Origin of the sequence: Bifidobacterium aemilianum, assembly GCF_003315635.1 — a bacterium.
Lineage (GTDB): Bacteria > Actinomycetota > Actinomycetes > Actinomycetales > Bifidobacteriaceae > Bifidobacterium > Bifidobacterium aemilianum.
Genome location: NZ_PDCG01000003.1, coordinates 1 through 115,343, shown reverse-complemented (window position 1 = coordinate 115,343; position 115,343 = coordinate 1). Strand labels below are relative to the sequence as shown.

Genomic DNA, 115,343 nt, shown 5'->3' with positions numbered 1-115,343 from the left:
GCAGCCATCCAGACCGCGGACGGCCTCCTGGCCGATGGCAAGACCCAGCTCCAGGCCCTGCGCGACGGGGCCGGACCCTTGCAGGCGGCGATGGACCAGGTCAACGCCAGCATCCAAGCCAAGACCGACACCGACAACCAGGCAGCCGCAGCAGCAGCCCAGGCCCAGGCGCAGCAACAGGCCGTAGCACCCTCGTATCAGGGCGGCGGCGGTTACGCAGGCGGAGGTTATCGCGCTCCTAGAGTTTCTGCCCCAAATGCTCCGGCCCCCGCACCAGCGGCGCCAGCACCATCTGGCGGCAACAATGATTGGCAGGCATGGTTACAAAGCCATCAAAGGCCCAGTCAGTGCGTTAAGGGTGGTGCCTGCCCGATTGGGTGATTGATTTACACACTTGCCGGCGAGATGTCTCGAATTGCAGCTCGTTTATCTCGCCGGCCTTTTATGTGGACGGACATAAGGCCCGTCCCCTTCATAGTAAGGGATAGCAATGAGCAAGTGGAGCGATAGGCTCCAGCGTGGCGTCGCGGCTTTGGCCGCCGCCGCCACGCTGGTGGTGCCCGTGGGAGCGGCCTGGGCCGGTGGAGGCGGCGGGTCCGCCGGCGGCGGAGCCGCGGCCGGCAGCGCCTTCCAGTTGAAGTGGGCGTATCGGGATTCGGACAACGGGGCCTTCGGCGGCGCCTCGATCTCCAGCGTGCAGGCGGCGATGGGCGAGATGGGCTTTACAATGACCGCCCAGGGTCAGGCCACCGCCCAACAGGCCTTGGACGAGGCCAACCACAACTGCCTGGCACGTTTCGACCAGGCACACCCCGACCAGGCCGGCCAGGGCAACTGCCGCGTGGTGTCCGTGGGAGCCGTTGCCGGCGGCACCGGCAACTTTGGAGGCACCGGCAACGCCTCCCACAGCATCTGGATGCAAAACTGGATAGCCACTGTGGGTGGTCAGACCTTCAGCAACAACGGGGCGCAATACACAACCGGAGACCAGTTCCTTGATCAGCCTGGCACTTCGGTGGATTCGATCGCTGATCAGTATGCGGGTGATGTGGGTCGTGTGTCGGTGGTGGTGATCATGCTGAATCAGTATGAGCCGCGTCCAGCTGATTACCATCTGTCGGCCTCGACCTCGGCCCAGGATACTTTCCCGGTCTCGGGTGGGACGCAGACGGTGCATGATGCCGTTGACACCGATGCGGGTGGTTCCTCCATCAGGGAGAATCTGACGGCGACCACCACGTTGAACTGGTATGGGTACCCGACCGGCCCCAATGTGGTGCGTTCGGCGTCCAAGCCGGCGCTGGCCCCCAACAACGACCATGGTGAGCTGCCGGGCTTCACGCCCGCCGATTTTGGTTTCGACACCTGGCCGGCCGGACGTTGGGCCTATGGTCTGGAGATACCCAAGCAGGGCCGTATGGACGCGGCCCTGTCGCTGCCGGACAGCGCCCCGAACGAGGCGTGGGAGTCGACCACGCCACCGCCGACCAAGACCCTGTGGGACGCGGCCGACACCGCCCAGGCCACCGCATCATCCACGGTGGCCGCCGGGGTGCCCTACACGGCCCGGGTGACGGGCAACCCCGCGGGTTCGGAGCGCTTCTGGCTCTACGACATCATCAAGGACCCGACCATCTTCATCGGCACCAGGGACCATGACGATGCCTCCCGGGTCACCGTCACCGACGGCAATGGCGGCCCCCAGACGGCCACCGTGTCCATCGACCGGTCGCGGGCGGGCGAGGTGGTCGTCAAGGCCTTCGTGCCCTCCGGCACCCCTCGTGAGCTGACCCTGCATGTGCCGACCTATCCCACGGCCAGCGGCCGTGACACGACCATCACCGATGACTCCAGGGCCTGTTGGGACGGGGACGGGGCCCTGTGCCAGGCCGGTGGCACCAAGGAGATTCCCAAGAGGACGCCCCGGCCCGACAAGGTCTGGACCGTGGATGAGGCCGGCGCCCTGGTAGCCCAGGACAAGGGCCACACCAACGCCAAGGGCAAGGACAACCGCTACTGGGTGCCCGGCGACCCGATCAGCGCCGTGGTCAACGGGCGCATCCCTGCCGGCCTGACCGGGAACCTGGACTCCTACACCATCACCGATGACTGGACCGGCGCGGCCCGGTACATCGACTTCTCCAACCCGTCCAAGGCCAAAGTCTACGTGGAGGGCCAGGAGCGCACCGGCGACTTCAGCATCACCGTGTCCGGCACCACTACGGTCGCCAGGGCCAAGGCCGGCTTCCTGTCCCAAACCAAGGGCCTGGCGGCCGACAAGGCCGTCAAGCTGATCGTCTCGGGCACAGTCAGGGACGTGGCGGTGCCCGAGGGGGCCCAGGTGACCAACGGCGGGGCCGAGCAGTGGAACGACGAGCCAAAGGAGACCAACACCCCGGCCGCCTTCGTGCGCTCCCCCAAACCGGACAAGGTCTGGGTCTTGGACGCCGCCGGGGCCCTGGCCACCCAGGACCCCAACTGGACGAACCAGCAGGGGGCCGACACCCAAACCTTCCTGCCCGGCGACCAGGTGGGTGCCGTGGTCAACGGGCGCATGCCCAAGGGCCTGGCCACCGACCTGTCCGATTATCGGATCAGTGACGACTGGACGGGCGCGGCCCAGTACGTGGACTTCTCGGACGCCTCCAGGGCCAGGGTCTACGTGGACGGCGTTGACAGGACCGGAGACTTCGTCATCAGCGTCAACGGGTCGGTGACCACCGCCAGGGCCAAGGCCGCCGCCCTGCGGGGCACCGAGGGCATGGCGGCCGACAAGGCCGTCAAGCTCTACCTTGGCGGTTCCTTCAAGGAGGGCACCCGCACCCAGGGCAAGACCAAGCGGCTGACCAACACCGGATCCGAGCAATGGAACCGGAAGAAGGTGTCCACCAACACGCCCCCCGTGTTCGTGTGGACCCCCAACCCGGACAAGTCCTGGGTGGCCCTGAAGTCCGGCAACCCCCTGAACCCCTCGGACGGCTACCAGCTGGTCATCGACCCGGCCAGGACCAACCGGACGGGCGCGGACAACAAGTCCTTCCGTCTGGGAGACCGGGTGGCCTCGGCGGTCAACGCGACCATGCCCTCCGGCCTGGCCCGGGTCCCGAACCTGGTCCTGGCCGACGACTGGGGCAAGGCCTCCAGGATCGTGAGGATGGAGGACCTGTCGCACATCCGCGTCTATGACCAGGATGCCGGCTCGGCCGAACAATCCTCCATCGGTGCGATAGACGCCACGGGCCGGGACGTGACCGGCCAGTTCGACATCACCGTCTCGGGCACCCAGGTCGCGGCCACACCCAAGACCTCCTACGCCCAGGGGTTGAGGGGCATGAATTCGGCCCGGCAGATCACCCTACTGGCCCCCTTCGCCGTCAGCTTCGACCCGGCGGCCATACGCGGCGAGTATGGCAAGGGGGCCGGAGACCAGGTGGACTCCTGCACCAACCCGGACGGGTCGGACCTGTCCAACAAGGGGCGCCAGAAGGCAGGCCAGGCCAGCATGGACACCAACGAGCCGCGCATCTGCGTGACCGTACCCTCCATCCACAAGGACGTGGTGGCCGAGTCCTCCCAGGGCGGCGACCAGGCCAGCGTGGACGGCAAGAGGGTCATGCCCGGCCAGAAGCTGGAGTACACGGTCCGGGCCGACCCCAAGGTCCCAGCCGATGACGCCTACGAGGTCACCAGGGTGGCCATCAGGGACACCTACGACGCCCAGACCATCCCCGACAAGCAGACCCTGGAGATCACGGACCTGAACACCGGCGCGGTGATCCCCCGCTCCCAATGGACCTCCACCTGGGATGACACCGACCACAGCTTCACCGCCAGCTTCGGGCCGGCCTGGGTGACGGCCAACTGGGCCAAGGGCTCCCACCCCCGCATCCTGCTGCGCTTCGAAGCCAGGGTCAGGGACGACGCCCCCACCGACCACCGGATCGACAACCAGGCCTGGCTTACCATCAACAACGGAGTGGTCCCCTCGAACACCGTGGAGAACAAGCCCACAAGACCCAGGCCCGTCAAGCAGGACACCCAGGCGGACCCCTCCATCAGCATCGAGGGCAAGACAGCCCTGCTGGGAGACCGGATCTTCTACCGGGTCAACATCGACACGAGCGAGCTGACCGACCAGGCCTACAAGGTCCAGCGGCTGGGCATGATCGACGACTGGGACGAGGGGTACCTCAAGCTCGACCGGCAGGCCATCCAGGTGGTGGACGAGACCGGTAGGGACATGACCGACAGGCTCAACATCCAGGTCAGGGACGGTGTCGTCTACGCCTTCCTCAAGACCGTGGACACCGTCATCCCCGCCACCGGCGAGACCCTCAAAGGAGACCCGCAGCCCAAGGACCTCAAGGCCTACAGCGGCAGGAAGCTGGACCCCCTCATGGACCCCTACATCGACCAGACCCTACTGGGCCACACCCTCCAGGTGGTGCTGCCCATGACGGTCATCAAGGTCACCGACGGCTACGTGGTCAAGAACACCGCCACCCAGGTCACCAACAGCCGCAGGGACGTGACCAACACGGTCAACAACCCCCTCAAACCCATCAACCCCTCCAAGGACGTGGTAGTCACCGTGGGCGGCGGGAGCACGGACGGCAGGAGCATCTGGAAGGAACAGCAGTTCCTCTACCAGGTGGACTCCTCCATCCTGCCGGCCGACCGGGCCCACCCCAAGGTCACCGGCTGGTCGATCCATGACCCCTACCCGGCCGAGTACGACCAGCCCACCGGCCAGTGGGCCGTCTACGCCACCCGCGACCTGACCGGCCCCACGGACAGGGTCCTGGCCAGGAAAGGGGAGAGGATCGCCGGCAGCGGCTTCGACTCCTCCAGGCTGGGCGGCGAGCTCTTCACCGCCAGCTTCGATGACGGCTCCTTCACCATCGGCGCGACCCAGACCTACCTCGACCTGGTGTCCAAGGCCCGGACCGAGCAGGGCTGGCGCGGATACGTGCAGATGACCCGCATCAAGGCCGGCGAGCACATCGTCAACCGGTTCACCGAGACCCTGAACGGGACCGAACGGCCTTCCAACGAGGTGGAGACCAACACCCCCGACCAGAGTCCGGCCGTGTCCATCGTGAAGTACGACCTGGCATCCGGCCTCAAGGACGGCGACCGCAACAGGCCCGAAGAGGCCCTGCAGGACGCCAAGGACGGCACCGAAATCGGCTTCAGGATCAGCAACACCGGCCAGATCAAGTGGGAGGGCAAACTGGCTGATCTGATCGACCAGACCATCGCAGGCTCAGGCGAGGTGAGCGACATCCACCTCACCAGCAGCGAGACGGACGGCAGTCCCACCGGCAAGGACACCATCATCCTGGAACCAGGTCAGAAGGCCTGGGCCCGGGGAGTGCTGAACGGGGTCAAGACCGGCGACCACCACACCGACCGCGCCCACATCACCGTCAGGCCCATCGTGCCCTGCCCAGTGGTGGACGAGGACCCATTCGACGACAAGCCAGGAGTCCAACAGTCCGGCACCTGCTATGGGGACCCCTTGGTCTCGGACCCCGATGACTGGAATGGGACAAGGCCCCAATTGCTGGCCGAAACCGGAACAGCGGTACTTACCGTGATCTTGGCCGGTGCCGCCTGCGCAGGTGCCGGCATGGGCTTGCGCTTCCTGGCCCGCCGTCGGAAGGGCTCGAACGTGCACATGGTGAGCCGCCACCATGCCGCATGCTGACACACCGACGGGTGCCTCCCCGCAGCAGTCCCCGCGGAGTCTCCCAAGCTGGGATGCCGGACAGTCGCTACCGACATCACCCCGCTGCCGCTTCAACTGCTTGCGCAGGCAGCTGGCGGATTCTGTCCAGACCTCAGACCGGCCCAGTGCGGTTGCAAGGAGGATGAAAACGGGCGTTCCTTAGCGAAGGGCCTTACCGGCGGAGCCAAGCTGCTGGCAGGCCTGGACCACTCGCCGCGCCATGCCATCCTCAGCCTCAGCCCCCCAGGAGCGGGGATCGTAGTAGCGTTTCTCGCCAACGCCACCGTCCACCTTCAGCACCTCGTCATAGTGGGTGAACATATGGCCGGCTGCGGCACGGGTGAAGGCGTATTGGGTGTCGGTGTCGATGTTCATCTTTACCACACCGTGGCTGACCGCCTGGGCAAGCTCCTGCGGGGCGGACCCTGAGCCACCGTGGAAGACCAGGGCAAAGGGCTTGTTCGCGCCCACATTCCGGTCGACCCAATCGAGCGTTGACTGGCCGAATTGCCGGGCAGCGGGCGGCAGGGACAACCCACCGCCCCTGACGGCCTGGGCGACAGTCCGCTGGATCTCGCCAAGCAGTTCAGGACGCAGTTGGACAACTCCGGGCTTATAAGCGCCGTGCACATTGCCAAAGGTGAAGGCAGCCATATAGGGGCCGCGCTCGCCTAGGCCAAGCCGGCCGGCGACCTTCAAGCCATCAGCGGGAGTCGAGTAGAGCTTCTCGTCGATCTGCGCGCTGTGGCCATCCTCCTCGCCCCCTACAGCACCGACCTCGATCTCCAGGACCGTATGGGCAGCGACCGACAAGTCCAGAAGCTCCTCGGCTATATCCAGATTCTGGTCAAGCGGAAGGGTTGAACCGTCCCACATGTGGGACTGAAAGCTGGGCTCCTGACCGTGTTGGACCTGGTCGCGCTCATGGGCGAGGAGGGGACGGACCCATTCATCAAGGTATTGCTGGGCGCAGTGGTCGGTATGGAGGGCGATGCTGATGCCCGGATAATGGGCAGCCACCTCATGGGCAAAGGCCGCAAAGGCCAGGGAACCAGCCACCCGGTTCTTGACGGACTGCCCGGACCAATAGGCCGCCCCACCGACGGAGACCTGAATGATGCCATCGGACTCAGCCTCGGCAAAGCCCTGCAAGGCCGCGTTCAGGGTCTGGCTGCTGGTGACATTGATCGCCGGATAGGCGTAACCCCCCTGCCTGGCCGCATCCAGCATTTGGGCATACCGTTCCGGTGTTGCAATCGTCATATGGTCATATCTCCTTCGCCAGTCCTCAGCATACCTCTAGCCCCAGGGCGGCCGGAAGAGGTCCATAACCCGCCTCAACCCGTCATGCCCTCCAGCGAAGGCAGATAGCGAGCGCCCACCGTCAGTGGTCAAGTCCAAGCGCCAGCGGCTGGAGGAAAGCGATTAATCCAGGTCTCCCGTTTCCCTCAGGAATTCTGCAAAGGCCCGCGCCGCCGGCATCAGCGTTTTGCCCCGTTTCCATACCAGGGAGCATTCTGTGGTCACCGCCGGCTTCAGGGGAATGAAGGACAGTCCCTTCAAGCTGGCGGGGAAGTCGAAGGTAAAGAGAATTCCGATGCCGGAACGAACCATGCTGGCCGCGTTCATGGTCAGATTGAAGCTGCCGGCCACCTGCACATCGTCCATATATGAACCCACCCAGTTGAGAATCTCGCTGTGCACCTCATCCCTGGAGGGCATGATCACGGAACGGCCGGCTATATCTCGCGGACTCACATAGGGCTTGCTGGCCAGGGGGTCAGTGGGCGTGACCATAACCCCCCAATAATCCTTGACATGCATGCGTTCATATTCGTACCCATTGAGGGAGACCGGCTCAGTCAGCAGGCCGAAGTCCAGCAGCCCCTGCTCCAGCTCCTGCTTGGTCAGGTCGGCGGTCAGGGTACGGATATCGAAACGGATCCCCGGATGGATCTCAAGAAAACGGCGAATCCGGTCAGCCAAGGCATCCATGCTTCTGCTCTCCGCGCAGCCGATGGCCACCGATCCTGACAAGCCGCCGTGCAGATCGCGTAATTCCTGCCGGGTCTGGTCGGACAATGCCACCAGGGTCTTGGCCCTCTCCCACAGCAGCCTCCCCTCAGCGGTCAGTTCGAGGCCGAGTCCGTTGCGATTGAAAAGACTGACGCCCAGGTCCGATTCAAGACTATGCAACTGCCGGGAAAGTGTGGGTTGCGATATCCGCATAAGCTCCGCGGCCCGGGTGATGTTCCCCTCCTCGGCAACGGCCAGGAAATAGCGCAGGATCCGTAAGCCCATCGCCGACCTATGCCCTCTGCCGGGATCCGCGTTCGCATCCATGGCCGCCCTCTCTCTATTCATGTCACCATGCCAGCCATCAGACTGGTCACAACCTCACTCCTGTGGATAATACAATGGTCTCACGGCCCCATCGCATCACGCTTCCGGCCAGAAGCCCAAGACACCAGGGGAATGCATGTTCCAGCAGATGATCACCTTCATAGCGGTGGTGGAGGAGCATACTTTTCTGCGAGCCGCCGAGCAACGCAATATCTCACAATCCGCTGTGTCCCAACAAATTCAGGCCCTGGAACGCAAGTTGGGCGTCCAACTGCTGCGAAGGACCGGACGAAGCTTTGAGTTGACGGAGGCCGGGGAGCACTTCTACCAGCGCAGCAAAGCCATCATCCAGGAGGTCAATCAATTGACCACCGAAACGGTCCAGATTGCCAGGCAGAGCCATTCCACACTCAGGGTCGGCTACCTGCAGACCTTCGGTTCCACAGAGTTCCTGCAAGCCGTCTCCGCCTTCTCCCAAGCCTTTCCCCAAATCGGCCTGGATATTGCCCATGGAGACCACGAGCACCTCTACCGGTTGCTGACAGACGACCAGGTGGACCTGGTGTTCAGCGACCAGCGGCGGGCCTTGTCCGGCAACTTCCACAACCTCTACCTCACCGAATCGCGTCTTCTGGCCGTACTGTCCACGCGGGCACTGCCCCAAGGCGAGCGCCACATCGACATTGCGTCCCTGTCAAAGCTGCCCTGCATCCTGGTCGCCAGCAAGGACCATAGGGAAGACGAAGAGGACTACCACCGCAACACGCTTGGTGTGCGGAGTCGTTTTATCTGCGCCAACACGTTGGAGGAAGCGGAGATGCTGGTGGTGGCCAACAAGGGCTTCCTGCTGACGGACGCCCGGGGCAGCCAGCAGTTCAGCCGGGATCTCAGCCAAGCACTGCCGGTGACCCATCGGGGCCAGCCAATGACCCGCAAATACTACGCCTTTTGGAATCGGGACAACTCTGGCTACTACGTGGAGACCTTCGCCCAACTCCTCAAGCAGCAATTCGGGTCAGTCTGAACGTAAGGCCCCTGTCCCCAACTCTTGCTGACAGAAGACCTATAAGAAAAACTTATCAATCTGCCCCATAATTCAGATTGTTCCCTCCGCGCCCAGCCCCTAATCTTGCACATGTACAGGCCGGCAATTCCCATACCGGCACCACACAGCACAAGGAGGGGCCATGCCTATCAGTGACTTCGCCCAGGATTTCCATGAGCGTATGTTCCCAGGCTACCAATCCGATTTTCTGAGGACCGACCCGGAATTCATCGAACGTTTCGACAATTTTGCCTTTGATCAGGTGATCCACCAGGTTGACCTGGATGACCGCACCCGCTTTATGGTCATTCTGGCGGGATTGCTGGGCTGCCAGGGCATTGATGAGTTTACGGCCGTGCTTCCGGCAGCCTTGAACTTCGGGCTCACCCCGGTTCATATCAAGGAGATCGTCTACCAGGCCGTGCCCTATCTGGGCATAGGCAGGGTCTTCCCCTTCTTGAAAGCCACCAATCGGGTGCTGGAAGAGCGGGGCGTCCGGCTGCCACTGGAACCACAGGCAACCACGACCTGCGAGCCGGACAAGCGGCTGAATGCCGGCGAGAAGGCGCAGACGGCGATATTCGGTGAGAGCATGGCCGGCTTCTGGTCATCGGGGCCGGAAGACAGCAGGCATATCAACCGCTGGCTTACGGACAACTGCTTTGGCGACTACTATACCCGGGCCGGTCTGAGTCTCCAGGAACGAGAGATGATAACCTTCTGCTTCCTGGCAGCCCAGGGCGGCGCGGAACCGCAACTGGTCTCGCACGCCGGAGCCAACCTTCGACTGGGGACCAGCAAGGACTTCCTCATAGCTGTTATCTCACAGACCGTTCCCTTCATCGGCTACCCCCGAAGCCTCAACGCCCTACGCTGCCTGCGCGAGGCACTGGAGGCCAGGCAGTCGTCAGCCGAGCAAGCGCAATCCCAACATCCAACCCACACCAACAACTAAGGAGACAAGAATGAGCACGACCACAAACGAAAACGCGCAAACCTGGTTCATCACGGGCATCAGCTCAGGCTTTGGCAAGGAAATGGCCAAGCAGCTGCTGGCCGCCGGCAACACCGTAATCGGCACCGTCAGGAAGATGGATGCCATAGAGGACCTGCAGGCCCTCTACCCTGACAGCCTGGATGCCCAGATTCTGGACGTGACCGACGTGGAGGCGATCCACAGGGTGGTCAATGAAGCCTTCGATCGCCATGGCGACATCGACGCCATCGTCAACAACGCCGGTTACGGGCTTTTTGGCGCCGCCGAAGAGCTGAGCGATGACGAAGTCGACCACATCCTGGACACCAACCTGCTTGGGTCAATCCAGGTCATCAGGACCGCGCTACCCCATCTGCGCAAGCAGGGATCGGGCATCATCATCCAGATCTCCTCCTACGGCGGACAGGTGGCCTACCCCGGCAACTCCATGTACCACGCCAGCAAGTTCGGCATTGAGGGATTCGTGGAGGCCGTGGCCCAAGAGGTCAAGCCCTTCGGCATCCGTTCCCTGATCGTGGAACCGGGTGGGGCCCGCACCGAGTTCCGCTACGGCAGCGCCCACGTGGCCAAGCTCATGCCGGAATACGACGGCCCAACCCACTCCTTCCTGACCATGCTGGACCCTGCCAACGGCCTGGCCCCCGGCGACCCGGCCAAGATGGCAGCCCGCATCATCGAGAGCTCGAACAAACCGGAGACCCCACTGCACTTGGTGCTCGGGTCGCAGGCATTGGACAACACCATCAAGCGGCTCGAGGAGCGTCTGGGCGAATACCGTTCCGAGACGGAAATCGCCAAGTCCACGGACATCGACGAGTAACGCGGACTCAAGAACGCACTCACGAGCACACAAACGGGCCGGGTTCGGGCGCAGCAGCCGATACCCGGCCCCGCCCATACGGACTCCCTAGCGGTGAACTGCCCTGGCATCTTTATGCCAACAAGCCAGCGGCAACACGGCGGTGACTTCGAGGCCAGGAAACGCTAGAACACCGGAAACATCACTGCTGTGGCAAAGAAAAGTAAATGATATGGAGCGGATGACGGGAGTCGAACCCGCCTCTGAAGCTTGGGAAGCTTCCATTCTACCGATGAACTACATCCGCAGGCATGCGTCAGATGACGCATACGAGTACACAGATTAGCACAGGCTACCTAGCCTCGCCACATGACCATGCCGACCGCATCGACAAGGAAGCGGACGGCAAGATGTTGGCATGACGCGACGCTACTTGCTACCACTGCTTACTTGCTGCCGCCCTCAGCGGATCCCTGCTGCTGGGCGAGCGTACGGCCTTGGCGGCGGCGCTCCTTGTTCACGGTCGCAGCGGCAATCCGGTCGGAAGTCTTCTCCTCACGCCCCTCTTTGAGCTCGCTCTCCCGAATGTGCTCGTACTGCTTCTGATCCTTCTCGTCCCAATGATTATTGTTGGCCATCATCGGCACCTCCTATCACACACGGTTTGTGGCCGCCAGCACAGCAGTCCCGTTGCCCTCCATTCTATCGCTTTCCCAAGGTGCATGATTGAGTATCGGGGCGGCAGCGGGCCCACCCGCCAACGTGCATCGTGGTCAGTAGCCCACCTGTGCACCCATAGGGCCAGAGGATGCGCCGACCTGGTCCACGCGCATCTCCTGGGCCATCTGCACCAGTCTGGCTATGCGGTCGGCAGTAGGCGGGTGGGTGGAGAAGAGGCGGCTGAGCCCTTGGGTCGAGAAGGGATTCTCGATCATCATGGCGGCGGCCGATTGGGTGCCGGCGGTCTGGGGCATGGGGTTGGCCTGGGCACCGGTGGAGATCTTGTTCAGGGCCGAAGCCAGAGCCTCGGGGTCTCCGGTCAGCCGGCTGCCGTCCTCGTCAGCGTCATATTCGCGGGTGCGGGAGATGGCCATCTGAATGAGGGAGGCGCCGATGGGGGCCAGGATGGAGCTGAAAACCACACCGATCAGGCCCAGTATGCCGGAGCTGTTCTCCCTGTCACGGTTGCCGCCACCGCCGAAATACATGAGCGAATAACCCAGGTAGGTGATGACGGTCGCCATGGCCGAGGCCACGGCGGAAGTGAGGATGTCGTGGTTGTAGACGTGCATGAGCTCGTGGCCAAGTACACCACGAATCTCACGGGCATTGAGGATTTGCAGGATACCCTGGGTGCAGCAGACGGCGGCATGACGCTCGTTGCGGCCAGTGGCGAAGGCGTTGGGACTCATGGTCGGGGCGATGTATATACGGGGCATGGGCTTGCCGGCCTTCGCCGAAAGCTCCCTGACTATGCCGTACAGCTCCGGGGCCTCCTGCTCGGAGACCTCCCTGGCCCCCATGGAGGCGATGGCTATCCGGTCGGAGAACCAGTAGGAGCCGAAGGTCATGACCAGCCCGATGACGATATAGATGCCCAGCGTGCCGCTCGATCCGCCGGTCAGCCACCAAATCAGCATGATTACAGCCCACATGAGGGCGAAGAGCAGGGTGGTCTTCAGCCCATTGAAGTGGCCATGTACTTTCAAACTACGGTTCATAGGACAAAGTCTAACCGTTTCCATCCCCGTTGCGCTGGAGGCTAGCTAAAGACTATCTTGATGGATTCTGGACGCCCACTGGATAGCTGGCCTACCATCAGCCCAAGCCCCCGCACCATACATGCAGACGGCCAATCCGAGCCAGCCAAACCAGCCCCACCCTTGTCCAATTCCTGCATTTTGCACAAAACCCACTTTTGAAATTGTATATTTTGCACATCGAGCCCCATATGAGCGCAAAGCCACCCCTTCGCCCCTGCGCTGTGGACGCTGGCTGAGGCCTTTGGGCTCTGCCGAAAGGAGGCTGCCGAGGGAAGCGGCACCCGGGCGGCTGAGGGGAGCGCGACTGAACCCTTCACGCTTGCCGTGCACCCGGTCTGAGACAGAGGGGCCGGCCACATTGGTAATGCCTGATGCCCCGCGCGGTAGAGACGGAACATCAGGCAGTGAGCAGGACTGGCGGCTGGCCTCAGCCCTGGGCCAGCTGGCGGAGCTGGGCGGGGTCGATGACCTTCTTGTGCTCGCGGCCCTCCTTGGCGCCCTCGGAGCGCTCGTAGGCATCAACCCGCTTCCAGCCGGCGAAGTCGATGGGCTTGACGCCACGGGACTCCAGGAGCCGCTCAAGGGACTCGGTATCACGGTCGGTGGCCAGCATGCCGGTACGCTTCTGCTCCTGCAGGTCCTCAAGCATGTTGGCCACGACGACCAGGGCCTCGGACTTGGTGGAGCCGATCAGGCCGATGGGGCCGCGCTTGGCCCAACCTGTGGCATAGAGGCGGGGGACCACGGCCCCATCCACGGACTCCAGAATGCGGCCGTCCTTGTTGGCCAGAACGGTTCGGTTCTCGTCGTATGCCACACCTGGGGCGCTGGCCGGCTTGTAGCCGATGGCATGGTAGACGGCCTGGACCGAATAGTCATCGAACTCACCAGTGCGGTGCATGCTACCGTCGGCGTCGGTCCGGGTGCGCTCGACCCGCAGGCCAATCACCCTGCCGTTCTCTCCCAATACCTCAACAGGGTCGGAGTTGAAGTGGAGGTAGTACTTGCGGTCGGCCGGGTTGCCCTCGTAATCGGTGCCGCCGTCGGCCTCCATGTCCTCGGCCATCTCGCGGATGGTGAAGAGCTCCTCGACCATCTGCCGGGTCAGCTTGTCTGCGGCGGCGGCCTCTACCGTGGCCTCGTCCAGGTCGAAGTCGGCCTCGTTGATGACGATCTGCACGCCAGGCAGCTTCTCCAGCTCGCGCAGCTCCTGGACCGAGAACTTGGCCTGGGCCACCCCCCTACGGATGAACATATGCAGGGTCTTGGCCTTGTTGCCCTTGATGCCCTCGTAAACATTGTCGGGAATGTCGGTGCGGGCCTTGAGGTCGTCGGCATTGCGGACCAGCTCACGGGACACGTCCATGCCGACGTTGCCGCCGCCGATCACGGCCACTTCCTCGGCGTCCAGGGGCCAACTGCGGGCGCCGGTGGGGTAGCCGTCATACCATTCGACGAACTTGGCGGCTCCGTAGACACCGCCCAGGTCCGCCCCGGGCAGGGTCAGGGGCTTGTCTTCAACGGCCCCGGTGGCGAACACGACGGAATCGTAATGGTCCAGCAGGTCCTCGAGGCTGATGTCCTTGCCGAACTCCACGTCGCAATAAAGGTGGATGTCCGGGTTGTCGAGGGTTTTCTCCAAGGCATCGGCGATGAACTTGATGCTGGGATGGTCGGGGGCCACGCCGTAGCGGACCAGGCCGAAGGGCACGGGCAGCTTCTCGTAGAGGTCGATCCTGGCCCTGGTGCCCAGCCCCAGTTCCTCACCCTTCTTGCGCAGCTCCCGCAGGAAGATATCGGAGGAGTAGACCCCAGCCGGCCCGGCGCCGATCACCGCTATGCGCAGCTCCTGCTGGCCATCGTTAGCATTGCTTGCAGTCTGTTCAGTCATGCTTGCTAGCCTATCGCAAAGTCCCCGACCGCAACAGGGAACGGCTTGTGAAATTACATCGTTCCCTGCGCTGGCCCGGCGACCTCATGCTGCCCGGAGTCCGGCCTGCGGTCCAGGAGGGCCGTCAAGGCCCAGAGGATGGAGACCACGTCAATGCCCTCCTGCATGAAGGCCCCGACCACCACTGGAATCAGGTTGAAGGCGGCGGCAATCATGCAGACGATGGCCAGGCCCAGCCCGGCCACCACGGATTGGAGCATGACCCGCTTGGTCTGCCGGGCGATGGCTATGGCCTCGGGAACCGCGCTGATGTCATCGTTCATGATGACCACCTGGGCTGATTCGGATGCGGCCGTCGAGGTGCCGTCGGTGATGGCCATGCCGATGTCGGCGGCCGCCAGCACGGGGGCATCATTGACACCGTCGCCCACCATCATGGAGACGGCCCGGTCCAGGCCCTTGCCTTGACCAGAGAAGCCGGCCAGCAGCCTGTCCCACCAGGGTGCGGGCTTGGTCGCCTCCCTGGCCCTGCGGACGGCCTTGACCTTGCCTTCGGGGAGCAGTCCGGCATCGACCTCGCTGATGCCTACCTGCTTGGCGACGGTCCATGCCGAGGCCTCATTGTCGCCGGTGACCATGGTCAGGTGCTCAATGCCCATGGCCGCCAGGGCTTCGACCGACTGTCTGGCATCCGGACGGGGCAGGTCCTTGAGGACGATGCGGGCGGCCAGAACCCCGTCGATGGCCACGAAGGCGTTCATCTGGTCGGGCGCCTGCGGACCATAGAGGGACTCGGGGAAGCTGGTCTCCTGGCTGAGGCCCCGCCCAGAGTCCTGGGGCGAGGACTGCGCGGGGGATTGGGCCGGGGACTGGGCCTTGACCATATCCCGAGTCACGTAGTCGAAGCGACCCACACTGACCCTGACACCATCAATCTGCCCGCTGATGCCCTGACCCTGGTCTTCGACCACCTGGGCTACCACCGGGTAATCGTTGAGATGACTGGGCTTTCGCAAGCCGGCGGCCACCTCCTGCGAGCGCTGCCGCCGCAGGGCCTCCCCGCCCGCCGTCGATATACCCTTGGCCAGAATGTGTACGGAGTAGGTCTCGACCACTCCCGCCAGTGCCAGAATCCGGTCACGCCCGGCGTCCACCCCTCCCTGGTCCGGCCCGCCAGCTGCCGCCTGGTCCCGGCCGGCCGCCAGGGTCCCATCAGCCTGCCCTTGCCCAAGGGGCAGATCAATACGGACCACCTGGGGCTTCTTCATGGTCAAGGTGCCGGTCTTGTCGAAGAAGATATGTGTCACCCGCCCCAGGTTCTCCAGGACCTCCTGGGCCTTGATCAGCACGCCCGCCTTGGCCAGCCGCCCGGTGCCGGCCATGTAGGCCACTGGCGCGGCGATCAGCAGGGGGCAGGGGGTGGCCAGCACCAGCACCTGGGCGAAGCGCATGGGCACGCCGGTCAGGTACCAGGCCACGGAGGCGATGACCAGGGAGATCAGGGTGAAGGGCACCGCAAGCAGGTCGGCGGTCCTGACCACAGGCGCCCGCGAGCTGCGGGCGGAGGAGACCAGCTGCAGGATCTTCTGGTATTGGGAATCATGGGCCAGCTGGGTGGCCCGCATCATCAGGGTGGTGGCCCCGTTGACGGCCCCCGACATGACCCGCGCCCCGGCGTACACCTGCCTGGGCACCGGCTCGCCGTTGATGTTGCTCAGATCCAGGGTGGCGGTTCCGCTCAGCAGTTGCCCATCGACCGGGACGGTCTCGCCGGGGAGAACAACCAGCACATCGCCCAGCTTGACCGATTCCACATCGACCGTATGAAAATGGGAGGTTGTCGCGGAGGCCTTGTCGGCAGGGTGGGCGAGGCCGGAGGGTTTGCCGGCTGACCCGGAGTCCCGACCAGCGGCGTCGGTCTGTGTGGATTGAAAACGAGTTTTCGACAGCTGCCGGTCCTCCGGCTGCGCCTCCCCCTGAGCAAGACCCTGCCCTTGGCCCTCATGACGCTTACCGACACCGGGGAGGTCGGAGACATGGGCCTCCTGGGGAGCCGCGGAGACCAGTAGGGTCAGGTTGCTCTCGGCCTTGGCCTGGGCATACTCCTCAATGGCCTCACCGGACCAGATCATCAGGACCACGGCCCAGCTGGCCCAGTATTGACGGACAGCCAGGGTGGAGAGAATGGCCAGGACGGCCAGAATGTCAACCCCCACATGCCCTTCCTTCAGCGATTCGACCATGCCCTTGAGGGCGTCGAACACGGAATAGGCAACCAGGGCTATGACCACATACTGGCCCAAGGACGGATTGATGTCACCCAAGGAGGAACCCCAGGGGCGCCAATCCCAGAAGAGTGCCACGGGAATGGCGGAAAGAATGGTGATGGGCAGGAGCGGAACCCGCCTGAACAGAGCGATGACTTTATGCATCAGCCCTCCTTACGTCGCATACGGACCGACCCTGGCACCAGCCGGGTACGGCCACGCATTCACGCCTTGTTAACCCATCGGCGGGCGGGAGGCCTCAACATCAGCCACCCACATCAGCGCGATACACGGCGTAAAGATGGATAGATACCAATGCCCTCGGCTTGGTCAAAGCCAGCTCTACGACTCCTGCTGGCACAGGCCCATGCCCGAGAACATCAACATGTATAGGTCCAGCATAGCAACATCCTGCGGACAGGACCACTTGAGACCAACAGCAATGGGCGCGGGTCCAGGTGTTACCCTGGCCCGCGCCCATCATCTGCCTGTGGCGAGAGACCGGCGAACTAGCGGCCCGGTCTCGCCGCCGTAGCTAGTGGCGGTATGCCGGCTTTACCACTGGTTGAAGGGGTCGAAGAGGCCACCGTCGTCACCGTCACCGTCGTCACCACCGCCCTGGCCTTGCTGGTTCGGGTCCTGCTGACCCTCGCCATTGCCACCGCGCTTGCGTTCGGAGCGGTTGTTGCCCTTGGGGGCGTCCTCGGCCTGGTCCAGGGTTACATCAACCTCGATGGTCTTCTTGTCACGAACGACGGTCAGCTTGGCCTTGTCGCCCAGGCCCGCCGCACGCATGTAGCCGAGCAGGGAGTAATTGTTGTTGACGGCCTTGCCGTTGTAGCCCACGATGGTGTCGCCAACCTTGAGGCCTGCCTTGTCCGCGGGGCTGCCGGAGACCACACCCGAACCACCGGCGGACTTGACGATCTGCGCGCCTCCACGGGACACCCCATCAGCCTCGACCTGGGCGCTCTTGATGGTCACACCCAGCTTGACGTGCTTGGCGGAACCGTGGGCGATGATCTCGTCGGAGACCCGCTTGACCAGGTTGGACGGGATGGCGAAGCCGATGCCGATCGAGCCGGCCTGGGAGCTGGATGAGGCGGTGGAGGCTATGGAGGAGTTGATGCCGATGACCTGACCGGCGCCATTGAAGGTGGGGCCGCCCGAGTTGCCCGGGTTGATGGCCGCGTCGATCTGCACGGCGTTGGTCACCACTTCGGACTTGCTCTCGTCCATAACGGAGACTGGCCGGTCCAGGGCGGAGACGATACCGGTGGTGGCCGTGTCATCGTAGCCCAGGGGGTTGCCGATGGCCATGATGTTTTCACCGACAGCCAGCTTGTCAGAATCGGCGAATTCCACAGGGGTGAGCTTGCTAGGTGGGTTCTTCAGCTTGATGACGGCCAGATCGGTGGAGGTATCGGTGCCGATGGTCTCGGCCTCGTACATCTCGCCATTGGCCAGGGTGACCTGAATGGCCTGGGCGCCGGAGATGACGTGGTTGTTGGTGACGATATGACCCTTGTCGTCCAGGATCGCGCCCGACCCCTTGGCCATGCCGTTCTGGACCTGGACCTGGATGGAGACCACGGAACCCGAGACGCTCTTGGAGACGGCGGTCCAATCAACACTCTGCCCGCTCTTGGCCTTGGCCGAGCCGGAGCCGGATTGGTTGGAGGAGATACTCCCCAGGGAACTGCTGGCCGGCACCCGGACCAGGCCGCCGGTGATGGCGCCATAGCCGATGCCCAGGCAGAGCACAGCGGTGACCACCGCAGAGACGACGGCGGTCACCACATTGCTGGGGGCCTTACGATGGGGCTGGACCTGGGGGCCGGAGGGGCCGCCATTGTTCTGCCCTGGCATAAAGGGCCCTTGGGGAGCCTGGGGACCTTGGGGTCCCTGTGGCCCCTGGAAGGGGTTCTGCTGGCCGGCATTGCCGTTGCCATAGAAGGGATTCCCGGTGAGGTAGGGATTGCGGTCACCCGTCTGACCGGGCTGGCTGGGCTGACCAGCCTGACCAACCTGGCTATCAGGACCGGACTGGCCGGCCGGGGCGATCGGACTTGTCTGGGCATTCCCATCCACCCCGGGCACCTGCCCAGCGGCGGAATCCTGCCCCTGAGTCGCTTCCCCCGTAGGAATGGGCTCTGTAACGGCCGGCCCGTAGACCCCATACTCAGGCGCCGGGCGGTAGATGTTCTCGGTAGGAGCACCCCCCGTGTTGTCGGCCCTCGTCTCATCCTGGTCGGTGTGAGCGGTCTGTGCTGCCTTACCCTCCAGACCTGTCTGGCCAGTATGCTCACCCTGCTGATTGGGTGAGACGAAAGGATTGACCTGATTGTTCCTGGGGTCATGCTGAGGCTGCGCGCCTTGGCCCTGCCAATCACCCTCATGCTCTTCAGCCATTGCTGCTCCTTACATTATGGGGGGGTTCCGCCCTTGGCGGCTGCCGAACTGCTTGAATCGTTATCTCACAGTAAAAGCACTCGCTCTGGAAGTTTCCTGAATACCAGTGTAAAGGAAGTCGATAGTTTTCGTCAGATTACCCGAATGCGTCATTCCAGCCACATCCACGCCGCTCTTCGACCGACAGACAACCTGATATTCGACGGTCCAACGAACATTCCCGGCTGATAGGCAAACCCCATACCTTCAACGTGTCTTCTACTGTTCCGATACTAGCAGCGGACCAACGCCAGCGACGGGGCAGGACCACAGAGCGAAAGCGTTGGTGGCAGGACCACAAGAGGCCGCTTTCGCCCAGGCAGAAGTCCCATGCAGGGCTTCGCCTAGAGTGAACGGTATGAGCGATAGCAGCAGCAACACCAGCAAGCAGACCAACCTTCTGGACCACCCGCGGGGAGCACAGACCGGCCAGCCAGGAGACCGCAGGGCCTTCTCCTTCGAGACCAGGACCCGCCTGGCGGATTCGGCCGACGGCAAGGGTCGCAACGGAGCGCGTTGGGGGAGGACCGGCACCATTCACACCCCCCACGGCGACATCCAAACCCCGGCCTTCGTGCCCGTGGCCACCCAGGCGGCCATGAAGGGCGTACTGCCAGAGACCATCAAGGAGCTTGGCGGCCAGTGCATGCTCTCCAACGCCTTCCACCTGTTCGAGCGGCCCGGCGAACAGGTTCTGGACGAGGCGGGCGGCCTGGGGCGCTTCATGAACTGGGACCGCCCCACCTTCACCGATTCGGGCGGCTTCCAGGTCCTGTCCCTGGGTGCCGGCTTCAAGAAGACCTTGGCCATGGATGTGACCGGTATGAAGTCCGACCAGGTCATCGCCGAAGGCAAGGAACGCCGGGCCTTCGTGGACGAGGACGGCGTGACCTTCAAGTCACCCCTCAACGGCGACGAGCACCGGTTCTCAGCCGAAATCTCCATGGGCATCCAGCACCAGATCGGCGCCGACATCATGTTCGCCTTCGATGAGTTGACCACCCTCATGAACACCCGGTCCTACCAGGAGCAGTCGGTGGAGCGCACCTACCGTTGGGCCCAACGCTGCGTGGCCGAGCACCAGCGGCTGACGGCCGAGCGGGTAGGCAAGCCCTACCAGGCCCTCTACGGGGTGGTCCAGGGTGCCAATTACGAGGACCTGCGCCGGCATGCCGCCCAGCAGATCGCCTCCCTGGACTTCGATGGGGTGGGCATCGGCGGGGCCATCGAGAAGCGGATCATCGGCAACACCTGCGCCTGGATCTGCGACGAGATGCCGGAGGACCGCCCCCGGCACGTACTGGGCATCGCGGCCGTGGACGACATCTTCGCCTGCGTGGAGAACGGCGGCGACACCTTCGACTGCGTGGCCCCGGCCCGCTGCGGCCGCAACGGCGCCATCTTCACACGCGATGGCCGCTACAACGTCAAGCGCGCCGAACACAAGCACGACTTCGGCCCCCTGGAGGAGGGCTGCGACTGCTACACCTGCACCCACTACTCCCGGGCCTATGTGGACCACCTGCTCCGGGCCCGCGAGATCAACGGCTTCACCCTGGCCACCATCCACAATGAGCGCTTCTTCATCAAGCTTCTCGACGACATCCGCGCCTCCATCGACGGCGGCTACTTCGAGGACTTCCGCGACCAGACCCTGGCCCGCTACTACGCCCACGGCAGCCGCGGCTAACTCCTACCGGCACCCATCCCCCACCTCAACCCCCCCCTCCTGCCTGTAGGGCCTCCGCACAAGCCACTCCAGGTCGGCATGCGCAAGCGGCAACCCGCCAGCAAGGAGGAAGGGGCTGGGTGCGACACGTCGGCAGAATACGGCTCTAGCCGACGAGGTGCAATAGGATACGGGATGGTAAATAAGAGGACCGGCAGAAGGAGCTCCTCAAGGATGAACACCGCTTCAGACATGCGAACCGACCTGATGACCATGGACCTGGGCCAGGCCGTCGCAGCCCGTCATTCGGTCAGAATGTATACCGATGAGCCCGTGGCACCCGAGATCCTCCAGGCCCTGGATCAGGAGATAGCAAGCTGCAAGGCCCGCTCCGGCCTCCACCTGCAGATGGCCAGCGGACTTGATGACGCCTTTGCCGGCCACAAGACCCACTACGGGCGCTTCAAGGGTGTGCACAACGCCATAGCCCTGATCGGCCCAGGAGCCATACCCGCCGACCTGCACGACAGGAAGGCCGACCAGTTTCCTTTGGACAACCCCGCCGAGCGTGACCTTCAGGAAGCTGTCGGCTACTGGGGCGAACAGCTTTCCCTAACCTTGGTCAGACTGGGACTTGATAACTCCTGGGCCGTATTGGATGACGCCGACCAGGGCTGGTGGCAGCTGGACGAGCAGGAGCACCTGATCTGGATCCTGGCCTTCGGCCACGGAGCCCGGGCCGGTGCCAAGCACCACTCCAAGCCCATGGATAATCTGACCCAACTCCCCGAGGGGATGAGCCTGGATGAGGCGCCCGATTGGTTCCGTGCCGGCATGGAGGCGGCCATGCTGGCCCCCACCTCCCTGGGCCAGCAGCCCTTTCTCTTCACCCTGACCGAATCCGGCAAGGTCCGGGCCCAAGCCACAACCGGTCTCTTTGCCCACGTTGGCCTGGGCTGCGCCAAGCGCAACTTCGAAATCGGGGCAGCCAGCGCCGGCAAGGACCAGGTGGCATGGGAGTAGGAGCACCCACCCCCTCCTTGGCTTGAAAGCGGCGACTGCCATAGGCAATAGGTCCAGGGACCTGGCCAACCGATACCTGGCGGAATGTCACGGCACACCCGGACTTGTCTTTATCTCGTCCAAGTGCTATTTTTGTCCATTGTCTGCGAGCGTGGCGGAATGGTAGACGCGCTGTCTTCAGGTGGCAGTGAGCAACTGCTCGTGGGGGTTCAACTCCCCCCGCTCGCACTTGATTGAAGAAGGGGCTGCATGTAGATTGCAGCCCTTTCTGATAGGTATGGTCATGCTCAACGAGGTATACGGGGATATACGCCAAAATGTGTGCGGGGTAGTCAATGATGTTGGTGTATCTGGTGGGGGTATGGAACTCTGCCTATAGGCCATATCGCTCGAATCCACCAGCCAGTCGGCCATAGTCCCCATAGCCAGGACCAGAACCAGAACCAGGCCATTGCTCATGATGGCTTCTTCCACCTCTACGTGGCAGGGGACCACCTTCTGGGCTTCGGGTCTCGCTAGCATAGGCACTGCTGGCTCCATAGGAGCCTCCCGCATCAACGCAGGCAACTGACCCAAAGATAGGGCCAAGAGGACCGGACAGAAGGGGCAGCGCATGATCAATGTCTTCAATCGCTTCTACCAGGGCTATGACGACTGGCTGGACACGGCGCCGGGCTCCCTGGCCGACCAAGTCGAGACCAGGGCCCTGATGGACTCCCTCAATCCCCAGCCGAGCCAGGCGATTCTGGAGGTCGGCTGCGGCACCGGCATCTTCACCTGCAAGCTGGCCGCCCTGGGCTGCCGTATGACCGGTGTGGACATCGCCCCCAATATGCTGGACCAAGCCCGGAGCAAGCTTCGCCAAGCGGGATTCCAAGCCGACCTTCGACTCATGGACATCACGGACATGCAAGGGCCTGAGGGCTCCTTCGACGCCGCCTTCTCCATGGCCTGCTTTGAGTTCCTGCCGGATATGGCCGCAGCCTACCAGGCCATGCGCAAGCTGGTCAGGCCCGGCGGCAGCATTGTGATCGGCAGCATCCAACATGGAGGGGCCTGGGCCGACCTCTACGAGAGTCCCGCCTGCAGGGGCACCGCCTACGAGTACGCCCACTTCCCCACGGCAGAGGACCTCATGGTCCTGGACCCGGACCATGTCAGGTCCAGGACCGACTGCCTCTTCATCCCGCCCGAACGGCCGGACCAGGACTACACCCTTGCCGAGGAAGACCGCCGCTGCGCAACGACCACCCGAGGAGGGTTCACATGCATCAGTTTCACCAAATAAGCTGCCAAATCAGCCTCTACCCCTTGGGCCAGGCCGATTACAACGGACCGGTCGACCAGGTGCTCGACTTGGTGAGGGCTTCCGGCCTGGAGGCCGAGACCAACGGCATGGCCACCATCGTGCGGGGTGAATCCGGCCGGGTCTTCAAACTGCTGGAGGCCGTGGACGCCCGCATGGCCGACCAAGGCATCCGCTACGTCTGCACTAGCACCCTCTCCAACGTCTGCGGCTGCCCCCTGCCGCCAACGGAATCCGACCCGACCTAGGCCCTATTCGTCGTCAATGAGAGAGGGGACCGTAGGGGCCTGGAAATAGCCGAGGATCCGCTGAAGGTAGGGCTCCAAGGTGCGGTTGGGCATGGAGAAGATCTCATGGGCCGAGTCCGCGAAGCGGACCAGTTCGACGTTGCCACCGGCGGCGGTGACCTGTTTGGCGAAACGGTCCTCGGCCCCATTCCTGACCCAGGTGTCACGTCCGGCCTGGAAGAGGAGGCTGGGGGTCTCCACCCGCCCGCAGGCCTCGGGGCGCATGATGGCCCGGGAGAGCCGCAGGGCCTCACGCAGCCAACCGAAGGTCGCCGCATTGGTCTGGTAGCTGGTATCCGCCAGGCGTTGCCGGTGGTACCAGGAGACCCTGGCCGCTGAGGCTCCTTCGTACCCAGAGAGGTCCTGGTCCTCACAGAAGGGCGCATGACCGGGAACCATACGCTTGTCTTGCCCGATGGTGCACATGGCTGCGGCCGCCACCCTGGCCAGCCAGTTGGGAACGCCGGTATCCGGGGCGATCATGGGGCTGGACAGGACGGCCTTGTCGAAGAGGTCAGGATGCTCCTCCAGCAGGGCAGCACCGATGCCGCCACCCATGGAGTGGGCATAGAGGTAGAGGGGCGATTCGTCGGCATACTGCTGCCCGATGGTCGAGGAGAATTTGGCCAGGTCGGCCACATAGCGGCGCCAGTCGTCGATCCACACCAGGGAGGGGTCCTTGATGTCATGGATGGAATGACCGTGGCCCCGGTGCTCCAGCACGCAGACCGAGTAGCCGGCCAGGAGGAAATACCAGACCATCTCCGAATACTTCTCCGCGAATTCGGTGAAGCCATGTGATATGACGATGGTCCCGTGGAAGCTCCCCACAGCACCTTCGATGTCGAGGCCGTCAAAGGCCCGGGAGTCATAGTACAAGTAGTGGAGCCGGCCGCTGGGCTGCTCCTGGCCAGGTAGACGGGCCGGGTCCATCCACCCCTCAACCCGGCAGCGGGCCAGGGCTGGCAGCACCCGCCCCTCCATCTGGGACCGATAATCCTGTTCGTCAATCAGCGGTATCCTCATAGGTTCAGCTTACCCGCAGGGCCCCTTGGTGCCTGGAACCTCTCCCTTCCACCAGTGGCCGCCGGCCAGCGGCACAGTCGCTCTCAGCCCTGGCCGGGCTCTGGGCCCCGCCCGCCTCCATGCCCAAGGCCTGGTAGAGGAAGTCCCGCTGCATGATCAGCAGGTTCCGGGCCACGGTCTCATCGTTGGTCATATGGGTGATGCCGGTCAGGGGCAGGAAGCTGTGGGGCCGGCCAGCCGCCATGAGGGCCTGGGAGAGCCGCAGGGAGTTGGCGATGCTCACATTGTCGTCGGCGAAGCCGTGGATCAGGAGGAGCGGCCGGCGCAGGGCCGGGGCGTCCCTGATGATGCTGTTGCGCTCGTAGGTCTGCGGATCCAAGCCTAGGTAGCGCTCGGTGTAGTGGGTGTCGTAGAGGGACCAGTCGGTGGGCGGGGCGCCTGCGCAGGCGGCATGGATGACGTCCGGCGCCTCAAGCACGGCGAGCGCGGATAGGAAGCCCCCGTAGGACCAGCCGATCATGGCCACCCGGCCGGTGTCCGCCTTGGGTTCGGCCTCGGCCAGGGCCTGGACCGCCTCGACCTGGTCCGCCAGGGTCACCGCCTTCATCTCCTTATGGATGGCCCGGTCCCAGGCGGGGCCACGTCCGGTGGTGCCGCGACCGTCTGCGGTGACGACCAGGAAGCCTTGGTCCGCCCACCATTGGGAATCCCAGTAGTGGGACTGGCTGAGCATGACCTCCTGGTGGCCCGGGCCCCCATAGGGCTTGAGGAGGACCGGCAGCCGCTCGGCCTGGGCGTACGGGCTTTGCGCGGACGGATAGGTGATGGCCGTCTGTAAACGGTGGGCACCCAGTTCCACAAAGCGGGTCTGTGGGCTAAAGCCGGGCTCCGCAGCCATGGAGGCGATGGAGTGGCCCAGGTGAGTCATTATGGGGGCAGGCGATTCCATGGTCCGGCCGGTCATGAGCAGCTGGCCGCCGACCCGCGAGCCAGTCCAGATACCTGGGGAGGGGTTGAGCACACGGACCTGCGTCTCCTCCCCCTGCCCGGGACAGCCCAGGGGTATCTCTAGCAGGTCAATGGTTTTGGGGTCCTTGGAGGCGGTCACCAGCAGACTGTCATCGGCCACGTCCAAGAGCGACCGGACCTGCCAACCCGCCGGCGTGCAGGGCCTGCCGTCACAGGTCAGCCGGTTGCTGTCGGCCTCCAAGTCATTGAAGGCGCAGATCAGACGGCCGTCAGGGGTCAGTGCAGGGGTGCCGGGCAGCAGGTCCAGCCAATGGTCGTTGACATGGGCCTCAAGAAGTCTGGTATGGCCGGATTCCAGGATTTCCAAGACCTGGTCCTTGCTTTGGGTCCGGTTCTGCACCAGGATTATCGGCCGGTGCCCGCCGGTCCAGCTGACTGCCGCCAGGTATTCGTAGCCCTCACTATCCCAGTCAATCGGGAATGTTTCACGGGAAACATAGGCACCCTGGGTGTCGAAGGCCAGCCTGACCTCAGCCAGGTAGACCCGAGCATTGGCCCTGAGGGCCTGGGCGTAACGGCGGCTGGCCGCGGGCCGGTCGGGATTGGCCGGATCACTGATATACCAGACCGGCTCGGGCGAACTGTCGAAGACCTCGAAGAGCAAGGCCCGGGAATCCGGCGACCACCAGAAACCCGCGTACCGATCCATCTCCTCACCGGCGATGAACTCAGCCAAGCCCAATTTCCAAGTCTCGTCCGAATCGCTCGCCCCAGAGCCCGCCCCAGGCAACCAGTCCGCACGGTCCGAGACATCCGCCAGGCCACAGACCCGGTCATGGTAGGCCAGCCGCTCAGCATTGTCGGCATCCAGCCCCTCACGGTCATCAATCCTCACCATTACCAGCCGCCGGCCGGTCGTGTAGGCGACCATCCTGCCATCCGGCGAAATCTCCGGGTTGATGACAGGAAGCCAGGGGGAGCCATCCGCCCCAAGACTGTCCGTGGCCAGTTGACGGGTGTTGGAACCCTGGCCATCTGGGTCGATTGTGGTCAGAAAGAGCTGGCCGTTGATGGTGAAGACGATTTTCCGACCGGCCTCATCCACTGAATAGGAGACAATGCCCTGACCGCCCTCCCGGGCACGCTCGCGTCTGGCCCTTTCCTCATCCGGCAGCCGCTCTTCATCAGCATCAGCCAGCAGCTCACGGGGGTCGGCCAGCAACAGCTCCTGATGCGCCGGTTCTCCATCCGCCCCGGGCCCATTGACAAGACTCATCCACAAGGCCGTCACCAAATCCTCCGAGCCTCGGGACCGCAGGAAAAGGGCCCTGCGACCGTCTCCTATCAGCCGTGCCGAGCGAGGCGCCCCACAGCTGAATCGCAAGGTCCGGGCTTTACGGGCCGGAAAATCCTCAATCGCCTGCATCGCTACCACATCCTTCGCATCCATTGGTTCCGCCATGGTCCCAAAACTACCTACACACCCAGTCAAGGCGGATGCCCGGGGTAGGCCGGCTAGGAACATGCCGCCATTCAGGAATGATTCAAACGCCGTTGGCATCCCATCGACTTTCATTAGGTATCGGTCCGGACGGGGCGGTTCACACCGTGAGCTCCATCGGCTATCTGACATTCAGCCTTACGTCTGCGACCGCATGATTGGCGGAAGGTGTTCATTGACCGGCCAGACGGCCGTCAGGGTGCAGAAGGGCTATGGGCGGCTCCATGACAGAAGGAGGCCAACCATGCCACGGGCACGCCATCCTGGGTCCTGGAGGAGGGTGCCTTTCGCGTGACATGCCTTACCGGTCACCAACCATCGTCATGAAAAAGTCACCAAAATCGGAAACCATCAACGGCCCAGCCATGCCTGTCCCTCCTCACCTCCCCCGAACCGGTACGGTCCGGGCTGGATTCCCTACGGGACCACTCCTGCTGGGAAAATTGGCCCATCCAATGGAGAAATTGCAAGAATTGCAAGGCTTTTCAACCCGATTCACACCGCCGCGTAGGATAGATAGAGATAGAAAGGGGTCACTATGAGCGTTCTCGACCGTTTTGAAAAGAGCGTCGAAGGTGCCGTGAACGGAGTGTTCGCGAAATTCGGGTCTAAAGACCTGCAGCCTGTCGACCTTTCCAGCGCCCTCGAACGTGAGATCGACGCCGAGGCCATGCCTGTGGGCCGCGACCGCACCGTGGCTCCCAACGAGTACCGCTTCAGGCTGAGCACCCCTGACTTCGACCGTATCGAGTCCTGGGGATCGGAAACCCTGGCCAATGAGCTGGCGGAGAATCTGACCCAGTACGCCAAGGGCCAACACTACGCCTTCGTGGGCCCGGTCGTCGTGATCTTCGAGGAGGACCTGGACCTCTCCAAGGGCAGCTTTAACCTGGTATCGGAATCCGTCCAGGGCAACGCCGTGCCCGTCACCACGGACGAGCAGACCCAAGACAGCCCCATGCTGGAGATCAATGGCAGCCAGTATCTGCTCACCAAGCCCAAGACGGTCGTGGGCCGAGGATCCGGCTCCGACATCGTCATCGACGATCCGGGCATCTCACGCAACCACCTGGAGATCGACATCACCGACAAGGGAGTCATCGCCAGGGATCTAGGCTCCACCAATGGAACATACGTAGAAGGCCATCAGGTGCCGGCGGCGACGCTGCTGGACGGCAACACCATCACCATCGGCCGCACCCGCATCCTGTACTGGGCCTCATCTCAGGATCAGGAGTAACAGCGAGGAGCGGGCACAACAGCTTATGATGATCACCGAACTGACATTCGCCATTCTCAAGTATGGATTCCTGATCCTGCTGTGGGTCTTCGTATGGCTGGTGGCCCGGTCCCTGCACAGGGATATAGCCGCGTTCAGCCCACGCAAGTCCAGGGCCCGGAGGCGCAAGGAGCGCAAGTCCCTCAAGACCAGCCAGCCCCCTGCCACTCCTGTGATGGCGACCATGCCCACCGGCAATCCCCAGGTCAGCCAGCCTGGGTCCGGCGGCATCAACCCCAGTCTGCTGGTGGTCATCGACGGCCCCCTGGCCGGCACCTCAATACCCCTGAGTGGGCAGACCATCAGCCTGGGCCGCTCCGCCTCAAACACCGTGGTGCTGGACGATGAATTCGTCTCCTCCCACCATGCCAGAATCTTCCTCGGCCAAGGTTCCCAAGATTGGGTCATCGAGGACCTGAACTCCACCAACGGCACCGTGGTCAGCCAACGGCGCATCAATGAGCCCACCATCCTGCCTGCCGGCGTTCCGGTACGCATCGGCGCCACAACCTTTGAATTGAGGTGAGCCACTGATGCCAAATTCCGCCAGTTCACAGCCGCTCTTCCTCTATTCCACCTCTGTCTCGGACGTGGGCACCGTACGCAGCAACAACCAGGATTCCTCCTTCGCCGGCGAACGCCTGGTGGCCATCTGCGACGGCATGGGCGGGCATGCTGGCGGCGACACGGCATCGACCATCGCCATCCGCTCCCTGGCCCATATCGAGAAGGATGACATGGGCGGCGACGTGGAGGCCGTCTCCTCAATGTTGGAGACCTCGATCATGGCCGCCCACGACGCCATTGTCGGCAAGGCCAAGCGCGAACGCTCACTGGCCGGCATGGGCACCACCGTGACCAGCCTGGCCCTGGTGTCCGGCTGGTGGGTCCTGGCCCATATCGGCGACTCCCGAGCCTACCTGCTGCGGCAGGGCAAGCTGACCCGGATGACCTCCGACCATAGCTATGTCCAGCACCTGATTGACACCGACCGGATCACTGAATCTGAGGGCCGCAACCACCCCCAGCGCAACGTGGTCATGCGGGTGCTGGGTGATTTCGACATTGACCCCCGGCCCGACATCGCCATCCGCAAGGCCCATCCGGCGGACCGTTGGCTGCTGTGCTCCGACGGCCTGTGCGGCGTGCTGGAGGATTCGACCATAGAGGAGACCCTCTCCACCGTGGCGGACCAGGGCCAGTGCGCCCAGGAACTGGTATCCATGGCTCTGAAGGCGGGTTCCACCGACAATGTGACCGCCGTGATAGCCGACGCCACCCTGGCCCTGGATGCGGATGCCTTCGACATCCCCCACCAGACCCCCCTGGTCGGCGGTGCCGCCTCAGCCTCCCTGGAGGCCATAGCGGACATCATCAATGAGCCAGTCGCCTCGGCCCCTGCCCTGGTCGAGGGCAAGAACTCCCCAGCCCAACGGGCGGCCGCCCTGACCCAGTACCCGGACGACGACCAGCCGGTCAGCCGTCTGGCCCAACCCTCGGCCGTCCGTGAGGAGACCGGTGAGAAGATCACGGTCGACACCGGCGAGATTCCCGTGGTGCAGAAGGAGAACGGCCGCATCAGCGCCGACCCCAACGACCCGGAAGTGGCCCAGGTCATCCACCACAAGCAGGAGGAGAAGCACCAGGCCGCCCGCAAGCGCAAGCGTCGGCGGCGGCTGTGGGTGCTCACCGGCATCCTGGCCCTGCTCCTGGCCCTGTCGTCCGGCGCCTTCGGTGCCTACCATTGGAGCCAGTCCAAGTACTACCTGGGTAATGGCGATGGTTATGTGACCATCTACCAGGGGGTCAACACCAACCTTTTCGGGGCCGGTCTCTCCCACCAGGTCGAGCGGACCTCCATATCCATCTCCTCCCTGCCCCAGTCCTGGCGGGACCAGTTGGACGAGGGCATCGCCGTGGACAGTCTGACTGAGGCCCGGAGCCATGCCAAGCTGATCCAGCGGGAGGGCAAGCGGCTGAAGCAAGCCGAGAAAAAGTCCCAGGTCAAAGACAAAGAGGCCAGGGGTTCCAAGGACAAGCCGGCACCAACTGACACAGCAGCCCCAACAACCCCAGCGACCCCGACGGAAACCGAGCACCCCAGCGACCCGGCCAGCACCCAGCAGGGAGGCCAGTCCTGATGTTGCTCACCCGTCTGCGCCAGGTATCCCTGCTCCTGGCCGCCATGCTGGTCAGCTTCCTGGCCTACTTCCAGATGTTTGAACGCACCCTGGGCCACTTCCCGCCTGAATATGCGGTCCTGCTGGCCATCATCGCCGGCCTCTTCATGCTGCTCTGGGCCCTCCTACTCAAGTTCCAGCCCTATGCCAGCCAGTCCATCCTGCCCTGCGTCCTGCTGCTCACCGCAGTGGGCTCCATGATGATCGCCCGCATTGATGAGGAGAACAAAACCTCGGTGGCCTTCCGGCAGCTGATCTGGGTCTGCATAGCCCTGGCCCTCACCTGTCTGCTCATCACCCTGCTTAGGGATTACCGGATTCTGCGCCGCTTCTCCTACGTGAGCATGGTCGTGGGCCTGGCTCTCCTGCTTTCGCCCATGATTCCGGGCCTGGGCAAGGAGATCGGTGGTGCACGCATCTGGATCGGCTTCGGCTCGCACACCCTGCAGCCGGCTGAGTTCGCCAAGCTCTTCCTGGCCTTCTTCTTCGCCGCCTACCTCTTCGACCACCGTGACCAGCTGGCCGTGGGGGGCAAGAGGTTCCTGGGCATCCAGTTCCCCCGCATCAAGGACCTGGGACCCATAGTCATCGTCTGGGCCGCCTCCATGGGCGTTCTGGTGGTCCAGCATGATCTGGGCACCTCCCTCATGTTCTTCGCCATGTTTGTGGCCATGCTCTACGTGGCCACCGGCCGTAAAAGCTGGCTGGCCATCGGCGCTGTGGCCTTCGTGCTGTCGGCGGTGGTCGCCGTCCACATCTTCCCCCATGTGGGCTACCGGGTCGGCTCCTGGCTCCACCCCTTCGACAATGAGGTCTACAACCGTTCCCCCGGCGGATCCTGGCAGATAGTCACCGGCATCTTCGGCCTGGCCTCGGGCGGCATGGTCGGCACTGGCATCGGCCAGGGGCACCCAGCCCTGACCCAGTTCGCCAACTCCGACTTCATCTACGCCTCCCTTGGCGAGGAGCTGGGCCTGACCGGGCTCCTGGCCGTCCTGGCCCTCTACCTGATCATCATCGCCTCCGGTTTCATCACGGCCATGAAGATCACCGACGGCTTCGGCAAACTCCTGGCCTCGGGTCTGGTCTTCACCATGGCCTTCCAGGTCTTCACCGTGGTTGGCGGCATCACCCTGGTCATTCCCCTGACCGGCCTGACCCTGCCCTATATGGCGGCGGGCGGCTCCTCACTCATCGCCAACTACCTGCTGGCGGCCCTCCTGATCGTCATGTCCAACTCGGCCAACAAGCCAGAGCCGGAGACCCTGTCCGACACCTTCCAGTACGAGGCCCTGGCCGTCCTACGTGACCACGAGCTCAAGACCCATGGCAGTGACAAGGACCGGCAGGCCAAGCCCCGCACGTCCTCCAGCAGTGCCGCCGAAACGGCTCAGGCCCCGATTGAGACCGGCGGAGGTTACGACGATGGTGAGGATGCCGAACTGGCACACACCTCCAGCTTCGCCAGCCTGCCCATTCCCGAACCCCCGCAAGTCCCGCACATCTCCCGCCCAGCAGTCGACCCGAAAGGAGGCGCCAAATGAACAAAAGCCTCCGCCAGCTCTTCACAGCGGTCATCGTCCTCTTCACGATCCTGGGCATGTCCAGTTCGATCATCACCGCCATATCGGCCAACAAGCTCAACAACGACCCCCGCAACCGCCGGGCCCTCTACCATGAGTTCGGTGCGCCCAGGGGCTCCATACTGGCCTCCGATGGTACGGTGATCGCCAAGTCGGACCCCATCAACGATGCCTTTGAGTACCAGCGCTCCTACAGCAACGGCGAACTGTACGCCCCGGTCACCGGCTTCTTCTCCATCAGCCAGCGGGCCGACCGTGGCATCGAAGCCTCCCGCAACGAGCTTCTGAGCGGACAGGCCGACTCCCTCTTCTGGGAGCGCTTTAAGACCCTCCTGGCCGGCAACGACAACAAGGGGGCCTCCATCGAGACCTCCATCAATCCCAAACTCCAGGCCAAGGCCTACGAGCAGCTAGACGGCAAGGACGGGGCTCTGGTGGCCATCGAGCCCAAAACCGGCAGGATTCTGGCCATGGTCAACTCGCCCACCTACGACCCCAACCTCCTGGCCTCCCACGACACCGCCAAGGTCAATGAGGCATATTCAGCCATCACCGCCGACGAATCCAACCCCATGCTCAACCGGGCGGCCTCCCAGCTCTACCCACCCGGGTCCACCTTCAAGACCGTGGTTGCCGCAGCGGCCTTGGAATCGGGCCGATACGAGCCGGACACGGAGATTCCCGCCGGAGCTTCCTATACCCTTCCCAACACCTCCACCCAGCTGACCAACGTGGAGGGCGCAGCCAACGGCAGCAACGGCCAGATCTCCTTCCGCGACGCCCTGGCCTACTCATCCAACACTGCCTTCGCCCAGTTGGGGCTGCAGATGGGGTCCAGCGCCATCGAGGACCAGGCCAAGAAGCTGGGCTTTGGCAGCTCCGTGACCATTGATGGATCAGACACGACGGGCCACCCCATGAAGGCCGTGGCCTCCAAGTTCCCCAGCAACCTGACCGACGACAAGCTGGCCATCAGCTCCATAGGCCAGGGAGACGTGCTGGAGACCCCCCTGCAGAACGCCATGGTCGCCTCGGCGATCGCCAACGGGGGCACGCTCATGCGCCCCACCCTGGTGGACCGTGTACGCTCCAACGACCTGTCGGTCCTCTCGAAGACCAAGCCCTCGACCATGTCACGGGCCTTCAGCCCCCAAACCTCCTCCAAGCTCACGGACATGATGGAGGCTGTGGTGACCAAGGGGAACCCCAACCTGATCATTCCCGGCGTCCCAGTGGCGGCCAAGACCGGCACAGCCCAGATCGGGCTTCACAACGAGAGCGTGGACGGCTGGGTCATAGGCTTCGCACCCGCCGACAAGCCCCAGATCGCCGTGGCGGTGGTCATCCATAACGTCAGCACCCTGGGCTCTCTGGCAGCAGGACCGATTATGAAGGAAGTCATGCAGGAGGCGCTGCGCAAATGAAACTCATTGAAGGACAGCTCATTCACCGGCGCTACCGACTCGACCAGCGTCTGGCCCAAGGCGGTATGGGCGAGGTCTGGAAGGGCTACGACATCCAGCTGGGCCGGGTGGTGGCCATCAAGGCCCTGCGTGCCGATAGCGGGAAGAATGTGGAGACCAAGGTGCGCCGGCTGCGGACCGAGGCCCACAATTCAGCCAATCTGGCCCACCCCAACATCGCCGCTCTCTTTGAATACTACGAGCACGACGGCATCGGCTTCCTGATCATGGAATACGTGCCCAGCGACTCCCTGGCCGACCTCTTCCATCGCAAGGGGATCCTGGAGGCCACCGAGCTCCTGCCCATCCTGATTCAGACGGCCCGGGGGCTCTTCATCGCCCACTCCCATGGGATCATTCACCGTGACGTGAAGCCGGCCAACATCATGGTCTCCGAAGAGGGCGAGGTCAAGATCACCGATTTCGGGATCTCCACCTCCAGCAACCAGGAATCCATCACCCAGGACGGCATGGTGGTGGGCACCGCCCAGTACATCTCACCTGAGCAGGCCCAGGGCCAGCAGGCCACCCCCCAGTCCGACATCTACTCCTTGGGGGTCGTTGCCTACGAGGGCCTGTGCGGCCACCGGCCCTTCACCGGGGCGACGCCGGTCGACATCGCGGCCGCCCACGTCAACGACCCGGTCCCGCCCCTACCGGATTCGGTGGACCTGCAATTGCGGCAGTTCATCATGTCCATGCTCTCCAAGGATCCGCAAGACAGACCCAAGGACGCCCTGGTCGTCTCCAGGACCCTGTCGCGTATAGAACGGCGGCTCCTGGACCAGCAGACCATGCTGAGCGATTCAACCACCGTGGTCTCATCTGGGCGGCGGTTGCCCAGACGTGTGGCCTCAAGACCCCATGGGCAACAACTCTTGACCGGTTTGCAGGGTAGAGTCGGTCAGGGCGCTTCGGAGGGGACGTCGCATCCGCAGGACAGCGCGAAATCACGTAAGGCAAATTCCCAGGGTAACGAAGATTGGAAGGACCAGCAATGAGCAACACGATGCCCGCTTCATTGGCGAACGGCCGCTATCAGATCGGCCAGCTGATCGGCCGTGGTGGCATGGCCCAGGTCTACACGGCTCTGGACACCCGTCTTGGCCGGACCGTGGCCCTGAAGATGATGCACTCGGACCTGGCCAATGATGACATCTTCCTCTCCCGCTTCCGCCGGGAGGCCCACTCCGTGGCGCAGATGAACAATCCCAACATTGTCAACATCTACGACTCCGGCGAGGAGACGATGACCGACGAGGCCGGCCGCACCGAACGGGTGCCCTATCTGGTCATGGAGTACGTCAAAGGCCAGACCCTGCGCGACATCATCAAGGCCAACGGCCCCCTGAGCCAGCGGGATGCCGAACAGGTCATGATAGGCGTGCTCAACGCCCTGGAATACTCCCACCGGATGGGCGTCATCCATCGGGACATCAAGCCCGGCAACATCATGATCTCCGAGCAGGGCATGGTCAAGGTCATGGACTTCGGCATCGCCCGGGCCCTGGACGACTCCGTGGCGACCATGACCCAGTCCCAGGGCGTGGTGGGCACGGCCCAGTACCTCTCCCCCGAGCAGGCGCGCGGCGAGACCGTGGACATGCGCTCCGACCTCTACTCGGCCGGCTGCGTCCTCTATGAGATGCTGACCGGCAAACCGCCCTTCACCGGCGACTCAGCCGTGGCCATCGCCTACCAGCACGTCTCCGAGGTGGCTGTGCCGCCCTCGACCATGGTGCCCGGTCTGCCCAAGATGTGGGACCAGATCTGCGCCAAGGCCATGGCCAAGGACCGGCAGAACCGCTACGCGACGGCCGCCGAGTTCAAGAACGATATCCTGACCTTCATGAACGGCGGGGTACCGGTCGCCGCCAACTTCAACCCCCTGGCAGACCTGGCCAATATGAAGGCCCGCAAGCAGGCCGAGCAGACGGCCGCCACCCAGGCCATGAGCCCCATCGAGACCGCCGCCACCCAGGCCTTCAACCCGGTGACCGGCCAGTTCGAGGCGACCATGGCCCCCCAGGCCGTCGGCACCCAGCTCAAGACCCGGTCCGAGCAGGCCACGGAGGCCAAGGCCAAGCGCAAGAAGAAGATCATCATCGGTTCCGTCATCGGAAGCCTGCTGCTAATCGCCGCCATCGTGGGCCTTGTCTTCTTCCTGAAGGGCGTCGGCAAGGGTATCGACCAGGTCGTGGTCCCCACCTTCAGCGACACCACCACCGAGGACCGGGCCCGGGAGAAGCTCACCGAGGCCGGCCTGAAGATGCAGGTCAAGCAGGACACGGACTCCTCGGAACCCGAGGGCACCTTCACCAAGCAGTCCCCCAAGGGCGGCAGCAAGGTGGCCAAGGGCTCCACCGTCACCGTCTGGTTCTCGGCCGGCCCCAAGGCAGTCAAGATTCCAGAAGTCAAGGGGCGCAGCCAGGAGGAGGCCAGGTCCGTCCTGGAGAAGGCCGGCTTCAAGGTCACCCCCAGCACCCAGACCGAAGACAGCCAGGACGTGCCCAAGGACAAGGTCACCCGCACCGACCCCGCCGCCGGCCAGGCCATCGACAAGGGCTCCACCCTGATGCTCTACATCTCCTCGGGCATGACCAAGGTGCCGGACGGCCTGGTCGGCCAACCCAAGGACGCCGTCCTGGCCAACCTGAGCAAGCAGGGCTTCAGCACCCAGGTCAACAGTGAGTATTCCGACACGGTACCCAAGGATTCCGTCACCCGCGTGGAGCCCGGCTCTGGTACCGCCATCGAGCAGCGCGGAACCATCGTGGTCTACGTCTCCCAGGGCAAGGAACAGGTCAGCGTGCCCAATACCACGGGTATGACCCTGGGCCAGGCCAGGTTCCTGCTCAGCCAGCAGGGGCTCGCCGCAGGCCTGCCCAATGGGGGCAGCGATACCGACATCGTCGACCACCAGGACCCGGTGGCGGGCGCCAAGGTCGACAAGGGCTCCACCGTCAACCTGACCGTCAAGCCCACCCAGACCGCCAACTCCGGCAACAGCTCAGGCGCCGGTAGCAATGGAGGCGGCACCGGTATGGGTAACGGCAGCCAGCAGGGCAACAAGAACTGATCCGCAGGGTTCCGTATAACAAGGAGGACCTACCAGGGCATGTCTCTGGTAGGTCCTCCTGTTATTGGGATTCCCCGCTAGGAGGCGTCGAGGGTCCCGTAGTTGGATAGCTCGCGCAGGAAGGGGATGTTGGCGGTACTCCAGGGGTAGACCCATTGGAGCAGCGCGGCCGACACCAGCAGGAGCAGGAGGACCAGGAGGATTGCTCTGACCAGGGCGGGCCCGGGCTGGTGGCGGTAGATGAAGCCGTAGAAGCTGGGGTCGGGCTGGGTGCGCAGGCCCTGACGAATCTCCTTGAGGCGGGGCCAGCGCCAGGCCACGGCCGCGGCGAGGAAGATAATCAGATAGGCGGCCAGCATGACCAGCATGACCGGCAGCAGGGAACCCAGCCGGGCCGCAGGCGACACCTTGCCCTCATTGATGAACTGGACCGAACCGGAGGCGTCCTTGCTGGCCAGCTCGGCCGGCACGCCGTCGGCGACCTTGGCCCAGTATTTGAGTTCGCCGTGGGCAATCCAGCGGTGGGTGGGAGACGAGTACTTGGGCTCGCAGGTGGTCAGGGTAATCATGCGCTTGCTGGGTGACATCTCCGGGTGGTCCGGCACCGGCGCTATGGTCTCCACCTGCTCCGGGGTCACGATCTCGTGGCTTTGGTAGAGGTAGATGTACCAGTAATCCTTAGTCCTCACCACAATCGGGTCGCCATCCTGGAACTTGTCGATGTCGCCCAGGGGCTGCCCATAGCCGTTGCGATGCCCAGCCACTGCGAAGTTGCCGACATCCCCTGGGTGCTGCGTGTCAACGTAATGGCCCATGCCATGCTCATTGAGTATCTTCTGGTCGGTGCCCTCGACGATATTGTGCATCCACTGCTTGCCGAAGCGTGGCACGTACATCTCGGCCATCAGCTCGCCCTCTGAGATCTTGGAGGGCTGAACGGGCACCTCTCCAACCTGGGGCTCGGCTATCTTCAGGTCCTTGTGCTGGGCGGGACTGGACCAGTTGCTGCTCTCGCGCGTCAGCAGTTGCTGGTGGTCGGACTGGGCGCCGGTCCACCAGAGGAGCCAGACCACGTAGAGGGCCAGTATCGCCGCTATGGAGACCAGGAGCTCGGCCAGCAGGCCTAAGATCTTCTTCCAAGTGGGTTTGCCGCCCCTGCGGTGGCTGGGGCCCTGCCCATGGCCCTGCCCGCCATCGTGGGGGTTGCCGGACCCACTGGCCTGGGCCGACTCTTCGGCGTCAAGCAAACGGAGATACTCAGAGAGGTCAAGGTCGTTGGTGCTGTCTGTCATGCTCAGTTCTTGCCTTCCTTATGCGGAACAGAGGCGTACCTCATGGGCTGCAGGACCGGTGACTCGGGGAACCGCAGGTTCTTCTTGGTCTCCACCTTCCAGCCCAGTCCGAAGGCGGACACATATTCCTTGTAGACACCGATGGCCTGGGACTCGTCCAGGGCCCGGTTCATGTCGTCGGCCGGGCCGATGGCCGAGACCGTGTAGGGGGGTGCGTACTTCTTGCCCTGAAGCATCAGCACATTGCCCTTGCAGATCACGGCCGAGTTGAAGAGGACCCGCTGGTCCTGGATCATCATTGCCTCTGCTCCACCCTTCCATAGGGCGTTGACCACGGCCTCGATATCCTGCTGGTGTATCACGTAATCGTTGATGTTGGGCGCGGACCCGGAACTGCCCACGGCGTTCTCCCAGAGGGGTGAGTCGGCGAGGGTCACACTGATGCCGGGGCCGGTGACGGCCGGAAGCATGGTGCCGGAGCCGGCGTCATCGCTGGATTGGTCCTTCTGTGCCTGGGAATCGGCCACGCCGATGTTGTTGAAGGTGTTGATCTGGGAGCTCAGGTCCTTGACCTCTGCCTGAAGCTTGCTGACATGCTGGACCCGTTGGGCCACCAGATCTGCGGCGTCCGAGGTGACGGCGACGGACCGGTTGACCTGCATGTTTGCCATGAGCAGGTAGCCGAACAGCGCCACGATGACGAAGACGGCGATGGAGCCCAGGCGTGAGCGTTTGACCCCATGCCTGGCCGTGGGAGCCTTGCCCGGCCGTTTCGCAGTCTGCTTCGCCATATCGTATTTCCTTCGGTTGGCACCAGGTAATAGTGTGTAATATTGGCCGCTTTCGAGTGTACCCACTAATATGAGTTCTAGCCTATCGAATGGAGACTACGCTTATGGCTGACGAAGAGCCGCTGGAGGACACCGTGACCGCCTCACATGAGGACCACGAGGAGACCACCGACAAGCCCGAAGCAACCACCCAGGTTGCGAAGGACAACAAGGACGAGGTCAAGACTGAGGGCACGGATAGCACTGAGGCCGAGGACATGACCGAGGAGGAGTCCGCACTGGCCGCCCTGCCCATGGATAAGATCGAGGCCCTGCTCGATTCCTCCGCCGACAAGAGGGACATGACCCCGCAGATGCGGCGGATCGCCCAGCGCCAAGCTGAGAACTCCCGGCGTGTCGAGGAGACGGTTAAGGGGACCAAGGCCAATCCGGTCTGGTATGTGCCCCTGGCCTGCATTCTGATGATCATCGGGCTGATCTGGGCGGTGGTCTTCTACCTGACCACTGGCTACCCCATCAAGGCGATCGGCAACTGGAATCTGGCCGTGGCCTTCGCCATCATCATGGTCGGCTTCATCATGCTCATGTGGTGGCGCTGAACCAAGACTGGGGCACTAGCGCCGGCCGGTCTGGCTGCTGGAAACAGCGGATGCCGGCCATGGCGGAGCATGAGCTTCGCCCGCTGGCCATGAGGCCCTGAGAACATCATCCTGTGGATTCGCTGTGGCGGGTCCGCAGGATTTTTCTATACGCGCACGCCTGCAGGGACCCTTGTGGATAAGTATCCACAAAAGTTATCCACCTTCTTAAGCATTGAAAATACTGTCCTTTACTCACATAGCTGTGGACAAGTGGACAAGTTATCCCCAGTCCGTACCCCGGATATCCACACTTATACCCCAGTTATCCACATTTCTATCCACAGCTGTGGAAAACTACACCCTTGTAGTTTTCGGAAAGCCCAAAGCATCGTTCGTCCACCAAATCTCCAAGACCCGTCCATAATCCGGCCGCCCTACAGCTCGACGAACTGTCAGTGCGGATAAGCCAGCTGGAGGTCGGGCCTTTTACAGCCAGCTGCGGTACACCATGCCAGGCCAGGGTGCGGCATGCTGCGCCACAGCACAACGAACTACGACATGAAGGGGCTGGTCGGCAGGCAGAGGACCAGCACCAGCAGCAGAATCACAGTCAGCAGGCCGCCATAGAGGGCCATCCGTGCGGTCAGGGACCGCTTGCGCATGGCCCGCGGACCTCCCACCAGCAGCCAGGTCAGCAGGCCGCCCACAATGAAGCCGCCCACATGCTCCTGCCAGGCGATCTGTGGGGTCAGCAGGGGCATGGCGAAGTTGATGGCCATCCAAATCAGCATGGAGCGAATGTCGGCACCGACCCGCCGGTAGACCACCAGAACGGCGGCGAAGAGGCCGAAGAGGGCCGCGGAGGCACCATAGGCCGAGTTGAGCCAGCTGCCCGTCACCCGGTCCCAGACCACCATGCCGACAGCCCCGCCCAGGCCGGAGATCAGGTAGAGGGCCAGAAACCGCCAGTGGCCCATCAGACGTTCCAGGAGCGGCCCCACCGACCAGAGGGCCAGCATGTTGAAGAGCACATGGAAGAGGTTGGGGGCATGCATGAAGAGGGCCGTGAGCACGGTCCAGGGCCGTTGCAGAGCCAGGGCCGGGGCGAAGGCACCCTGGCCGACCATGGCCATGAAGGCCGGCGTGCTGACGAAATAGAGCGCGATCTCCACCAGCCACACTACAAGGCATACGGCAATGATGGCCGAAACAATGACCGGTCCGCCGGCCTTCCACTGGTAACGCAGCTGCTGCTTGCTAATCTGAGGCATCCCACCACTCTAGCGAAAAGCAGATACCGGAAGGCTTGCGGCAATCGGCACAAAGCACCTAATCATTACAATATATCGGCTAAGATAAGGGCAAGAGTTGGCTTGGATGTGCAAGTCGGCATGAATAGGAAAGGAGCCGCCTTATGGAACATAAGTCCTCTAGCGGTTGGAAATTCTTTGCACTGCTGTTCGGAGCACTGCTTGCTGCATTGGGCTGCCTGTATGTGTACAAGCAGCAGAACCCGGATTATGACCCCTGGGAGGAGCCTTGGGAGAACAGCTCCTCGCCGGTCGATCTGGGACTGGCCAAGGATGGCGACGACGAGGCCGATGAGGCCAAGCCCGCCGCAGAGCTCGCCTGAACCGGTTACCATCGGCTGTCTGCTCAGCCTAGCTAGCTAGGCAGGTCAGCAGGCAGAGCCTTCAAGCCTAGAGAAAGGCCCGCACCCCCTTGTGGAGGTGCGGGCCTTTAGGTATTCAGGGCCGGAGCCGGAGCTGGCGGAGGCAGGGTCAGCGGAAGCGAGGCCAGCGGGTCATCAGCGCCAGGGGTGAGTGCCCCGAACACGCAGGAGGCTGGCCAGGCCCGCCGCCAGGCTGCTGACTCAGTCCATGGAGCCGGTCTTCCAGATCCGCTCCAGGTAGTCCCCAATGGCCCGGTCGGAGCTGAAGAAGCCGGAGGATGCCACATTCAGCAGGGCCTTGCGGCTCCATTCCAACGGCTGCCGGTAGAGGGCCTCGATGTCGGACTGGATCTGGTTGTAGGCGGTGAAGTCGGCCAGGGTCATGAAGTAGTCCTTATGGAGCCAATCGTCCACCAGCGCGGCGTAGGTGCCGCAGTCACCGTCCGAGAAGGAGCCATCCGCGACCATGTCGATGGCGGCCTTGAGGCGGGGGTCCGCCTGGTAGTAACTCTCGGGCTGGTAGCCCTTGGCGTAGAGGGCGTCGACCTCCTCGACGGTCATGCCGAAGAGGAAGAAGTTCTCGGCGCCCACCCGCTGGCGGATCTCCACATTGGCGCCGTCCAAGGTGCCGACGGTCAGGGCCCCATTGAAGGCGAACTTCATGTTGCCGGTGCCCGAGGCCTCCTTACCGGCCTGGGATATCTGCTCGTCCAATTCTGTAGCAGGAATCAAGTGCTGGGCCATGCGGATGTTGTAGTTGGGAGCGAAGTGGACGGACAGCCTGCCCTTGACCTCGGGGTCCGTGTTGACCACCCGGGCCACATTGTTGATCAGCTGGATGGTGAGCTTGGCCATCCTGTAACCGGGGGCGGCCTTGGCACCGAAGAGGACCGTGCGGGGCAGCAGGTCGTCGGCGGAGACCCTGCCGGACTTGATGTCGGCATAGTCGGCGATGACAGCCAGAATCTTCAGGCTTTGGCGCTTGTACTCGTGCAGGCGCTTGACCATGGAGTCGAACATGGTATCGGGGTTCAGGTCGAAGCCATACTCCCGCTTGGCAAAAGCGGCAAAGTCGGCCTTGTTGTCCCGCTTGACCTGGGCGAACCTGCCCACAAACCCGTCGTCCTGGGCCAGGGGCCTGAGGCCCTCCAGAAGGCTCAGGTCGCTCAACCAGCGGTCGGTGCCCAGGCCCTCGGTGATTAGCGCCGAGAGACGGGGGTTGGCCAGTTTGATGAAGCGGCGGGGGGTCACGCCGTTGGTCACGTTGGTGAACTTGCCTGGGTAGACCAGGGAGAAGTCGTGAAGGGTGACATCCTTGAGGAGCTGGGAGTGGAGCTCGGCCACGCCGTTGACGTGCTCGCCGGCCACGGTCGCCAGGTAGGCCATGCGCACCTGGGGGTCCTCGCCGGTGCTGATGATCCGCATGCGCTCGATCTGCTGGGGGTCAGCGACCTTGCCCTCCAGCTCGGCCAGGAAGTGCCGGTCGATCTGCTGAATGATCTGCAGGTGGCGGGGCAGCAGCTCGCCAATCAGCTTGGCCGGCCAGACCTCCAAGGCCTCGGGCAGGAGGGTGTGGCAGGTGTAGTTGAAGGTGCGGGTGGTGATGGACCAGGCCGCATTCCAGTCGTAGCCGTACTCGTCGATCAGCACCCGCATGAGTTCGGGGATACCGATGACCGGATGGGTGTCGTTGAGCTGGAAGCAGATCTTGTCGGGGAAGGAGGTGAGGTCCGGCTGGTCCTGGCCGGGGTAGAAGACCCGGATGGCGTCGTGGATGGAGGCGGAGACGAAGAAGTACTGCTGCTCCAGGCGCAGGGACTTGCCCTGGGGTGTGGAATCCTCGGGGTAGAGGATTTTGGAGATGTTCTCAGCCTTAACCTGGGGGCGCACCGCGTCCAGGTACTGGGAGTTGTTGAAGGTCAGCAGGTCGAACTCGTCATAGCTCTTGGCCGACCACAGGCGCAGGGTGTTGACACGGCCGGAGGCATACCCCGGCACCAGGTAGTCGACCGGCACGGCCCGGACGGACCAGGCCGGCTTCCAGACCTTGTGGCCGTTCTCTTCGACGACCTTGCCGCCGAAGCTGACCCGCTGGGAGCGGTTGTAGTCGACGTGCCCCCAGGGCTCCTCGTTGTCGAGCCAGTAGTCGGGCCGCTCAACCTGCCGGCCCTGGGCATCGAACTCCTGCTTGAAGATGCCGTAGCGGTACTGGATGCCGTAGCCGAAGGCGGGCACGGCCAGGGAGGCCATGGAGTCGATATAGCAGGCGGCCAGACGGCCCAGGCCACCGTTGCCCAGGCCAGGCTCGACCTCGGCGTCAATGACGGCTTGGATATCGAAGCCCAGTTGGGTCACAGCCTGCTCGAACTGGTCGGTCAGACCGGCGGAGAGCAGGGCGTTGCGCAGCTGCTTGCCCATCAGGAACTCAGCGGACAGGTAGCCTACAGCCTTGGTCTTGCCCTGGACAATGTCCTGCTGGGTGCGCATCCAGGAGTCCATGAGCTGCTTGCGGACCGCCAGGCTGGTGGCCACGTAGACATCCGCCGCAGTGGCCTGCTCGGGCCGGACACCCTGGCTGTATTCCAGCTCCTGTCGGATCTGCTCGGCGAACTGCTCTGCGCTGATCGGCGAATGGGGCGCGGTCTGCTCGGTCATGGTAACTTCCCTTCGACGGATGCCTTCCATAGCGGCCCGAGGGCGGTGGCCAGCCCTGCTGCCGCCGGTTCCCCCAAGGCTCCTGGTGGATGCTTAACGTCTCCCAAGGCTAGCAGCAGAAGGGGCCAAGGGGGTTGGTGATTCCGGGCAGGCGGGCACCCTGCTGCGACCGTATGCGTTCATTCGCGTTCAGGCTGGGGTGCTATGCTGATGGGCATTGCAAGATAGAGGAGCCTCGCGTCAGGTCCGGTATCATAGGGGAACCGAACCGGCACGCCAGGCGTTTCGGGCCACACCCATGGTCTGCCAGACCCCACGCCGGCGCACCCACCCCACAGGATGGGGGGCCACAGCCGCACGGGGCGCAGCCGGGTCCGGGCCCACAGGACTAAAAGGACACCAAGGACACATGTTGAGCATTCTTCTCCGCCGTGCGGCCATCGTCACCATCGCGCTGGTGACCGGTTTGGCCAACGCAGCAAATGTGACCCCCCCCCCCCGTAGGGATTTCTGACACAACCAACCACCCCTCCACGGCCAGACCGGTCAACGACAACAACCAGGCCAAACCCCTGAGTTCAACGACGAACCCAACACCAACAGACCAAGCCAAACCCGCACCACCAGCGCAGGCCCCACAAACCCCATCGGAACCACCCACCCAGGACCCCCCGGCCCCCAAGACAGGTGATTCACCCAAGACGGATGGGGCACCCAAGAGCGACACCGCCAACTCTCTCCTGCCCGGAGCCAGGACCGCCCCGACCTGGCAGTCCACCCCAGACCAGCCCTGGCTGGCACGCGCAAACCTGCTCCAACCCCGAATCGGGTGCATGCCGGACTCCAGCCCCATCAGCAACTGCTTCCCCGACACCAACCTCGCCAAAGCCATGGCCCAAGCCCTGCACGGCAACACCAACGTGGCCCAGACCCTGACCACCACGGACATCACCAACACCACCACCCTGAACCTCAACAACAAGAACATCACCACCTTCAAGGCCTCCAACGGTTCACCAACCTGACCAGCCTGGACCTGGGATCCAACCAGATCAACGACGTGACACCCCTAGGCACCGGCAGCCTGACCAAGCTGGCCAAACTGTGGCTGGACCACAACAGGATCACCAACCTGAATCCCCTGGGCAACATGGGCTACTACGTACACACCGACCCATTGCTGCCATCCCTGTCCTACTTTGATGCCTCGGGCCAGCAGATCACCATGCCCGACCTGCGGATCGACCTGAGTCAACCCGTGATTTTGGGTCCCGCCACTTGGAAATACGACTATGGCAACTACACAACAGAGTTCGTGACCCCAAGCAGTGGCACCACACCCAACACCCTTGTCGGAGGCACCGCACGCGGCGGCATAGCACCGGCTCCCTCACCCCTCATCCCTGGCACCATTTGGAAGAACCAAGACGGCAACCCCTATCGCTATGAACAAATCATGTGGCCTATGGACACCGTCATGGGACAAGACTTAGCTATACCTGCTGGCGCCGGAACCATGAACTGGCCCAGACGAGAAGCAGGCACCTACACCTTCGGCTTCCGTTCCCAAGGTACCGGGGCAGGCATCACCCCCGCTGGCGGCTGGGGCAGCATGATCTTCTCGGGTACCATCACCCAGAATGTGTATAAGTACAAGGTGACCTATGCGCCAGGCAACGGGCAGGCCTCCTGAGAGCAGCATCCACTCGACGAGTACGCCACCAGGCCATCGCCCGACCCTGTCAGGGAACACTACACCTTCACCGGATGGTGGACCGCACCCACCTGCGGCACCAAATGGGACTACAACACCAAGCTCACCTCCGACATCACCCTGTACGGCCAGTGGGCGCCCATCATGCACCTGGTGACCATCGACACCTCGGGAGACACCGGACCCACCAGCCGCACCGTGCACGAGGGGGAGCCCGTTGGACCCATCCTGACCAGCAAGGAAGGCCACCACCTAGGCACACCAGCCTGGGCCAAGACCACCCAAGGAGGCCAGACCCCCTGGAACATCCTGACCGACCCGGTCGCCGAACCCATGACCATCAAGGCCCAATGGGCCGCCGACCAGTACACCGTGCGCTTCGCCAACCCCGGCAGCCCCGCCACACCACCCGCCGACCAGACCGTGGCCTACGGGACCTCACCCACCAACCCGTGAGCACCGAGCGCGCCCAACTACCCCAACGAGACCACGCCCACCTTCACCGGCTGATGGACGGCCAAGGGCAAGCACTGGAACTTCACCCCAGGTACCGGCAGCACCATAGGCCATGACGAGCTGGACGACACCAGCCACACCATGGTCCTGACCGCCAAGTGGACCAACCGCGTCAAGGTCACCTTCGACCTGGGAGCCGCCACCGGCCACATCGCCCCCATAGCCGAGCGGACCATGGACAAGGGCAGCAGCCTGAACGCGCCCACACCCGCCGCATGGGACCACGGCAACTTCCAGGGCTGGTACACCGACCCCGGCCTGACCCGACCCTGGAGTAACGGGCCGGTCAACGCCAACACCACCCTGCACGCCAACTGGCAGCAACACTGGTTCATCACCGTGCACGCCAACTGGCCCGGGGCCTCACCGGCGGGCCCCTGGGAGCATGGACCCTAACGGCCGGACTCGCACTCACCTCGCTGATGGCCCTGGCCATCACCAGACACGGACTCAACCGGCGCGAGAGAGGTCGGAAGCAATGGCCAAGGGGCTGACAACCCCCAGGCAACCGGCGTACGGGGCGCGGGGACCCCGCACACCACAGCCTCTGTGTGCAGATGAGTTGGCATACGTCACAGCGCCAGGGTCCAAAGAGCGGGGCAGAATGGGGGTATGGCAGCAATACGAGAAGCGGATTTGGGCAAGGGCCGGGCGGCTTGGGAACTGTGGCAGCAGACGGCCCGGGAGAAGGTTCCGGCGAGGGCTAATACGTCGGAGCGCTTAGCTGTCGAGCCGGATCTTCCTCGGCCAACCTGGGCCATGGCTGTGCGCTACAGTCTGTTTCTCTTGGAACGCAAGGCACCTGGACCCGGGGTTGAGGTGAGGGTCGCGCCCTGGGGGGCCATCAAGATTCTGGATGGTCCCGCTTCGGACCCACACAATCTGACCCCACCGGATGTTATTGAGCTGGACCCCGAGGTCTGGCTTCGGCTGGCCTCCGGCATCACCAGTTGGAATGAGGAGAGGGAAGCCGGTCGCATCAGCGCGGTCGGCGAGCGCGACGACCTTAGCGACCTACTGCCCCTCTAGGCCGCAGCGTCAGTCGCTAGCGGTGCCGCTTGCCTTGAGGGTGGTCTTTGTAGCGGCTTTTGTCGATGCCGCCTTGGCCTTGGCCGCAGACTTGGTGCCTGCCTTCGAAGAGGTTTTGGACGGGGCCTTGGTTGTCTTGGTTGCAGTTTTGTTTGCCGGCTTGGCCTTGCTTGCGGCAGTCTTGCCGGTTGAGGCGGTCTTAGCCGTGGACTTGGCAGCGGACTTGCTGGCGGCCTTGGGGGCAGCCTTGGCCGGGGCACTGTCGGCAACCGTGGCAGCTGCCGCAGCACCCTTGCGCAGGGCCGATGGAACAGGCATGGGAATGGGCTTGCGGGGCTTGACGGCTTTCTTGACGACCGGAATCTGGTCCGTGGCCTTGGCGGCGGCCTCGGCGGCCCAACGGGCATATTCGTCCAGATCGTCGGCGGGAATGTCCCTATCGGCGGAAGCGGCCGGACTCTTGCCGGCGTCCATGCCAGCCTCAACGCCGGCACTGGGGGCAGCAGGTTTGCTGGAGACCGTCCGTGCGGGAGAGAACTCGGCGGCAATCTCTGTGAAAACGTCGTCTTCACCGCCACCTGTCTCGGCAGACCGCAGCTCCTTGGCCAACTCGTCATAGTCGGTATCGGTAGTCAGGTACTTGAGCTTACGGGCAATTTTCTGCTGTTTCGCCTTCTGACGTCCGCGGCCCATGTGACCCCCTGCAATCTGTATTTAGTATGGTTTCATCACCACAAGAGCCTACCACCTGTTCGTCTCCAAAGGCTTGTCTGCTCGAACTTTTACGATAAAAGCAATATTCTGACTGAATGGGCACACTTTTCTAAGGATCAGGGCATGAGCGATGATCAGCAGGTAACAGCGGCGGGCAATGAGCTGAATGCCAGCTTCCTGGCGGCCAAGGACCGGTCCGACAAGACCCTGGCCAGGCTGGAGGAGAACCCCGGCAAGTTCACCATGCTGACCGGCGACAGGCCGACCGGCCGACTCCACCTGGGGCACTACTTCGGTTCCATCCGCGAGCGCGTGGCCATGCAGAACAAGGGTGTCCACACCAACATCATCATCGCCGACTACCAGGTGATCACCGACCGTGACACCACCGAGCACATGGAGGACAATGTGCTGGGCCTGGTGCTGGACTACCTGGCCGCGGGCATCGACCCGGCCAAGACCATGATCTTCACCCATTCCGCAGTGCCGGCCGAGAACCAGCTCATGCTGCCCTTCATGTCCCTGGTCACCGAGGCCGAGCTCCACCGCAACCCTACGGTCAAGTCCGAGATGGAGGCTTCGGGCCATGCCCTGACCGGCCTGCTCCTGACCTACCCGGTCCACCAGGCCTGCGACATTCTCTTCTGCAAGGCCAATGTGGTGCCGATCGGCAAAGACAACCTGCCCCATGTGGAGCTGACCCGAACCATCGCCCGCCGTTTCAACGACCGCTATACCAAGAAGAACCCTGTCTTCCCGGAGCCGGCGGCGATTCTGTCTGAATCCCCTGAGATTCCGGGCTTGGACGGGCGCAAGATGAGCAAGTCCTACGGCAATTCGATCATGCTGAGCGCCACCGCCGAGGAGACGGCCAAGCTGATCAAGAAGAGCCCGACCGATTCCGAGCGGACCATCAGCTTCGACCCGGTCAACCGCCCGCAGGTCTCGGCCCTGCTGACCACCGCCGGCCTGGTGACCGGGCGCGACCCGGCCGACATCGCCGAGGAGATCGGTGACTCCGGGGCCGGCGCCCTGAAGCAGTATGTCATCAGCTCCGTCAACGACTTCCTGGCCCCCCACCGCGAGCGCCGGGCCGAGCTGGCCAAGGACATGGATTCGGTGCGTGACATTCTCCACGAGGGTAACCGCAAGGCCAACGCCATTGCCGAGGAGACCCTGGAGCAGGTCCGCGAGGCCATGGGCATGCGCTACTGAAGCACACCAACCGAAGGAAGCACTAAGGCAGTGCGAACCGAAGGTGGATGATACACCGTCTGCGACAAGACCCTAGACCGCTGGAAGCAAGCCGCTTGGCAGGTCTCTATCCAGGCGAGCCTGGTGACATCACCGTGGGAGAGCCTCCCCCTTTCGGACAGGCCAGCCATCCAGGTTCAGACGTCGTAGCGCCAGGCCTTGTCGGTGATGACCCGGGCCATGGCCAGACCGATGGGCAGGCAGACGATGACCATGAAAGCGCGGAAGCCCCAGTCAAGGGCGCGCAGAATGTCGAACTGGCCCAGGTGGAACATGGCCTGGTACATATAGAGCCCCGGCACCATGATGACGATTGAGGGCACGGTCAGGCAGATGCGGGGGTAGCCCAGGTGGGGCGGCAGGAAGCCGTGCCGGACGGAGGACCGCCAGGCGGTGGCCAGGAGCCCGGCCAGCAGGGCCCCCAGAAAGGCCGCGGCTTCGGGGGGCATGCCGCAATCGGTCATGGTCAGGCGCAGGGTGTCGGTGATGGCGCCGATCACCGCCGCCGTACAGCACATGCGCTGGGGTGAGTTGAAGAGCACCGAGAAGCCCCAGACACCAACGAAGGCCGCCAGCATCCTCAGACCGGCGTTAAGCCAGGGGTCTAGGCCCATGGGCTCGAATCCCTGGGGGTTCAACCTGACCAGATAGGCCACCATCCAGCCGGCCAGGGTGGCCATAAGGATGATGGCCAGCGTGTAGCAGCAGCGTTGGATGCCTGAGGGGAAGTCCAGCTTGGCGATGTCGAGGCCGCCGGTGATCAATGGGAAGCCGGGGATGACGAAGAGCATGGCCCCGATATAGGCCGTGTCATGCTGGAGGGCCACCGGGTTGAAGAGGCCGATTAGGCGCAACGTTCCCACGCAGGCCAGGGCGGCCACCGCCACACACACGAAGGTGACGAAGAACTGGTTGAGATGGTGGGCGAACATCCGGCGGCGCAGCCACTGGCCCAACCCAGCCCCCACAAAGGCCCCGACCATGTCGTAGGGGCCGCCGCCCAGGAGGAAGACGAAGGCCGCGCAGGCCAGGGCCGAGGCCAGGCCGGAGAACCAGGGGGAGTACAGGGGCTTGCGGCTCTCGATCAAGTCCAGATGCCGGTGGGCCTGGCCGACGGTCAGGCGGTTGCCTTGGTTGGCTGTACGGGTGAGTGAGGTGAGGGCGGCCGAGACCTTGGCCTTGTCTTCGGCCGTGGCCTGCCCTGGCTCGCACCCACGGGCCGCGGCCTTGGCATCAGTGACCTCCTGGGCCAGCTGGTCCACTACGGCCTCCTGGGGTCCTTGATCCGCCGCCTGGTCAAGGGTCCGGCCCCCTGCCGATTGGCCCCCCTGGCGGGCCCCCTCCTGTGATTCCTGGGAGCGGCGGGCCTGCTTCACGGCTCGCAGGGCCGAATGCCGGGATGTGGGGTTGCCCAGGTACTCGACCAATTCCTGTGACACGGTTGCCTTGGCATGGTAGAGGGAGTCGGCACCCAGGTTGACATTGAACCAGTCCGCGAAGTGCTCCAGAAGCCAGATTCGCTCGGTGTTGACGCCGGTGGTCGGCAGGTCCACGACTTCGGTCAGCCTATCGGAGCCATCGGTGCAGGAGGCTTCAATGTCGGTGAGGTTGACCTCGGCCCGCACGTGCACACCCAGGGGGTAGGCGATCCGGTTCATCATCTCGCGCACGCGGAAGGAACCCGTGCCGGACCCAAGATCCAGGGCACCGACCCGCATAATCACCGAGCTCTTGGCCGCCAGACAGGCATCGACGATTGGCTCGTCCCAGTCCTGCTGGATGTCGTCCATATTCAAGGGGACGGCATGGGTATGGAAGGACTTGGGTTTGTCCGCATTATGCTGCCGCTCTTCTGTCTTGTCAATGGAGGTCATACTTCAGTTCTAGCGCAGGCCCTGCCCCTTCCAGGCCGGCCCGCCCAAGGCAGCAGCACCGACTGTTTCACGTGAAACAGTCCAGTCCGCAATCAGAATGTCGCCATTGGTAACTTTGCCGACATAGAATGTGACTGCACCTGTTGAATCGAAGGCTTTGGGTTCGCAACAACCAGCCACCACAATCGCGGAGGAGCCGCGAAGGACTGGCAGACCGAACAACCGGAGATTGAACCTGAGGAGGTCCTATGACTGTAAGCAACCATATTGACCCGGCCGACGCGACGATGGTCACATCGGGTCTGGGAACCAGCGGACCGGAGGAGCACGAACTCCCCGAATCCCTGAGGCACGACATGGATTTGTGCCTAACAATTCTTCGAGATGTTCTGGGCGAATTTGACCCCAAGCTGCTGGCCACCTTCGACACTGTCCGCAAGGACGTGGTCGAGGCGAGCGCCGAGCACTACGATGAAGCCGCCGAGGTCTCCGACAACCGCGACAACGGCCTGGGACGGGCCGTCAAGACCATCGACGCCATGAAGCTGCCGGACGCCCAGCTTCTGGCACGGGCCTTCGCCACCTACTTCCACCTGGCCAACCTCTGCGAGGAGAACTACCGGGTCGAGGTCCTCCACCAGCGCGAATCCAAGGTGGGCGAGGACCAGCCGACCGATCCGGTCAACGAGATGACCCGCGCCTACCACCAGCTCACTGAGGAGATGGGCGCCGATGAAGCCAGGAAGCTCCTGGACCGTCTGGAATTCCACCCGGTCTTCACCGCCCACCCCACCGAGGCGCGGCGCAAGGCCGTTGAGGGCAAGATCCGCCGCATCTCCGACCTGCTCAGTGTCAGCAAGCTCCTGGGAGGGTCCGACAAGAAGGAGAACTACCGCCGACTCTATGCCGAGATCGACGCCCTCTTCCGCACCTCCCCCATCGCCATGAAGAAGCCGACACCCGTTGAGGAGGCCGACACCATCCTCGACATCTTCGACAACACGCTCTTCACCACCATTCCCAAGGTCTACCGTCGCTTCGACGACTGGATGCTGGGCGACAAGGCGGGACTGGTCGAACCGGTCTGCCCGGCCTTCTTCAAACCCGGCAGCTGGATTGGCTCCGACCGTGACGGCAACCCCAACGTGACCGCCAAGGTCAGCCGCCAGGTGGCCCGAAAGTTCAGTGACCACGCCATCGGAGCCCTGGAGGAGGCCACCAGGCATGCCGGCCGCAACCTAACCGTCGAGTCCGGCACCACCCCGCCCAGCGACGAACTCCTCAACCTCTGGGGTCGCCAGCAGGAGATGAGCGAGCGCCTGACCGAAAAGGCATCCCTGATCTCCACCAGCGAGCTCCACCGGGCCGTGCTCTTGGTAATCGCCGACCGCCTCCACTTCACCATCGCCCGGGACGCGGACCTGATGTACAGAAACTGCGACGAGTACATCGAGGACCTGCAAACCGTCCAGCGCTCCCTGGCAGCCGCCGGGGCACGACGCGTGGCCTATGGCGCCCTCCAGGACCTAATCTGGCAGGCGCAGACCTTCGGCTTCCATCTGGTCGAGATGGAGTTCCGTCAGCACTCAGTGGTCCACCGCCGGGCCTTGGAAGACATCCGTGAGCACGGCCTACACAGTGAGCGCGGCGAACTGCAACCCATGACCCGCGAGGTTCTGGACACCTTCCGGGCCCTGGGAGCCATCCAGCGCAGGCAAGGCCCCAAGGCCGCCCGCCGCTACATCATCTCCTTCACCAAGTCGGCCCAGAACGTGCGCGATGTCTATGAGCTCAACCGCCTGGCTTTCGCCCATTCCGAGGAAGTCCCCACCATCGACGTCATCCCCCTCTTCGAGCAGCTGGAGGACCTGCAGAACTGCGTGGACGTGCTGGAGGACATCATCAAGATCCCCGAGGTCCAAGAGCGGCTGAAGGCCACCGGCAACAAGATGGAGGTCATGCTGGGCTACTCCGACTCCTCCAAGGACGCCGGCCCCACCTCGGCCACCCTGGCCCTCCACTCCGCCCAGGAGCGGATCGCCACCTGGGCCGACCAGCACGGCATAGACCTGACCCTCTTCCATGGCCGCGGCGGTGCCGTCGGGCGCGGAGGCGGGCCGGCCAACCGCGCGGTGCTGGCCCAGCCCGTCGGTTCCGTCAACTGCCGCTTCAAGCTCACCGAGCAGGGAGAGGTCATCTTCGCCCGCTATGGCAACCCGATCCTGGCCATCCGGCATGTGGAATCGGTGGCTGCGGCCACCCTCCTCCAGTCGGCGCCCAGCGTGGAGAAGACCAACACCGACATGACCCGAGAGTATGCGGATATGGCCGGCAAGCTGGACGAAGCGGCCCACCAGCGCTTCCTGGACCTGCTCAATACGCCGGACTTCACCCCCTGGTTCTCCACCGTCACGCCCCTGACCGAAGTCGGACTCCTGCCCATCGGTTCGCGGCCAGCCAAGCGCGGCCTGGGAGCCAAGTCCCTGGACGACCTGCGGACTATCCCCTGGGTCTTCTCCTGGGCACAGGCCCGCATCAACCTGGCCGCCTGGTACGGCCTGGGCACCGCCTGCGAGCAGTTCGGCGACCTGAAGACCCTGCAGAAGGCCTACCACGAGTGGCCCCTCTTCAGTACCTTCATCGACAACATCGAGATGTCCCTGGCCAAGACCGACGAGCGCATCGCCAAGATGTACCTGGCCCTGGGCGACCGGGACGACCTGCGTGACAAGGTTCTGACCGAGATGGAGCTTACCCGCAAGTGGGTGTTGAAGATCGTCGATGACGAGTGGCCCTTGCAGCACAGGCATGTGCTGGGCCGGGCCATCCGCATCCGCTCTCCCTATGTGGACGCCCTCTCCATCACCCAGGTGCTGGCCCTGCGCTCCCTGCGCAAGAAGGTCGACAAGGAGGAGCTCAGCAAGGACCAGCAGGCCGGCTTCATCTACCTGATCCTCTGCACCGTCTCCGGAGTCGCCGCCGGCCTCCAGAACACCGGCTGATGACCCGTATGAAAGGCTAGAAAGGTAATGGCCATTGCCATGAAAGCAATCTGGCCACAGCTTGAAGGTGCCCTGGTCTTGGCGGTGGAATTTCCGCCAAGACCAGGGCACCTCCCTATCTGACGCGCGGCAATGCCAGCACTATTGTCTGACCAAGTGGCCAGGGCAGCAAAGCTGCCAGGATACCGACATCGTCAAAGTAGCCAGGGTTTTCACAGAGGTAGGGAACCCAGCCGGGCGAACACACCAGCGGCCGCTCAAACCACGCTGGCCAACCCGATATCACTCAAGGCAGAGGACAGCCCTCTTCAGCCAAACAGCACAGCCGACCATATGTTGCTGCCATATCCTCTGCTTCTGAATCTGGTAGCCGTTGCCGAAAACAAGCAAAGCCTTTCTCGCCCCACTACATAAGGGGAGAAAGGCTTTGCTAATCTACCGGCCAATCACCGACCGACCCTTCGGGTCAGTCGTACTCATCTAACCGAAGCAGGTCATCGGGCATCAGACCTTGGTGAAACGGCGGACGAAGCCCAAACTAGCACCAGCGGCCATCAGAGCCAGGGCAGTACCAGCGACCACTGCAACATTCACACCGGTATGAGCCATTTCACCGGATCCGGGGTCGGCCACGGGGTCACCAGCCGGAGCAGAGCCACCAGCTCCACCTGCAGGACGACCGGAGGCAGCGCCATGAGACGCGACAGCAGCGGGAGAGGTCTGACCTTGTGTTTCTCCCAAAGTCACTGGAGTCCAAGCCTGAACCTGGCCCTGGTCATCTAGCAGGGCAACCTTGTGGTCGCCAGTGAGTGAGGAGGGGATGAAGGCATCGAAGTAATAGCGACCCTGCTCATCCTTCTTGATGGCCGTGTAGGGAGCACCATCAGGACCGGTCAGCTTTTGCGGCGTCGAATAGATATAGGAATACCAGAAGCAGTTTTCATTATTATCTACTTTGGCCTTGCAGGCTTCCTTCAAGGAATTGATATAGAAGCGCGAAGAACCATTGGCCTGTACGTCTCCGGGCTTCATATCCCCCGCATTGCCAGTGTTCAACTCACCCTCAGCTACCGATTGAGGCTCGGAAATGGTCTTGAAGGCAGGAACCGGCACCAATGATGCTTGATATAGGGGGCCGCCATCCGACTTCATGTTGACTCCGACCACAATACGGGTCATATTAACAGGGGTCTGTTGTCCCATACTGGTTTTGCCCAATTCCTGGGTTTTGGCCCAGAGCACCCCATATTGGCTATCGCTATAGTCATGCCCGCCAACGGTGTAGCCTGCGCCGGAATACAATGTATTGGGATCCACGCCAATGAGGGTGAGGGACATGGAACCTGATTCAGGGTGACTTCCCTGAGCCCATGTATCCTCTTCCCAACGGACAAAGTCCTGGGCTTCAAATGTTCCCAATACGTTTCCTTTATCATCAGTCAAGGTATTGCTATTCGAACCATAATTTCTGGAGTAATCCTGCTGAGTCAGTTTGTTGTCGCTGATTCCCAGATTCTTGTCGTAGCCTATGGCCCCCTGATCCTCCAAGTAGTAATCCACGATCTTATCAATGGGCTTAAGCGGCGTGATACTCCTAACCCGCTGGAATTTCAGCATGGCAACCATATCCCTAATTGGCCAGCTCCCATCGCCTCTGATAATTGAATAATCAAAAGTGATTTTCACTGAATGAGCGCCTATTTCGGAGACGCTGGGATTGGAGATATTGGGAACATCATACGTGTAGTGAGGCGCATTACCCAGTGGGGCATCGGGGGCAACAGACTTACTTAGCTGACCCGCGTTGAGTTTGGTATCAACCTTGTCATTGGTTGGGTCCTTGCTCTCTGATTTGCCATTGTTGGGAACAGCGATATCTTTGCCAGCAGGGGTCAGCGTGGCATCCTCTTTGCCGGACTGGGCCGCATCGGCCTTGCCACCATCCTGAGCTGCAACTTTGATCTGCGGCTGAGCCTGTGCGGACTCCTGGGATGTCTGGCTTGTCGAGGTGTCCTCAACCGCGCTGGCGGTGCCGGCCATACCAAAGACCATGCACCCCGTGACGAGCAGGCCGGTCACTCCAGCCAACCAACCCTGTATCGAATATTTCCTCATAGAAACTCCTTCTCACATTCTCTGTGAGCTAACTATTGATAGCCATAAACAACGCACCCCCCCCCCCCACGACGAGAGGGAGGGGAGGGTTACGGAAGGTGCTTCCATCATTCGGCAGAGTCCCAGTGGTTCAGCAGCGGCCCCGTCATCCGCCGCTGCGGCCAAAGTGCCATTCAGGGGTTCTGCATGGCGGTATCTCCGCGCGGACCGGATGCGTGGGCTGGGCTGGAGGAGGGAGGTCAGGCCTGGGCTATGAGGTCGAGCATTTCAGGGACGGACTTCTTGCCGAACTCGACCTTCTGGGCGGCGGGCTGCCCCTCGGCGCCGGGCTTGCTGATGACAATGCAGGGGACACTCATGACGCCGTACTGGTCCTTGAGATCAGGGTAGCGCGAGACGTCGTAGGCCTCGGCGCGCACCTGAGGGTTCTCGGCGGCGATCCGCTGGGAGGAGAGGACCGTGGTGGGGCACATGGTGCAGGTCAGGGAGACCAGGAGCATGACATCGACCGGCTGGTCGATCTGGCCGATCCGCTGGCTGGTGTCCGCGTCCACAGCCTGGCCTGGGCCGGCGGCATTGTAGAGGGCCAGGACGAAGGAGTTGAACTCGTGGCCGGAGGGGACACCGTGGAAGGCCAGGCCGGTGGGGACCGGCTTGCCTGAGGCGTCGGCCTTGCAGATGCGCACGCAGGGGCGGGCATCGGGCAGGGGTGCAGCCGGGTCGAAGACCGCCGGGTCACCCTCATCCTGGTTGATGACCAGGCCCAGCTTGCCGTTGGATAGGGAGACCAGCTCCGTGATGAAGGTCTTGAGCTCGGCGGACAGGGCGCTGCCGTCCAGGTCCAGTTGCAGGACCAGGGGCTGGGCCATCTTGCCAAAGACCACATTGAGCTGCTGCTTGATGGAGTCGTCGAAGAAGCCTGAGCCAGCAGAGCCAGCGGCGGCTGCGGGAGTAGCGGCAGGAGCCGGAGAGGTCCCCTCGGCGGCGGCTGACGCAGCGGCCTTGGCCTCGGCCTGCTCATAGGCGGACTCGGTGGGGCGGGGCGGCAGCAGGCCGGTCTTTTTGCTCATCTCCGAGGCGTAACGTTCCAACTCAACGGCCGCAATGGCACCATCGGCCGTGGCTGTGACCACCTGGCGCAGGTTCTTCTCGCGCAGGTCGCCGGCGGCGTAGATTCCGGGAACCGAGGTCTCCAGGTAGCCGTGGGTCTTCACGTAGCCGTAGGGATCCAGATCGACCAGGTCCTTGACATCCTGGGTCTGCGGCACGTAGCCGGCAAAGACGAAGACACCGAAGGAGCCGCCGTCCGCGGGCTTCCAGGAGCGGGTCTGGCCAGTGGTCCTGTCCAGCAGGGTTGCCTCGGTCAGACCGCCCTGGCCGGCGGATACGGCCTTGAGCTCGGTCTGGTAGAGAATGTCGATCTTCTCGTTGTTCTTGGCCTCGGTGGCAACGGCCCCATCACAGGTGAAGTCATCCTCGCGCACCAGCACGGTGACCTTGCTGGCGTACTTGGTCAGGAATACCGACTCCTCGGCCGCGGCGAACCCACCGCCCACCACCAGGACCTCCTTGCCGCTGAAGAACTCGCCATCGCAGGTGGCACAGTAGGCCACGCCACGGCCGGCGTACTCCTCCTCGCCCTCGAAGCCGATCTTGCGGGGGGTGGCACCGGTCGCCAACAGAATGCCGAAGGTCCTGATGTCGCCACGGTTGGTGTGGACGGTCTTGATGTCACCGTCGACCTCGAAGCCGGTCGCTTCGGCGGTCTTGAACTCGGCGCCGAAGTCCTGGGCCTGCTGGCGCATGGTGGCGGTCAGCTTCTTGCCGTCGGTCGTGGCGACCCCAGGGTAATTGACCACCTCGGCGGTGATGGTGATCTGGCCGCCGAAGTCCGCCTTTTCGAGAATCAGCACCCGGTAGCGGGCGCGGGCCAGGTAGAGTCCGGCTGTCAGACCTGCGGGTCCGCCACCGACGACCACCACATCGTACAAATCATCCTGCTGCTGCATAACACTCCATTCATACCCATCACTGCCGGGCTCCGGGCCCGAACCACACGCTTAGCCCTGGCCAGGCCGCCAGGGCTTGCCGGTCGGCCGCTGCCGAAGTCACGCAGCTGCCCAAGGCAAGGAGACGACCGGCGCCAACAGCCGCCGGCGCCACATGAAACAGCCCTCCCGACTGCTTCGGAAGGGCTGGGCTGGACCAGAACTTGGACCAGTGCACCATCGGTGCCCCTCTATGCCATGTACCAGCCGAGGGGAGGGTCGGTCTCAAGCGGTAGCGGGCTCCGTACCGTCAGTCCTGAAACCGCTCAAGCCCTTCGCTTTACAGTTGGCCGACCAGGTCCAGGCTGGGGGCGATGGTCTCCTCGCCGGGGGTCCACTTGGCGGGGCAGACCTGATCGCCGTGCTCGTGGACGAACTGGGAGGCCTGGACCCGGCGCAGGATCTCGTCGGCATTGCGGCCCACGTTGGAGGAGATGACCTCATAGGCCACGACCTTGCCCTCGGGGCTGATGATGAAGTCGCCGCGTTCGGCCTTGCCCTCGGCCTCGTTGTAGGTGTCCAGATCCTTGGCCAGGGTGGCGGTCGGGTCGGCCAGCATGGGGTACTGAATCTTGTTGATCTTGTCGTTGGCCTCGTGCCAGGCCTTGTGGACGAACTCGGTGTCGCAGGAGACGGAGTAGATCTCGCAACCGGCCTTCTTGAAGTCCTCGTAGCGGGTGGCCAGGTCCTCAAGCTCGGTGGGGCAGACGAAGGTGAAATCAGCCGGGTAGAAGAAGAGCAGGGACCAGTGACCCAGCAGGTCCTTCTTGCTTACCTCGTGGAAGGCGTTGTCTTGAAATGCCTGAGTGGTGAAATCGGTCAGTTCGTGCTGAAGCAGTGTCATGGTTACCTCGTTACCTCTTTGCGCTTGTGTGTCGGCCTACGGCCATAGGTCACCATGACCGTATCCAGCCTGGTGTCTGCCCGCCCACAGCCGCAAACCACGCTTGGCCCAGGCGAGCCATCTTCCAAGGCTCTACGAAGTCATGCTATCCCAAAGACAAAGATGAGTCACCGGGGAGTTTTGTGTCCCTCGTCACAATCGAGGTTGGAGGAGCAGTGCTCACCTCCTCACTGCTCACCCATACCATATGCATCCAGCCAGCACAGTGGCACTGGTGGGAATACGGTGATTACCCAGTGTGAAGCCCAGTAGGATGTAGGTAAGCATGACGGGAATCGGACCAGGCGTGTAGGACGAAGGGGTTGGAATGATGGGTCAAGACCGGGGGCAGGGTCAGGATGATCGAAGGAGGGGCTCCGACCAGGAGTCCACAGCCAATGCCACTTGGAGCCGTATGCTGGCAGGGAACCGGCGCTTTGCCGAGGGGAAGGCGGAGCACCCCTGGCAGGACCGGGGGACCCGTGAATCGCTGCTGGACCGGCAGCAACCTGATACGGCCGTGCTGGCCTGCTCGGATTCCCGGGTGCCTCCGGAGATCATCTTCGACCAGGGCCTGGGCGACCTCTTCACGGTCCGTACAGCTGGGCAGATGCTCGACGATGCCGTGATTGCCTCCCTGGAATACGCCGTGACGGACCTGCAGGTCAGCCTGCTTGTGGTCATGGGACACGAGGGCTGCGGGGCTGTAGCCAGCAGCATCGAGGAGTTGGGCCGTCTGGCCAGGGAGACGGCAGCCCACAATGACGGCGGCGACGTTCCCGACAGCGACTCCCTGTGGGAGGACGAGGCCATCGCCCAGGCCCTGGCCCAGTCGGGGTCCACAATCCTGCAATCGGTGGGGGCCTCCGTCCTACAGGCCAAGGCAGCTGGTCTGCATACCGCCTCAGAGATCGAGCAGGTCCATGTGGCCGCCAGCATCGAGGCCCTGGTCACCCGTTCTCCCATCATCCAGGAGGCCCTAAGCCGCCAGGAGCTACAGCTGGTCGGGGCCCGCTACCAGATGTCCACCGGCAAGGTCGAGGTCCTCTCCTTCTAAGGGCCAGCCCACATAGAAGCCAGCCCACACGCCTACTCGTCGATGATGGACAGCATGGGCATGCTCCTGTTGCTATGCCAGGCAAACTCGATTCCGGCCCTGCCATACCAGCTATAGTGTCGGCGTTCACCGTCTGACTCCCAGTCTTCCGGGCAGTCGGTCAGTTCCCAGTCCAGCGGCTTGGATATGCCCTGAGGCCGGGCCGCCCTGCCTAGGTCGACCCGCAGTTGCCCCTCGACCTCCGCCGGCACCGAATGGGCCCTGGCCGAGAAGAAGTAGGGTGTTCCGCTTCGGGCCAGGAGGTCGGACCACTGCCGGTTGAGTTGCCAGTCGATGCTGCTGGATATACCGATGCAATCAGCATCGATGTCAAAGAAGGTGCCGTGCTGCGGCAGCCTGAAAGCCAGGGTGTTGATGCCGTTGCAGCGGGTCCGTTCCCAACTGACGCCACTGGTGTCGTCGCCCACCCGATCAATGTGCATGAGTCCGGCACCCAGATGGCCTATGGTGTCGCAGCCCAAGATCAACGTTCCGTATGGCTGGGCCCTTTCAAGTATGGTCCGGTAGAGGTCCTTGACCACCTGGGCGCTGGTGCGCGACCGGTCATGGAAGTGCCATCCCCCTTGCGTGACCAGTGGGTTCATCTCCCAGCCGTAACGGCCGAAGAGGTCCAGGGTCGAGAAGTCATGCTTGATCAGCTCATAGCCCCAGGCGCAGAACCGCTCCACATCAGCGGCGATATGGGCCAGGGCATCCGGGTGGGTGGGGTCCAGACAGCCGGTGTGGGCCAGCCGCCATTCGTCGGGGATCGCCGCACTCTCGTCAAGCAGCAGCCTGGCCCAGATTCCGGGCCGCACGCCCCTGGCGCTGATGCCTTGAGCCAGGGCTCTCATGGAAGGGAAGTCATCGTTGCCCTGCCGCCAGGGGCCGCCGTTGTAGTCGCTCCTGCGGTCCTCCTGCCAGCAGTCGTCCAGGACCAGGAAGGGCCGAACGGCGTTGCCTTCAGACAGCTGGGCCAGGTAGTCGGCATCGGCCAGCGTCTCGGCCTGGCTGCTCTGCCCGTAGGCGTAGTACCAGTTGTTGCTGCCATAGACCGGCCCCCCGGCGCAGAGGGGATCGGTGCAGAGCGCCGCGCAGAAGCTCCGTATGGCCTCGAAGGAGTCGACCTCCTCATAGGCGAGCGCCAGCACCTCGGCCAGCTTCAGTGTGCCACCGGCCAGAATCACGCCCCGGCCACCGCTGCGCACGTCCATGTTGAGGGTGATGCCACTGCTGTCGACCTGCCAGAAGCACATGGCATCAGGCCGGACCTTGACACCGTAAGCGCTGGTGCGGCCCCCGGCCACGTGGGCAAAGTACCAGGGCATGATCCGGTTGGGTACCAGGCCCCGGAAACCCATGGTCCCATAGCCCCGCTCCCATTCGTCGGCCAGGTACCTGCCCTCCTTGGGCATGGGCCTCTCCCAGCGCAGGGTCACCATGCTGACCGGCGTCTGGTCGGCCTGCAGGCTGACCCGGAGGCTGCCGGCTGCGGTCGACTGGCAACGCAGCCGGATGTCCGCGTGCTGGTAGCCCCCAGTGGTGCTGTCGAAGGTTCCCGCCTCGGTGACGATGCGGATGAGGTCTGGTTCGCTAAGCGCTTGCGAGATGACTGCCATGGTTGCCTACTGGAGCTCTATGTCGATAAGACGCATTGTTTCGGGCATGCAGCGGGGAATGCGGATGCCAACGGTGGCCAGGTACCTGCCGGAGACCAGCTGCTGGCCCAGCGGACCGTATGGATCCATCACTTCCTCGGCCGCGCGTGCGGGTTCAGGGCCGGTCCAGCGCAGTCGGTACTGGCCTTGGTCCAGCAGGCCGGGGATACGCAGGTATGATCCCCGGTCGCTGTCGCTTTCCTCGTACTGCCCCTGGGCCACGAGGGCCCGGCTGCGGTCCTCGGCGATGACGCCGTAGGCGAAGACGGTCGGGTCGGCCGGCTTGAAGCGGTTGACCAGGCCGGAGTGCAGGAAGTCCCGGTGCTCCTTATACCAGCTGATCCAGCTGGCCAGCTCTTCAAGCTCCCCGCTGTCGGCGGTGCTGATGTCCCATTCGATGCCGAAGCTGAAGAAGACGGCCGTGGGTGCTCGGAAGGCCAGGCTGAAGGTGCGCCCGCTCTGCTGGGAGCTGGGCTGGGAGATGTGTGCTCCGATGTATTCGGGTGCCACAGTCTGCAGGGTCCAACGTTGGATCTGCTGCCGGCTCAGGGCATCGGTCATGTCGGAGGTCCAGAAGCGCTTGACCTTCTCGATGACCCCCGGATCAATGCGGCCGCCACCGCTGGCGCAGGATTCCCACTCGATCTGCGGGTAGCGCTCCCGGAGGGCATCAAGGAGCCGGTAGTAGGCCTGGGTTTGCTGGTGAACGGCCGGGGCGCCGTGCCGCTGGTTGCTGCCGGACTCGAGGAGGGCCCGGTTGTGGTCCCACTTGATGCAGTCCACTGGGCATTCATCCAGGACCTGGCACATGGCGGTGAAGACATGGTCGAAGGCCTGGGTGTTGGAGAGGTCGAGCATGAGTTGGTGGCGTTGAAGTTCGGGGGTGCGGGCTGAGGCCTGCATGATCCATTCGGGGTGCTCCCGGTAGAGGTCGGAATCCTGGTTGACCATTTCCGGCTCGAACCAGAGGCCGAATTGCATGCCCAGTCCATGGACGTAGTCGGCCAGGGGCTTCAATCCTTGGGGCCAGACGTCCTGGGCCACCCACCAATCGCCCAGGCCGGCGTAGTCGTCCCTGCGTAGGTGGAACCAGCCGTCATCGAGCACGTAGCGTTCGACGCCGATGGATGCGGCCCTCTGGGCGATCTCCTTGAGTCTGCCGAAGTCTTGGTCGAATCCGACCGCCTCCCAGACATTGAGGGTGACCGGTTGCCGGCTTGGGTGCTCGGGCAGGCTGCGTTCCCAGGCGTGCAGGCTCTGGGCCGCCTGGTCGAGGCCCTGGTCCGAGGCCGTCACGACAATCCAGGGCATGGTATAGGTCTGACCGGTCCTGAGCACCAGCTCGCCAGGTAGGAGGAGTTCTCCCGCCACGATGCCGGCCTCCTGGTCATAGCTGCGGTCCACGGCCAGAACGGCGTTGCCACTCCAGGCTGGCTGCACCATCACGATGGACCCATGGTGGAAGTCGAAGCCGGGGGTTCCCACAATCAGCAGGTTGCCCTCGAAGTTGGGCTTGCCCCTGCGCCCTTCGCGCAGCCACATGCCATCGGCCAGCTCACGGCGCTGGGGGGTCCGCTCATGCTCGTGGCGACCGGTGAAATCAAGGATCTCGGTCTGGTCGTCGGCCAGGGGCAGCCTGACCTCAAGGCCATCCAGGAGGTAGTCTCCCTGGCCGGTGTTGGTCAGGCTGTGGCGAATCCTGAGGCTGCCGCCGGGCAGGCTTTCCATTTCGGTGAGTAGTTCCAGGCCAGCATCGGCGTCTTGGGCCCTATAGGCATAGTGGCAATCAGACTGCGCATCCACGCTGGTCAGTGTGAATCGTGGTGACCAATCCCTTCCGTAGGTCTGTGCCGTCAGCCGTTGGCCGCGCAGGCTCGGGCGAATATAAGAGTTCAAGGCGTGCTCTGCCAGCAGGGGCCTTGCCAGCTGACCCTGGTAGGGCCCGGTCTCGTAACCGCCGGCTTCCTTGCTGGATACGATGGTGACAGCGCTGGGCAGGTCCGCCCCCAGGACTGGATCAGTCAGGAGTATTCGTGTCGCTGCCCGGCTTGGAGAGGTCACGGATGGGAAGAGCATGGTCGTCCTTTGGCTAGAAGTGGGGTTGTTCGTACTGGTCGGGGGAGCGGACTCCCGCCCACGGGCTGGGCGGCCCAGGGCGGGAGTGGATGGCGTTACTTGACGGAACCGGCCACCATTCCCGCAATGAAGTACTTCTGCAGGAAGAGGTAGGCCACCACCATCGGCGCTGCCGCAATCAGGGCGGCCGCAGCGGCGATGCCCAGGTTGTTGGTGTTCTCGGAGAAGAAGGAGGCCACACGAGGTGCGATGGTCTGCTTGCCTGGGTCGGTCAGAAGGTAGCTGGAAATGGCGTAGTCGTTCCACACGCCGGATCCCGTCATGATGACCACGGTGGCCGTCACTGGCTTGAGCATGGGCAGGATCAACCTGCCGAAGACCTGGATCTTGTTGGCTCCGTCAATGGTTCCGGCCTCATCAATGGCGGGCGGGATGGCCTTGATGAAGGAGGTGTAGAGGAAGACCGACAGGGGCAGGTGGGTGGCTGTCAGCACCAGGATGATGCCCCAGTAGTGGTTCACCCCGCCAATGTTGACCAGGAAGGTGTAGAGCGGCACCAGAATGCTCAATGGCGGGATCATCATCATGGACAGCACGAACCAGGAGACGAACTTGTTGAAGCGACTGACTCTGCGGGCCAGGGGGTAGGCGGCCATGGAACCCAGCAGGCAGACCAGGAGCGTGGTGCAGGCGGTGACGATGATGCTGTTGAGCACCGAAGTCAGGATGCCGCCCTCGGTGACCGCGTCGGACCAGTTGCTCCAGGCCGGGTCCTTGAGCCGTGGCACCAGGGCCGAGGACAGATCGTCCGCCGGCTTCAGGGAGGTGGTGATGGCCAGGTAGAAGGGGACCAGCTGGCAGAGCACCACCACAGCCAGGAAAAGGTAGATGGCCCAACGCCCGCGTACGTAGTCACCAGGGGAGTATGACATCTCTCGCGACTCGCGATTCTTCTTGCTCATATTGCGATCACTCCCAATCCAACTTGCTCAGGCCCTTGTTCACAATCTGCGTCACGATGATGATCATGACGAACAGGAAGACCCCGACAGCAGAGGCGTAGCCTGCCGACTGGTTGTCGAAATACATGATGCTGATGTAGGAGGAGAGCGAGTTGCTCGAGTAGCCCGGGCCGCCGTTGGTCAGCACCTTGATGGAATCGTAGAGCTTGAGTCCTCCGATGAGGTTGAGGACCACGCTGGTGGTGAAGGAGGGGGCAAGCAGGGGGAGCTGAATGTCGCAGAACATCTTCCAGCCGTGGGCTCCGTCTACCTCGGCGGCCTCAATGACCTCCGGGTCCATGGTCTGCAGACCGGCCAGGTAGATGATCATGGAGACGCCCACGAACTGGATGGCATTGACCACGGTGATGATGATGACCACCGTGTGGGCGTCGTTGAACCAGGCGACCTTCTCCATGCCAACCCAGCTGCGGATCTGGTTGAGCGCACCCTGTTGGTATTGGAAGATGAAGTAGTACATGATGCTCATGACCACAGGAGCCACCAGGGCCGGCAAGTAGATGATCGCCCTGATCACGGACTTGCCCTTGATCCTGGTGTTCAGCAGCAGGGCCAGGGCCAGGCCCAGAATCTGCTGGATGATGGTGCTGCCGATGCCGTAGATCAGCGTGTTGACCACGACGGTCAGGAAGTTGCCGTCGGTGAACATGTGTGCGTAGTTGGCCAAGCCCACGAAGGGTTTCTCGGCATTGTAGCCATCCCAGTTGGTCATGGACAGACCGATGCCTGACAGCAGGGGGTAGATCATGAAGGCCACTAGGATGACCAGGGCCGGCAGGTAAAAGAAATTGACTAGCGAACCCCTCATTTTGGAGGGGTTGCCCCTCTTGCGGGAGGGGCTGACCGTTCGGTTTTTTGCAGTCGTCATGACTCGTCAACACACCTTGGTTCAGGATTTCTTTTGTCCGTAGAGTCCGTAGAAGGAGGTCTTGACCTGCTCGGCGGCGGCGGAGGGACTGAGTTGCCCGGCGATGATGCCATCAGTGGACTTGGAGAAGTTGGAATACATGCCGCTGGGCATGTAGGTGCGGTCGAAGAAGGGCACGGTGTCGGCCCTCTTGTCGCTCACCCAGTACTTGAAGCTGTCCTCGAACTGACCCAGGGCGGAATCGACGTTCTTCAGGGCCGAATCGTTGAGGCTGACGTCCACCAGTTCCTTCATGTTGGCGGGTTCGGCCATGAAGTCCAGGAACTTGAGGGCATCCTCCTTGTGTTTGCTGGTCTTGGAGACGCCGAAGGCCAGGTCCTCGCCCTTTGAGAAGTAGGGCTTCTCCGAGGTCTCGGCGGGCACGGGCATCATGCCCAGTTTGGCGTTGGGGTTGAAGGAGCTGATCAGCTGGCCGTAGCTGTTGGCCCGCATGTAGAAGGCGGCAGAGTCGGAGGCCATGGCACGGGCCAGGTCGTCGGGTGAGGCGGAGGTGTAATCCACGTTGAAGTAGCCGGCGTCCACCCACTTCTTGACCTTGCTGGTCATCTTCTCATAGACCTTGCTATCGAACTTACCGGCCTTGAGATCCTTCTTTTCCTTGTCGCTGTAGACACCGGGAAGAATGTAATCGGCTATGTCACCGTCGATGCCACCGTCCTTGGGTGAGGCCAGCAGCGGGGTGAAGCCAGCCTCCTTGACCTTGGCCAGGGCGTCGTCGAAGGCCTCCCAGCTGGTGATGGTCCTGTAGTCCAGGCCGACCTTGTCGAGGACGGTCTTGTTGAACATGATGCCGGAGATCTGAATGTCCACCGGCAGGGCGTAGAAGTTGCCCTTGGAATCCTTGAAGATGTCGTCGCCCAGGGGCTTCATCTGCTTGGCCCAGGGGCGGTTCTGCAGGGGCTCCAGGAAGTTGCCGTAGCGGTCACGCGACCAACCGTGGGTGGACCACATGTCCGGGGGGTTGTGGCCGGCGAGCCGGACCTTGATGTCGTTCTCGTTGGTGTTGGTTCCGGTGATGACCTTGATCTTGATGTTCGGGTTCTGCTGCTCGAACTTCTTGCTCAGGCTTTGGATGGCCTTGAGTCGGGGGCTGCCGATCGCCTGCATGCTCATGAATTCGACGGTGGTGGGGCCCTCGCTCTTACCGCTACCGCAGGCGGCCAGGGATGTTAGGGATAGGGCGCAGCAGATGATCGCTGCAATTGACTTCACTTTTCTCATCATCACACCTCTTCGTGGTCTATGACTTTCTGTTCTCCGCGTTGACCGGCATCTGCGCCTTGCCCGGAGTGGGTGCCAACACCGGAAATACTACACGTGTAGATTTTAAATTGCAAAGTGCGGCTGATCTGTGCCAACAATCACGAATCCTGACTAACCATAAGATACACCAACCGCAAAGGCTCCATTCCCAATGTTTTCCAGCCCCGAGCCCAGAACGCCCCTGCCAGCCGGGACTGCGGGGCAGGGCTTGGCGTCGCTACTATCTCGTGTAGATTTATGGCTCCTCATATAATGAGGGAGGAACAAGGAAAAGCGCAAGGGAGCATGCATGGACGGCAAAGCAAGCAAGGCCACACGCAACGATGTGGCACGCCTGGCCCATGTCTCCACAGCCGTGGTCAGCTACGTCTTCAACAATGGCCCAAGACGGGTCTCACCCAGAACCGAGGCCAAGGTCCGCGAGGCGGCCGACAAGCTGAACTACAAGCCCAATCCCATCGCCCGAGCTCTGCGAACCGGCAATTCCAAGACCCTGGGAGCGGTCATCAACGACCTGACCAATCCCTTTAACGCCGGCGTCTACGAGGAGCTGGAACTCAAGGCCTCGGAACAGGGCTACTCCACCCTCTTCGCCACCACCCACGGGCGGCCGGACAAGGAACGGACCGTCATCCAACAACTCATCGACCGCAACGTCGAAGCCCTCTTCGTCTCCCCCTGCGAAAAGGTCGATATGCTGCCCAAGACCAGCGGTGACTGCCGCTTCATCGTATTCGATGTGGACCGGGAGCTTCCCGACAGCTGGACCATCTCCGCCGACTACCGCAAGGCCATGGTCCTGGGCGTGGAGCACCTGCTCGGGCATGGCCACGTCAATATCTGCCTGATCATCGGCCAGTCATACAACGGCATCAGCGACGGACGAGTGGAAGGCTGGTACGAGGCCCACCGGAACCACGGACTTCCCGTCGGACACATCGAAGGCACCAGCTTCTCACGGACCGGCGGCTACCTGGCCACCCTACGCATCCTGGACTCACCCAATCGACCCACGGCCATCTTCGCCGGTTCCGACCTGATCGCCATGGGAGCCTTACGGGCTCTGCATGAGCGCGGCATCAAGGTTCCCGAAGAGATGGCGCTCATCTCCTTCGACGGCACCATAGACTCGCAGTACATGTACCCACAACTCACCGTTCTGGAGCAGAATCCCAAGGCCCTGGCCCACCTGGCCCTCAAGGCGGCCACCGACCCTGACGCCAAACCCGGCCTGCAGCTGATGGAATCGAAACTGGTCATCCGCCAATCCTGTGGCTGCAAGTAGCGAAAGGCCCCACGCCTGCGGCCCCTCACCAAAGGAAGTCGATCAGCAGCCTGTCGACCTCCTGATTCTCATGAAGGGCACTGTGGCCGCCGTTCTTGCCGGAGATCATCTCTTCCCTGTAGGACTTCGCACGGCCGGAGACCAGGTAGCGCATGGACTGGGACGAGGCGTTGGTCAGGTTGCCATCGGAGTTGGTACCGTCGCCGATGTTGCCGTAGATGTTCAAGACATCGACGCCCTGGGGGTAGGTCTGGCGCAGGGGCAGAATGTTCTGGTAGAGCCAGTTCATCTGGTTGGGCTTGCCCTCGGCATCCAGCTTTCTGAGGTTGGGTTGGTCATCATCGCCGATGATGCCATTGAAGTTGCCGGCCAGAGCCACCTGCTTGTGCAGAAGGGGCAGGGTAGCGTCATCCGAGTAGTTGTTCAGAAAGTTCATGATGACCATGTTGCCCATGGAATGGCCCACGGCATTGTAGCTATCAAAGCGGTAGATGCCACGGGTGGCCACAATGACATTCCTGGCCCAGGCGGCGAGCGTCGTATAGTCGACATTCTTGTTGTCGACAAAATTGACCTCAACCAGGGGATTGCTGGCGCCCTTGGGTATCGTGCCCACAAAGCTCACCCCACCGCGCTCATCCACGTCGGCACGAATAACGGTCTTGGTCACGCCGGCGGCCTTGATGGCCCGGCACATCTGCTCCTCAGACCGGTAGCTGCCGTTCCACCCGTGGAAGAAGAAGGTGGGAATGGGTTCCTGGATGTACTGCTGCTGCTTGCCCTTGGATTTCGTTTCGCCAGACCGGAAGGATTCCTGGCCAGCAGGGGCCTGCGCCTTGGGTCCATGGGATCGGTCGACCGCCAGCCTGGCCCCCAGGCCCACCAGGATCAGGACCAGGAGACCGACCACAAGCAGCCGTGCCGAACCGCGCCGCTTCTTCTGTTTTTTGACACTCATGCTGACACCCCTACACCTCATGGATCATGCCGGTCCCGTTCACAGCGAACCAGGCAGTGGAAGGCCCCATCCAACTCTTTCCTGCCATACGAAATACTACAGACTCCCTTACATTTTCCCCATAGCGTGCCGCCCTGGCCAAGCCGGCAGCCGCCCTGTCTTTCTGACGCCCCAGACCGCCTCCAACCAATGACCGGCCAACCTTCTAAGCTGGAGGCATGTCGCTTGGCTTGAACATAGTGTTGGTTTTCGTCTTTCTGCTCCTGGGGTCGGTATTCTCCTGCACGGAGCTGGCCCTGGTGAGCCTGCGGGGCTCCCAGCTGGACCAGATGGAGGAGGAGGATGCCCGGGGCGCCCGGGTGGCCAAGACCGCCCGTGACCCCAACACCTTCCTCTCGACGGTGCAGATAGGCGTGACCCTGTCCGGTTTCCTGTCGGCTTCATTTGGCGAATCCGCAATCTCGCCCTCCATCGTGCCGATCGTCGAGGGCTGGGGGGTGCCCTCACGGGTGGCCGCGCCATTGACCACCGTGGTGCTGACCCTGATCATCTCCTACTGCTCCATCGTCATCTCGGAATTGGTCCCCAAGCGCATCGCCATGCAGCGCACGGAGCAGATCGCCCGGGCCACGGTGCCGGCTATTGATGCCTTCGCCAAGATCTGCCGGCCCATCATCTGGGCTCTGGGCAAGAACACCAACGGCATCGTACGGCTCCTGGGCTTCGACCCCAACGAGACCGAAAGCGAGGTCTCCGACAAGGAGCTGCGGGTCCTGGTCAACTCCAACACCAGCCTGAGCAAGGACGAGCGCACCATTCTTGACGATGTCTTCGACGCTTCGGAGACCATCGTGGCCGAGGTCATGCGCCCCAGGGCTGATGTCAGCTTCCTGGATGGAGACCAGTCCCTGGCCGACGCCGCCGCCACCGTCCGCAACCTGCCATACTCGCGCTACCCCGTCAAGGGCAACGACTTTGACGACATTCTGGGCTTCGTCCACGTCCGCGATCTTCTGGACATCCGCGACCCCAAGGCCAAGACCGTGGCCGACGTCACCCGTGAAGGCATCTCCCTGCCCGGCACCTCCAAACTCCTGCCCAGCCTGGAACTCCTACGCAAGAGGGGCATCCACCTGGCCGTAGTGATCGACGAATACGGCGGCACCGATGGCATCGTGACCCTGGAGGACATGACCGAGGAGCTGGTCGGAGACATCCGAGACGAGTACGACCTGCCCGATGGCGGCAGCGGCGAGCGCAAGGAGAAGCCGGCCTTTGTGGACGGTGTGGCACAGATCGACGGCGGTATGACCATTGAGGACTTCGCCGATCTGACCGGCATCGAGCTGGATGACGGCCCCTACGAGACGGTGGCCGGATACTTCCTTGCCCACACCGGCAGGATGGGTGCCGTGGGAGAGGTGCTGCGTTGCGACGAGGGTTATGACATGGTCGTCACCAAGGTGGATGGGCGCCGCATCGAGACCATCGAACTGCGCAGGCAGCGCACTGATGGCGGCGGGCAGGCGAAGGAACCGGCCAGCAGCAAAATGTGACTTGCGTTACATTGGCTGTTTTACGGTCTTCCCACCCCAGCGTTCACCCTGCGAACAGTGGCGGGAAGGCTTCCTGATGGCTAGACTGGAAGTGATATTTCACTGAGGAAAGGAAGATATCATGGCACTCAAGTTTTTGGTTCCCGGTCTGGATGAGGAGACTTCCGAAAAGACCATCAAGATTCTGCAAAGCCGTCTGAGCCAGGAGCAGGAGTGCGCACTGCTCCTCAAGCACGCCCATTGGAACATGGATGGCAAGGAGTTCATCGGCATCCACGAGATGATGGACCCCGAGGTCGATTCCGTCCTGGCCATGGCCGACGAGACCGCCGAGCGCCTGGCTACCCTGGGCGGGCAGGCTGATGGTCGCCCTGAGGACATCATCAAGAACCGCACCTGGAAGGGCATCGACCTGGTCGGCCGCAAGGATGCCATCGAGTACCTGAAGGCCATGAACGACTACTACACCGAGTTCATCAAGGCGGACCGTGAGGCCATCAAGCAGCTGGACGAGCTGGATGTCATCTCCTCCAACATCATTCAGGACCACGTGCAGGAGCTCGAGCACTTCCAGTGGTTCATGAGGTCCCACCTGATCTGATATATCTTCGCCCACAAGGCAAGAGAGAGGGCCCTGGCAATGCAAGCCGGGGCCCTTGTGTTTCCTCATACACATCAATGGGTAAGACCAGGCAGATGTATCAAGTTCCAGGTTTACCTCAGCAACTGCAGGGCAGCGCAGGGACATCTTCCATCGCGGACGACCTACCCACAACCGTCAATCAGGACTGACGGAAGACCTTGGTGTAGGAGCCCTCGGCCCTGGGCCGGACCACAATCTGATCAATGTCGACCCTGTCGGGCTGAGCCAGAGCCCAGGCGGCACAGTCGGCCACATCATCGGCGGTCAGGGGGGATGGCACGCCCTGGTAGACCGAGGCTGCCTTGGACCGGTCACCGCCGAAGCGCTTGAGGGAGAACTCCTCGGTCTGGACCATGCCTGGTGCGATGTCGATGACCCTTAGGGGCTGGCCGATCTGCTCCAGCCTCAGGACCCGGGCCATAATCCGTTCGGCTGACTTGGACGCGCAGTAGCCGGCCCCACCCTCGTAAGGCTCAATGCCGGCCGTAGAGGAAATGATGAGGACGGTGCCGCCACCCTGGTTGGCAGCCGTGTCCTTGAGGGCAGGCAGCAGCTTCTGGGTGATGCGCAGGGTACCCAACACATTCAGCTCGTACATCTGCCGCCAGTCATCAAGACTGGCCGAAGCCACCGGGTCCTTACCCCTGGCAGCACCGGAGCAGTTGACCAAGGCCTTGACCGGCCCAGCCGCCAGTATCGCATCAACGGCTGCCTGGGTGGATTCCTCATCGGTTATGTCACAGACCTGATAGGAACAGGCTCCGCCCAGCTGGGTAGCCAGGGCCTTGAGCCGGTCCTCCCGACGGGCCAGGGCCACCACCTGCCAGCCTTCGGCCACCAAGCGGCGGGTAGTAGCCTGGCCAATGCCCGAGGAGGCGCCCGTCACCACCACACGCTTGGTCATATCAGTGCCATTCCTATCCTGCATATCGTCACTCACCTGTCTCGACTCCTTAGTGCGAAGGGCTGCTATCTGCTGCTTCCAAGAGTACTCAGTATCCCTGGGCCAGGGACCGCAGGTCCGCAGGGAACAACCTGTGCCTGCAACCCTGCCAGCTGACAAAAAACCGGTCGGGGGACTGCCTGAAAGCTACCAGACCATCTGTTGGTTGAGCTCCCGCCGCAGCTGCCGCCAGCCGGGCAGGTAGGAGTCCATACGAGCTTGAAAGCCTGGTCCGTGGCCATTCTCCCAAAGGTGGGTCAGCTCGTGGACCAGCACATATTCCAGAAAGCGCTCATCCATGAGACCCAGTTGCAGGTTCAAACGGATCCGCCCGGTCCTGGGTGTGCAGGACCCCCAGCGAGAAGTCATCACCCGCAGGGTGATATGACTGGGCCGGCGCCCCACAACCGCACCCCACCTGGCCAGGAGGTCAGGCAGCTTGGCCTCAATGTGGGCCTGGGCCTGGGCCCTGCGCTCTGGGGTCCACTCGAAATCACGGCACCCACCGGCTTCTGGTCCTTCCATCATGGTCGCCAAGCGTCGTTCCTGGGCGTGTATCCAGTCCGCTCGCTGCCCGACGAAGTCCGCGATTCCCCGGTCGCTGATCCGAGCGGGTGCCGACAACTCAACGTAACTGCCGGCTCCCTCCACGGAGCCCTGGCCTTCATTCAGGGTCCTCCTGCTGAGAGGCTTGACCCGCAGGTACATGTTGCGTATGCGCTTGCGCACCACCTGGACCTTGATGCCATCCACGTCAAGCTCATAGGAGGCCAGCTGCTGCCCAAGGCCGGTACGAGAGCGCTTAGCCGTTGGTCTGGGGTGGGAGGGGAACATATTCACGCCTCCATTGTGCCAGCTCCTGCAAGCTCCACAAGCTGTGGCCCCGTATGTGTTCACAACACACGCACGGAGGCAAATTGACTATTCCACAGGAACTGGTATTCTAACTGTTTGTGCGCTTTTGCGTATGGATCGGGCCCGTAGCTCAGCTGGTTAGAGCGCATCCCTGATAAGGATGAGGTCGGAGGTTCAAGTCCTCCCGGGCCCACGTGGAAATCGCGGTTCTCATCTGGGGCCGCTATTTTTTACGGGGCTATGGCGCAGCTGGTAGCGCATCTGCTTTGCAAGCAGAGGGTCGCCGGTTCGAACCCGGCTAGCTCCACTTCAACGTTCTTGCCCTGTCACTCCTGAGTGCCATTTCATTCCCCCTGTTGCCAGGGGTCTAAGCGTTATGCCATTGGCAGGGATCAGGGGGTTATACGCCAAAATGTGTGTTCGTTAGTCGGTGTTGTTGGACATATAGGAACTAAACGCTTTGTTTTGGGTTATACGCCGAATTGTATGGGTCAGTCTGTGCTGTTGGGGTTCAACCCCCGTCGGACGTCTATCAGGGCCCATAAGTCCCTAGCCCCCCATAACCCATAACCCCACACCATCCTGATCCCAAGGCCTATAGTCCCCTCGCCCTAAATGTCATAAAACACTCGCTTCAGACACTTTCACGCGTATTTTGTGACATTTAACAGATTCCCCATACCACTTACCAACAAGCCCACCCCACTGACACAAGAGCTCGCACACCACAAACGCACACATTTTGGCGTATACCCCGGGATCAGCCGGCAATCGTGCCCCCTGTCCGCCGCTTGCCAGCGCTGGGTGACCTCCCCTGCCGGGAAGCGGATATACACACGAAATCGGCACTATTCCGCCAATCCCACCACTGAATCTTCACCGATGAGCGGTCAAACGTGGATGAGTCGTAACGGTCCAACTGGGGTATGCCTCTTATGAGCCCTCCATCTGTAGAGTCATAGCAACTTTGCCAATATGGAACGCTCAAAGAAAGAGGCACTCAAATTACTAGCGCAAACTCCACACCATCACTCAGGGCGGCCATGAAACCCTGGCTGATCTTCATCAGCTGCTGCCTGCTGTCTTTCGTTGGCTACGGTCTTATCGTCAATACTCCTGGCCTCTATTACCCGATTCTCTCCCAGCAGCTTGGGGTCAACCGCACCAAGATCGCCTTTGCCTCCACCATCATGAATCTGACGGGCGCCGCGACCATGCTCTTCGCCGGCAAGCTCCTCAAGCACGTCGACTCCCGCCTGCTCATCAGCATCTGCATCCTGGCCTGCTCCGCCATCTTTCTGAGCCAGTCCTTCTTCACCCAGCTCTGGCAGTTCTACCTGTCCTTCGCGCTACTGGGCGTGGCCTACGTGATTCCGGTGACCCTGGCTCCCAGCGTGCTGCTGTCCAACTGGTTCAATGACAAATTGGGTTTGGTCATGGGGATTGCCTTGGGACTGAGCGGCTTGGGCGGCATGGTCTTCAACCCGGTGGTCTCCGCCTGGATCGTAGACCTGGGTTGGCGGCCGGCCTACCAGCTGACCGGACTGCTGCTGGCCGTGTGCATCCTGCCCTTCTCGATTCTGGTCATGCGGTTCATGCCCAACACCAGCAAGGGTGAGCACATGTATGGTGCGGTGTCTGCGGGGCAGCCTGCCGCAGACCAGCAGGAACCAGACCAGCAGACCAAGCAAACCAAGCAGACCGAATCGGAGATTCCCGGCATGGCGGCCACCAAAGCCTACAGGACGCCGACCTTCCTGCTCCTGATTGCCTGCTTCGTGCTCCTGCAGTGGGCCACCGGCATGGTCCAGCATGTGGCCGGCTACGAGACCTCCCGCGGTATGGGCCTGAAGGACGGGGCCCTGGTGGTCTCCGGCATCATGCTGGGAGCCGCCATCGGTAAGGCCAGCATCGGCTTCTTCCTTGACCGTTTCAAGACCGAGCCGGTCGTGCTCGTCTACTGTGCCCTGGGACTCGGCGGCTGGGCCCTCATGATCCTGGCCACCTCCCCCACCCCCTCGACCATCGCCGGCGGCCTGGCCGGACTGGGCCAGGGCGTGCTCCTGGTGGCCCTGCCCTGGTTGACCCGCAAGGCCTTCGGCCAGCGCGACTATGCCGAGATCCTCAGCATCCTGACCATGTCCGGAGTCCTGTCGGTGGCCCTGGCCAACACGGTCAACGGCGGCATCTTCGACCTCACCGGCTCCTACCTGCCAGCCCTGCTGATCAACCTGGTCTGCTACGTCCTGGCCGCAGCCGCCTCCATCACCGCCTACCGCCTGCGCCCGCAGATTCATGAGCAGTGATCCCCGCTGATCGCAGCTACGGCATGCGCCACCCACTGCATTCCCCAGAGTGATGGACTCACCCTGGGGAATGCTCGCAATCTAGGCGAACACTCTTGTCAGAGCCCTGGCGGTCCTCTAGACTTGTATAGATACTTGTCAGATCACCATCGAATGTCAACATAAGAGACTGGGTTGGAGCACTACACCATGGGCGGATTCAAGGCACTGAAAACCAAGGACCTGGTCAATATTGGCATCTACACGGCCCTCTACTTCGTCTGCATGGGCCTGGCGGAGGGGCTGACCACCCTGGTCACCGGTCTGGTCCTGCCCGGCTACGCTTCGATTCTGGTGCCCTGCATGGTGGGTCTGTTCGCCGGGCCGGTCTACATGCTCCTGTGCCAGAAGGTGCCCAAGTTCGGCGCCATCTCGATTCTCGGCACGGTCATGGGCCTCTTCTTCCTGGTCTCCGGCCATTTCGCCCTGTCCTTCTTCCCCTACATCATCTGCGGGGTCCTGGCAGACCTCCTTCAGACCGTCGTAGGCAAAAGCCGTAGCACCCCCATGCTCTACCTCAGCTACCTGGTGCTCACCTTCGGCGCCACAGGGCCGGTGCTGCCCCTCTGGTTCATGAAGGGCGCCTATGTGGCCAGCCTCCAGAAGCGGGGCAAGGACGGGACCTACATCAACAATCTCTTCGCCCACATCGACAGCATCACCCTGCTGGCCCTGCTGGTGTTCACCCTTGCCGGCGGGCTGATTGGTGCCTACATTGGCAAGCGACTGGTAGACAAGCACTTCAAGCCCGCAGCGGGCCCGCAAGCCGGGCAGGCGGTTCAGACCACCACTGCGGCCGCACCTGCCGCAGGCGCCGGCAGTCAAGGCCTGCCAGCCCCCCAATCCCAGGCCGGGACCGACGAATGAGGCCCAGCCAGGAATGAGGCCCCTCTGCATCTACACGAAGTTCGCCCTGGTCGTCTTCTCCAACGCCCTGCTCTTCGTCACCCTGCCGGACTGGTTGAACATCATCATCTGCTGCTACCTATGCGCCCTCCTCGCCCTATCCGGCAAGGTCCGCAGCTGCCTGAAATGGCTGCTGGTATGCGCGGTGTTCGCCCTGGGCAACGCCCTGGCCTTCCTCTACCCGGACAATATCGCCGGCCACTACCTGCTCTTTGTCTTCGCGGGTTTCGGCAAGTTGCTGCCCGTGGTGCTGGTGGGTGCCCTGATCATGACCACCACCAAGACCTCCGAACTCATGGTCGGGCTGCGTGGACTCCACCTGCCCCGGTGGATCATCATCCCCACTTCGGTGCTCTTCCGCTTTTTCCCCACCATCATCCATGACTACCGGCAGATTCGCGCGGCCATGAGATTCCGCGGCATAGCCGTGACCGCCGCCGACATGCTCCTGCACCCCTTGAGAACCATGGAATACATCTACATTCCCCTGCTCAACAATGCCTCCACCGTGGCCAATGACCTCACATCGGCCGCCCTGACCCGGGGAATCACCAATCCAAAGCCCAAAACCTCCCTCTACCAGGTGACCTTCTCCTGGGTTGACGCGGTGGTTCTGGCCCTTGGCTGCCTGCTGACGGGGGTGGCCTTCCATGCTTGACCTCGATGCCATCAGTTTCAGCTACCAGGGGCAGCCCTCCCCCTCTCTGGACCGGGTCAGCCTGCATGCCGGCAGGGGGCAGCTGCTGGTGCTCAGCGGCAGAAGCGGCTGCGGAAAGACCACCGTCTCACGGGTGGTCAACGGGCTGATCCCCGAGCTCTTCGAGGGTAGCCTGACCGGCTCCTGCACCCTGGCCGATGAGACCACGGCAGGCATGCCCATCTACCGGCTTTCGGAGGAGGTCGGCTCGGTCTTCCAGAATCCAAAGACCCAGTTCTTCACCACCGATGTCCGCAGCGAACTGGCCTTCCCCATGGAGAACGTGGGAAAATCCCGAGCGGAGATCCAGGAGCGCATCGGGGCCGTCGCCTCCCTCTTCGGCGTTGAGCAGCTGCTGGACCGGAGCATGTTCTCCCTGTCCGGCGGGCAGAAGCAGATGGTGGCCATCGCCTCCTCGGTCATGCTGGACCCCAAGATCCTCCTCCTGGATGAGCCCTCCTCGAACCTGGATAGTAAATCCATCGACTCTCTGGCCGCCCTTCTGGGCCGACTCAAGGCCTCCGGGCTGACCATCCTGGTGATCGAGCACCGTCTCTACTACCTGAGGGACCTGGCCGACCGCTTCATCATCATCGACCAGGGTCAGGTCATCAGGGACCTGACGGCCGGGCAGATGGCGGCCATGGGCCGGCAGGAACGTGAGGAGTTGGGCCTGCGGGCCCTGAATGCCGACCAGGTCGGGAAAGTCTCGGGTGCGCCGAGCGCAGGCCAATCAGCCATCGCGGGCTTCAGCCACCCATCCACCAGGAGCACCGGCGGCAGGCCACAGAGCGAACAGCCATCAACCGAACCGTCACCGGCAGGGCCCGGCACTCGACTACATATCAGCAAGCTGACCTTCCGGTACAAGTCCAGCCCTGACCTGGCCCTGGACATTCCCGACCTGACCCTGACCAACCAGGAGGTCACCGGCATCATCGGCCGCAACGGGGCCGGCAAAAGCACCCTCGCCAAAGTTCTGACCGGGCTGGTCAAGCCCGACAGACAGTCAGGCTTCATCCTTGACGACCAAACCCAAGACCGCAAGGAACTGACCAGGAACTCCTTCCTGGTCTTTCAGGATGTCAACTACCAACTCTTCTGCGAGAGCGTGGAGAAGGAGCTGGCCCTGGGGGCACAGGTGAGCGAGGGCCCCCTCACGGCACCGGTCCTCCTCCATGTGGCCGAGCAACTGAACCTTCAGGACCTGCTGGCACGCAATCCCAACAGCCTCTCCGGCGGGGAGAAGCAGCGGGTGGCGGTCGGCTGCGCGGTCACCTCCGGCAAGCGACTGATCGTTCTGGATGAGCCCACCAGTGGCCTGGACCTCTACCATATGAACCAGGTGACCCAAGCCATCGCCTATCTGCACAGCCTGGGTGACATCGTCCTCATCATCTCCCATGATCGAGAGTTCCTGCAGCAAACCTGCCAGCGCTTCCTCACCCTCGACCGGGGCCGTATCGTCAATGACAGCAGCAGCCAGGACAGGTAAGGCAGCAGGTCTCAGCCGACTGCCGGCGAGCCAGACGCAGGGCCCACACGGCGGTCAGTCTGCGACCCAACCGGCAGGTTAATCTGTGATTTAACTGCGGCCCAACCGGCGGCCAGTCTGCGGCTCAGTCGGTGAAGACGTACTGGTCCATCCGCTCAAAGGCCTCCTTGACCCGGCTCAAGGGCAGGGCCAGGTTCATGCGAATGGCACAGGCGGCCTTGAACTGACGGCCATCCTGAACAGCCACACCGACCCGCCAGCAGCGCTTGAGCAACTCGTCAAGGCTCACGCCATGCTCCTGGCACCATTGGCTGCAGTCCACAAACAGCATGTAGGTGCCCTGGGGCTTGGAGACCTCCAGGCCCTTGAAGTGGGCCCCTATGTACTCGCAGGCATAGTCGACATTGCCCGTCAACACCTGGCGCAGCTCCTCCAGCCACTGGCCGCCCTCCGGCTTGTAGGCGCCGATCAGGGCGTACATGGACAGGAGGTTCATCTCGTTGTAGTGGGGCTTGCTGCTCTTGGAGACCACACGGTCGCGCAGGTAAGGGTTGTAGATGATGTGGTAGCTGCCCACCAATCCGGCCAAGTTAAAGGTCTTGCTGGGCGCATAGAGGGCAACGGTACGGTTGCGGGCGTCCTCGGAGACCGATTGGGTGGGGGTGTGCTTGCCGCCGGCCAGAATGAGGTCGGACCAGATCTCGTCGGAAATCACCAGGCAGTCATTGGCCTTGTAGACCTCCATGGCCTTCTTGATCTCCCACTCTTCCCAGACACGGCCACAGGGGTTGTGGGGGCTGCAGAAGACGGCCACATGGATGTTCTCCGCCTTGAGCTTCCTGTCCATGTCCTCGTAATCCATCCTCCACACACCCTGGGCATCCTTGACCAGGGGGCTGTGGACGATGCGGTAGCCGTTGTTCTCGATGGATGCGGTGAAGCCCACGTAGGTGGGGCTATGGAGGAGGACCGCGTCACCGGGTGCGGCAAAGGAGGTCAGGGCCGAGATGAGACCACCTAGAACACCGTTCTCATAGCCGATGCCTTCGCGGGTCAGGCCGTTGACCCCGTTGCGGGTCCGCTGCCAGTTGATGATGGCATCGAAGTACTCGTCCCGGGGCTCGAAGTAGCCATAGCATGGGTGCTTGGCCCGCTCGATGATGGCTTCGGGGATGGTGGGGACCGTGGCGAAGTTCATGTCGGCCACCCACATGGGGATGACATCAAACCCATCCTGGGGCGGCTCCGGAGCGAAACCGGGCTCGGTTCCCAATCCATCCACTGCGATGGAGTCCATGCCATGCCGGTCAATGATCGAGGTGAAATCGTAGGTCATCATCTTCTCTTTTCTCAATTCGTACTGAAACCGTTGCCATCAGCCCTGCCGCCGCCCGGATGTCCACCAGCCCAGCTCGGGTGCTCACCGCAAGCCGACAGCATCTCCCTTGATGCTATACCGACTGACCGGCGAGCGCTGTATCAGTTCATAGGAAAAGGTAGTGCTCCTCGGTCCGCCGCTGGAAATGGATCACCGCCAGCAGCAAGGCCACCACCAAGGAAATGCCCAACATGCAGGAGAAGGACCCCATGAGCGGGTCCAGGCCGAAGGCCCCGGAGAGGAACTTGAAGAACCAGGTCGACGAGGTGAACCCAAGACTGGTGAAGGCCGAATACAGGCCCATGACGAAGGGGTAGTGCCGGCTTTCGATCAGGTTCGAGAGCATGAAGGGACAAGTGGCCATGACGATGGACGAGCCGGAGCCTATGAGGAAGGCGCCCACACAGACCATGGGCAGATTCGGCGGCAGCAGGAAGAATAGGGAGCCGATGGCAAACAGCATGAAGGCCAAGGGCAGGGTAAGGGATCCGACCGCCTGCTTGATGCGGTTGATCAACAGGCCGATCACCACGGATGCACCGGAGTTGAACATGAGGGCGAATCCGGCCACGTCTGAGGAACCCAGGTGGAAGGTGTCGACGTAGATGGCCAACTTATTGTAGATCACAGCGTCAAGGAAGATGCTCAGGAAGGCCAGACTCGCGCAGAGGATGATGCTGGGCCGGTGCTCTGCGACCCCCTCCCTATGCCGGCGGATCTGCCCCTCCTCGCTGTCATCGCCAGCCCGCTCCGAAGGGATGAAGATGATGACGGGAATCAGTGTCAGGAGGGCTATGACATAGAGCCAATAGTTATGGACCCAACCGCCCACGGCCAAGAGACCGCCCAGGTACAGGACGATCATGGAGGACCCGTCCTGCACCGCGATGATGCGCCCCAGCAGCCCGGACAGCTCCTTCCCTTGGAAGAAGTGGGAGGCCAGGCTGGGCAGCATGGTGGTGATGATGCCTGTACCGAATCCGGCCACAATGGCGAAGAAGAGCAGTTGGTTCACACTCTGGTGGACCAGCAGAGGCATGAGCCCGCCACAGGCCACACAGAGGCAACTGATGATCCCCACCACTTTGTAGGAGAGCCGTTCAAGGAGCTTGCCGAAGATGATTGATGAGACCATGGCGGCTGAGGCGCCGATGGAAACCACCGATTCGACCTTGGAGGGGTCATCGTGGGGAAAGCTGGCCTGTATCTTCGCCACCGAGGGGGAGATTATCGAATCGAAACGGGAGATGATGGCAAGCAGGAAAATGCCGGTAAGAATGCCCAGGGCCGGTTTGTAGGCTATGGTCTTGTGTGCTTTCACAGCTGACCCTTTCCAATCCATGTTGCTTACAGTCTTACAGATTTCAGCGAGCTGGGGGGCTGTGAAACAGTGAGATTACCGACATAATACCGTTGAAATCACGAAGTCTACATCAGCAGGTATGCTTCTCAAAGGCTGGAATCGCAAGGCTGAGACGGGTTTCAACGGCAGCGAACCCACCCCATGCCAGGGGGTCTGGTTCGAGTATGTCCGCCAGTTTCCTACCTGGCTGCCTGCCGATCCTTGGCCAGGTCGTCGCGAATCTCCTGAAGGAGGGCCACGGTCTGCTCCTCAGGGCTCAGCTCTTTCTTCTCCTCCTGGGCCGCCTTGCCGTCGTGCTTCTTCAGCAGGCTTGACGAGATGTCGCGCAACTTGTTGATGGGAACGATGATACAGAAGTAGACCGCGGCGGCCACCACCAGGAAGTTGATCAGGGCGCTGAGGATGGCGCCAAAGGAAATGGTGGCATGGTTGAAGGTGAAGGCCAGGAGGCCATCCATGTTGGGCTTGCCGAAGATCATGGCGATGAGGGGATTGATCAGATTCTTGACGATTGCATCGACCACGGTGGTCACGGCGGAACCCATGACCACACCGACCGCCAGATCAATCATGTTGCCACGGGCGATGAATTTCTTGAATCCTTCAATCATGTTCGTTCCTTAGCCTCGATTGACACCCATCCTGCGGTGCTGTCAGTTTCAAGAATAGGAGCTTGCCGCCACCGTACAAAGTCCGCCAGTAGCCAAACCAGCCAGAGGGAACACACTGAGCCGCCGCCCCTTACCAAGGCACCATGCCGCAGGCTGTAGCACTCACGGCAGGGTGATGAGACCAGCTCTGGACAGAGTGACGGAGCCCGCTCAGACCCAGAGCCAGCCGGTCTCAGGGCCTCAGCAGGCGTTGGCCCCTACAATCTGCTGGTAGCGCCTGGCCGAATCCTTCCAGATGCGCTGTTGGCTGTCATAGTCGACACGGAACAGACCGAAACGCTTGGTGTAGCCCAGGGCCCACTCGAAGTTGTCCAATAGCGACCAGGCGAAGTAGCCCTTGACGCGCGCCGGCCTCCATGGCCTGGGCCATGGCTTCGATATGGGCATTGAGGTAGGCGACCCGGTCAGGATCATGCACTATCTGGCCTCCAGGCACAGTGGAGTCAGCGCAGACCTGGTCGTCCCAAGCGGACCCGTTCTCGGTGATCATCAAGTCCAGGTCAGGGAACCGTCGGCTCAGTTCCAGCAGAATCGCCGTCAGCCCGGCAGGCTCCTGGTTCCAGCCCATGGCGGTGAGCGGACCAGTGGGTGGCAGAACCTCGGACCTGTTCCTGGGCGGGCATTTCCGGGTGGCGGACCGGCTGTCCGTTGCCATGCTGGGCAGGTTTGGGCGTGCCCGTCGCATGGCGGACATGGTTGGTGGAGTAATAGTTCAGTCCCAGCACCGAAAGGGGCTGCTTGATGATGTCGGCATCGCCGTCCTTGGCAAAGGCCCAATCAGTGACCTCCCGCGTGACCTCGAAGATCTCAGGATCGTAGCGACCCTCCAGCATGGGGCCCAGAAAGACCTCATTGGCCAGGAGGTCGGCACGATGCTTGGCCGCCTGATCCTCAGCGGAGTCGCTTTCGGCCACATTGACGGACAGGTTGAGGGTTACGGAGGTCCTGGCATCCTCCCCCAACTCGTCACGGACGGCTCCGAGGGCAAGGCCGTGGGCCAGGTTCAGATGATGGACGGCCATCAGAGGGACTTGACCGGATCATGGATGCCGGGCGCATGGGCACCGCTGCCATAACCCAGGTAGGCACTGCACCAAGGCTCGTTGAGGCTGGTCCAGGTGTCGACCCGTTCGCCCAGGGATTGAGCCAGTAAGGCGGTATAGTCGCGCATGCGCAGGGCCGTATCGCGGTTGGTCCACCCACCCAGGTCCTCCAGGTACTGGGGCAGGTCCCAATGGTAGAGGGTCACCACGGGCTTGATGCCCGCCTCGATCAAGGCATCCAGGACCCGCCGGTAGTGGTCGATACCCTGCTGGTTCACCCTGCCATCGCTCTGCGGAATAATCCGTGACCAGGATATGGACATCCGATAGGCGCCACACCCAACTCCTTCATCAGGTCCATGTCTTCCTTGTAGCGGTGGTACTCATCGCAGGCCTCCAGACCGGAGGACCGATCGACGATGGTACCCGGCTTGGCGCAGAAGCTATCCCAGATGGAGGGAGTCCGCCCATCCTCGCCAACGGCTCCCTCGACCTGGTAGGAGGCCGTTGCCGTGCCCCAGGTAAAGTCGGACGGAAAAACGAATGTCATCATATCCCTTTCTTCAATACTTCATTGTCATCGTGCCTCTATTGGACAGCCTTGAAAGCCTAGGGCCGATTCCTCCAGCGGAAGCGAGCTGGCAGCTTCATCAACATGCCAACAGCAATGCAACAGCCCGGCACCGGACAGTTCATTACATCAAAATCTACAGCAGTAAAAGGCTGGTTTCCATGGCAAAATCTACCTTGACTGTTGTGGAGTGTAGGAACGCTGTATAAAAAACCGGCTTGAACCGCACCAAACCGCGAATCCCGACAGCGAATCAGTCCCACACAGGAACAAGAAACCGGCTCGAAATACTGTCGAAATATCTGGTGCGGAGAGCCGTATTCTCCCCGTCACATTGCCTTTTTAGAATGAGACCACTTTATAGCAAGTACATCGCTAGCCCTGCCCAAGCAAGGCTGCACCGACAACCATAAGGGGAACCGTATGTTCACTGACAACTATCTGCAGAAGGTCTATTCCCAGGTCGAGCAGCGCGACGGCGACCAACCCGAATTCCTGCAGGCCGTGCGCGAGGTCTTCGAGAGCTTGGAGCCGGTGGTGGCCAAACACCCAGAATATGAGGCCAACGGCGTGCTGGAGCGCCTGGTCGAGCCCGAGCGGGTGGTCAAGTTCCGCGTGGCATGGGTTGACGACGAGGGCAAGACCCAAGTCAACCGTGGCTACCGCGTTCAGTTCAACTCGGCCATCGGACCCTATAAGGGCGGCCTGCGCTTCCACCCCACCGTCACCGAGTCCGTGGTCAAGTTCCTGGGCTTCGAGCAGATTCTGAAGAACTCCCTGACCAGCCTGCCCATGGGCGGCGGCAAGGGCGGATCCGACTTCAACCCCAAGGGCCGTTCCGACGGTGAGGTCATGCGCTTCTGCCAGGCCTTCATGACCGAGCTCTGCCGTCACATCGGCCAATTCACCGACGTTCCCGCCGGCGACATCAACGTGGGTGGCCGCGAGATTGGCTACCTCTTCGGCCAGTACAAGCGCATCCGCGACGAGTATTCGGGCGTCCTGACCGGCAAGGGTCTGGAATTCGGCGGCTCCCTGGTCCGTACCGAGGCCACCGGTTACGGCCTGTGCTACTACACCGAGGAGGCCATGCGCGTCCTCAACAACGACTCCTTCAAGGGCAAGACCGTAGCCATCTCCGGCTCCGGCAACGTGGCCATCTTCGCCACCGAGAAGGCCGCCCAGCTGGGCGGCAAGGTTGTGACCCTCTCCGACTCCAACGGCTACATCCACGACCCCAAGGGCATTGACCTGGACGTGGTCAAGGACATCAAGCTGGGCCACCGCGGCCGCATCAAGGAGTACGCGGAGCGGGTTGCCGGCTCCGAATACCACGAAGGTTGCGCCGGCGTCTGGACCGTCAAGTGCGACATCGCCCTGCCCTGCGCCACCCAGAACGAGATCGACGGCGACTCCGCCAAGACCCTGATCGCCAACGGCTGCAAGGTCGTGTGCGAGGGCGCCAACATGCCTTCCACCCCCGAAGCCATTGAGGCCTACCAGGCCGCAGGCGTGCTCTACGGACCCGCCAAGGCCGCCAACGCCGGTGGCGTGGCCGTCTCCGGACTGGAGATGAGCCAGAACTCCTACCGCCTGAGCTGGACCTTCGAGGAGACCGACGCCAAGCTCAAGTCCATCATGGAGAACATCGTGACCAACTCCCTGGCCGCCGCCAAGGAATACGGCCACGAGGGTGACCTGATGCTGGGCGCCAACGTCGCCGGCTTCACCAAGGTCGCCGACGCCATGGTCGCCCAAGGCATCCTCTAAGCCCCAAATACTGGGCACCAGGCCAGACCTTGGCCTGGTGCCCGTAACAATCGGCTGCTAACCAAGGGTCCTCATCTTCGCCAAGGAGATGAGGGCCCTTGGTTAGGCCCTCTTTGGGGAACCGACCGCCATGACCGTCAGTTTGTTCTCCTTGGCAAGTCTGACGAAAGTAGGCCTGGAGACACCCATCATCATCTGAGCCGCACTGATGAAGAAGCTGCTCTGCGCGTTGCCATGGCTCAACTCCACATCGTCATAGTCGGCATAGTTTTCATCCCCCTAGGCATCGCTGCGGTTGCCGAATTCAATTGAACATGGCAGTCTTTTCATATAGTTCCCCATCATCCCACAGGATTGATGGGGTTTATTCTAAATGAGGGGAACCTCATGGCAGATGAACGAAAAGCGGCTGTTGTCATAGATTATCAGAATGTCCACATGACAACGGCAGAAGTTTTTATGCGCGGCCAAGAGCCCTACCACGCTCTAATTGACCCCTGCAAATTCTCGAATAGGCTTGTTCCTATAAAAAACGAAAACGTGCTTTCGAATAATGTAGCAGCTTGCTCAGATGAGCCGCTTCTCAAGCTTTCCCGTGTCGAAGTCTACAGGGGTTTGCCAAGCCCCAAAGTTGATCAGTCTGGATACAGCAGAAATCTCAAGCAAAAATCCAATTGGGAGAAAGAAGCTTTCCTCCAAGGCTTGAAACTGCGTGTACGGCACCGGCCATTGAAATATCAATATCATTACGCAAACAATGAATGATGCATAAATGCAGACCGGCCCCCACAAGAAAAAGGTGTGGATGTATTATGCGCCTTGGCTTTAACAAGGTTGTCCAGGTCTGGCAATTATGACGTGGTAATACTGGCCTCAAGAGACACTGACCTCTTCCCCGCCCTTGACGAGGCGCATGATAGCGGGGCCAAGGTGGAAGCAGCCAAATGGTATTCACCGAAGGATAAATCCACACGAGGCAATCTACAGGTAGGTGAGCACTGGAAACTATGGACAACCTCCATGACTGATGAAGATTTTAGAGCGAGCATTGACCATAAGGATTATTCAATACCTAGTCGCCGCTAGTGGTTCATACCGAAATCAAACGGTCTAGGAAGACTTGACCTGCAAGTCATATCAATTTACCCTCGTGAACTATCGACTACCTAAAATCTTGAATTATGAAGCCATTGCTTATATTTGACTCTTGCTCAGCACTTCACCAGGGGTAGTTGTTGCGTATGCTGGCCCTGGCAAACAGGCAGGCGGGACTGTTTGCCGGGCAGTGGTGCCGCGGACCGGGTCAGCGCCAGTGGCCGTACCGCTTGAGATTGTTCTCCAGGACGTCGGGATAGGTGAATTCCGTCCAGGCGTAGTTGGTCATCTTGACGCCAGCCTTGGGAGCGCTGATGAAGAAGCTGCTCTGCGCATTGCCGTAGCTCAACTCCACGTCGTTATAGTCGGCGTAGTTGTCATGCCCCTGGGCATCGCTGCGGTTGTTGACAAAGTTGATTCCCGTGTTGTAGAGGTGCAGCTCGTCGAAGCTATGCCTCTGCAGAAAGGTCACCACACTGCCGATCAGCAGGAAGAGGGGAAGGGCAATCAGTGAGCCGTTAATAAGGAAATCGGCAAATGACCTACTGCAATATTCCTGTATGACGTCCTCGACCTGAGGGATGTGAAGCAGGGCAAGCACCACAAGCCCAACTACCCAGTAGAGGGCGATGGTCTTGATCTTGCTCTTGCGGCTATAGTCGCTGGTCAGCGTATGCGTGGATACGAGCATGCGCTCCAAGGTCATGCCCTTTCCAGGTAGGCGGTGATGATTTTGGCGTAGACCATGCCGGCCTCATGGTGTTCCTTGATTTGGGCGATGGTGTAGGCCTGCCCCTCGTATTCGATGGGCATACCCACCTGGTACTCCTCATGGAACCGTTTGGTTCGCTTGGCGCCCTCGACACCAGAGAATTCCATCTGCACGGAACCATCAGGGAAGGTCTTGAAGACCGGTTCGAAACTAATCGGCACCGGATGGCGAAGGGTATGAACAACGCAGAAGATTATGGCAATCACTATGACCAACAGGACGGCCGTGACAACCACCATCAGGGGTTCCTCAAAAAACTCTCTCAAGGTCATGTGCTTTCCCCTCCCTCAACCAGCAACGATGATCACACCGCTGGCAGCGGGCAAGCAGTCATGTTTGATGGAAGGTGGGTTGAGGTAAACCTGCATTGATAAGACCTTTCGATGATAAGAATCCTTTACCCCCCAAAGACATAAGAAAACCATAACATGCCGGCGGCCGCAAACTCCGCTTTTCGGAGACCTGGACGCCAGGCAAAACCGGGCACTTACTGACCGGCTACGGCCCCTACCCACCACTGCCATTAGGCCAGGTTCAGGCGCACTGTGGCGCATAATGCCCACCGCAGTCATGGGCAGTCATAGCAGGGGAGCGCTTGGCCTGTAGTCCTGGGTCGAGGCGGCAAAGCGGGGGGCACTCGTCTCCTGGTCGAACTGGTCAAACTGGTTCGACTGGTAGGGATGACTACCAGGAATCAGGTCATAGGGCATCTGCCGGGCGACCATGTAGAAGATCAGCAGGACCAGGGCATATATGGGCAGGTTCTGGCCACGGTCGGAGACCAGCCAGCAGAGGGGTAGGTAGAGGACCAGCGTCCGCGCCATGTAGAAGGCGGCACGCAAGGCACCTTGGCGGGGCTTGGTCTCCACGGTCATGTGGGTGAACATGCCAGCCAGGGTCTGTCCCCGGTGGGTGGCTGGGATCAACAACTCATAGAGGAGGAAGGCCAGGAATGCCAGAATCTGCACGCCATGGTCCAGAAGGCTGGTGGTGACGGTGAAGCCGTGGAAAAGGTAGCTGCCGTCGGGTTGGGGCAGAGCCTTCTTGTGGAAGACATAAACACCACCCAGGCCTATGGGGAAGTAGGTGAACACCACCAGAAACATGTCGAGTGCATAGGAGACTGCCCGGTGCAGGAGTTTGGGTCGCTGCACGATGACGGCATGATCGGTCTCTTTGGGCGGGGAGATGAGGTTGAAGATGACGGCGATCATGACACCTATCAGGGTGCCCAGGGTGTTGGTCAGCAGATCGTCGACATCAAAGTAACGGTAAGCACAGGGGTAGAGGTGCCAGAAACCGGTCAGCTGGGAGGTCTCGATAAGCAGCGAAGTCAGCAAGCCGGCGGGTAGGACGATCCATGGCTTCCAGCGGAGCCAACGGGTCATGATGAAGCCGAAGGGTATGAAGAGCAGGACATTGAAACCCAACTGCAAGAGCGCGGAAAGACCGTGAGTCTGCAGGTCCTGGACGAACTGCATGACCTGGAGCTGGGGGCGGATATGGTGGGCGGCGCAGTATGCGACCGGGTCGTCCGGCATGGGGTAGAGGGTAAAGGCCACCAAGCCCAGCAGGTAGAGAACTGACAGGTAGGAGGCCAGGACCGCTGAGAAGCGCAGGCGGTGATAACGCCGGTATATGACCGCCAGGATTGGCAGGGTCAGGACCACTGAGACGAAGGGCCATAGGACCAGGGCTATGGTGAAGGAGCTGCTGTAGAACTTGAGAAAGGAAACCATCGCGTACTCCTCCGTGCGGCAAGTTCAATGAGGTGACTGACCTTTGTGGAGCCATACAACACAAGGGGTCTGTTACACCAGTGTCAGCTAAGTGCTGGGCTGAGATCACCGCCGGAACTGACCGAACCGTAGACCCGCCATCTGCTTAGTGACTTATTAGAGGCAGCCTGAGCCTTATAGTGGCTCGTTGTGCTCAGTCGTCTCCCAAGGTGACGTGAACGCCACCCACCAGGGAGCTGACCACATTGTAGAGCAGGGCTCCGATGGTGAAGAGCACCGTCAAGAGCACGGCCTCGAAGATGGAAAATATGGTGACGCCGCTGAGCACGGTGCTCAGGGAGAAGACGTCGGACAGATTGAACCCGCCGGCATCCAGACCGGTGGAGGAGACGATCTGCGTGATCTGGTCGAAGACACCGACAACGTTGAGCAGCATCCACAGAATGGCTGCGGCAACCACCTGAATGATGCCACCAGCCACGCACAGAAGGAAGCTGACCTTGGCGACCGACCAGACGTTGAGATGAGTGAGCGACAGGCTCATACGGCGGGCACGGGGAACTCCGGCCTTGCCAGACTTGGAGCCGAAGGACTTCCTGCCGGACTTGTGGCTCTCTTCGGACCCCATGGGGGCGAAGACGGGCTCTGAAGCCTGCTGGGGCACATTGGAGACGGTCCGAGCCACACGTGGGGCGGAATCCCCATTGTTCTCCAGCTTGCTGGCTTCAGGAGCAATCGTGCCGTCAGGACCGGAGGCCAGAGGCTTGATCACATCATCCGGCTTCTGGCTTTCATGATTCCCACTCATTGCTGCTCCTTGACCTTCCGCGTGTTTCCGAGCCTGGGGCCCTGTTGTCGCGCTCACTGCATCCACTAATTCCTAAGACGAGATTAGCAGGATTAAGGGACTAGGCTAACCTCATCTTCCTGCTTACTCCTCGCCGTCAGCGCTGTGAGCCGTCTCCTCGGCGCTGGTGTCCAAGGCGCTGTCAGCCGTGACTTCCCCAGCAGCCCCAGCGGCTGCTTCAGTGGTCTGTCCTTCGCTCTGTCCCTCAGCCCCAGCCTCGTCTTCCGGGTCCTCCTTCTCATCGTTACGGGCGATGGAGAGGATCTCGTCCTTCTTGTCGGGCTTGGCCAAGGTGACACCCTGTGTATTGCGGCCGGTGCGCTTGATCTCGGAGACATCGGAGCGGATGACCTTGCCGGACTTCATGATGGCCATGACCTGGTCGTCCTCATGGACAATCAGGGCACCGACCAGGGAGCCACGGCTTTCGTTGAGCTGCAGGGCCTTGACCCCATAGCCGTTGCGGCCCTGGAGGCGGTACTCGCTGATGGCCGACCGCTTGGCGAAGCCCTCGTTGGTGACGACCAACAGGTCCTCACCGCCGGCATCCTCGCCCGCTGCCTCGGCGTTCTGCGCGGACTTGACCACATCCATGGCCAGAAGCTCGTCGCCCTCACGGAAGCGCATGCCTTGCACGCCGGCGGTCTGGCGGCCCATGGGCCGCAGCTGCTCGTCGTCGGCCTGGAACTTCAGACTCATACCCTTGCGGGAGACCAGGATGATGTCGTCATCAGCGTTGCACAGTGCCGCACCGATCAGCTCGTCAGTGGGTTCGCCAGTCTCCTCGTCGGCAGCCAGGCGAACAGCGATCAGACCACCCTGACGGGAGGAATCGTATTCCGCCAAGGCCGTCTTCTTGACCTTGCCGCACCTGGTGGCCAGGACCAGATACTTGGCGACCTCATAGTTCGGTATGGACAGCACGGCCTGGATGTCCTCACCCGGCGAGAGCTGGAGGAGGTTGGCCACATGCTGGCCCTTGGAGTCGCGTGACCCCTCGGGCAACTCGTAGGCCTTGATCCGGTAGACCCTTCCCCGGTTGGTGAAGAAGAGCAGCCAGTTGTGGGTGGAGGTCAGGAAGAAGTGGTCGACCACGTCATCCTCACGCAGTTTGGTGCCACGGATTCCCTTGCCGCCCCGGTGCTGGGCCCGGTACTCGTCGGCCTTGGTGCGCTTGACGAAGCCGGAGTGGGTGACGGTGACCACCACGTTCTCCTCGGCGATCAGGTCCTCGTCGCTCATGGAGCCGGAGAAGGGCAGGATCTTGGTCCGCCGCTCATCACCATACTTGGCCACGATCTCGTCCATCTCGTCGCCCACGATCCGCCGCTGACGCTTGGGATTGCCCAGAATGTCGTTGTAGTCGGCGATCTTCTTCATCAGCTCGTTGTGCTCGTCAACGATCTTCTGGCGCTCCAGGGCCGCCAGACGGCGCAGCTGCATGGCCAGAATGGCGTCGGCCTGGACGTCATCGACATCAAGGAGGGTTTTCAGTCCGGTCCTGGCCGTGTCCACATCCTTTGAGGAGCGGATCAGGGCGATGACCTCTTCGATCATGTCCAGAGCCTTCAAGTAGCCCTGCAGAATATGGTCGCGTTCCTCGGCCTCACGCTTCAAATACCTGGTGCGGCGCTCAATCACCGACAGCTGGTGGTCGACCCAGTGGCTGACGAAGGCGTCCAGGCTCAGGGTACGGGGCACATTATCGACCAGGGCCAGCATGTTGGCACCGAAGGTCTGCTGCATCTGCGAATGCTTGTAGAGGTTGTTGAGGACGACCTTAGGTACGGCGTCACGCTTGAGGACCAGGACCAGACGCTGGCCGGTGCGGCCGGAGGTCTCATCGCGCATGTCGGCTATGCCCTGGATCTTGCCGTCGCGCACGGCCTCACGGATGGAGACGACCAGGCGATCGGGGTTGACCTGGTAGGGCAGCTCAGTGACCACCAGGCACAAACGGCCCTTGATCTCCTCGGTGTTGACGACGGCCCGCATGGTGATCAGGCCACGGCCGGTCCGATAGGCCTGCTCTATGCCCTTGTGGCCAAGGATGGTGGCACCGGTGGGAAAGTCGGGTCCCTTGATCCGTTCGATCAATGCATCCAGAAGCTCTTCCTTGCTGGCGTCGGGGTGGTCCAGGGCCCAGTGGATACCGTCGGCGACCTCCCGCATATTGTGGGGCGGGATGTTGGTCGCCATACCAACCGCGATGCCGGAGGAACCGTTGACCAGAAGGTTGGGGAAGCGGGCCGGAAGTACGGTCGGCTCCTGGGTCTTGCCGTCGTAGTTGGGGGCGAAGTCGACGGTGTCCTTGTCGATGTCGCGCACCAGCTCCATGGCCAGGGGGGCCATACGGCACTCGGTGTAACGCATGGCTGCCGCCGGGTCGTCACCGGGGGAGCCAAAGTTGCCCTGGCCGTCCACGAGCAGGTAGCGCATGGACCATGACTGGGCCATACGAACCAGGGTGTCGTAGATGGCCGAGTCGCCGTGCGGGTGGTACTTACCCATGACGTCGCCAACCACGCGAGAGCACTTGTTGTAGCCACGGTCGGGCCGGTAGCCACCGTCGTACATGGCATAGATCACACGCCGGTGGACTGGTTTCATACCGTCGCGCACGTCCGGGAGAGCTCGCTCGACAATGACCGACAGGGAGTAGGCCAGGTAGGAGTCGCGCATCTCCTGCTGGAGGTCGATTTTCTGGATGCGCTCACCCTGCAAGAGGCCGTAGTCGGTCTGGTCGATTTCCTGGGGGCTTAGAGGTTCCAGGGAACCGTCTGGTATGGGTTGGTCGGCTCCGGTCAGCCCCTCATTGTTGTCTGTGCTGTTGATATCGTCTGCCACTGTCTGTCCTTGGTTCTGCTGCTCTACTGCTCGTATATGGCTTTGGCCCGTCGCGCGGGGGCCGCCTGTGCCGGGCGCCACCGCCGTATGCCTTCAGCGACTCGTGCTTGCTGGCCGCCGGTCAGGCGTCGATGAAGCGGGCGTCGTGGGCGTTGCGTTGGATGAAGAGCCGCCGGGGCTCCACCTCGTCGCCCATGAGCATGGAGAAGGTCTCGTCGGCCTGAGCCGCATCCTCAATGGTGATCTGCTTGAGGATACGGTGGTCGGGGTCCATGGTGGTCTCCCAAAGTTCCTGGTAACTCATCTCGCCCAGGCCCTTGTAGCGTTGGATGCCCTCGCCCTTGGGCAGCTGACGGCCCTTGGACTTGCCCTCGGCCAGGACACGGTCACGTTCCGCGTCCGTGTAGACGAAGTCGTGGGGTCCCTTGGTCCATTTGAGCCGATAAAGCGGCGGCATGGCCACGTAGACATAGCCGGCGTAGATCATCGGCCTCATGTAGCGGAAGAAGAGGGTGAGGTTGAGGGTGGCGATATGGGCGCCGTCCACATCCGCATCGGCCATGATGATGACCTTGTGGTAGCGGACCTTGTTGATGTCGAAGTCCTCGCCGTAGCCAGCGCCCACGGCCGTGATGAGGGACTCGATGGTGTCCGACTTCATCATGCGGTCGATGGAGGCCCGCTCCGTGTTGAGGATCTTGCCTCGCAGGGGCAGGATGGCCTGGGTGATGGGGTTGCGGCCCTGGATGGCGGAGCCGCCTGCGGAATCACCCTCGACGATGAAGAGCTCGCACTCCTCCGGGTTGTTGGACTGGCAGTCCTTGAGCTTCTCCGGCATGCCGGCCGTCTCGAAGATAGACTTGCGCCGTGTGGACTCACGGGCCTTCTTGGCTGCGATCCTGGCGTGTGCCGCCTCAATGCCCTTTTGGATGATGCTCTTGGCCTCGTTGGGATGGGCGTCAAACCAGTCGCTCATACGCTCGGTCATGACCCGCTGCACGAAGGTCTTGGCCTCGGAGTTGCCGAGCTTGGTCTTGGTCTGGCCCTCGAACTGGGGGTTGGTCAGCTTGACGGATACCACCGCCGTCAACCCCTCGCGCACATCATCACCGGAGAGGTTCTCGTCCTTCTCCTTGAGGATGCCCTTGTCTCTGGCATAGCGGTTGACCAGTGAGGTCAGGGCCGCGCGGAAGCCCTCCTCATGGGTGCCACCCTCGGTGGTGGAAATGGTGTTGGCGAAGGTGTGGACCGATTCGGAGTAGGCTGCCGTCCACTGCATGGCGATCTCGGCGGAGATGCCGAGCTTTAGATCCTCGGCCTCCAGGTCGATGATGTCCTCCTCAATGGGAGTGGCCTTGCGGGACTTGACCATGTAGTCGACGTAGTCCTTGATACCGTTCTCGTAGAGGTAGGTGACCGACTGGTGTTCGGGCCTGCTCTCCTCGTCGTCCTTGCCGGCGACCTCATCACCGGCCATGTCGGTCTCCCGCAGGTCGGTCAGGCTGATCTTCAGACCCTTGTTGAGGAAGGCCATCTGCTGGAAGCGGGCCCTGAGCGTCTCGAAGTCGTAGATGGTGGTCTCGAAGATCTTGGGATCGGCCCAGAAGGTTACGGAGGTTCCGGTAGCCTCGCCCTCGGCCAGGGGGGAGCCCTGCTTGAGGGGGGCAATGGAATGCTGGTCCTTGAAGCTCTGGGTCCAGTGGTAGCCCTGCCGACGCACCTCGACATCAATGCGGGTGGAGAGGGCGTTGACTACGGAGATGCCCACGCCATGCAAGCCGCCGGAGACCGCGTAGCCGCCGCCACCGAACTTGCCGCCCGCATGCAGCTTGGTCATAACGGTCTCCACGCCGGAGACCCCCTCGCCGGGGACTTCATCAACGGGGATACCACGGCCGTCGTCGACCACCTTGATGCCGTTGTCGGGCAGGATGGTCACTTCGATATGGGTCGCGTACCCAGCCAGGGCCTCATCGATGGAGTTGTCGACGATCTCATAGACCAGGTGGTGCAGACCACGGGGCCCGGTGGAACCGATGTACATGCCGGGGCGGATGCGCACGGCCTCCAGGCCCTCAAGCACCCGCAAATCGCTGGCATCGTAGTGATCAGGCGACAGGGAGTCATCCAATTGGGCATCCTGAAGCTTCTCCTGACCGGTCTGATCCGTGTCCTGCTCGGCCTTTTCGCTGGTCTTCAGCGAATCCTCATCCTCAAGATCTGCCACAAGCTTCCTTCCTGCATTTCCTCTCGTCTGAGAGGCTTCACAACAAGCCTTGGGTCCTAAAACACAAATAAAGGGGGTTTTAAGAGCCTTAGACCTACTGCGTGTGATTCTACTAGTGCATGGGGACTTTGCGCCTATGAGCTAAGCTCAGCTGAATCTGCGTATTCAACGGCTGACCAAGCCGGATCCATAACCACCATAGCGCCGACCATAACGGCTTCCAAAGCTGCCATTGTGGGGGCCGGTCACTTTAATCTCCCTGATCTCCAGGCCTTCCAAGCGTTGGCGTATGGTCGCGGTCAGTTGGGGAATCATGTAGGTCAGCTGGGTGGCCCAGATTTGCGATTCCGCCCGGATGGTCAGCAGGCCATCCTCATAGGAGACCACCTGGGAATGCTGGGCTATGCCCGACCCAACCACCTGGTCCCAATGGTTGCGCAACTGGGCGATCTTCATGTGCGGCACCCAGCCGCCCTGGGCCGCCATGCTACCGAACAGGCCGGCGAAGCTCTTGGGATCACGTCCCGGCTTGCCAAAGCTTTCCCAGGCCAGCTCCCGATCCTTCTCCTGGTACTTGACCTGCTTGGCCCTCTCGTCGATTTTGTTGAATACCAGGGCTGGGAGCTTGCGGGGGTCCAGGTGCAGTTTGCGTGCTATGGGCTCCTCCATCAGCCTGCCACACCTCCATGAGCCCCTGCCGGACGGCCTTCCCCGGGCTCAGCCTGGCCTGCTCCGCCAGATCGCTCGGTCCGCAGGGCCTGGATCTGCCGCTCGAAGGCTGCCGATTCTTCCTTGTCCAAGTCGTCCTGGGCCTTGAGGGCCGCCACATCAATGATGTTGGCTTCCTCCTTGAGGGGAATATCGGAGGCCGCTGCAACGGTGATGAGCACCTGGTCCTGGCCCTGGGCGAAATCCAGGATCTGCTCGCGGCGGTTCTGGTCCAACTGAGCGAAGACATCGTCGAGGATGACAATGGGCCTGCTGCCCTGGCTATCGGCGATCTCTTGGAAGAGGGCCATTTTCAGGGCCAGGGCCAGGGTCCACATCTCCCCATTGGAGGCGAAGTCCCGGGCTGGCATACCCCCCAGAACGACTTCCACATCGTCGCGTTGCGGGCCAATCAGGTTCTGCCCCCTGGCCAGCTCCCCCGGGTAGATCCGTTGGAAATGCCGGCTTATCTCCATGTTTGGTTCGTCGGCAGCGAAGACCTCCTCAAAGGAGGGCCGGTAGGTCAATCCGGCATGCTGGAGGCTGCCCACCAGCTGATCGTATATGCGGGTGAAGGGCCCGGCCAGACGTTCGACCAGGAGGGCCCGGCTCTTGGTCAGGGCCACGCCGGCTTCGATGAACTGACCGGTCCAGATCTCCAGACCACTCAGCTGCCCATCGAGGGGGGTCTCCATGTCCGACAACTGTTTGAGGAGGACGGCCCTCTGCTTGGCTATGCGGTCGAACTGCTGCAACTCCTGCCAATACCCGGCAATGAGCTGGCTGCCGGCCTGGTCAAGGAAGTTTCTGCGGCCTGCCGGTTCGCCGGCGATCAGCCGCTGGTCCTCGGGAGTGAAGGAGATCGAGGGAACCAGACCCACCACATCGCGCATGTAGAGGGAGTTACCCCCATTGATACGGGCACGATTGGCCCCCCTGGCGGCGATGGTGACCTCATAGGAGGTCAGCTTGTTGGCCTTCTGGCCTGTGGATTCCTTGTCGCTGGAATCCTCGTTACCGCAATCCCTATCGCCATCTTCGGCAGCTTTGACAGCCGGGGTTTCCACGACATTGGCCCGGATTGTTGCGGTCTTCTCCCCCCGTTCCACCAAGGGCAGGGAGGAGGAGCTGCGGTGGCTGGACCCGGTCGACAACACAATCACCGATTCGACGATATTGGTCTTGCCTAGGCCATTGCTGCCCTGCAGGATGTTCACCCCAGGCTGCAGATCAATCAGGCAATGCCTCCAGGAACGGAAATGGTCAAGGGCCAAGCGGGAGATATACACTCAACCCCTCCTTGCAGCATGCTCGCGGCATTCCTCATTGGCGGACCCGGCGGCCACCAAACCGGTTCACAGCAGTGATGTCCCGCCATGCGAGGCATCGGTAGACGCTCAGTTGTTGAAGCGCATGGGCACCAGCAGATAACGGTAGTCCATGGATTCGTCGGAATCCGCCTCCTGCTGACCATTGAATTCCACCGGCTTGACGGCCGTGGTCATCTTCATACGCACGAAGGGCTCAGTGATGGCACTCAAGCCTTCGATCAGGTAGACGGGGTTGAAGGCTACAGTAATCTCATCGCCATCCATGTCGATGTCCAGGGTCTCGGAGGCCTGGGCCTCGTCCGCAGCACCTGCCGACATGGACAGTTCCTGACCGCTGAAGACCAGGCGGATGGGGGCGTTGCGTTCCGCCACCAGGGAGACGCGCTTGATGGCGTCGATGAAGGTCTGCCGGCCGATAACGGCCTGGATGGGGTATTCATCTGCGAAGAGCCGATCCACCGCTGGGAACTCGCCATCAATGAGCTGGGAGGTGGAGATGCGGCCGGCGTTCTCGAAGCCCAGAAGGGACTGGTTCTCGGTGTCGAAGTTGACGATGAGGTTCTGGTGCTCGTCCAGGGACCTGGCCACATCTCGCAGGAGGGAGCCACGAACCAGGGTGGTGGTGTCCAGATCATTGTTCTTGGGAGTCCAGGAGAAGGTGGACCGGGCCAAACGGAAGCGGTCGGTCGAGGTCATGGTGACCTTGTCGCCCTCAAATTGGATGCGGATGCCGGTCAGGACCGGGCGGTTCTCCTCACGGGAGACGGCCACACCGGCCTGGGTCACCGCCTGCACAAAGGTGGGCGCGTCGACCTGGCCCAACTGCTCGGGCATGGACGGCAGGTCCGGGTACTCCGATTCAGGCATGAGCTGGAGGTTGAAGGTCGACTTGCCGGACTTGATGATCAGGCTGGTGTCGGAGGTCTCCAGGTAGGTCTTTTCAGCGGGCAGTGATTTGGTGATGTCAGCCAGAAGTTTGCCCAGCACCAAAATCGAGCCGGATTCGTCCACGCCAGCCTCGATATGGTGACGGGCTGAGATTTCGTAATTGAAAGCGGAAAGCTGGAGATTGCCTTCGGCTGCGTCAAGTTTGACACCAGCAAGGATTGGATTGGCCGGACGGGCATCAATGACCCTGGTGGTCCAGGCCACAGCCTCGGCCAGAGCCGCGGAATCAATTTCGACTTTCATGGGTCTCCTTGGGTAGACGTCGGATTCTTCCTGCCATTCTAGCTGGCTTTCATAGGTTGTGATTTGTTTTCGACCCCGGCACTTGTTGTGATGGTGGTGAGCTTTGTATGTATTTAGGGTAATCGTAGTAATAAGCACGGTGGATACGGTGGATAAGTTCCTTCAGGCAAGGTGGCAGAGGGGTGGAGACCAGAAGAAGAGATGTGGATAAGTGCTGGAGTTGATGTGGATAAATTACCGAGTTATCCACAGCTGTCGGTTGCCCCTGAAGATATCAACATTTTTCACTGAGAAATCCACGATTTATCCACCGCTTTTTGCTCACTCGTCCACGAGTTGTCCGCAGGCTTTACCCACATTTGTGAATAACTATGTGGATAACTCTTCCCATAATTCATGCCCTATACGGTGTGTCGGAGGACTGCGCACACCGATGTGCCGGCAGCCATGCGGATGGCCTATTCCTTGCCGCCCTGCTTCAGTCTGACGGTCAATTCCATGACGTAGTTGTAGATCTCCTGCTTTTCCTGCATCTCGTTGGAGATGCGGGTGTAGGCATGCATGACGGTGGTGTGGTCGCGGCCACCGAAGACCTCGCCGATGTCGACCAGACTCATGGAGGTCATCTCCCGGCCTAGGTACATGGCGATCTGACGGGCCAAAGCCACGTTCTTGGTACGGGCGCGGCCGACCAGATCGTCGAAGGTCAGGTGGAAGTACTTGGCCACCTGGGCGATGATGTCGGTGGGTTTGATCTCCACGTCCATGGTTAGGAAGTCCTGCAGGGCCTGTTCGGCCAGGGCCCTCGATACCGGTTGGTTGCTCAGGGAGGCTACAGCGGTGACACGGGTCAGGGCGCCTTCCAGCTCGCGAATGTTCTCGGTGGCTCGCTCGGCGATCAGGTCCAGGGCATCATTGGGGATGACCATGTTGGTGTTGGCGGCCATCATGCGAAGGATGGCGATGCGGGTCTCCAGGTCTGGCGGCTTGATGTCGACCGTCAGGCCGGCCTCGAAGCGGGAGATAAGCCTGGTCTCGAAGCCCTTGAGGTTCTTGGGTGGCACGTCCGAGGCGATGACGATGCGCTTGTTGGCCTGATAGAGGGCGTTGAAGGTGTGGAAGAACTGGTCCAGTGTGGATTCCTTGCCGCCCAGGAACTGGATGTCGTCGATCAAGAGCACGTCCACCTGCCGGTATCTGCGGTTGAAGTCGGCGATCTGACCCTGGCTTTGGCTGGGGTTTTGCAGGGCCTCGATGAATTCGTTGGTGAATTCCTCGCTGGTGACATAACGGACCTTGAGATTGCGGTCCTTGACCAGGGCGTAGTTGCCGATGGCGTTCAGCAGATGGGTCTTGCCCAGGCCGGGGCCCCCATAGATACAGAGGGGGTTGTAGTCCTTGCCGGACCCTTCGGCCACCGCCAGGGCCACCGTGCGGGCGAAGCGGTTGGAGTCACCTGGAACAAAGGTGTCGAAGGTGGCGTTCTTGTTGAGGTGGGTCTGTGGATCCTGCAAGACCTTGTTGGGGTCGATGGGGTCCAACTGGTCCAGGGGGGCCATGGGGGTGGTGAAGGTATCGACCGGTTCCACAGCTTGGGCTGCTGGGGTTGGAGTGAATTGGACTGCCGCCGGGGCCGTGGCCGGCTCGGCGACGGGCTGGTCCTCAGGCTGTGGCTGTGGGTCTGATGGTTCGACTGGCTCCTGGCTGACCTGGGGGAAGTTGTCGGGTGCGATCTTGAAGGCGGGGAACATGGCCTGCCCACTGACTGTCTGCAGGGCCTTGAGCAGTGGGTCGTTCAACTCGTTCTGCAGGGCCTGCCTCGTGGCCGTATTGGCCAGGGACAGCACGATCGTGTTGCCGAAGACGGCCTCGGGCACCACATCCTGAAGCCAGCCCTTGTCCCTGGAGGTCAGACTGGTGCTTGCCTTGAGCAGTGTCAAGGTGTCGGACCAGATTCTCTCGGCCTCCTGCGAGGGGTCATTCGATTCAGCCGCCATGGTTGATACCCACTCTCCATCGTCTCGACACGTCACTCCACGTTCCATGTCATGCCTCATCAGCTGCTCAATGCGGTCCCTCCCGGTGTTCCCCCTGACTCCAGGTGACAGGCTGTGATGCATGCACAATAGAAATTTGTACTCGCTGGTCTGGAAGTTATCCACAGCCTCGCGTGTTGCAATGACTCAAATGTGAATAACATGCCTGTAATTTGTGGATAACTTTTCGATGCTGGCGACTGGAATTTCAACGTTTATGCACATGCTTCCCTGACGGAGAGGTCGGACTTGTCCACCTGTAATTTTCCTGAACCCATCAAGTGGATAAGTTGTGGATAAGTCGTGGATAAGTCCTGTGAACGAGCTGTCGTTTTGACTAAAGGTCAGGGGTAAGAGTAGCTTGGTATAGCTTGACTCAAGAGGAGCCGTGTATTGGCATGGCTGAAAACCGGGAGTGTTAGATATGAAGAGGACTTTCCAACCCAACAACCGCCGTCGGCACATGAAGCACGGCTTCCGTGCCCGTATGCGTACCCGTTCCGGCAGGGCCCTGATTAACCGTCGCCGTGCCAAGGGTCGTTCTGTCCTGTCCGCCTGACAGCGACAGCAAAAGGTGTGGAACGGCTTAGGAGTCATCAAGATTTCACGACCGTGCTGAAAAGCCGCCGCAAGGTCAGCCAGAAAGACATTGTCCTCCACTACCTGCTCACGGGGAAACCCGGGCAGTCCGGTGAGGGAGCTGAACCCTTGGAATACCAAGGGTCAAGGAGAATGGGTCTGGCTGTATCCAAGGCAGTGGGCAATGCGGTCAAGCGAAATGCGGTCAAACGCAGGTTCCGCGTCCTGGCCTGTGCCTACGAGGATCGGCTGCCGGCATCCTGTGATCTGGTGCTTCGGGCTAAACCCAGTGCGGCGACAGCGAGCTTCCAATCCCTTGAAGAGCAGGTCTCGACCCTCTTCGAGGCGGTAAGTGGCAAGGAGCGTGCCCGTGCCTTGAGGCATCTGGCGCAAGGGCAACCGGCGAACGCATCCGACCGCAGTGGGCAAGGGTCGCCGCCTTCGTCTCAATCCACTCCTGTGGTGGCTAGGGGGGTGGTGGCCTGATGGTACGGACCATATCAAGCATAGACACCACCCCCCAGGCAGGGAATTCAAGTCAGTCCAGTCTCGGATTAGCCTCTATCAGCGTCATCCGCTGGTATCAACGGCATCTGTCCCCAGCCAATCCAGGCTGCTGTCGCTATTACCCTAGCTGTTCCGCCTATGCCATCCAGGCTCTGGAGCGATACGGAGCCATGCGTGGAGGGATGCTGGCCCTGTTGCGAATCCTGCGTTGCAGGCCATGGAGTGCCGGCGGCATTGACGATGTTCCGCAACACTATTCGTTGTTCTATCGGTTTTCCTGGTCAAAGGCGCATGAGAAGCCGCGACTGACTCCCTTGGCTTGGACGACTGACCAGAAGGCAAAGGAGAAAGCCTGATGCTGAACCAGGACCAGTTCCTACTCGACAATGGGTTCTTCGGGTGGATCTACAAGATATTGACGCCCATCGAGTGGCTGATGACGCAGGTCATCGCCCTCTTCCATAAGCTCCTGACCATGGTGGGCATGCCAGCGATCGGTTCCTCATGGATCCTGTCCATCATCTTCCTGGTTCTGGTGGTCCACGCCTTCATTCTCCCGATCTATATCAAGCAGATGAAGTCCATGCGCAAGATGCAGGCCCTGCAGCCCAAGATGCAGCGGATTCAGAACAAGTACAAGGGTAAGAACGACCAGGCCAGCAAGGAAGCACTGGGCCGTGAGATGCAGCAGTTCTACAAGGAGAACGACTTCAACCCTGCCGGTTCCTGCCTGCCCATGCTGGTCCAGGGCCCGGTCTTCATGTGCATGTTCTACACCCTGTCGGCCATCCCCTTCATCGCACGCGGCAAGCGGGCGGCCCTTGGCGCCTTCGATGTGGAGACCGCCAGGCAGTTCTCAGAGACCAAGCTCCTCGGTGTGGGTGTCTCCGACACTTTCTCATCCGCGAATGTCAGCGGCCGCATTGTCATGGGTGTCTTCATCTTCCTCATGTGCCTGTGCATGTGGTACATGCAATTCAACAACATGCGCAAGAACCTGCCCAAGGAATCCCTTGAGGGCCAGCAGCTCATGATGCAGCGGATGATGACCTGGGGTATGCCCCTCATGTACATCTTCTCCGGTGTAACCATGCCCTTCGCCGTGCTGGTCTACTGGTTGACCAACAACATCTGCAATATGCTCCGCTCCCTCTGGCAGGTCTACTCTTTCCCGACCCCCAACTCCCCGGCGGCCTTCGCCAAGGAGGAGCGGGACCACCGTAAGGAGAACGAGCGGCGGGCAAAGGCCGGCCAGGTCTCCCTGGAGGAAGAGGAGCTCATCCAAGCTAAGGAACTTGCCGAGCGCAAGGAGACCGAAGGCTACCAGCGCAAGCAGCCCCAGCGCAAGAAGAAAAAGAAATGATTCGATCCAGGTGCAATCCGAACCAGTGAGCACTGTAGGATATGAAGCAAGGACTGTGTAGATAGTGCCGAAGGTAAAGGAGTAATGCAATGGGTCTGGATGACGAGAGGACCATCGATCAGCTCAATGAAGAGGCTGATATTGCTGCTGACTATTTGGAGGGTCTGCTTGATATCGCCGACTTTGAAGGCGACATCGAGATGGGTGTTCGTAACCATAGGCCGACAGTTCAGATCGTGGCCGATGATGACACCGACATCAAGCTGTTGATTGGACGTAAGGGTGAGGTTGTTGATGCGCTGCAGCAGCTGACCCGCCTGGCCGTGCAGGAGAAGACCGGGGAGCGCTCCCATCTGATCCTTGATGTGGACGGCTACCTGAAAAAGCGTCGTGAGCGCCTGCAGGATATGGCCTTGGACACCGTTGATGAGGTGCGTGATACAGGCAAGACCGTTGACCTCAAGCCCATGAACTCCTTTGAGCGCAAGATCGTGCATGATCTGGTTCGTAAGGAGGGGCTCAAGTCCCGGTCCCATGGCGAGGAGCCTCATAGGTATGTGAGCGTATACCTGCCTGCCAAGTCGGCGGAAGGCGAGCCTGAGGAAGACGACGAAATTCTGGATGCCGTTGGGCCAGAGGACATGGATACCGACTACACCAGTTCCAGGCGCCGGTCCCACAATGATGCTGATGTCGAGCTTGAAACGGACCTGATTGAGGTTGATGCTGTTGAGGACGAGGCCGAGCTGAATGGCGAAGAAGGGAAAGAGTAGTTTGTTTCTCTTGTTGGCATGGGATATTGAGGCGATTGCATGATGTATGAGGCTAGCGGGGCCATAGACCAGTTGCAGGGATCGCCGGTTCTGGCTGAATGTTTAGGCGATGCTTTGCCCAGCTTGCAGGTCTTCCATGACAAGCTGGCCGCCGAGGGTGAGCTCCGTGGAATCATAGGCCCAAGGGATATTTCCATTATTTGGGAGAGGCACATCCTCAACTCGGCAGCGATTGTTCCCTTCCTCCGTGATGAGTTCGCTGATGCCAAGAGCTGTCGGGTGGCAGATGTTGGCAGTGGTGGTGGTTTCCCCGGTATTGTGGCAGCCGCCTGCCTGCCGGAGGAGCAGTTCACCTTGATCGAGCCCATGGAACGGCGGATCGAATGGTTGCATGAATGCATCAGTGAGATGGGTCTGAAGAATGTGCAGGTGATTCGCCAGCGTTCAGAAGATCTTATCGCCGATATGAGTAAGTACACCTCCAAGACCAGGCCCTTCGATGTGGTTACCTGCCGGGCCGTTGCGCCTATGACCAAGCTGGTTCCTTGGACCCTGCCCCTCCTGGTTGCCGGAGGGAAACTCATAGCCCTCAAGGGCAGATCAGCACAGGCAGAAATTGACAAGGCCAGCAAGGTGATCTCCAAATACCATGGTTGTCAGGCCCATGTGCTCGATGCCCCAGTAGGCCCAGGTCTGGAACCCACCCATGTGGTAGTAGTCGACAAAGCTAAGTAATCTTCGTGGGGTCCCCCTATCCATTCACGTCAAAGTAGTCTATTCACGGCAAGCTGTTTCACGTGGAATATCTCCACGCTGTGTTGAGAAAACGAGCACATCGTTGTAGCGATCGTATATGTCTTATTGATATATAGCTCTATGCTTCATATGAAACCTTGTTGGTCTTGCTTACCGTATGAATTGATCCACGGTATTGCGCCAAGGTGCAACTTACTTGGTTTGCCAGCATTATCAACATAGGTCTGTATAGCAAGTGAGGAGAATCTGCATATTATGGTTTTGGCCACCATACCAATTCTCCGTGATGACATGTCGATTTTTCATGTGAAACACTGACAGATATGCACTGAACAAGGTTGCTGCCTGTTCTTTGTGTAGAGCCGACTTAGTTGATCAGTGTGGAAGGTCGCGATTCTTTGCGGCTGTGATGATGAGGTTGTTTGTTGTGACCAGGATAGCTGTTGCTAAAGCAGTTCGCGGAATGGTGTGGGAGTGTTTCACATGAAACGTCGAGGAGAATTGATGGCTGACCACTATGATGAGACGTAGTGAGGTTAGTGATGGTTTGATTAGCACAATGATGAACATCATTGATCGTTCTAATGATGATATGAATGTTGAGATGTACGTCAGCATAGCCAACGTCGGGAATGACATGTCTGTGTTTCACGTGAAACAATGGATGGATGAATTTCCGTCGAAGAGAATGCATGTCTGTTGTAAGTAGAGGAAGTCTGCGAGATATATGTGGACGGAGGGGATTCCTCAGCGAAGACAAAGAAATGGTTTTGTTCTGAGTAGGTTAAGCATGTGTAATATCACTCCGAGAGTGAGCCGATAATGTTTCACGTGAAACATCGGCGTGAATCGCTTACTGGATGCAATGTTGCAGGCTTTTGCGCAAAGGTGCCGTTTAGTTTGCAGCTTGGTCAACATAGTTCGGTGTGTCTGGCGGTGAGATTCTGATTATTGGGTCTGCTCAGCTGTACCAATACTCAGTGACGGTCCTTCTAGTATTTTACCTGAAACAATGACCAATATGCACCGAATGCAGATACAGTTTGTTCTTTGTGTAGAAGTGACTTGGCTGGTCCGTGCAGATGGGCGTGATTCTCGGTGGATGTGATGAAGAGGTTGCCTTGTAAGCGGGTGAGCAACTGTTATATAAGTTCATGAAAATGGCGAGGGAGTGTTTCACGTGAAACATCGCAGTGAATTGCTTACTGAATGTAGTAACTCCCTGTGGTGAGGAAGGGGGCCAACTGTTTAGTATGAACGATGAACATAGTTAATTTGCGGGAATGATGAGATTTCCTATGTTGAGATGGAAATCAGTCATGGCAGTTTCGAGAATAACATGTCGAGTGTGTCACGTGAAACAATGGATGAATTACTGCATAAGAGGGTGTGGATTTGTCCTCTTTAGGGATAATCTGCCTAGTCTTTGTGGAAGAGATTGGATTCTTTGCGGCTGTGATGATGAGGTTGTTTTGTCGATACCAGGTTAGTCACCGCAATATCTATTCAGGTGAACGATAATATAGTGTTTCGTGTGGAATAAGCAATGACAATTTTGGTAAGGCATGTTGAAGGTCTTTACAGGGGGAAGAGACGTAGTGCTGATATGCCTCATCGACAATAGTTTGCTTGTTCTGATGAGGTGATTGTAATCAGTCAGATAATGCTATATCAGTTGTCATCATGGCTAGGTGAGTGTTTCATGTGAAACATCGGAGGATGCTTGCTTCCAAGGTCGAACCGGTTTGGCAGTGGTGTGGGAGGTGATGTTTCATGTGAAACATTGTGGTTGGTTCTGGCTTGGGGTAGCTCTGTCGGCTGAACTTGAAGAATTGGGTTAAGGCGTTTGCTCATGCAGGCTAATTTGGTCTGTGGATCGTCTGGTGGAGGAGAGGGACTGATAGAGACTTATCCACAATTCAGGGTAGGCCAAATAAATTATCCACATTTTGTTCCTTCTTGCGACGTATGAGAGGGAAGCCAATGAATTCAAGGCTTCCGTACGTCTGTTTCAATGCTTATCCACAGTAGTCCACATTACTTATCCACACTTATCCACATTCATCCCCATGTGCTTTTGGGACTTGCATATGTCCACACGAGCGAAGAAACTGGATGTACTGAAGTATCAATAGTAAGATGAAGCGTCTGGCGGTCTGTTAGGGGGCGTCATAGAATCGAGGAATTATGGAGTCCGCCTCTGAGACCATTAAGAGGATCTTCGGCGATGACAGCCAATCCCTCGGCCAAGAGATGGCCGATGAGCAGACCAGGTATCTGGCGCTCGAGCAAGCCCGTTTCACCAGACCATCAAGCACACGCTACATTGCGGTTGCCAATCAGAAGGGTGGTGTTGGCAAGACCACCACTACGGTGAACCTGGCTGCGTCGTTCGCCAAACATGGCCAGAGGGTCCTGGTAGTTGATATGGATCCCCAAGGGAACGCTTCGACAGCCCTGGGGGCCCAACACGGTAATGGTGAGCCATCGGTCTACGATGTCATCGAGGGCAGGAAAACCATTGCCGAGGCTGTGCAGACCTGCCCTGATTTCGAGAAACTGGACGTTGTACCAGCTTCCATCAATCTCAGCGGTGCGGAGTTGGAAGTTGCTGATATGCCCAACCGAACCGACCTGCTGAAGACGGCTTTGGATGAGTACACAAAGAATGCCAAGCCCCGCTATGACTATATCTTCGTGGATTGCCCACCCAGCTTGGGCCTGTTGGTCATCAATGCCATGTGTGCGGTAACTGAGATGCTGATTCCCATCCAGGCTGAGTATTATGCCCTGGAAGGCTTGGGGCAGTTGATCAACACCATTGGTCTAGTGCAAGAACACTACAATCCCGTCCTCCTGGTGTCCACCATGCTGGTGACCATGTACGATCGCAGAACACTCCTGAGCAAGGAGGTCTTCGATCAGGTGAGAGAGCACTATCCGAATATCGTCTTGAATACGGTCATTCCCCGAACAGTCAAGATTTCCGAGGCTCCCAGCTTTGCGCAGTCGGTGGTGGCCTATGACCCAAGGGGTATGGGAGCCATCTCATACGGAGAGGCGGCTTTGGAGATTTCACGGCGATCATCGCAGGTCTTGAAGACCATCGAGGCAAGAAGGCAGGGTTTGAACTGATATGACCAGTGCATCACGTTTAGGAAAAGGTCTCGGAGCTCTGTTCCCCACCCTGCCGGGCCAGGATACGCCAACAGCAGCGAAGTCCGCCGCCAGTACCCAGCACAGCGGCAAGAGGGGGAAGAATGTTTCACGTGAAACATCTGTGACTTCCAGCAAGACAGCCACGAAATCCAAGAGCGCAGGTGGTTCGGCCAAGAAGACCAGCGCAGCTGCCTCAACAGCTTCCGGCAGAGAATCAGTCAAGAAGAAAGGTGGCCGGTCAGCAAACAGTAGGCAAGAGATGGGGTCCGCGGACCAGGTGAAGGCCCCTGCCAGCCGGAGTCGGAACACAGTAGCAGCCATTGACTCAGATCAGTCCGTAGCCAGCACGAGGAGCAAAAAGACTAAAACGGCTTCCTCCAGTGTAGTCCAGCATGAGGCCAAGCATACTCGTAAGGCCATTCCCAGCCTCGAGGATATAGCCCATCCTTTGGATGTCTTCTTTGGTGGCGGTGGTCAACCGGCAGACACGGGCAAGGCGGCAGCAGGCGCAAAAACCGCCTCTACGGGGGGTACAAGAGCCCAGAAGGCCAATCCTGAGTCCGAGTCCGGCCCAGCCGAGAAAGCGGCAGGAGATGCCCCTGCACGGATTGATGAGCTGAAACCTGTGGCAGGCGGCTATCTGGCTGAACTGAAACTGGACCAGGTTGGTCCCAACCTCTACCAGCCCAGAACCATCTTCGACGAGGACGAGCTGAGGGAACTTGCCCAGTCCATAACCGAGGTTGGTGTACTGCAGCCCATCGTGGTTCGCAAAAGGCCTGCCGACCAGCACGAGAAAAACAGTGATTCGGCTGCCGATGAGGCTCGCTGGGCCCAGTACGGGCACACCGAGTACGAGATCATCATGGGTGAGCGCCGCTGGCGGGCATCCCGCCTGGCAGGCATGGAAACCATCCCTGCCATCGTGAAGACCACCGCAGATGACGATATGCTGCGTGATGCCCTCCTGGAGAACCTCCACCGAGTGGCGCTCAATCCCTTGGAAGAGGCTGCCGCCTACCAGCAGATGATTGAGGAATTCGGCCTGACCCAGGCCCAGCTTTCCAAGTCGGTTTCCAAGTCACGGCCGCAGATAGCCAATACCCTCCGCCTGCTCAACCTCCCAGGCGTGGTGCAGAAGAAGGTGGCCGCCGGGGTGCTTTCGGCCGGTCACGCTAGGGCTCTGCTGGGCCTTACGGATGAAGCCGAGATGGAGTCCCTGGCCAACAGGATCATCAGCGAAGGCCTCTCCGTCCGGTCGGCTGAGGAAATCGTCGCCATGAAGACCATGGGCAAGGAGCAGAAGCCCAAGGAGAAGTCCCAGGCCAAGAATCCCTGGGCCCAATCACCCCAGCAATCCATCTTGGAGAACAGATTTGACACCAAGGTCTCCATCAAGGGCACCCGGAAGCACGGTCGTATCGAAATCGTCTTCTCATCCCCGGAGGACATGGACCGTATCATGGCCCTGCTGGTTCCCGAAGCTGAGAGCAAGTCCGCCAGCAATGAGCAGTGGGTGTGAGGCAGGAATCATCCGCTGGTGAGCAAGGCAGCGAATCCTCTGAGAACAGCCGTCTGACAGGCATCGTTGTCCTGATATAGACAAAGCGGGTTGTGGCGATATGCCACAACCCGCTTTGTGCAAACTATAGCTTAGTTCAGCGCATCTTGGATATCTTCGGTGCCGGTCAGGTAGGCCTGGGCATCCAGGGCCGCCCTGCAGCCCATTCCGGCCGCGGACACAGCCTGGCGGTAGACGCTGTCCACCACATCTCCGGCTGCGAAGACCCCGGGCATGGAGGTTCGGGTGGAGGCTCCCTCAAGGGCGATATAGCCCTTGTCGTCCAGTTCCAGTGCCCCGCCCAGGAAGTCGGTCAGGGGGGTGTAGCCGATGGCCACGAAGATGCCAGAGGCAGGCAGGATGGAGACCTCACCGGTCTTCACGTTCCTGATGGTCACCGATTCGGCGCTACCGTCCGTTCCCTTGACCTCCTCCACGACGGAATCAAGGACGAAGGAAATATTATCGTTGGACTTGGCCCGGTCCACCAGGATCTTGGTGGCGCGGAACTCGTCACGACGGTGGATCAGAGTGACCGAGGATCCGAACCTGCTCAGGAACTCAGCCTCCTCAAAAGCTGAGTCGCCACCGCCAACCACCACAATCGGCTTGCCCTTGAAGAAGAATCCGTCGCAGGTGGCACAGTAGGAGACGCCACGGCCGGAATACTCCTGCTCGCCGGGAACGCCAAGCTTCCTGACCTGGGAGCCGGTGGTGACGATGACCGACTTGGCATGGTAGACATCGCCCTGGTCGCAGGTCACGGTCTTGACGGGGCCTTCAAGGTTGACGGAGACCACATCATCCCAGACAATCTCAGTACCGAATTTCTCTGCCTGCCGCTGCATGGCATCCATCAGGTCAGGACCCATGATTCCATCCGGGAAGCCGGGGAAATTCTCGACCTCGGTGGTGTTGACCAGCTGGCCGCCGGGGGTCAGGGCGCCCGCAATGAGCAGAGGCTGGTAACCGGCCCTAGCCATGTAGATGGCGGCGGTATACCCGGCAGGGCCGGATCCGATGATTACTACTTGTTGCTCCGTATTAGTCATGGCTCCAAGAATATCAGTTTCGTCCCATCAGCCATGAGCCTTCAGCGCAATCCTGCACTCAGGTGCACCAGTGGTAAGGAACCGACAATGACCGGGACCGGCCGTGCGACGGGCCTGTCAGTGTGACGAGTTTGCGGTGTGCTTGGTTTTGGTGTGATGAGTCGGCGGTGAGAGGGTCATACGTTGTGACTGTCCAGCGGTGCGAGGGGTCTGATGGTGTGATCGGCTTGCGATGCGACTGGCATTACAGTGTGTGGGCCTGCGGCGTGGGGCCTGTCGGTGTGACGGGTCCCACGGGTGTGACGGTATGACAGGTCTGCGGTGTGATGGTGTGACGAGCCTGACGGGTGTGATCGGCCTGCGTGGCGACGAGTCGGTGATGCCAGGGGCCGATGGTGGACAGGCTGGAGCCTGGCGGCGCCGAGACCGGCCTTCAGCCCTGCACTCGATCCTGCCGCAGCACGGATTCGGCAAGGCGGGAATACAGATCCGCCAGGTCATAGCCGGTGGCCAAGGCGGCCTTGGGCAGGAGGGAGGTGTCCGTCATGCCCGGGGTTACATTGGATTCCAGGAACTGGGGACGCCCCTGCCCGTCCACAATGAAGTCGGTCCGGGAAATGTCCCGCAAGCTCAGGATTCTATGGGCCTGCAGGGCGGCCTCCTTGACCGCGTCCAGGGTCTCCTGGGGCAGGCGGGCCGGCACGTAGAAGTCCGTGGGACCCGGCGTGCAGCGGGCCTCGTAGTCGTAGGTCCCATTGGGGGTCACGATCTCCAGGGGGGGAAGGACCAGCGGCTTCCCGTCGAATTCCAGGATGGAGACCGAGACTTCGGTGCCGGTGACGGCCCGTTCAACCAGGGCCGTATCCGCGTAGGCGAAACAGTCGATCATGGCCTGGGCCAATTGGTCGGCCTCGGTGACCAGGGTGCAACCCATGGCGGAGCCACCATAGATCGGCTTGACGAAGAGGGGAAGCTGCAGGGTATCGACCAGAAGATCCATGATCTCCCGTACGCCCAGCTCACGGAAGAGCTCTTCGGGCAGGGTCACGGACACGGGAGTGTGGAGCTGCCCCACCTTGCGGACCACGTTCTTGGCGATGGGCTTGTTCCAGGCGGTACCAGAGGCCTTGGCCCTGGAACCCACATAGGGCAGGCGCTCAAGCTCCAGCAGGTCGCGGATGGAACCGTCCTCACCCTTGGCCCCGTGCAGGAGAGGCCAGACCAGGTCGGGCCGGGTGGCTGGGTCGGAGAGGTAGGGCAGGAGGGAGGCATCCATGTCGTGGTAGCGCACGTTCCAGCCGGCGTCATGGAGGTAGCCGCCCACCCGGTGCCCTGAGCTGATGGAGATGTCGCGCTCGTGACTGGAGCCACCGCAAATAATCAGAATGCTGGTCTCGCTCCGGGCCTTAAGAGCCATCGTATTGCCGGCAGCCTCGGTCAGTGCAGCCTCGTCTGGCCCGAGGTCAGCGGTCATCTCTGCAACCGGTTCCGTAAACCCTTGGGTTACTGCTTTCTGCCCTGCAGACCTTTGCGTGGCTGCAGCCGGCTCCCGCGCCTGTGCAGCCCTAGCCTGGGTCTTCGCCATATCCGCCCTACTGGTGGTCATTTGCCCTCCTTATGCCCTGATCCTGTGGTCCCCTAGTGTGAGTCGAAAGCGGCCCCAACACTCGTCTTCCACAGTCTCATAAGTCTCGTCGGTCCTCACTAGTCATCGCTACCCATCCCCAGTCTTTACCGGTCCTCGCCGCTCGTCAAGGCTCACCACCCGCCATCCGTCCCTTTGCCCTGCCGCCTACCGGCCCCAAAGAGCTCAATGGTCTTGCGTTCGGCATCCATCACGGTCGACAGCCGCCGAACTCCCTCGAGGATCTGCTCGGGTGTCGGGTAGCAGAAGGAAAGCCGCATGTGGTCGCTGCCCTGCCCATCCATGTAGAAGCCGGTGCCAGCCACGTAGGCCACCTTGGCGGTGATGGCCCGGGGGAGCATGGCCTTGGAGTCAAGCCCCTCGGGAATCTTCAGCCAAATGTAGAAGCCACCCTTGGGCTTGTGCCACGAGCAGTAGGGCAGGTATGTTCGAAGGGCGGCATCCATGGTCTCGCACCGTTCCTTGTACATGCCCCGGTAGTCGTTGATCTGCTTGCGCCAGTCGAAGTTGTCCAGGTAGGTGGAGATGGTCATCTGGCTCATATTGGGCGGGCAGAGTATGGAAGCCTCGTTGGCCAGGATGAGTTTGTGGCGGATGCCCGCGGGCGCCACCATCCAGGCGATCCGCATACCGGGTGCGATGATCTTGGAGAAGCTGGACAGGTAGACCACATTCTCGGCGTCCATGGACCGCAGGGCCGGGTAGGTCTGCCCCTCGAAGCCCAGCAGTCCGTAGGGGTTGTCCTCAACGACCAGCACATGGTATTTACGGGCGATCTCCAGGACCCTGGGCCGGCGTTCCACACTCATGGTCACACCAGCCGGGTTGTGGAAGTTGGGGACGGTATAGAGGAATTTGACCTTCTTGCCGAGCTTGCGCTGGCTGATGATGGCCTCCTCGAAGGACTCGGGCACCAATCCGTCCTTATCGAGCTCCACATTGACCACATCGACCTGGAAGGATTGGAAGACACCCAGGGCTCCCACATAGTTGGGGGCCTCGGCCAGGACCACGTCGCCCGGGTCGCACATGATGCGGGTGATGAGATCCAGCCCGTTCTGGGAGCCGTTGGTGATGACCACGTCATCGGCTTGAATGTCTTTGATGCCCTCCAGCTCCATGATCTGCAGGACGTCCTCACGCAGGTGGGGGTCGCCTTGGGCGGAGCCATACTGCCAGGCCTGGTCGCCCTTGTCGACGAGCATCTTGGCGATGAGCTGGGAGAGCTCCTTGAAGGGGAGGTAGTCCAGGTAGGGCATGCCGCCGGCCAGCGATACCACGTCCGGCCGGGTGGCTACTGCGAAGAGGGCCCTAATCTCCGAGGCCCGCATGGCGTCGGCCCGTTGCGCGTAGGAATCATACCAGGGGTCGTTCCTGATGACGGTCGTCGGGGTCTGTGTCTCGTCTGCCATTCCCATAGCCTTTCCGGGCGGATCGGTGCCGGCGGTCCCTCTGCCCACAGAGCGCAGGCCCGGGGAAGTCCACGGCCTACACAAGCAATAGACAAAACTCTAACCCAAGAGCCGGCGCTGGTCATCACCCTGCTCAAAGTCACACCATCCTGACACGCGAATTGAGTCACTACCGGCCAGTCTGCCGGCGCAGGGGTCTGTGCTATGGCAGGGAGATTACGGGCAGGACCCGCCGAAATTGTTCTGATGGGTCCCGGGCATGGGCAAGCAGTAGTTGCCTCGCTGGTGATTGCCTTAGCCTTGGACCTCGCGGCGGGCGCGGGCCACGGCGTAGAGGCTGATGCCGGCGGCCACGGAGGCGTTGAGGGACTCGACCATGCCGGAGATCGGGATGCCGGCGATGGAGTCGCAGGCCTCACGGACCAAGCGGCTGAGCCCCTTGCCCTCGGACCCCAGGACCACAATCAGCGGGTCGGTCTCAAAACCAGTCTGGCCGACTTCCTTGTCACCACCACCGTCAAGGCCGACGGCGTAGTAGCCGCGTTCCTGAAGGCTTTCGATGGCCTTGGTCAGGTTGACCACGCGGGCGACGGGCAGGTGGGCGGCGGCACCGGCCGAGACCTTCCATGCGGCGGCCGTAACGGAGGCGGAGCGGCGCTCGGGCAGGATGACGCCAGAGGCGCCGAAGGCTGCCGCGGAACGGATCACGGCACCCAGGTTCTGCGGGTCGGTGACCCCATCAAGGGCAATGAAGAGGGGGCGTGCGGCCACCTGGGTCTTCAGGGACTTGACACCCTTGAGGGAGTCCGCCTTCTTCTCGGCCCGGTTCACCAGCTCCTGCAAGGAGGAGTACTGGTAGGGCTGCACCTTGAGGACCACGCCCTGGTGGTTGCCGGACCGGGCGATGCGGTCCATCTCCAGCCGGTCGGCTTCCAGAAGGTTCAGGCCTTGGATGCCCGCTAGCCGCACGATGTCGCGGGTGCGGTCATCATGCTCCAGCCGGGAGGCAATGTACAACTGTGAGCTGGGAACGCCGACCTTCAGGGCCTCCAGCACGGCATTGCGGCCGATGACCAGGTCGTCGGAATCAGAAGTGAACTTGGCGACCCGGCGGCGGGCTGCGATACGTGGATCCGCGGCCTTGCGACGGTCTGCCGCCTTCTTGGCCTTGTAGGCCTTGTGATACACCCGGTCTTCCGCCCGGGGGGTGGGGCCCTTGCCCTTCAACGCATTGCGGTGTTTGCCGCCCGAACCCTTGGTCGGGCCTTTCTTCGTAGCCATGGGCCCATTATCTCAGGACCCCCCGGCAAGCGGCCACCGGGGAATCGTGCCGTCGGCAGCCGACTGGCACCTTGGCCGGTGCTGGCTGGCGGCGGCGGGCAGGTCTATCTGTCAGTCATCGATCTGAGCCCGGTAGAAGTGCTCGTAGGAGCGCGAGGGGGTCGGTCCGCGCTGGCCCTGGTAGTGGGAGCCGGTGCCCTGTGAGCCGTAGGGGTGCTCGGCGGGGGACGACATCTGGAAGAAGCACATCTGCCCGATCTTCATGCCGGGCCACAGCTTGACCGGCAGGGTGGAGACATTGGAGAGCTCCAGGGTGATATGCCCCTCAAAGCCGGGGTCGATGAAGCCGGCGGTCGAGTGGGTCAGGATGCCCAGGCGGCCCAGGGAGCTCTTGCCCTCCAGGCGGGCGGCCACGGTGGGGTCAAGCTTGATGTACTCCCAAGTGGAACCCAGGGCGAATTCGCCGGGGTGCAGTATCCATGGCTCGCCAGGGGCCACGTCGAACTGCTCGGTCAAGGCTCCTTGGTTTTCAGCCGGGTCCACATAGGTGTAGGCATGGTTGTTGAAGAGCCTGAAGAAACGGTCCAGGCGCACGTCGATTGAAGCGGGTTGGACCATCTCCGGAGTCCAAGGGTCCAGCGAAATGTGACCCTGGGCCTGGGCGGCCAAAATATCCCGATCGGACAGCAGCATTGTTTCTCCTTGGTTGACCTGCGTGGGCATGTTGCGGTGGTGCCGGCCTAAGGGCTGGCCGGAGCCGGATGCCCTCCAGCCCTGCCCACCCAATCGCGGACCATGCGGCAAGCTCTCGCCCACCGCTGTAAGCAACAGTACAGTTCCAGTCTAGCGGCTAGCGGCGCAGACCAGGTAGTTGGATGGACCCGAATTGCATCGAAGCATCGCGCAAGGGCGACTGCCTGCCGTGTCGCCTTGATATGAGAGCGCCTCGCCTGGGTTGGGGCGGGGCGTTTGGGTTGGTGGCCCTGTCCTGGTTGTCCTGTTGGTGTGGGGTGGGGGTGTGGTTCCTGACCAATCCGGCCGGGCAGCGTGGCTTGGGCTACTACATGCACCTGAGCCAGCCGGCCGATGCCTACCGTTTTGTGATCAAGATCCGTTCCTCAGGCGGCCATGCCGCCCTGTTCGCAGGC

At 61.6% G+C, this 115,343-nt stretch carries 85 protein-coding genes, 4 tRNA genes and 7 pseudogenes (1 of these 96 running past the window's edge); 47 read left to right on the top strand and 49 right to left on the bottom strand.

Annotation, left to right across the window (positions count from 1 at the left end):
* Together CRD60_RS04280 and CRD60_RS04275 are read left to right on the top strand one after the other, a co-directional pair.
* Positions 1-381: the 3' end of a hypothetical protein gene (locus CRD60_RS04280; RefSeq protein ID WP_113860068.1), read on the top strand. It extends 615 nt beyond the left edge of the window; 381 of the gene's 996 nt are visible here — the last part of the coding sequence; the start codon falls outside the window, past its left edge; the stop codon is at positions 379-381.
* Positions 382-490: 109 nt separating this feature from the next.
* Positions 491-5,710, top strand: a complete 5,220-nt coding sequence (locus CRD60_RS04275) for an LPXTG cell wall anchor domain-containing protein (protein ID WP_113860067.1) — start codon at positions 491-493, stop codon at positions 5,708-5,710.
* 180 nt (positions 5,711-5,890) lie between these two features.
* On the opposite strand, the gene fbaA is transcribed toward CRD60_RS04275, so the two are convergent.
* Both fbaA and CRD60_RS04265 read right to left on the bottom strand, forming a co-directional pair.
* Positions 5,891-6,994: a class II fructose-bisphosphate aldolase gene (fbaA, locus tag CRD60_RS04270; protein WP_113860066.1), complete on the bottom strand. Its 1,104-nt coding sequence runs from the start codon at positions 6,992-6,994 to the stop codon at positions 5,891-5,893.
* Between the two features lie 162 nt (positions 6,995-7,156).
* Positions 7,157-8,095, bottom strand: a complete 939-nt coding sequence (locus CRD60_RS04265) for a LysR family transcriptional regulator (protein ID WP_113860065.1) — start codon at positions 8,093-8,095, stop codon at positions 7,157-7,159.
* 115 nt (positions 8,096-8,210) lie between these two features.
* Here CRD60_RS04265 and CRD60_RS04260 point away from each other — a divergent pair, with 115 nt between their 5' ends.
* The 3 genes from CRD60_RS04260 (at position 8,211) to CRD60_RS04250 (ending at position 10,936) form a co-directional block, all read left to right on the top strand.
* Complete coding sequence (locus tag CRD60_RS04260) at positions 8,211-9,098, top strand: LysR family transcriptional regulator (RefSeq protein ID WP_113860064.1); 888 nt, start codon at positions 8,211-8,213, stop codon at positions 9,096-9,098.
* Between the two features lie 202 nt (positions 9,099-9,300).
* Complete coding sequence (locus CRD60_RS04255) at positions 9,301-10,074, top strand: carboxymuconolactone decarboxylase family protein (RefSeq protein ID WP_201737212.1); 774 nt, start codon at positions 9,301-9,303, stop codon at positions 10,072-10,074.
* Between the two features lie 10 nt (positions 10,075-10,084).
* Positions 10,085-10,936, top strand: a complete 852-nt coding sequence (locus tag CRD60_RS04250) for an SDR family oxidoreductase (RefSeq protein ID WP_113860062.1) — start codon at positions 10,085-10,087, stop codon at positions 10,934-10,936.
* 212 nt (positions 10,937-11,148) lie between these two features.
* On the opposite strand, the gene CRD60_RS04245 is transcribed toward CRD60_RS04250, so the two are convergent.
* From CRD60_RS04245 to CRD60_RS04215, 6 genes are all read right to left on the bottom strand, one after another.
* A tRNA-Gly gene (locus CRD60_RS04245) sits at positions 11,149-11,222 on the bottom strand.
* A gap of 139 nt (positions 11,223-11,361) precedes the next feature.
* A complete protein-coding gene (locus tag CRD60_RS04240) occupies positions 11,362-11,556 on the bottom strand; it encodes a hypothetical protein (RefSeq protein ID WP_201737204.1) in 195 nt (64 codons plus the stop codon).
* A gap of 132 nt (positions 11,557-11,688) precedes the next feature.
* Complete coding sequence (gene htpX / locus CRD60_RS04235; protein ID WP_113860061.1) at positions 11,689-12,636, bottom strand: zinc metalloprotease HtpX; 948 nt, start codon at positions 12,634-12,636, stop codon at positions 11,689-11,691.
* Between the two features lie 469 nt (positions 12,637-13,105).
* Positions 13,106-14,569 carry an FAD-dependent oxidoreductase gene (locus tag CRD60_RS04225; RefSeq protein ID WP_113860059.1) on the bottom strand — a complete coding sequence of 488 codons (1,464 nt, stop codon included), beginning with the start codon at positions 14,567-14,569 and terminating at the stop codon, positions 13,106-13,108.
* 53 nt (positions 14,570-14,622) lie between these two features.
* A complete protein-coding gene (locus CRD60_RS04220; protein ID WP_113860058.1) occupies positions 14,623-17,001 on the bottom strand; it encodes a heavy metal translocating P-type ATPase in 2,379 nt (792 codons plus the stop codon).
* A 390-nt stretch (positions 17,002-17,391) separates the two neighbouring features.
* The gene (locus CRD60_RS04215) at positions 17,392-19,248 is read right to left on the bottom strand and encodes a trypsin-like peptidase domain-containing protein (protein WP_113860057.1); all 1,857 of its coding nucleotides are present in this window, start codon (positions 19,246-19,248) and stop codon (positions 17,392-17,394) included.
* A gap of 397 nt (positions 19,249-19,645) precedes the next feature.
* Here CRD60_RS04215 and tgt point away from each other — a divergent pair, with 397 nt between their 5' ends.
* The 5 genes and pseudogenes from tgt to CRD60_RS04190 all read left to right on the top strand — a co-directional run bounded on the left by tgt (position 19,646) and on the right by CRD60_RS04190 (position 23,533).
* On the top strand, positions 19,646-20,977 hold the full coding sequence (gene tgt, locus CRD60_RS04210) for a tRNA guanosine(34) transglycosylase Tgt (protein ID WP_113860056.1): 1,332 nt from the start codon (positions 19,646-19,648) through the stop codon (positions 20,975-20,977).
* 213 nt (positions 20,978-21,190) lie between these two features.
* Positions 21,191-21,979, top strand: a complete 789-nt coding sequence (locus tag CRD60_RS04205) for a nitroreductase family protein (protein WP_236630829.1) — start codon at positions 21,191-21,193, stop codon at positions 21,977-21,979.
* Positions 21,980-22,124: 145 nt separating this feature from the next.
* Positions 22,125-22,207 (top strand) — tRNA-Leu (locus CRD60_RS04200).
* 379 nt (positions 22,208-22,586) lie between these two features.
* A pseudogene (locus CRD60_RS04195) lies at positions 22,587-23,267 on the top strand (class I SAM-dependent methyltransferase); the annotation flags it as partial.
* Positions 23,246-23,533: a YkoF family thiamine/hydroxymethylpyrimidine-binding protein gene (locus tag CRD60_RS04190; protein ID WP_113860054.1), complete on the top strand. Its 288-nt coding sequence runs from the start codon at positions 23,246-23,248 to the stop codon at positions 23,531-23,533. The pseudogene CRD60_RS04195 and the gene CRD60_RS04190, both read left to right, overlap by 22 nt.
* A gap of 3 nt (positions 23,534-23,536) precedes the next feature.
* Here CRD60_RS04190 and CRD60_RS04185 read toward each other — a convergent pair whose 3' ends face one another.
* Both CRD60_RS04185 and CRD60_RS04180 read right to left on the bottom strand, forming a co-directional pair.
* Positions 23,537-24,598 (bottom strand): alpha/beta fold hydrolase, encoded by a 1,062-nt coding sequence (locus tag CRD60_RS04185; protein WP_113860053.1) that lies wholly within the window; start codon positions 24,596-24,598, stop codon positions 23,537-23,539.
* Positions 24,599-24,602: 4 nt separating this feature from the next.
* Positions 24,603-27,029 carry an alpha/beta fold hydrolase gene (locus CRD60_RS04180; RefSeq protein WP_407923168.1) on the bottom strand — a complete coding sequence of 809 codons (2,427 nt, stop codon included), beginning with the start codon at positions 27,027-27,029 and terminating at the stop codon, positions 24,603-24,605.
* 577 nt (positions 27,030-27,606) lie between these two features.
* Between CRD60_RS04180 and CRD60_RS04175 the strand changes: the two genes are divergently transcribed.
* From CRD60_RS04175 to pknB, 7 genes are read left to right on the top strand one after another with little or no spacing between them, the layout of a single operon-like run.
* Entirely contained in the window at positions 27,607-28,308 is a 702-nt protein-coding gene (locus CRD60_RS04175; protein WP_113860051.1) for an FhaA domain-containing protein, read from the top strand.
* Positions 28,309-28,339: 31 nt separating this feature from the next.
* Complete coding sequence (locus CRD60_RS04170) at positions 28,340-28,873, top strand: FHA domain-containing protein FhaB/FipA (RefSeq protein ID WP_113860214.1); 534 nt, start codon at positions 28,340-28,342, stop codon at positions 28,871-28,873.
* 7 nt (positions 28,874-28,880) lie between these two features.
* On the top strand, positions 28,881-30,488 hold the full coding sequence (locus CRD60_RS04165) for a PP2C family protein-serine/threonine phosphatase (protein ID WP_113860050.1): 1,608 nt from the start codon (positions 28,881-28,883) through the stop codon (positions 30,486-30,488).
* The gene (locus CRD60_RS04160) at positions 30,488-32,071 is read left to right on the top strand and encodes an FtsW/RodA/SpoVE family cell cycle protein (RefSeq protein WP_113860049.1); all 1,584 of its coding nucleotides are present in this window, start codon (positions 30,488-30,490) and stop codon (positions 32,069-32,071) included. Before CRD60_RS04165 ends, CRD60_RS04160 begins: the two co-directional genes overlap by 1 nt.
* Complete coding sequence (locus CRD60_RS04155) at positions 32,068-33,534, top strand: peptidoglycan D,D-transpeptidase FtsI family protein (RefSeq protein ID WP_113860048.1); 1,467 nt, start codon at positions 32,068-32,070, stop codon at positions 33,532-33,534. The genes CRD60_RS04160 and CRD60_RS04155 overlap by 4 nt, the downstream gene beginning before the upstream one ends.
* Positions 33,531-34,574, top strand: coding sequence for a serine/threonine-protein kinase (locus tag CRD60_RS04150; RefSeq protein WP_113860047.1), 1,044 nt, complete (start codon positions 33,531-33,533; stop codon positions 34,572-34,574). The genes CRD60_RS04155 and CRD60_RS04150 overlap by 4 nt, the downstream gene beginning before the upstream one ends.
* Entirely contained in the window at positions 34,571-36,652 is a 2,082-nt protein-coding gene (gene pknB / locus CRD60_RS04145) for a Stk1 family PASTA domain-containing Ser/Thr kinase (RefSeq protein ID WP_113860046.1), read from the top strand. The genes CRD60_RS04150 and pknB overlap by 4 nt, the downstream gene beginning before the upstream one ends.
* 77 nt (positions 36,653-36,729) lie before the next feature.
* On the opposite strand, the gene CRD60_RS04140 is transcribed toward pknB, so the two are convergent.
* Both CRD60_RS04140 and CRD60_RS04135 read right to left on the bottom strand, forming a co-directional pair.
* Entirely contained in the window at positions 36,730-37,944 is a 1,215-nt protein-coding gene (locus CRD60_RS04140; protein ID WP_113860045.1) for a class E sortase, read from the bottom strand.
* 2 nt (positions 37,945-37,946) lie between these two features.
* Positions 37,947-38,735 carry a DUF881 domain-containing protein gene (locus tag CRD60_RS04135; RefSeq protein ID WP_113860044.1) on the bottom strand — a complete coding sequence of 263 codons (789 nt, stop codon included), beginning with the start codon at positions 38,733-38,735 and terminating at the stop codon, positions 37,947-37,949.
* Positions 38,736-38,839: 104 nt separating this feature from the next.
* On the opposite strand from CRD60_RS04135, the gene crgA reads away from it, so the two are divergent.
* Positions 38,840-39,334: a cell division protein CrgA gene (gene crgA / locus CRD60_RS04130; protein ID WP_113860043.1), complete on the top strand. Its 495-nt coding sequence runs from the start codon at positions 38,840-38,842 to the stop codon at positions 39,332-39,334.
* A gap of 533 nt (positions 39,335-39,867) precedes the next feature.
* On the opposite strand, the gene CRD60_RS04125 is transcribed toward crgA, so the two are convergent.
* Positions 39,868-40,587: a rhomboid family intramembrane serine protease gene (locus CRD60_RS04125; RefSeq protein WP_113860042.1), complete on the bottom strand. Its 720-nt coding sequence runs from the start codon at positions 40,585-40,587 to the stop codon at positions 39,868-39,870.
* Between the two features lie 143 nt (positions 40,588-40,730).
* On the opposite strand from CRD60_RS04125, the gene CRD60_RS04120 reads away from it, so the two are divergent.
* Positions 40,731-40,949, top strand: a complete 219-nt coding sequence (locus tag CRD60_RS04120; RefSeq protein WP_113860041.1) for a hypothetical protein — start codon at positions 40,731-40,733, stop codon at positions 40,947-40,949.
* A gap of 240 nt (positions 40,950-41,189) precedes the next feature.
* On the opposite strand, the gene CRD60_RS04115 is transcribed toward CRD60_RS04120, so the two are convergent.
* Complete coding sequence (locus CRD60_RS04115) at positions 41,190-43,643, bottom strand: glycogen/starch/alpha-glucan phosphorylase (RefSeq protein ID WP_113860040.1); 2,454 nt, start codon at positions 43,641-43,643, stop codon at positions 41,190-41,192.
* An 833-nt stretch (positions 43,644-44,476) separates the two neighbouring features.
* Between CRD60_RS04115 and CRD60_RS09085 the strand changes: the two genes are divergently transcribed.
* The 6 genes and pseudogenes from CRD60_RS09085 (at position 44,477) to CRD60_RS04090 (ending at position 46,902) form a co-directional block, all read left to right on the top strand.
* Positions 44,477-44,668 (top strand): hypothetical protein, encoded by a 192-nt coding sequence (locus CRD60_RS09085; protein WP_236630828.1) that lies wholly within the window; start codon positions 44,477-44,479, stop codon positions 44,666-44,668.
* A 35-nt stretch (positions 44,669-44,703) separates the two neighbouring features.
* Complete coding sequence (locus tag CRD60_RS04105; protein ID WP_236630827.1) at positions 44,704-45,336, top strand: hypothetical protein; 633 nt, start codon at positions 44,704-44,706, stop codon at positions 45,334-45,336.
* A 36-nt stretch (positions 45,337-45,372) separates the two neighbouring features.
* A pseudogene (locus CRD60_RS09435) lies at positions 45,373-45,471 on the top strand (InlB B-repeat-containing protein); the annotation flags it as partial.
* A gap of 30 nt (positions 45,472-45,501) precedes the next feature.
* Positions 45,502-45,813 (top strand): hypothetical protein, encoded by a 312-nt coding sequence (locus CRD60_RS04100; RefSeq protein ID WP_236630826.1) that lies wholly within the window; start codon positions 45,502-45,504, stop codon positions 45,811-45,813.
* Between the two features lie 141 nt (positions 45,814-45,954).
* Complete coding sequence (locus tag CRD60_RS04095; protein WP_113860038.1) at positions 45,955-46,269, top strand: InlB B-repeat-containing protein; 315 nt, start codon at positions 45,955-45,957, stop codon at positions 46,267-46,269.
* A gap of 216 nt (positions 46,270-46,485) precedes the next feature.
* On the top strand, positions 46,486-46,902 hold the full coding sequence (locus CRD60_RS04090) for a sterol carrier family protein (protein ID WP_113860037.1): 417 nt from the start codon (positions 46,486-46,488) through the stop codon (positions 46,900-46,902).
* A gap of 294 nt (positions 46,903-47,196) precedes the next feature.
* On the opposite strand, the pseudogene CRD60_RS09080 reads toward CRD60_RS04090, so the two are convergent.
* Positions 47,197-47,595 (bottom strand): annotated as a pseudogene (locus CRD60_RS09080) (DUF3073 domain-containing protein); the annotation flags it as partial.
* 144 nt (positions 47,596-47,739) lie between these two features.
* Here CRD60_RS09080 and trpS point away from each other — a divergent pair.
* The gene (gene trpS, locus CRD60_RS04080) at positions 47,740-48,831 is read left to right on the top strand and encodes a tryptophan--tRNA ligase (RefSeq protein WP_113860035.1); all 1,092 of its coding nucleotides are present in this window, start codon (positions 47,740-47,742) and stop codon (positions 48,829-48,831) included.
* Positions 48,832-49,007: 176 nt separating this feature from the next.
* Here the strand turns inward: trpS and CRD60_RS04075 are convergent, their stop codons facing one another.
* Entirely contained in the window at positions 49,008-50,744 is a 1,737-nt protein-coding gene (locus tag CRD60_RS04075) for a threonine/serine exporter family protein (RefSeq protein WP_113860034.1), read from the bottom strand.
* 248 nt (positions 50,745-50,992) lie between these two features.
* On the opposite strand from CRD60_RS04075, the gene CRD60_RS04070 reads away from it, so the two are divergent.
* Positions 50,993-53,746, top strand: coding sequence for a phosphoenolpyruvate carboxylase (locus tag CRD60_RS04070; RefSeq protein ID WP_113860033.1), 2,754 nt, complete (start codon positions 50,993-50,995; stop codon positions 53,744-53,746).
* 504 nt (positions 53,747-54,250) lie between these two features.
* Here CRD60_RS04070 and CRD60_RS04065 read toward each other — a convergent pair.
* From CRD60_RS04065 to CRD60_RS04055, 3 genes are all read right to left on the bottom strand, one after another.
* Positions 54,251-55,861: a hypothetical protein gene (locus CRD60_RS04065; RefSeq protein ID WP_113860032.1), complete on the bottom strand. Its 1,611-nt coding sequence runs from the start codon at positions 55,859-55,861 to the stop codon at positions 54,251-54,253.
* Between the two features lie 239 nt (positions 55,862-56,100).
* Positions 56,101-57,870 (bottom strand): FAD-dependent oxidoreductase, encoded by a 1,770-nt coding sequence (locus CRD60_RS04060; protein WP_113860031.1) that lies wholly within the window; start codon positions 57,868-57,870, stop codon positions 56,101-56,103.
* Between the two features lie 319 nt (positions 57,871-58,189).
* The gene (locus tag CRD60_RS04055; RefSeq protein ID WP_113860030.1) at positions 58,190-58,753 is read right to left on the bottom strand and encodes a peroxiredoxin; all 564 of its coding nucleotides are present in this window, start codon (positions 58,751-58,753) and stop codon (positions 58,190-58,192) included.
* Positions 58,754-59,123: 370 nt separating this feature from the next.
* Between CRD60_RS04055 and CRD60_RS04050 the strand changes: the two genes are divergently transcribed.
* On the top strand, positions 59,124-59,849 hold the full coding sequence (locus CRD60_RS04050) for a carbonic anhydrase (protein ID WP_407923171.1): 726 nt from the start codon (positions 59,124-59,126) through the stop codon (positions 59,847-59,849).
* Between the two features lie 32 nt (positions 59,850-59,881).
* Here the strand turns inward: CRD60_RS04050 and CRD60_RS04045 are convergent, their stop codons facing one another.
* The 5 genes from CRD60_RS04045 to CRD60_RS04025 all read right to left on the bottom strand — a co-directional run bounded on the left by CRD60_RS04045 (position 59,882) and on the right by CRD60_RS04025 (position 66,796).
* Positions 59,882-61,507 (bottom strand): alpha-amylase family protein, encoded by a 1,626-nt coding sequence (locus CRD60_RS04045; RefSeq protein ID WP_113860029.1) that lies wholly within the window; start codon positions 61,505-61,507, stop codon positions 59,882-59,884.
* Positions 61,508-61,513: 6 nt separating this feature from the next.
* On the bottom strand, positions 61,514-63,622 hold the full coding sequence (locus CRD60_RS04040; protein WP_113860028.1) for an alpha-galactosidase: 2,109 nt from the start codon (positions 63,620-63,622) through the stop codon (positions 61,514-61,516).
* A 95-nt stretch (positions 63,623-63,717) separates the two neighbouring features.
* A complete protein-coding gene (locus CRD60_RS04035) occupies positions 63,718-64,584 on the bottom strand; it encodes a carbohydrate ABC transporter permease (protein WP_113860027.1) in 867 nt (288 codons plus the stop codon).
* A gap of 7 nt (positions 64,585-64,591) precedes the next feature.
* Positions 64,592-65,512 carry a carbohydrate ABC transporter permease gene (locus tag CRD60_RS04030; protein ID WP_113860026.1) on the bottom strand — a complete coding sequence of 307 codons (921 nt, stop codon included), beginning with the start codon at positions 65,510-65,512 and terminating at the stop codon, positions 64,592-64,594.
* A gap of 21 nt (positions 65,513-65,533) precedes the next feature.
* Complete coding sequence (locus CRD60_RS04025) at positions 65,534-66,796, bottom strand: ABC transporter substrate-binding protein (protein WP_236630825.1); 1,263 nt, start codon at positions 66,794-66,796, stop codon at positions 65,534-65,536.
* 328 nt (positions 66,797-67,124) lie between these two features.
* On the opposite strand from CRD60_RS04025, the gene CRD60_RS04020 reads away from it, so the two are divergent.
* Positions 67,125-68,120 carry a LacI family DNA-binding transcriptional regulator gene (locus CRD60_RS04020; RefSeq protein ID WP_113860025.1) on the top strand — a complete coding sequence of 332 codons (996 nt, stop codon included), beginning with the start codon at positions 67,125-67,127 and terminating at the stop codon, positions 68,118-68,120.
* Between the two features lie 25 nt (positions 68,121-68,145).
* Here CRD60_RS04020 and CRD60_RS04015 read toward each other — a convergent pair whose 3' ends face one another.
* Positions 68,146-69,078 (bottom strand): alpha/beta hydrolase, encoded by a 933-nt coding sequence (locus CRD60_RS04015; RefSeq protein ID WP_113860024.1) that lies wholly within the window; start codon positions 69,076-69,078, stop codon positions 68,146-68,148.
* A 218-nt stretch (positions 69,079-69,296) separates the two neighbouring features.
* Between CRD60_RS04015 and CRD60_RS04010 the strand changes: the two genes are divergently transcribed.
* Together CRD60_RS04010 and CRD60_RS04005 are read left to right on the top strand one after the other, a co-directional pair.
* Complete coding sequence (locus CRD60_RS04010; protein WP_113860023.1) at positions 69,297-70,634, top strand: hemolysin family protein; 1,338 nt, start codon at positions 69,297-69,299, stop codon at positions 70,632-70,634.
* 121 nt (positions 70,635-70,755) lie between these two features.
* Positions 70,756-71,235, top strand: a complete 480-nt coding sequence (locus CRD60_RS04005; RefSeq protein ID WP_113860022.1) for a Dps family protein — start codon at positions 70,756-70,758, stop codon at positions 71,233-71,235.
* Positions 71,236-71,416: 181 nt separating this feature from the next.
* Here CRD60_RS04005 and CRD60_RS04000 read toward each other — a convergent pair whose 3' ends face one another.
* Entirely contained in the window at positions 71,417-72,217 is an 801-nt protein-coding gene (locus tag CRD60_RS04000) for an SDR family oxidoreductase (RefSeq protein WP_236630824.1), read from the bottom strand.
* 150 nt (positions 72,218-72,367) lie between these two features.
* Positions 72,368-72,928 carry a SprT-like domain-containing protein gene (locus CRD60_RS03995; RefSeq protein ID WP_407923170.1) on the bottom strand — a complete coding sequence of 187 codons (561 nt, stop codon included), beginning with the start codon at positions 72,926-72,928 and terminating at the stop codon, positions 72,368-72,370.
* A 266-nt stretch (positions 72,929-73,194) separates the two neighbouring features.
* On the opposite strand from CRD60_RS03995, the gene CRD60_RS03990 reads away from it, so the two are divergent.
* The 6 genes from CRD60_RS03990 (at position 73,195) to CRD60_RS03965 (ending at position 78,518) form a co-directional block, all read left to right on the top strand.
* Positions 73,195-73,268: transfer RNA gene (locus CRD60_RS03990), tRNA-Ile, on the top strand.
* A gap of 41 nt (positions 73,269-73,309) precedes the next feature.
* A tRNA-Ala gene (locus tag CRD60_RS03985) sits at positions 73,310-73,382 on the top strand.
* Between the two features lie 736 nt (positions 73,383-74,118).
* Complete coding sequence (locus CRD60_RS03980; protein ID WP_201737202.1) at positions 74,119-75,381, top strand: MFS transporter; 1,263 nt, start codon at positions 74,119-74,121, stop codon at positions 75,379-75,381.
* 189 nt (positions 75,382-75,570) lie between these two features.
* Positions 75,571-76,287 (top strand): MptD family putative ECF transporter S component, encoded by a 717-nt coding sequence (locus CRD60_RS03975; protein ID WP_113860207.1) that lies wholly within the window; start codon positions 75,571-75,573, stop codon positions 76,285-76,287.
* A gap of 13 nt (positions 76,288-76,300) precedes the next feature.
* Positions 76,301-76,984 carry an energy-coupling factor transporter transmembrane component T family protein gene (locus tag CRD60_RS03970; protein ID WP_113860021.1) on the top strand — a complete coding sequence of 228 codons (684 nt, stop codon included), beginning with the start codon at positions 76,301-76,303 and terminating at the stop codon, positions 76,982-76,984.
* A complete protein-coding gene (locus CRD60_RS03965; protein ID WP_113860020.1) occupies positions 76,977-78,518 on the top strand; it encodes an ABC transporter ATP-binding protein in 1,542 nt (513 codons plus the stop codon). The genes CRD60_RS03970 and CRD60_RS03965 overlap by 8 nt, the downstream gene beginning before the upstream one ends.
* Positions 78,519-78,642: 124 nt before the next feature.
* Here the strand turns inward: CRD60_RS03965 and CRD60_RS03960 are convergent, their stop codons facing one another.
* From CRD60_RS03960 to CRD60_RS09275, 6 genes and pseudogenes are all read right to left on the bottom strand, one after another.
* Positions 78,643-79,854 carry a MalY/PatB family protein gene (locus CRD60_RS03960; protein WP_113860206.1) on the bottom strand — a complete coding sequence of 404 codons (1,212 nt, stop codon included), beginning with the start codon at positions 79,852-79,854 and terminating at the stop codon, positions 78,643-78,645.
* 148 nt (positions 79,855-80,002) lie between these two features.
* Positions 80,003-81,217, bottom strand: a complete 1,215-nt coding sequence (locus CRD60_RS03955; RefSeq protein WP_161522183.1) for an MFS transporter — start codon at positions 81,215-81,217, stop codon at positions 80,003-80,005.
* Positions 81,218-81,438: 221 nt separating this feature from the next.
* Positions 81,439-81,870: a large conductance mechanosensitive channel protein MscL gene (gene mscL, locus CRD60_RS03950; RefSeq protein ID WP_113860018.1), complete on the bottom strand. Its 432-nt coding sequence runs from the start codon at positions 81,868-81,870 to the stop codon at positions 81,439-81,441.
* Positions 81,871-82,110: 240 nt separating this feature from the next.
* A pseudogene (locus tag CRD60_RS09280) lies at positions 82,111-82,498 on the bottom strand (family 1 glycosylhydrolase).
* The gene (locus CRD60_RS09070) at positions 82,431-82,952 is read right to left on the bottom strand and encodes a family 1 glycosylhydrolase (RefSeq protein ID WP_236630822.1); all 522 of its coding nucleotides are present in this window, start codon (positions 82,950-82,952) and stop codon (positions 82,431-82,433) included. Before CRD60_RS09070 ends, CRD60_RS09280 begins: the two are co-directional and overlap by 68 nt.
* Positions 82,952-83,523, bottom strand: a pseudogene (locus CRD60_RS09275) (glycoside hydrolase family 1 protein). Before CRD60_RS09275 ends, CRD60_RS09070 begins: the two are co-directional and overlap by 1 nt.
* A 444-nt stretch (positions 83,524-83,967) precedes the next feature.
* On the opposite strand from CRD60_RS09275, the gene gdhA reads away from it, so the two are divergent.
* Complete coding sequence (gdhA, locus tag CRD60_RS03940; protein ID WP_113860017.1) at positions 83,968-85,314, top strand: NADP-specific glutamate dehydrogenase; 1,347 nt, start codon at positions 83,968-83,970, stop codon at positions 85,312-85,314.
* A gap of 102 nt (positions 85,315-85,416) precedes the next feature.
* Here the strand turns inward: gdhA and CRD60_RS08785 are convergent, their stop codons facing one another.
* A complete protein-coding gene (locus CRD60_RS08785; protein ID WP_161522182.1) occupies positions 85,417-85,563 on the bottom strand; it encodes a hypothetical protein in 147 nt (48 codons plus the stop codon).
* Positions 85,564-85,701: 138 nt separating this feature from the next.
* Between CRD60_RS08785 and CRD60_RS09055 the strand changes: the two genes are divergently transcribed.
* Positions 85,702-86,079: a hypothetical protein gene (locus tag CRD60_RS09055; protein WP_236630819.1), complete on the top strand. Its 378-nt coding sequence runs from the start codon at positions 85,702-85,704 to the stop codon at positions 86,077-86,079.
* A gap of 538 nt (positions 86,080-86,617) precedes the next feature.
* Here CRD60_RS09055 and CRD60_RS03930 read toward each other — a convergent pair.
* The 10 genes from CRD60_RS03930 to dnaA form a co-directional block, all read right to left on the bottom strand.
* Complete coding sequence (locus tag CRD60_RS03930) at positions 86,618-87,115, bottom strand: hypothetical protein (RefSeq protein WP_113860016.1); 498 nt, start codon at positions 87,113-87,115, stop codon at positions 86,618-86,620.
* Entirely contained in the window at positions 87,112-87,420 is a 309-nt protein-coding gene (locus CRD60_RS03925; protein ID WP_113860015.1) for a hypothetical protein, read from the bottom strand. The genes CRD60_RS03930 and CRD60_RS03925 overlap by 4 nt, the downstream gene beginning before the upstream one ends.
* Positions 87,421-87,759: 339 nt before the next feature.
* On the bottom strand, positions 87,760-88,920 hold the full coding sequence (locus CRD60_RS03920) for a VanZ family protein (RefSeq protein WP_113860014.1): 1,161 nt from the start codon (positions 88,918-88,920) through the stop codon (positions 87,760-87,762).
* Positions 88,921-89,113: 193 nt separating this feature from the next.
* Complete coding sequence (locus tag CRD60_RS03915; protein WP_113860013.1) at positions 89,114-89,728, bottom strand: DUF3566 domain-containing protein; 615 nt, start codon at positions 89,726-89,728, stop codon at positions 89,114-89,116.
* A gap of 123 nt (positions 89,729-89,851) precedes the next feature.
* Positions 89,852-92,614, bottom strand: coding sequence for a DNA gyrase subunit A (gene gyrA / locus CRD60_RS03910; protein ID WP_113860012.1), 2,763 nt, complete (start codon positions 92,612-92,614; stop codon positions 89,852-89,854).
* A gap of 121 nt (positions 92,615-92,735) precedes the next feature.
* The gene (gyrB, locus tag CRD60_RS03905; protein WP_113860205.1) at positions 92,736-94,814 is read right to left on the bottom strand and encodes a DNA topoisomerase (ATP-hydrolyzing) subunit B; all 2,079 of its coding nucleotides are present in this window, start codon (positions 94,812-94,814) and stop codon (positions 92,736-92,738) included.
* A gap of 192 nt (positions 94,815-95,006) precedes the next feature.
* Positions 95,007-95,510, bottom strand: a complete 504-nt coding sequence (locus CRD60_RS03900; RefSeq protein WP_113860011.1) for a DUF721 domain-containing protein — start codon at positions 95,508-95,510, stop codon at positions 95,007-95,009.
* Complete coding sequence (gene recF / locus CRD60_RS03895) at positions 95,510-96,838, bottom strand: DNA replication/repair protein RecF (protein ID WP_113860010.1); 1,329 nt, start codon at positions 96,836-96,838, stop codon at positions 95,510-95,512. The genes CRD60_RS03900 and recF overlap by 1 nt, the downstream gene beginning before the upstream one ends.
* A 108-nt stretch (positions 96,839-96,946) precedes the next feature.
* On the bottom strand, positions 96,947-98,071 hold the full coding sequence (dnaN, locus tag CRD60_RS03890; RefSeq protein WP_113860009.1) for a DNA polymerase III subunit beta: 1,125 nt from the start codon (positions 98,069-98,071) through the stop codon (positions 96,947-96,949).
* Positions 98,072-98,529: 458 nt separating this feature from the next.
* Positions 98,530-100,068, bottom strand: coding sequence for a chromosomal replication initiator protein DnaA (gene dnaA / locus CRD60_RS03885; RefSeq protein ID WP_113860008.1), 1,539 nt, complete (start codon positions 100,066-100,068; stop codon positions 98,530-98,532).
* 463 nt (positions 100,069-100,531) lie between these two features.
* Between dnaA and rpmH the strand changes: the two genes are divergently transcribed.
* From rpmH to CRD60_RS03840, 8 genes and pseudogenes are all read left to right on the top strand, one after another.
* Positions 100,532-100,666 carry a 50S ribosomal protein L34 gene (gene rpmH / locus CRD60_RS03880; protein ID WP_113860007.1) on the top strand — a complete coding sequence of 45 codons (135 nt, stop codon included), beginning with the start codon at positions 100,532-100,534 and terminating at the stop codon, positions 100,664-100,666.
* 17 nt (positions 100,667-100,683) lie between these two features.
* Positions 100,684-101,046 (top strand): annotated as a pseudogene (rnpA, locus tag CRD60_RS03875) (ribonuclease P protein component); the annotation flags it as partial.
* A 125-nt stretch (positions 101,047-101,171) separates the two neighbouring features.
* Positions 101,172-101,549: a membrane protein insertion efficiency factor YidD gene (gene yidD, locus CRD60_RS03870; RefSeq protein WP_113860005.1), complete on the top strand. Its 378-nt coding sequence runs from the start codon at positions 101,172-101,174 to the stop codon at positions 101,547-101,549.
* Positions 101,549-102,556 carry a membrane protein insertase YidC gene (yidC, locus tag CRD60_RS03865; RefSeq protein WP_113860004.1) on the top strand — a complete coding sequence of 336 codons (1,008 nt, stop codon included), beginning with the start codon at positions 101,549-101,551 and terminating at the stop codon, positions 102,554-102,556. The genes yidD and yidC overlap by 1 nt, the downstream gene beginning before the upstream one ends.
* An 89-nt stretch (positions 102,557-102,645) precedes the next feature.
* Positions 102,646-103,173, top strand: a pseudogene (locus CRD60_RS03860) (Jag family protein); the annotation flags it as partial.
* Positions 103,174-103,371: 198 nt separating this feature from the next.
* The gene (rsmG, locus tag CRD60_RS03855; RefSeq protein ID WP_113860002.1) at positions 103,372-104,064 is read left to right on the top strand and encodes a 16S rRNA (guanine(527)-N(7))-methyltransferase RsmG; all 693 of its coding nucleotides are present in this window, start codon (positions 103,372-103,374) and stop codon (positions 104,062-104,064) included.
* A 2,208-nt stretch (positions 104,065-106,272) separates the two neighbouring features.
* Positions 106,273-107,220, top strand: a complete 948-nt coding sequence (locus tag CRD60_RS03845) for a ParA family protein (RefSeq protein WP_113860000.1) — start codon at positions 106,273-106,275, stop codon at positions 107,218-107,220.
* Positions 107,221-107,503: 283 nt separating this feature from the next.
* Complete coding sequence (locus CRD60_RS03840) at positions 107,504-108,766, top strand: ParB/RepB/Spo0J family partition protein (protein ID WP_407923169.1); 1,263 nt, start codon at positions 107,504-107,506, stop codon at positions 108,764-108,766.
* Between the two features lie 131 nt (positions 108,767-108,897).
* Here the strand turns inward: CRD60_RS03840 and trxB are convergent, their stop codons facing one another.
* From trxB to dcd, 5 genes are all read right to left on the bottom strand, one after another.
* The gene (gene trxB / locus CRD60_RS03835; protein ID WP_113859998.1) at positions 108,898-109,857 is read right to left on the bottom strand and encodes a thioredoxin-disulfide reductase; all 960 of its coding nucleotides are present in this window, start codon (positions 109,855-109,857) and stop codon (positions 108,898-108,900) included.
* 433 nt (positions 109,858-110,290) lie between these two features.
* Complete coding sequence (locus CRD60_RS03830; protein ID WP_113859997.1) at positions 110,291-111,463, bottom strand: D-alanine--D-alanine ligase family protein; 1,173 nt, start codon at positions 111,461-111,463, stop codon at positions 110,291-110,293.
* A 152-nt stretch (positions 111,464-111,615) separates the two neighbouring features.
* Positions 111,616-112,914, bottom strand: a complete 1,299-nt coding sequence (locus tag CRD60_RS03825) for an aminotransferase-like domain-containing protein (RefSeq protein WP_113859996.1) — start codon at positions 112,912-112,914, stop codon at positions 111,616-111,618.
* Positions 112,915-113,208: 294 nt separating this feature from the next.
* Positions 113,209-114,195 carry a 23S rRNA (guanosine(2251)-2'-O)-methyltransferase RlmB gene (gene rlmB / locus CRD60_RS03820; protein WP_113859995.1) on the bottom strand — a complete coding sequence of 329 codons (987 nt, stop codon included), beginning with the start codon at positions 114,193-114,195 and terminating at the stop codon, positions 113,209-113,211.
* A gap of 111 nt (positions 114,196-114,306) precedes the next feature.
* A complete protein-coding gene (gene dcd, locus CRD60_RS03815) occupies positions 114,307-114,888 on the bottom strand; it encodes a dCTP deaminase (RefSeq protein ID WP_113859994.1) in 582 nt (193 codons plus the stop codon).
* Between the last annotated feature and the right edge of the window lie 455 nt (positions 114,889-115,343).

Coding starts and splice junctions, on each gene's coding strand:
- CRD60_RS04160 (WP_113860049.1), top strand. CDS start 30,488: ATGTTGCTCACCCGTCTGCGCCAGGTATCCCTGCTCCTGGCCGCCATG.
- CRD60_RS03970 (WP_113860021.1), top strand. CDS start 76,301: ATGAGGCCCCTCTGCATCTACACGAAGTTCGCCCTGGTCGTCTTCTCC.
- CRD60_RS04225 (WP_113860059.1), bottom strand. CDS start 14,569: ATGACTGAACAGACTGCAAGCAATGCTAACGATGGCCAGCAGGAGCTG.
- CRD60_RS03845 (WP_113860000.1), top strand. CDS start 106,273: ATGGAGTCCGCCTCTGAGACCATTAAGAGGATCTTCGGCGATGACAGC.
- CRD60_RS04115 (WP_113860040.1), bottom strand. CDS start 43,643: ATGACCGAGCAGACCGCGCCCCATTCGCCGATCAGCGCAGAGCAGTTC.
- CRD60_RS04035 (WP_113860027.1), bottom strand. CDS start 64,584: ATGAGCAAGAAGAATCGCGAGTCGCGAGAGATGTCATACTCCCCTGGT.
- CRD60_RS03925 (WP_113860015.1), bottom strand. CDS start 87,420: ATGGTGGTTGTCACGGCCGTCCTGTTGGTCATAGTGATTGCCATAATC.
- CRD60_RS04205 (WP_236630829.1), top strand. CDS start 21,191: ATGAACACCGCTTCAGACATGCGAACCGACCTGATGACCATGGACCTG.
- trpS (WP_113860035.1), top strand. CDS start 47,740: ATGAGCGATGATCAGCAGGTAACAGCGGCGGGCAATGAGCTGAATGCC.
- tgt (WP_113860056.1), top strand. CDS start 19,646: ATGAGCGATAGCAGCAGCAACACCAGCAAGCAGACCAACCTTCTGGAC.
- CRD60_RS04180 (WP_407923168.1), bottom strand. CDS start 27,029: ATGGCGGAACCAATGGATGCGAAGGATGTGGTAGCGATGCAGGCGATT.
- CRD60_RS04050 (WP_407923171.1), top strand. CDS start 59,124: ATGGGTCAAGACCGGGGGCAGGGTCAGGATGATCGAAGGAGGGGCTCC.
- rlmB (WP_113859995.1), bottom strand. CDS start 114,195: ATGGCTACGAAGAAAGGCCCGACCAAGGGTTCGGGCGGCAAACACCGC.
- CRD60_RS04190 (WP_113860054.1), top strand. CDS start 23,246: ATGCATCAGTTTCACCAAATAAGCTGCCAAATCAGCCTCTACCCCTTG.
- CRD60_RS04030 (WP_113860026.1), bottom strand. CDS start 65,512: ATGACGACTGCAAAAAACCGAACGGTCAGCCCCTCCCGCAAGAGGGGC.
- rpmH (WP_113860007.1), top strand. CDS start 100,532: ATGAAGAGGACTTTCCAACCCAACAACCGCCGTCGGCACATGAAGCAC.
- CRD60_RS04185 (WP_113860053.1), bottom strand. CDS start 24,598: ATGAGGATACCGCTGATTGACGAACAGGATTATCGGTCCCAGATGGAG.
- CRD60_RS04155 (WP_113860048.1), top strand. CDS start 32,068: ATGAACAAAAGCCTCCGCCAGCTCTTCACAGCGGTCATCGTCCTCTTC.
- CRD60_RS04070 (WP_113860033.1), top strand. CDS start 50,993: ATGACTGTAAGCAACCATATTGACCCGGCCGACGCGACGATGGTCACA.
- CRD60_RS03960 (WP_113860206.1), bottom strand. CDS start 79,854: ATGACCTACGATTTCACCTCGATCATTGACCGGCATGGCATGGACTCC.
- CRD60_RS04150 (WP_113860047.1), top strand. CDS start 33,531: ATGAAACTCATTGAAGGACAGCTCATTCACCGGCGCTACCGACTCGAC.
- CRD60_RS04125 (WP_113860042.1), bottom strand. CDS start 40,587: ATGCCTCAGATTAGCAAGCAGCAGCTGCGTTACCAGTGGAAGGCCGGC.
- CRD60_RS04250 (WP_113860062.1), top strand. CDS start 10,085: ATGAGCACGACCACAAACGAAAACGCGCAAACCTGGTTCATCACGGGC.
- CRD60_RS04045 (WP_113860029.1), bottom strand. CDS start 61,507: ATGGCAGTCATCTCGCAAGCGCTTAGCGAACCAGACCTCATCCGCATC.
- mscL (WP_113860018.1), bottom strand. CDS start 81,870: ATGATTGAAGGATTCAAGAAATTCATCGCCCGTGGCAACATGATTGAT.
- CRD60_RS04055 (WP_113860030.1), bottom strand. CDS start 58,753: ATGACACTGCTTCAGCACGAACTGACCGATTTCACCACTCAGGCATTT.
- CRD60_RS04040 (WP_113860028.1), bottom strand. CDS start 63,622: ATGCTCTTCCCATCCGTGACCTCTCCAAGCCGGGCAGCGACACGAATA.
- trxB (WP_113859998.1), bottom strand. CDS start 109,857: ATGACTAATACGGAGCAACAAGTAGTAATCATCGGATCCGGCCCTGCC.
- crgA (WP_113860043.1), top strand. CDS start 38,840: ATGGCTGACGAAGAGCCGCTGGAGGACACCGTGACCGCCTCACATGAG.
- CRD60_RS04135 (WP_113860044.1), bottom strand. CDS start 38,735: ATGGCGAAGCAGACTGCGAAACGGCCGGGCAAGGCTCCCACGGCCAGG.
- CRD60_RS03975 (WP_113860207.1), top strand. CDS start 75,571: ATGGGCGGATTCAAGGCACTGAAAACCAAGGACCTGGTCAATATTGGC.
- CRD60_RS04010 (WP_113860023.1), top strand. CDS start 69,297: ATGTCGCTTGGCTTGAACATAGTGTTGGTTTTCGTCTTTCTGCTCCTG.
- CRD60_RS03900 (WP_113860011.1), bottom strand. CDS start 95,510: ATGGAGGAGCCCATAGCACGCAAACTGCACCTGGACCCCCGCAAGCTC.
- CRD60_RS03915 (WP_113860013.1), bottom strand. CDS start 89,728: ATGAGTGGGAATCATGAAAGCCAGAAGCCGGATGATGTGATCAAGCCT.
- CRD60_RS04240 (WP_201737204.1), bottom strand. CDS start 11,556: ATGATGGCCAACAATAATCATTGGGACGAGAAGGATCAGAAGCAGTAC.
- CRD60_RS04120 (WP_113860041.1), top strand. CDS start 40,731: ATGGAACATAAGTCCTCTAGCGGTTGGAAATTCTTTGCACTGCTGTTC.
- CRD60_RS04100 (WP_236630826.1), top strand. CDS start 45,502: ATGCACCTGGTGACCATCGACACCTCGGGAGACACCGGACCCACCAGC.
- CRD60_RS04175 (WP_113860051.1), top strand. CDS start 27,607: ATGAGCGTTCTCGACCGTTTTGAAAAGAGCGTCGAAGGTGCCGTGAAC.
- CRD60_RS03965 (WP_113860020.1), top strand. CDS start 76,977: ATGCTTGACCTCGATGCCATCAGTTTCAGCTACCAGGGGCAGCCCTCC.
- CRD60_RS04140 (WP_113860045.1), bottom strand. CDS start 37,944: ATGACAGACAGCACCAACGACCTTGACCTCTCTGAGTATCTCCGTTTG.
- CRD60_RS04015 (WP_113860024.1), bottom strand. CDS start 69,078: ATGAGTGTCAAAAAACAGAAGAAGCGGCGCGGTTCGGCACGGCTGCTT.
- CRD60_RS04255 (WP_201737212.1), top strand. CDS start 9,301: ATGTTCCCAGGCTACCAATCCGATTTTCTGAGGACCGACCCGGAATTC.
- CRD60_RS04095 (WP_113860038.1), top strand. CDS start 45,955: ATGGTCCTGACCGCCAAGTGGACCAACCGCGTCAAGGTCACCTTCGAC.
- CRD60_RS04265 (WP_113860065.1), bottom strand. CDS start 8,095: ATGAATAGAGAGAGGGCGGCCATGGATGCGAACGCGGATCCCGGCAGA.
- CRD60_RS04260 (WP_113860064.1), top strand. CDS start 8,211: ATGTTCCAGCAGATGATCACCTTCATAGCGGTGGTGGAGGAGCATACT.
- CRD60_RS03830 (WP_113859997.1), bottom strand. CDS start 111,463: ATGACCACCAGTAGGGCGGATATGGCGAAGACCCAGGCTAGGGCTGCA.
- dnaA (WP_113860008.1), bottom strand. CDS start 100,068: ATGGCGGCTGAATCGAATGACCCCTCGCAGGAGGCCGAGAGAATCTGG.
- CRD60_RS04060 (WP_113860031.1), bottom strand. CDS start 57,870: ATGCAGCAGCAGGATGATTTGTACGATGTGGTGGTCGTCGGTGGCGGA.
- htpX (WP_113860061.1), bottom strand. CDS start 12,636: ATGAACCGTAGTTTGAAAGTACATGGCCACTTCAATGGGCTGAAGACC.
- CRD60_RS09085 (WP_236630828.1), top strand. CDS start 44,477: ATGCCGGACTCCAGCCCCATCAGCAACTGCTTCCCCGACACCAACCTC.
- CRD60_RS04025 (WP_236630825.1), bottom strand. CDS start 66,796: ATGATGAGAAAAGTGAAGTCAATTGCAGCGATCATCTGCTGCGCCCTA.
- CRD60_RS04275 (WP_113860067.1), top strand. CDS start 491: ATGAGCAAGTGGAGCGATAGGCTCCAGCGTGGCGTCGCGGCTTTGGCC.
- yidC (WP_113860004.1), top strand. CDS start 101,549: ATGCTGAACCAGGACCAGTTCCTACTCGACAATGGGTTCTTCGGGTGG.
- CRD60_RS03840 (WP_407923169.1), top strand. CDS start 107,504: ATGGGGTCCGCGGACCAGGTGAAGGCCCCTGCCAGCCGGAGTCGGAAC.
- CRD60_RS09070 (WP_236630822.1), bottom strand. CDS start 82,952: ATGGCCGTCCATCATCTGAACCTGGCCCACGGCCTTGCCCTCGGAGCC.
- dcd (WP_113859994.1), bottom strand. CDS start 114,888: ATGCTGCTGTCCGATCGGGATATTTTGGCCGCCCAGGCCCAGGGTCAC.
- yidD (WP_113860005.1), top strand. CDS start 101,172: ATGGTACGGACCATATCAAGCATAGACACCACCCCCCAGGCAGGGAAT.
- rsmG (WP_113860002.1), top strand. CDS start 103,372: ATGTATGAGGCTAGCGGGGCCATAGACCAGTTGCAGGGATCGCCGGTT.
- CRD60_RS03980 (WP_201737202.1), top strand. CDS start 74,119: ATGAAACCCTGGCTGATCTTCATCAGCTGCTGCCTGCTGTCTTTCGTT.
- pknB (WP_113860046.1), top strand. CDS start 34,571: ATGAGCAACACGATGCCCGCTTCATTGGCGAACGGCCGCTATCAGATC.
- CRD60_RS04065 (WP_113860032.1), bottom strand. CDS start 55,861: ATGAGGAAATATTCGATACAGGGTTGGTTGGCTGGAGTGACCGGCCTG.
- CRD60_RS04075 (WP_113860034.1), bottom strand. CDS start 50,744: ATGACCTCCATTGACAAGACAGAAGAGCGGCAGCATAATGCGGACAAA.
- CRD60_RS04005 (WP_113860022.1), top strand. CDS start 70,756: ATGGCACTCAAGTTTTTGGTTCCCGGTCTGGATGAGGAGACTTCCGAA.
- CRD60_RS04090 (WP_113860037.1), top strand. CDS start 46,486: ATGGCAGCAATACGAGAAGCGGATTTGGGCAAGGGCCGGGCGGCTTGG.
- fbaA (WP_113860066.1), bottom strand. CDS start 6,994: ATGACGATTGCAACACCGGAACGGTATGCCCAAATGCTGGATGCGGCC.
- CRD60_RS03825 (WP_113859996.1), bottom strand. CDS start 112,914: ATGGCAGACGAGACACAGACCCCGACGACCGTCATCAGGAACGACCCC.
- CRD60_RS04220 (WP_113860058.1), bottom strand. CDS start 17,001: ATGCATAAAGTCATCGCTCTGTTCAGGCGGGTTCCGCTCCTGCCCATC.
- gdhA (WP_113860017.1), top strand. CDS start 83,968: ATGTTCACTGACAACTATCTGCAGAAGGTCTATTCCCAGGTCGAGCAG.
- CRD60_RS09055 (WP_236630819.1), top strand. CDS start 85,702: ATGGCAGATGAACGAAAAGCGGCTGTTGTCATAGATTATCAGAATGTC.
- dnaN (WP_113860009.1), bottom strand. CDS start 98,071: ATGAAAGTCGAAATTGATTCCGCGGCTCTGGCCGAGGCTGTGGCCTGG.
- CRD60_RS04215 (WP_113860057.1), bottom strand. CDS start 19,248: ATGGCTGAAGAGCATGAGGGTGATTGGCAGGGCCAAGGCGCGCAGCCT.
- CRD60_RS03930 (WP_113860016.1), bottom strand. CDS start 87,115: ATGACCTTGGAGCGCATGCTCGTATCCACGCATACGCTGACCAGCGAC.
- CRD60_RS03920 (WP_113860014.1), bottom strand. CDS start 88,920: ATGGTTTCCTTTCTCAAGTTCTACAGCAGCTCCTTCACCATAGCCCTG.
- CRD60_RS04020 (WP_113860025.1), top strand. CDS start 67,125: ATGGACGGCAAAGCAAGCAAGGCCACACGCAACGATGTGGCACGCCTG.
- CRD60_RS03995 (WP_407923170.1), bottom strand. CDS start 72,928: ATGTACCTGCGGGTCAAGCCTCTCAGCAGGAGGACCCTGAATGAAGGC.
- CRD60_RS04165 (WP_113860050.1), top strand. CDS start 28,881: ATGCCAAATTCCGCCAGTTCACAGCCGCTCTTCCTCTATTCCACCTCT.